Origin of the sequence: Enterovibrio norvegicus, assembly GCF_002876705.1 — a bacterium.
Taxonomy (GTDB): Bacteria; Pseudomonadota; Gammaproteobacteria; order Enterobacterales; family Vibrionaceae; genus Enterovibrio; species Enterovibrio norvegicus_B.
On record NZ_MDAG01000002.1, the window covers coordinates 14,727 to 128,564 of the forward strand.

114 protein-coding genes and 1 other RNA gene (1 of these 115 cut by a window edge) are annotated in these 113,838 nt (G+C 48.9%); 44 read left to right on the plus strand and 71 right to left on the minus strand.

Features of this window, described 5'->3' with window-relative positions; genetic code table 11:
- On the plus strand, positions 1 to 702 hold a 702-nt coding region (locus BCT27_RS01185; protein WP_338417991.1), incomplete at its 5' end, for an AraC family transcriptional regulator.
- Positions 703 to 722: 20 nt separating this feature from the next.
- Here BCT27_RS01185 and BCT27_RS01190 read toward each other — a convergent pair.
- Positions 723 to 1,109: a VOC family protein gene (locus tag BCT27_RS01190; RefSeq protein ID WP_102392473.1), complete on the minus strand. Its 387-nt coding sequence runs from the start codon at positions 1,107 to 1,109 to the stop codon at positions 723 to 725.
- 322 nt (positions 1,110 to 1,431) lie between these two features.
- Between BCT27_RS01190 and BCT27_RS01195 the strand changes: the two genes are divergently transcribed.
- On the plus strand, positions 1,432 to 2,355 hold the full coding sequence (locus tag BCT27_RS01195; RefSeq protein WP_102392472.1) for a porin: 924 nt from the start codon (positions 1,432 to 1,434) through the stop codon (positions 2,353 to 2,355).
- A gap of 477 nt (positions 2,356 to 2,832) precedes the next feature.
- Here BCT27_RS01195 and tesB read toward each other — a convergent pair whose 3' ends face one another.
- Positions 2,833 to 3,705, minus strand: a complete 873-nt coding sequence (gene tesB, locus BCT27_RS01205) for an acyl-CoA thioesterase II (RefSeq protein WP_102392463.1) — start codon at positions 3,703 to 3,705, stop codon at positions 2,833 to 2,835.
- Between the two features lie 226 nt (positions 3,706 to 3,931).
- On the opposite strand from tesB, the gene BCT27_RS01210 reads away from it, so the two are divergent.
- The gene (locus tag BCT27_RS01210) at positions 3,932 to 4,351 is read left to right on the plus strand and encodes a YbaY family lipoprotein (RefSeq protein ID WP_102319655.1); all 420 of its coding nucleotides are present in this window, start codon (positions 3,932 to 3,934) and stop codon (positions 4,349 to 4,351) included.
- Positions 4,352 to 4,377: 26 nt separating this feature from the next.
- Here the strand turns inward: BCT27_RS01210 and BCT27_RS01215 are convergent, their stop codons facing one another.
- Positions 4,378 to 4,689 carry an MGMT family protein gene (locus BCT27_RS01215; protein ID WP_198597492.1) on the minus strand — a complete coding sequence of 104 codons (312 nt, stop codon included), beginning with the start codon at positions 4,687 to 4,689 and terminating at the stop codon, positions 4,378 to 4,380.
- Positions 4,690 to 4,913: 224 nt separating this feature from the next.
- Here BCT27_RS01215 and BCT27_RS01220 point away from each other — a divergent pair, with 224 nt between their 5' ends.
- The gene (locus BCT27_RS01220) at positions 4,914 to 5,657 is read left to right on the plus strand and encodes a VP0952 family biofilm-associated protein (RefSeq protein WP_102319653.1); all 744 of its coding nucleotides are present in this window, start codon (positions 4,914 to 4,916) and stop codon (positions 5,655 to 5,657) included.
- 165 nt (positions 5,658 to 5,822) lie between these two features.
- An RNA gene (gene ffs / locus BCT27_RS01225) (signal recognition particle sRNA small type) lies at positions 5,823 to 5,919 on the plus strand.
- Positions 5,920 to 6,252: 333 nt separating this feature from the next.
- On the opposite strand, the gene BCT27_RS01230 is transcribed toward ffs, so the two are convergent.
- The 19 genes from BCT27_RS01230 to BCT27_RS01320 form a co-directional block, all read right to left on the minus strand.
- Positions 6,253 to 7,275: a DUF4376 domain-containing protein gene (locus tag BCT27_RS01230; protein ID WP_157939222.1), complete on the minus strand. Its 1,023-nt coding sequence runs from the start codon at positions 7,273 to 7,275 to the stop codon at positions 6,253 to 6,255.
- Positions 7,275 to 8,033 carry a phage tail protein gene (locus BCT27_RS01235; protein ID WP_102394799.1) on the minus strand — a complete coding sequence of 253 codons (759 nt, stop codon included), beginning with the start codon at positions 8,031 to 8,033 and terminating at the stop codon, positions 7,275 to 7,277. The genes BCT27_RS01230 and BCT27_RS01235 overlap by 1 nt, the downstream gene beginning before the upstream one ends.
- On the minus strand, positions 8,033 to 8,590 hold the full coding sequence (locus BCT27_RS01240; protein ID WP_102394800.1) for a YmfQ family protein: 558 nt from the start codon (positions 8,588 to 8,590) through the stop codon (positions 8,033 to 8,035). The genes BCT27_RS01235 and BCT27_RS01240 overlap by 1 nt, the downstream gene beginning before the upstream one ends.
- Positions 8,578 to 9,657: a baseplate J/gp47 family protein gene (locus BCT27_RS01245; RefSeq protein ID WP_102394801.1), complete on the minus strand. Its 1,080-nt coding sequence runs from the start codon at positions 9,655 to 9,657 to the stop codon at positions 8,578 to 8,580. Before BCT27_RS01245 ends, BCT27_RS01240 begins: the two co-directional genes overlap by 13 nt.
- Positions 9,647 to 10,105 carry a phage GP46 family protein gene (locus BCT27_RS01250; protein ID WP_062710997.1) on the minus strand — a complete coding sequence of 153 codons (459 nt, stop codon included), beginning with the start codon at positions 10,103 to 10,105 and terminating at the stop codon, positions 9,647 to 9,649. Before BCT27_RS01250 ends, BCT27_RS01245 begins: the two co-directional genes overlap by 11 nt.
- Entirely contained in the window at positions 10,102 to 10,692 is a 591-nt protein-coding gene (locus BCT27_RS01255; protein ID WP_102394802.1) for a phage baseplate assembly protein V, read from the minus strand. Before BCT27_RS01255 ends, BCT27_RS01250 begins: the two co-directional genes overlap by 4 nt.
- The gene (locus BCT27_RS01260) at positions 10,686 to 11,735 is read right to left on the minus strand and encodes a phage baseplate assembly protein (protein WP_157939223.1); all 1,050 of its coding nucleotides are present in this window, start codon (positions 11,733 to 11,735) and stop codon (positions 10,686 to 10,688) included. The genes BCT27_RS01255 and BCT27_RS01260 overlap by 7 nt, the downstream gene beginning before the upstream one ends.
- On the minus strand, positions 11,728 to 12,933 hold the full coding sequence (locus tag BCT27_RS01265) for a DNA circularization protein (RefSeq protein ID WP_102394804.1): 1,206 nt from the start codon (positions 12,931 to 12,933) through the stop codon (positions 11,728 to 11,730). Before BCT27_RS01265 ends, BCT27_RS01260 begins: the two co-directional genes overlap by 8 nt.
- Before the next feature lie 9 nt (positions 12,934 to 12,942).
- The gene (locus tag BCT27_RS01270; RefSeq protein WP_102394805.1) at positions 12,943 to 14,718 is read right to left on the minus strand and encodes a phage tail tape measure protein; all 1,776 of its coding nucleotides are present in this window, start codon (positions 14,716 to 14,718) and stop codon (positions 12,943 to 12,945) included.
- Positions 14,719 to 14,828: 110 nt separating this feature from the next.
- Entirely contained in the window at positions 14,829 to 15,221 is a 393-nt protein-coding gene (locus BCT27_RS01275; RefSeq protein WP_102394806.1) for a phage tail assembly protein, read from the minus strand.
- Positions 15,222 to 15,233: 12 nt separating this feature from the next.
- A complete protein-coding gene (locus BCT27_RS01280; RefSeq protein WP_102394807.1) occupies positions 15,234 to 15,587 on the minus strand; it encodes a phage tail tube protein in 354 nt (117 codons plus the stop codon).
- Between the two features lie 12 nt (positions 15,588 to 15,599).
- Positions 15,600 to 17,072: a phage tail sheath subtilisin-like domain-containing protein gene (locus BCT27_RS01285; protein ID WP_241908480.1), complete on the minus strand. Its 1,473-nt coding sequence runs from the start codon at positions 17,070 to 17,072 to the stop codon at positions 15,600 to 15,602.
- On the minus strand, positions 17,069 to 17,293 hold the full coding sequence (locus tag BCT27_RS25780; protein ID WP_241908481.1) for a DUF2635 domain-containing protein: 225 nt from the start codon (positions 17,291 to 17,293) through the stop codon (positions 17,069 to 17,071). Before BCT27_RS25780 ends, BCT27_RS01285 begins: the two co-directional genes overlap by 4 nt.
- Positions 17,290 to 17,910: a hypothetical protein gene (locus tag BCT27_RS01295; protein ID WP_102394808.1), complete on the minus strand. Its 621-nt coding sequence runs from the start codon at positions 17,908 to 17,910 to the stop codon at positions 17,290 to 17,292. The genes BCT27_RS25780 and BCT27_RS01295 overlap by 4 nt, the downstream gene beginning before the upstream one ends.
- On the minus strand, positions 17,907 to 18,449 hold the full coding sequence (locus BCT27_RS01300; RefSeq protein ID WP_102394809.1) for a phage virion morphogenesis protein: 543 nt from the start codon (positions 18,447 to 18,449) through the stop codon (positions 17,907 to 17,909). Before BCT27_RS01300 ends, BCT27_RS01295 begins: the two co-directional genes overlap by 4 nt.
- Positions 18,449 to 18,886 (minus strand): gp436 family protein, encoded by a 438-nt coding sequence (locus BCT27_RS01305; protein ID WP_102394810.1) that lies wholly within the window; start codon positions 18,884 to 18,886, stop codon positions 18,449 to 18,451. The genes BCT27_RS01300 and BCT27_RS01305 overlap by 1 nt, the downstream gene beginning before the upstream one ends.
- 3 nt (positions 18,887 to 18,889) lie before the next feature.
- Entirely contained in the window at positions 18,890 to 19,303 is a 414-nt protein-coding gene (locus BCT27_RS01310) for a hypothetical protein (protein WP_102394811.1), read from the minus strand.
- A gap of 66 nt (positions 19,304 to 19,369) precedes the next feature.
- Positions 19,370 to 20,257, minus strand: a complete 888-nt coding sequence (locus BCT27_RS01315) for a Mu-like prophage major head subunit gpT family protein (protein ID WP_102394812.1) — start codon at positions 20,255 to 20,257, stop codon at positions 19,370 to 19,372.
- Positions 20,258 to 20,260: 3 nt separating this feature from the next.
- On the minus strand, positions 20,261 to 21,226 hold the full coding sequence (locus BCT27_RS01320; RefSeq protein WP_102394813.1) for a phage protease: 966 nt from the start codon (positions 21,224 to 21,226) through the stop codon (positions 20,261 to 20,263).
- A gap of 520 nt (positions 21,227 to 21,746) precedes the next feature.
- On the opposite strand from BCT27_RS01320, the gene BCT27_RS01325 reads away from it, so the two are divergent.
- Together BCT27_RS01325 and BCT27_RS01330 are read left to right on the plus strand one after the other, a co-directional pair.
- Entirely contained in the window at positions 21,747 to 22,652 is a 906-nt protein-coding gene (locus BCT27_RS01325; protein WP_102394814.1) for an endonuclease/exonuclease/phosphatase family protein, read from the plus strand.
- A gap of 9 nt (positions 22,653 to 22,661) precedes the next feature.
- A complete protein-coding gene (locus tag BCT27_RS01330; protein WP_102394815.1) occupies positions 22,662 to 23,114 on the plus strand; it encodes a hypothetical protein in 453 nt (150 codons plus the stop codon).
- Positions 23,115 to 23,312: 198 nt separating this feature from the next.
- Here BCT27_RS01330 and BCT27_RS01335 read toward each other — a convergent pair whose 3' ends face one another.
- From BCT27_RS01335 to BCT27_RS01440, 22 genes are all read right to left on the minus strand, one after another.
- On the minus strand, positions 23,313 to 24,068 hold the full coding sequence (locus BCT27_RS01335) for a phage head morphogenesis protein (protein ID WP_102394816.1): 756 nt from the start codon (positions 24,066 to 24,068) through the stop codon (positions 23,313 to 23,315).
- The gene (locus BCT27_RS01340; RefSeq protein ID WP_102394817.1) at positions 24,061 to 25,617 is read right to left on the minus strand and encodes a DUF935 domain-containing protein; all 1,557 of its coding nucleotides are present in this window, start codon (positions 25,615 to 25,617) and stop codon (positions 24,061 to 24,063) included. The genes BCT27_RS01335 and BCT27_RS01340 overlap by 8 nt, the downstream gene beginning before the upstream one ends.
- 9 nt (positions 25,618 to 25,626) lie before the next feature.
- Positions 25,627 to 27,213, minus strand: coding sequence for a hypothetical protein (locus tag BCT27_RS01345; RefSeq protein WP_241908482.1), 1,587 nt, complete (start codon positions 27,211 to 27,213; stop codon positions 25,627 to 25,629).
- A complete protein-coding gene (locus tag BCT27_RS01350; RefSeq protein WP_062710936.1) occupies positions 27,210 to 27,788 on the minus strand; it encodes a DUF3486 family protein in 579 nt (192 codons plus the stop codon). The genes BCT27_RS01345 and BCT27_RS01350 overlap by 4 nt, the downstream gene beginning before the upstream one ends.
- The gene (locus BCT27_RS01355; protein WP_102394818.1) at positions 27,785 to 28,087 is read right to left on the minus strand and encodes a VpaChn25_0724 family phage protein; all 303 of its coding nucleotides are present in this window, start codon (positions 28,085 to 28,087) and stop codon (positions 27,785 to 27,787) included. Before BCT27_RS01355 ends, BCT27_RS01350 begins: the two co-directional genes overlap by 4 nt.
- Positions 28,084 to 28,413, minus strand: a complete 330-nt coding sequence (locus BCT27_RS01360) for a DUF2730 family protein (RefSeq protein ID WP_102394819.1) — start codon at positions 28,411 to 28,413, stop codon at positions 28,084 to 28,086. The genes BCT27_RS01355 and BCT27_RS01360 overlap by 4 nt, the downstream gene beginning before the upstream one ends.
- Positions 28,410 to 28,637 carry a TraR/DksA C4-type zinc finger protein gene (locus BCT27_RS01365; RefSeq protein WP_102394820.1) on the minus strand — a complete coding sequence of 76 codons (228 nt, stop codon included), beginning with the start codon at positions 28,635 to 28,637 and terminating at the stop codon, positions 28,410 to 28,412. The genes BCT27_RS01360 and BCT27_RS01365 overlap by 4 nt, the downstream gene beginning before the upstream one ends.
- A complete protein-coding gene (locus tag BCT27_RS01370; protein WP_198597490.1) occupies positions 28,634 to 29,245 on the minus strand; it encodes a hypothetical protein in 612 nt (203 codons plus the stop codon). Before BCT27_RS01370 ends, BCT27_RS01365 begins: the two co-directional genes overlap by 4 nt.
- 12 nt (positions 29,246 to 29,257) lie before the next feature.
- Entirely contained in the window at positions 29,258 to 29,782 is a 525-nt protein-coding gene (locus BCT27_RS01375; protein ID WP_102394821.1) for a glycoside hydrolase family 108 protein, read from the minus strand.
- Positions 29,783 to 29,940: 158 nt separating this feature from the next.
- Positions 29,941 to 30,348 carry a Mor transcription activator family protein gene (locus BCT27_RS01380; protein ID WP_102260790.1) on the minus strand — a complete coding sequence of 136 codons (408 nt, stop codon included), beginning with the start codon at positions 30,346 to 30,348 and terminating at the stop codon, positions 29,941 to 29,943.
- Between the two features lie 424 nt (positions 30,349 to 30,772).
- Complete coding sequence (locus tag BCT27_RS01385) at positions 30,773 to 31,600, minus strand: hypothetical protein (protein ID WP_102394822.1); 828 nt, start codon at positions 31,598 to 31,600, stop codon at positions 30,773 to 30,775.
- Positions 31,597 to 32,025 (minus strand): hypothetical protein, encoded by a 429-nt coding sequence (locus BCT27_RS01390; RefSeq protein ID WP_102394823.1) that lies wholly within the window; start codon positions 32,023 to 32,025, stop codon positions 31,597 to 31,599. The genes BCT27_RS01385 and BCT27_RS01390 overlap by 4 nt, the downstream gene beginning before the upstream one ends.
- Before the next feature lie 3 nt (positions 32,026 to 32,028).
- Positions 32,029 to 33,084, minus strand: coding sequence for a hypothetical protein (locus BCT27_RS01395; RefSeq protein WP_102394824.1), 1,056 nt, complete (start codon positions 33,082 to 33,084; stop codon positions 32,029 to 32,031).
- A gap of 390 nt (positions 33,085 to 33,474) precedes the next feature.
- Positions 33,475 to 33,930 carry a gp16 family protein gene (locus tag BCT27_RS01400; protein WP_102394825.1) on the minus strand — a complete coding sequence of 152 codons (456 nt, stop codon included), beginning with the start codon at positions 33,928 to 33,930 and terminating at the stop codon, positions 33,475 to 33,477.
- Positions 33,909 to 34,142, minus strand: a complete 234-nt coding sequence (locus BCT27_RS01405; RefSeq protein WP_102394826.1) for a hypothetical protein — start codon at positions 34,140 to 34,142, stop codon at positions 33,909 to 33,911. Before BCT27_RS01405 ends, BCT27_RS01400 begins: the two co-directional genes overlap by 22 nt.
- Before the next feature lie 69 nt (positions 34,143 to 34,211).
- Positions 34,212 to 34,475 (minus strand): hypothetical protein, encoded by a 264-nt coding sequence (locus BCT27_RS01410; RefSeq protein ID WP_102394827.1) that lies wholly within the window; start codon positions 34,473 to 34,475, stop codon positions 34,212 to 34,214.
- Between the two features lie 10 nt (positions 34,476 to 34,485).
- Positions 34,486 to 35,097, minus strand: coding sequence for a DUF3164 family protein (locus BCT27_RS01415; RefSeq protein WP_102394828.1), 612 nt, complete (start codon positions 35,095 to 35,097; stop codon positions 34,486 to 34,488).
- Between the two features lies 1 nt (position 35,098).
- Positions 35,099 to 35,332: a hypothetical protein gene (locus BCT27_RS01420; RefSeq protein WP_133149713.1), complete on the minus strand. Its 234-nt coding sequence runs from the start codon at positions 35,330 to 35,332 to the stop codon at positions 35,099 to 35,101.
- 65 nt (positions 35,333 to 35,397) lie between these two features.
- The gene (locus BCT27_RS01425) at positions 35,398 to 35,967 is read right to left on the minus strand and encodes a helix-turn-helix domain-containing protein (RefSeq protein ID WP_102394829.1); all 570 of its coding nucleotides are present in this window, start codon (positions 35,965 to 35,967) and stop codon (positions 35,398 to 35,400) included.
- The gene (locus tag BCT27_RS25370; RefSeq protein WP_133149714.1) at positions 35,954 to 36,286 is read right to left on the minus strand and encodes a hypothetical protein; all 333 of its coding nucleotides are present in this window, start codon (positions 36,284 to 36,286) and stop codon (positions 35,954 to 35,956) included. Before BCT27_RS25370 ends, BCT27_RS01425 begins: the two co-directional genes overlap by 14 nt.
- A gap of 310 nt (positions 36,287 to 36,596) precedes the next feature.
- Positions 36,597 to 37,328: an AAA family ATPase gene (locus BCT27_RS01435; RefSeq protein ID WP_062714905.1), complete on the minus strand. Its 732-nt coding sequence runs from the start codon at positions 37,326 to 37,328 to the stop codon at positions 36,597 to 36,599.
- Positions 37,329 to 37,443: 115 nt separating this feature from the next.
- Entirely contained in the window at positions 37,444 to 39,663 is a 2,220-nt protein-coding gene (locus BCT27_RS01440) for a DDE-type integrase/transposase/recombinase (protein ID WP_102394830.1), read from the minus strand.
- 479 nt (positions 39,664 to 40,142) lie between these two features.
- Between BCT27_RS01440 and BCT27_RS01450 the strand changes: the two genes are divergently transcribed.
- The gene (locus tag BCT27_RS01450) at positions 40,143 to 40,865 is read left to right on the plus strand and encodes a S24 family peptidase (protein WP_102391440.1); all 723 of its coding nucleotides are present in this window, start codon (positions 40,143 to 40,145) and stop codon (positions 40,863 to 40,865) included.
- A gap of 431 nt (positions 40,866 to 41,296) precedes the next feature.
- Here BCT27_RS01450 and BCT27_RS01455 read toward each other — a convergent pair whose 3' ends face one another.
- Positions 41,297 to 41,533 (minus strand): hypothetical protein, encoded by a 237-nt coding sequence (locus BCT27_RS01455; RefSeq protein ID WP_133153357.1) that lies wholly within the window; start codon positions 41,531 to 41,533, stop codon positions 41,297 to 41,299.
- Positions 41,534 to 41,669: 136 nt separating this feature from the next.
- Between BCT27_RS01455 and BCT27_RS25560 the strand changes: the two genes are divergently transcribed.
- Entirely contained in the window at positions 41,670 to 41,837 is a 168-nt protein-coding gene (locus tag BCT27_RS25560) for a hypothetical protein (RefSeq protein ID WP_198597491.1), read from the plus strand.
- A 223-nt stretch (positions 41,838 to 42,060) separates the two neighbouring features.
- A complete protein-coding gene (locus BCT27_RS01460) occupies positions 42,061 to 43,860 on the plus strand; it encodes a tetratricopeptide repeat protein (protein WP_102394832.1) in 1,800 nt (599 codons plus the stop codon).
- Between the two features lie 146 nt (positions 43,861 to 44,006).
- Here the strand turns inward: BCT27_RS01460 and BCT27_RS01465 are convergent, their stop codons facing one another.
- Positions 44,007 to 44,618 (minus strand): LysE family translocator, encoded by a 612-nt coding sequence (locus BCT27_RS01465; protein WP_102319662.1) that lies wholly within the window; start codon positions 44,616 to 44,618, stop codon positions 44,007 to 44,009.
- 98 nt (positions 44,619 to 44,716) lie between these two features.
- Here BCT27_RS01465 and BCT27_RS01470 point away from each other — a divergent pair, with 98 nt between their 5' ends.
- The 9 genes from BCT27_RS01470 to BCT27_RS25790 all read left to right on the plus strand — a co-directional run bounded on the left by BCT27_RS01470 (position 44,717) and on the right by BCT27_RS25790 (position 52,774).
- Positions 44,717 to 45,604 carry a LysR substrate-binding domain-containing protein gene (locus BCT27_RS01470; RefSeq protein ID WP_102391081.1) on the plus strand — a complete coding sequence of 296 codons (888 nt, stop codon included), beginning with the start codon at positions 44,717 to 44,719 and terminating at the stop codon, positions 45,602 to 45,604.
- A gap of 368 nt (positions 45,605 to 45,972) precedes the next feature.
- Positions 45,973 to 46,230, plus strand: a complete 258-nt coding sequence (locus BCT27_RS01475; protein WP_102391080.1) for a hypothetical protein — start codon at positions 45,973 to 45,975, stop codon at positions 46,228 to 46,230.
- 129 nt (positions 46,231 to 46,359) lie between these two features.
- On the plus strand, positions 46,360 to 46,992 hold the full coding sequence (locus tag BCT27_RS01480) for a LysE family translocator (RefSeq protein ID WP_102391079.1): 633 nt from the start codon (positions 46,360 to 46,362) through the stop codon (positions 46,990 to 46,992).
- Between the two features lie 235 nt (positions 46,993 to 47,227).
- Positions 47,228 to 48,136: a YeeE/YedE thiosulfate transporter family protein gene (locus BCT27_RS01485; protein WP_102394833.1), complete on the plus strand. Its 909-nt coding sequence runs from the start codon at positions 47,228 to 47,230 to the stop codon at positions 48,134 to 48,136.
- A 130-nt stretch (positions 48,137 to 48,266) separates the two neighbouring features.
- Complete coding sequence (locus BCT27_RS01490; protein ID WP_102394834.1) at positions 48,267 to 49,529, plus strand: hypothetical protein; 1,263 nt, start codon at positions 48,267 to 48,269, stop codon at positions 49,527 to 49,529.
- A gap of 39 nt (positions 49,530 to 49,568) precedes the next feature.
- A complete protein-coding gene (locus BCT27_RS01495; RefSeq protein ID WP_133153358.1) occupies positions 49,569 to 49,904 on the plus strand; it encodes a hypothetical protein in 336 nt (111 codons plus the stop codon).
- Positions 49,905 to 49,953: 49 nt separating this feature from the next.
- Positions 49,954 to 51,162 carry an oxidoreductase gene (locus BCT27_RS01500; RefSeq protein ID WP_102394836.1) on the plus strand — a complete coding sequence of 403 codons (1,209 nt, stop codon included), beginning with the start codon at positions 49,954 to 49,956 and terminating at the stop codon, positions 51,160 to 51,162.
- Between the two features lie 157 nt (positions 51,163 to 51,319).
- Positions 51,320 to 52,225, plus strand: a complete 906-nt coding sequence (locus BCT27_RS25785; protein ID WP_241908483.1) for a hypothetical protein — start codon at positions 51,320 to 51,322, stop codon at positions 52,223 to 52,225.
- Positions 52,226 to 52,774: a hypothetical protein gene (locus tag BCT27_RS25790; protein WP_241908484.1), complete on the plus strand. Its 549-nt coding sequence runs from the start codon at positions 52,226 to 52,228 to the stop codon at positions 52,772 to 52,774. It begins immediately after the preceding gene.
- Between the two features lie 93 nt (positions 52,775 to 52,867).
- On the opposite strand, the gene BCT27_RS01510 is transcribed toward BCT27_RS25790, so the two are convergent.
- The 3 genes from BCT27_RS01510 to BCT27_RS01520 form a co-directional block, all read right to left on the minus strand.
- Complete coding sequence (locus BCT27_RS01510; RefSeq protein WP_102394837.1) at positions 52,868 to 54,016, minus strand: iron-containing alcohol dehydrogenase; 1,149 nt, start codon at positions 54,014 to 54,016, stop codon at positions 52,868 to 52,870.
- Positions 54,017 to 54,633: 617 nt separating this feature from the next.
- Positions 54,634 to 55,749 (minus strand): FAD-binding oxidoreductase, encoded by a 1,116-nt coding sequence (locus BCT27_RS01515; RefSeq protein WP_102391073.1) that lies wholly within the window; start codon positions 55,747 to 55,749, stop codon positions 54,634 to 54,636.
- 161 nt (positions 55,750 to 55,910) lie between these two features.
- A complete protein-coding gene (locus BCT27_RS01520; protein WP_102319640.1) occupies positions 55,911 to 57,164 on the minus strand; it encodes an aromatic ring-hydroxylating oxygenase subunit alpha in 1,254 nt (417 codons plus the stop codon).
- 347 nt (positions 57,165 to 57,511) lie between these two features.
- Between BCT27_RS01520 and BCT27_RS25950 the strand changes: the two genes are divergently transcribed.
- Entirely contained in the window at positions 57,512 to 57,637 is a 126-nt protein-coding gene (locus BCT27_RS25950) for a hypothetical protein (protein WP_277869481.1), read from the plus strand.
- 28 nt (positions 57,638 to 57,665) lie between these two features.
- Here the strand turns inward: BCT27_RS25950 and BCT27_RS01525 are convergent, their stop codons facing one another.
- A complete protein-coding gene (locus tag BCT27_RS01525) occupies positions 57,666 to 58,337 on the minus strand; it encodes a type 1 glutamine amidotransferase domain-containing protein (RefSeq protein ID WP_102394838.1) in 672 nt (223 codons plus the stop codon).
- 146 nt (positions 58,338 to 58,483) lie between these two features.
- Between BCT27_RS01525 and BCT27_RS01530 the strand changes: the two genes are divergently transcribed.
- On the plus strand, positions 58,484 to 59,377 hold the full coding sequence (locus BCT27_RS01530) for a LysR family transcriptional regulator (protein ID WP_102319638.1): 894 nt from the start codon (positions 58,484 to 58,486) through the stop codon (positions 59,375 to 59,377).
- Positions 59,378 to 59,404: 27 nt separating this feature from the next.
- Here the strand turns inward: BCT27_RS01530 and BCT27_RS01535 are convergent, their stop codons facing one another.
- The 4 genes from BCT27_RS01535 to BCT27_RS01545 form a co-directional block, all read right to left on the minus strand.
- Entirely contained in the window at positions 59,405 to 60,277 is an 873-nt protein-coding gene (locus tag BCT27_RS01535; RefSeq protein WP_102394839.1) for a hypothetical protein, read from the minus strand.
- Between the two features lie 101 nt (positions 60,278 to 60,378).
- A complete protein-coding gene (locus BCT27_RS01540; protein WP_102394840.1) occupies positions 60,379 to 61,281 on the minus strand; it encodes a pyridoxal-phosphate dependent enzyme in 903 nt (300 codons plus the stop codon).
- 158 nt (positions 61,282 to 61,439) lie between these two features.
- Positions 61,440 to 61,586, minus strand: coding sequence for a hypothetical protein (locus tag BCT27_RS25565; protein ID WP_017012045.1), 147 nt, complete (start codon positions 61,584 to 61,586; stop codon positions 61,440 to 61,442).
- A 256-nt stretch (positions 61,587 to 61,842) separates the two neighbouring features.
- Complete coding sequence (locus BCT27_RS01545; RefSeq protein ID WP_102394841.1) at positions 61,843 to 62,907, minus strand: MBL fold metallo-hydrolase; 1,065 nt, start codon at positions 62,905 to 62,907, stop codon at positions 61,843 to 61,845.
- 259 nt (positions 62,908 to 63,166) lie between these two features.
- Between BCT27_RS01545 and BCT27_RS01550 the strand changes: the two genes are divergently transcribed.
- From BCT27_RS01550 to BCT27_RS01565, 3 genes are all read left to right on the plus strand, one after another.
- A complete protein-coding gene (locus BCT27_RS01550; protein ID WP_102394842.1) occupies positions 63,167 to 64,171 on the plus strand; it encodes a sialic acid TRAP transporter substrate-binding protein SiaP in 1,005 nt (334 codons plus the stop codon).
- A gap of 635 nt (positions 64,172 to 64,806) precedes the next feature.
- Positions 64,807 to 65,016 carry a transcription antiterminator/RNA stability regulator CspE gene (cspE, locus tag BCT27_RS01560; RefSeq protein ID WP_005423776.1) on the plus strand — a complete coding sequence of 70 codons (210 nt, stop codon included), beginning with the start codon at positions 64,807 to 64,809 and terminating at the stop codon, positions 65,014 to 65,016.
- Positions 65,017 to 65,697: 681 nt separating this feature from the next.
- Positions 65,698 to 66,669, plus strand: a complete 972-nt coding sequence (locus tag BCT27_RS01565) for a hypothetical protein (RefSeq protein ID WP_102394843.1) — start codon at positions 65,698 to 65,700, stop codon at positions 66,667 to 66,669.
- A gap of 127 nt (positions 66,670 to 66,796) precedes the next feature.
- On the opposite strand, the gene BCT27_RS01570 is transcribed toward BCT27_RS01565, so the two are convergent.
- On the minus strand, positions 66,797 to 68,002 hold the full coding sequence (locus tag BCT27_RS01570; protein ID WP_102394844.1) for a pyridoxal-phosphate-dependent aminotransferase family protein: 1,206 nt from the start codon (positions 68,000 to 68,002) through the stop codon (positions 66,797 to 66,799).
- A 544-nt stretch (positions 68,003 to 68,546) separates the two neighbouring features.
- Between BCT27_RS01570 and BCT27_RS01575 the strand changes: the two genes are divergently transcribed.
- From BCT27_RS01575 to BCT27_RS01585, 3 genes are all read left to right on the plus strand, one after another.
- On the plus strand, positions 68,547 to 68,933 hold the full coding sequence (locus BCT27_RS01575) for a hypothetical protein (RefSeq protein ID WP_102394845.1): 387 nt from the start codon (positions 68,547 to 68,549) through the stop codon (positions 68,931 to 68,933).
- Between the two features lie 228 nt (positions 68,934 to 69,161).
- Positions 69,162 to 70,025, plus strand: a complete 864-nt coding sequence (locus BCT27_RS01580; RefSeq protein WP_102394846.1) for a LysR family transcriptional regulator — start codon at positions 69,162 to 69,164, stop codon at positions 70,023 to 70,025.
- 465 nt (positions 70,026 to 70,490) lie between these two features.
- Complete coding sequence (locus BCT27_RS01585) at positions 70,491 to 72,116, plus strand: methyl-accepting chemotaxis protein (protein ID WP_102391062.1); 1,626 nt, start codon at positions 70,491 to 70,493, stop codon at positions 72,114 to 72,116.
- A 138-nt stretch (positions 72,117 to 72,254) separates the two neighbouring features.
- Here the strand turns inward: BCT27_RS01585 and BCT27_RS01590 are convergent, their stop codons facing one another.
- Positions 72,255 to 73,136 carry a LysR family transcriptional regulator gene (locus BCT27_RS01590; RefSeq protein WP_102394847.1) on the minus strand — a complete coding sequence of 294 codons (882 nt, stop codon included), beginning with the start codon at positions 73,134 to 73,136 and terminating at the stop codon, positions 72,255 to 72,257.
- A 106-nt stretch (positions 73,137 to 73,242) separates the two neighbouring features.
- Between BCT27_RS01590 and BCT27_RS01595 the strand changes: the two genes are divergently transcribed.
- The 8 genes from BCT27_RS01595 to BCT27_RS01635 all read left to right on the plus strand — a co-directional run bounded on the left by BCT27_RS01595 (position 73,243) and on the right by BCT27_RS01635 (position 84,662).
- On the plus strand, positions 73,243 to 73,746 hold the full coding sequence (locus tag BCT27_RS01595) for a lactoylglutathione lyase family protein (protein WP_017012056.1): 504 nt from the start codon (positions 73,243 to 73,245) through the stop codon (positions 73,744 to 73,746).
- Between the two features lie 241 nt (positions 73,747 to 73,987).
- Entirely contained in the window at positions 73,988 to 75,187 is a 1,200-nt protein-coding gene (locus BCT27_RS01600) for a putative manganese transporter (protein WP_102394848.1), read from the plus strand.
- Positions 75,188 to 75,676: 489 nt separating this feature from the next.
- The gene (locus tag BCT27_RS01605) at positions 75,677 to 76,987 is read left to right on the plus strand and encodes a dicarboxylate/amino acid:cation symporter (RefSeq protein WP_017012058.1); all 1,311 of its coding nucleotides are present in this window, start codon (positions 75,677 to 75,679) and stop codon (positions 76,985 to 76,987) included.
- A gap of 341 nt (positions 76,988 to 77,328) precedes the next feature.
- Positions 77,329 to 78,960: a BCCT family transporter gene (locus BCT27_RS01615; protein WP_102391059.1), complete on the plus strand. Its 1,632-nt coding sequence runs from the start codon at positions 77,329 to 77,331 to the stop codon at positions 78,958 to 78,960.
- 591 nt (positions 78,961 to 79,551) lie between these two features.
- A complete protein-coding gene (locus BCT27_RS01620) occupies positions 79,552 to 81,159 on the plus strand; it encodes a BCCT family transporter (RefSeq protein ID WP_422385955.1) in 1,608 nt (535 codons plus the stop codon).
- A gap of 169 nt (positions 81,160 to 81,328) precedes the next feature.
- Entirely contained in the window at positions 81,329 to 83,212 is a 1,884-nt protein-coding gene (locus BCT27_RS01625; RefSeq protein WP_102394849.1) for a DUF294 nucleotidyltransferase-like domain-containing protein, read from the plus strand.
- A gap of 7 nt (positions 83,213 to 83,219) precedes the next feature.
- Complete coding sequence (locus tag BCT27_RS01630) at positions 83,220 to 83,957, plus strand: 3'-5' exonuclease (RefSeq protein ID WP_102319621.1); 738 nt, start codon at positions 83,220 to 83,222, stop codon at positions 83,955 to 83,957.
- 246 nt (positions 83,958 to 84,203) lie between these two features.
- The gene (locus tag BCT27_RS01635) at positions 84,204 to 84,662 is read left to right on the plus strand and encodes an FKBP-type peptidyl-prolyl cis-trans isomerase (protein WP_017018053.1); all 459 of its coding nucleotides are present in this window, start codon (positions 84,204 to 84,206) and stop codon (positions 84,660 to 84,662) included.
- Positions 84,663 to 84,740: 78 nt separating this feature from the next.
- Here BCT27_RS01635 and BCT27_RS01640 read toward each other — a convergent pair whose 3' ends face one another.
- Positions 84,741 to 86,168, minus strand: a complete 1,428-nt coding sequence (locus BCT27_RS01640) for a hypothetical protein (protein ID WP_241908485.1) — start codon at positions 86,166 to 86,168, stop codon at positions 84,741 to 84,743.
- 88 nt (positions 86,169 to 86,256) lie between these two features.
- Here BCT27_RS01640 and BCT27_RS01645 point away from each other — a divergent pair, with 88 nt between their 5' ends.
- Positions 86,257 to 86,844, plus strand: coding sequence for a sugar O-acetyltransferase (locus BCT27_RS01645; RefSeq protein ID WP_102394851.1), 588 nt, complete (start codon positions 86,257 to 86,259; stop codon positions 86,842 to 86,844).
- A gap of 34 nt (positions 86,845 to 86,878) precedes the next feature.
- Here BCT27_RS01645 and BCT27_RS01650 read toward each other — a convergent pair whose 3' ends face one another.
- Entirely contained in the window at positions 86,879 to 87,145 is a 267-nt protein-coding gene (locus tag BCT27_RS01650; RefSeq protein ID WP_102394852.1) for a YkgJ family cysteine cluster protein, read from the minus strand.
- Positions 87,146 to 87,339: 194 nt separating this feature from the next.
- Between BCT27_RS01650 and BCT27_RS01655 the strand changes: the two genes are divergently transcribed.
- Positions 87,340 to 87,783 (plus strand): YcgN family cysteine cluster protein, encoded by a 444-nt coding sequence (locus BCT27_RS01655; RefSeq protein ID WP_102394853.1) that lies wholly within the window; start codon positions 87,340 to 87,342, stop codon positions 87,781 to 87,783.
- 2 nt (positions 87,784 to 87,785) lie between these two features.
- The gene (gene dusC, locus BCT27_RS01660) at positions 87,786 to 88,760 is read left to right on the plus strand and encodes a tRNA dihydrouridine(16) synthase DusC (RefSeq protein WP_102394854.1); all 975 of its coding nucleotides are present in this window, start codon (positions 87,786 to 87,788) and stop codon (positions 88,758 to 88,760) included.
- Positions 88,761 to 88,876: 116 nt separating this feature from the next.
- Here dusC and BCT27_RS01665 read toward each other — a convergent pair whose 3' ends face one another.
- Complete coding sequence (locus tag BCT27_RS01665; RefSeq protein ID WP_102394855.1) at positions 88,877 to 89,551, minus strand: Rossmann-fold NAD(P)-binding domain-containing protein; 675 nt, start codon at positions 89,549 to 89,551, stop codon at positions 88,877 to 88,879.
- Between the two features lie 302 nt (positions 89,552 to 89,853).
- On the opposite strand from BCT27_RS01665, the gene BCT27_RS01670 reads away from it, so the two are divergent.
- On the plus strand, positions 89,854 to 90,495 hold the full coding sequence (locus tag BCT27_RS01670) for a YecA family protein (protein ID WP_102394856.1): 642 nt from the start codon (positions 89,854 to 89,856) through the stop codon (positions 90,493 to 90,495).
- Positions 90,496 to 90,514: 19 nt separating this feature from the next.
- Entirely contained in the window at positions 90,515 to 90,910 is a 396-nt protein-coding gene (locus tag BCT27_RS01675; RefSeq protein WP_102394857.1) for a (deoxy)nucleoside triphosphate pyrophosphohydrolase, read from the plus strand.
- A gap of 74 nt (positions 90,911 to 90,984) precedes the next feature.
- Here BCT27_RS01675 and dsbB read toward each other — a convergent pair whose 3' ends face one another.
- Positions 90,985 to 91,524: a disulfide bond formation protein DsbB gene (gene dsbB, locus BCT27_RS01680; protein WP_102394858.1), complete on the minus strand. Its 540-nt coding sequence runs from the start codon at positions 91,522 to 91,524 to the stop codon at positions 90,985 to 90,987.
- Between the two features lie 85 nt (positions 91,525 to 91,609).
- Positions 91,610 to 93,190: a Na(+)/H(+) antiporter NhaB gene (gene nhaB / locus BCT27_RS01685; protein ID WP_102319612.1), complete on the minus strand. Its 1,581-nt coding sequence runs from the start codon at positions 93,188 to 93,190 to the stop codon at positions 91,610 to 91,612.
- A 742-nt stretch (positions 93,191 to 93,932) separates the two neighbouring features.
- Between nhaB and fadR the strand changes: the two genes are divergently transcribed.
- On the plus strand, positions 93,933 to 94,784 hold the full coding sequence (gene fadR / locus BCT27_RS01690; protein WP_102394859.1) for a fatty acid metabolism transcriptional regulator FadR: 852 nt from the start codon (positions 93,933 to 93,935) through the stop codon (positions 94,782 to 94,784).
- Between the two features lie 109 nt (positions 94,785 to 94,893).
- On the opposite strand, the gene BCT27_RS01695 is transcribed toward fadR, so the two are convergent.
- The 5 genes from BCT27_RS01695 to gap form a co-directional block, all read right to left on the minus strand.
- Positions 94,894 to 96,438, minus strand: coding sequence for a SpoVR family protein (locus tag BCT27_RS01695; RefSeq protein WP_017012076.1), 1,545 nt, complete (start codon positions 96,436 to 96,438; stop codon positions 94,894 to 94,896).
- Between the two features lie 63 nt (positions 96,439 to 96,501).
- Positions 96,502 to 97,773, minus strand: coding sequence for a YeaH/YhbH family protein (locus tag BCT27_RS01700; protein ID WP_017012077.1), 1,272 nt, complete (start codon positions 97,771 to 97,773; stop codon positions 96,502 to 96,504).
- Between the two features lie 40 nt (positions 97,774 to 97,813).
- Positions 97,814 to 99,748 carry a PrkA family serine protein kinase gene (locus BCT27_RS01705; RefSeq protein ID WP_017012078.1) on the minus strand — a complete coding sequence of 645 codons (1,935 nt, stop codon included), beginning with the start codon at positions 99,746 to 99,748 and terminating at the stop codon, positions 97,814 to 97,816.
- Between the two features lie 405 nt (positions 99,749 to 100,153).
- Complete coding sequence (locus BCT27_RS01710) at positions 100,154 to 101,017, minus strand: D-hexose-6-phosphate mutarotase (RefSeq protein WP_102391130.1); 864 nt, start codon at positions 101,015 to 101,017, stop codon at positions 100,154 to 100,156.
- Positions 101,018 to 101,110: 93 nt separating this feature from the next.
- Positions 101,111 to 102,106, minus strand: coding sequence for a type I glyceraldehyde-3-phosphate dehydrogenase (gap, locus tag BCT27_RS01715; RefSeq protein ID WP_017012080.1), 996 nt, complete (start codon positions 102,104 to 102,106; stop codon positions 101,111 to 101,113).
- A gap of 661 nt (positions 102,107 to 102,767) precedes the next feature.
- Here gap and msrB point away from each other — a divergent pair.
- Positions 102,768 to 103,166, plus strand: a complete 399-nt coding sequence (gene msrB / locus BCT27_RS01725) for a peptide-methionine (R)-S-oxide reductase MsrB (protein ID WP_102394860.1) — start codon at positions 102,768 to 102,770, stop codon at positions 103,164 to 103,166.
- A gap of 141 nt (positions 103,167 to 103,307) precedes the next feature.
- Here msrB and BCT27_RS01730 read toward each other — a convergent pair whose 3' ends face one another.
- Positions 103,308 to 104,177, minus strand: coding sequence for a DUF2989 domain-containing protein (locus BCT27_RS01730; protein WP_102394861.1), 870 nt, complete (start codon positions 104,175 to 104,177; stop codon positions 103,308 to 103,310).
- A gap of 172 nt (positions 104,178 to 104,349) precedes the next feature.
- Positions 104,350 to 106,116, minus strand: a complete 1,767-nt coding sequence (locus BCT27_RS01735) for a calcium-binding protein (RefSeq protein ID WP_102394862.1) — start codon at positions 106,114 to 106,116, stop codon at positions 104,350 to 104,352.
- Between the two features lie 478 nt (positions 106,117 to 106,594).
- On the opposite strand from BCT27_RS01735, the gene BCT27_RS01740 reads away from it, so the two are divergent.
- Positions 106,595 to 106,879 (plus strand): YeaC family protein, encoded by a 285-nt coding sequence (locus BCT27_RS01740; protein ID WP_102319607.1) that lies wholly within the window; start codon positions 106,595 to 106,597, stop codon positions 106,877 to 106,879.
- A gap of 92 nt (positions 106,880 to 106,971) precedes the next feature.
- On the opposite strand, the gene BCT27_RS01745 is transcribed toward BCT27_RS01740, so the two are convergent.
- The 3 genes from BCT27_RS01745 to sppA form a co-directional block, all read right to left on the minus strand.
- Entirely contained in the window at positions 106,972 to 108,546 is a 1,575-nt protein-coding gene (locus BCT27_RS01745; RefSeq protein WP_102394863.1) for a calcium-binding protein, read from the minus strand.
- Positions 108,547 to 109,261: 715 nt separating this feature from the next.
- The gene (gene ansA, locus BCT27_RS01755; RefSeq protein ID WP_102319605.1) at positions 109,262 to 110,272 is read right to left on the minus strand and encodes an asparaginase; all 1,011 of its coding nucleotides are present in this window, start codon (positions 110,270 to 110,272) and stop codon (positions 109,262 to 109,264) included.
- An 86-nt stretch (positions 110,273 to 110,358) separates the two neighbouring features.
- Positions 110,359 to 112,215, minus strand: a complete 1,857-nt coding sequence (gene sppA, locus BCT27_RS01760; RefSeq protein ID WP_102394865.1) for a signal peptide peptidase SppA — start codon at positions 112,213 to 112,215, stop codon at positions 110,359 to 110,361.
- Positions 112,216 to 112,483: 268 nt separating this feature from the next.
- On the opposite strand from sppA, the gene BCT27_RS01765 reads away from it, so the two are divergent.
- On the plus strand, positions 112,484 to 113,838 hold the 5' portion of the coding sequence (locus BCT27_RS01765) for an NADPH-dependent 2,4-dienoyl-CoA reductase (RefSeq protein WP_102394866.1). The gene runs 655 nt beyond the window's last position; the window shows 1,355 of its 2,010 coding nt (coding positions 1–1,355); its start codon is at positions 112,484 to 112,486; the stop codon falls past the right edge of the window.

Below are 113,838 nucleotides of genomic sequence, written 5' to 3' on the forward strand. Positions count from 1 at the left end.
AAACTCGAAACTCGAAACTCGACAAACACAGGGGGCGCTTTGGGTATGAATGAAGGTAAGGTCATTGATGTTTGGCACGCTACGCCAATGCACGCAGGCACCGTCTTTGTTGTGCCGGATGGTTGCCGTGATGTGATTGTTACCCGTAACAACCTTGGTGTTGTCGATGCTCATGTCTCTCCACTTTTTCACACTACCCTCGCCATTGATATTCAGCCGCATCAACAGCTCACCGGTTATCGGTTGCAAGCGGGCACGGTGTTGGACGAAGACGCGTTGCTCGCCGCGTTAGCGGCAGACGAGCACGATGTGGAAGGAAAGATAGCCACGTTTGCCTCAAGCAATGGGAACTTTACCGAAGCCTTGTCTTGCATGAGCCAACGCTTGGGCTGCGTGGCGAGTATTGCCGCTGAACTTGGCGTTAGTGAGCGAACCCTCCAGCGTCATGTTCAGCAACACAGTGGTAAGTCTCCCCTATTTTGGCTGAGATTGGCGCGAATCAGGCAGAGCGCGTTGGCGCTTATTACTGTTAACAGCCTAGACAACACGCCGTCCTTGAGTGTGTGTGATATCGCCTTTGAGTTTGGTTTTTCCGATCAAGCCCACTTCTGTCGAGAGATAAAACACTGGTTCGGCGTGACGCCGGAGCAACTGAAAATCCGCCAAGATTTGATTGATCAACTTTACCAAGCCGGTTACTAACGCCTTCTTTGACTTGGTTATTATTGCGCCTGAATCGACGAGCAAATCTCGACCAAAAAACCATTGAGATCTTTCACATAGGCCGTTGTTTGTCCCCACGGCATATGTTCAACATCCTGCACCAATACGGCGCCTGCTGCGGTCGCTTTATTGAGTGACTCTTCCACCTCCTCCGTTTCAAATGCGATTTCAAAACAGGGTGCGCTTCCATCACCGCGCGATGGGTTTTTCCCCAATTGCGCCATCAATGCCAATGAAGAAAAAGAGAGCGTGGTGTCGCCAGAAGACAGTTCGCCGTAATCCCCACTTTCATGCAGCATTGCGGTTTTCATGCCAAAAGCGTTTTCGTAGAAAGCGAGCGTTGCCGCGACATCTTCCACGTACAAAATCGTGTATTTGAATTTCATGTTGAATCCTCTTCTAAGGGTTAAACACCAAAGTAACGCACACCGAAAAATAGGTATTGAAGATTCCCGACAGCATTGTGCAAGGAGAGCTTTTGAGTGTTGAAACGAACGGGCAAAGCCCCTGTGAAAGACAAGAGAACTCAAGGTGAAAACTATCAATAAGTTACATCATGCTGCGAGCCATAACCGTAAGTCATCGAATTGAAATATAGATTCACATAAAACGTCATGGTTCAGTCACTTAACCTTCATTTTTTGCGTCTACTTTTGCCTCATCAAAACATAAGTAAGCAACACCCCCATTCAATAAGGACGTTAGAAAATGAAAAAGGCAGCACTCGCTTCAGCAATTCTTTGTGCGTTGGTATCAGCACCGACCTTGGCAGCAACCGTCTATGATGCCGATGGCACCACGCTGAAAGTTGGCGGTCGTGCAGAAGCGCGTTTCAATGTTTCAGACAACAACGAAAGCACTGAAAATAGCGCATTCAAAGACAAGTCTCGTGCGCGTGTAAACCTGAAAGGTAAAACAGAAATCTCTGACGACCTTTACGGTTTCGGTAAATATGAAGCAGAATTTTCTGATGCAGATAGCTTGAAAAACCGTTACTTCTTCGCGGGCTTCGGTTTCTCTGCCGGTGAGTTTTCTTACGGCAAGCAAGACTCTGCGCAGGTTCAACTAACGGACATCACTGATGTGATGGCGACCTTCGGTGGCGATGCCGCAGACGTGGTTTCAGGAAACAAAGACAAGCGTGAAAACAACTTCGTATACGCGGGTGAGTTTAACGACCTAACACTGCAAGCAAACTACATTGCAGCCGATGAAAAAGACGCAGACAGCGTGGGTATTTCAGCGCTGTATAACGTTGGTTCTTTCTCTGTGGGCGCAGGTTACGTGACGCAAGATGCGGGTACAGACAACGATGACCAAATCAACCTTGCTGCACAGTTCAAACAAGATGCAATTACCTTGGGTGCGCTTTACACCATCGCGTCAAAAAGCAACGTGGATTACACCGGCTACGAACTGTCTGCACAGTACAAAGCAACCAAGAAACTGGCATTGGTAGGCGTTTATAACTTCGGTGAGTTCGACAACACCACCGAGGAAGAGGCTAACAACGTTGCACTTGAAGCGGTTTACAAATTCAACGGTCACCTACGTACTTACGCAGGTTACAAATTTGAAGGCGTAACGGGTAAAGAAGACCAACTGCAAGCGGGCATCCGTTACGATTTCTAATCGCTAGTTCTCCTTTTAAAACTCCTCGAAAACACCAAAGGCCAGTCTCCCTACTGGCCTTTTTTCGATCTCATGTTTTGGCTTTGGCTTTGGCTTTGGCTTTGGCTTTGGCTTTGGCTTTGGCTTTGGCTTTGGCTTTGGCTTTGGCTTTGGCTTTGGCTTTGCTTTTGATCCCCTCCACTTTTCAAGGGGAGGGCTAGGGAGGGGTTATGCTCTTGGTGTTTTTGCTGGCAGTCGACTCAGTGCGATGAACCGGATAGAAAGCACTTGGCTCGATGAGTCAACAACCCCCTCCCAACCTCCCCCTTGGAAAGTTGGAGGAGCAAAATAAAAGCATTCGGTTTCGTATTTACGCGTTGTTTGCGATTTCAATTGGAAAGCTCGAGGAAAAAGAACCAAAGCGCAGTGTTATGCGCTCTGGCTTTGCTTTTGATCCCCTCCACTTTTCAAGGGGAGGGTTAGGGAGGGGTTATTGCTCTAGGCGCGTTTTGGTGCGCTGCTGCGCATCAAGCCTTCTTGCACTGCAGAGGCCACCAATTCACCTTTTTGGTTAAAGATTTCACCGCGCACAATGCCACGCGAGCCGCTGGCTGACGGGCTATCAATCACGAACAACAGCCACTCATCCATGCGAAATTCTCGGTGATACCACATGGAATGATCAATGGTTGCCACCTTCAATCCTGGTGTCATCAAACTCACGCCATGCGGTTGCAATGCCGTGGTCAAAAAGCCCCAGTCAGAGGCGTATGCCAACACATACTGATGAATGCGGAAATCGTCCGACATCTTGCCGTTCGCACGGATCCAAAGGTACTGCTTTGGCTCAACAATATGCGGCGTGAGCGGGTTAATAACATGAACAGGGCGAACCTCGATAGGGCGCTCACCACCGAAGGTTTCAATCACCTTCTTCGGCAAATGCTCAGCGATTTCATCTACCAAGGCTTTTTCAGATTTCAATGTTTCAGGGCCAACCACATCCGGCATGGTCGATTGGTGCTCAAAACCCGGCTCGTGTTCTTGATACGATGCCGTGAGATAGAAGATCGGCTTACCAAATTGAATCGCCTTCACACGACGGGTGCTAAAACTCACGCCATCACGCAAGGTTTCGACATCATAAACAATCGGCTTTTCAGGGTTTCCAGGGCGAAGAAAATAGCTGTGGAAAGAATGCACAAAACGATCGCTGCTGACCGTGCCCGTTGAAGCAGAAAGTGCCTGACCAATTACTTGGCCGCCATACACTTGCGGCAAACCCAAGTTTTCACTTTGTCCGCGATACAAGCCTTCTTCGATCTGCTCGAGTTTCAGAAGGGACAGTAATTCGTCCAGTTTATCGCTCATAAATCCCCTAACGCGTTGTTTGCGAAGCAATTGACAGAAAAATGACAGAACTCTCTCAATTTACCGATAATTTCGAACTTTTCCAGAGGTTATGCTCTCTAACGCTACGCAGTGCTGATTAACAGAGTGTGATCTTAAATCCACAATTTAGGAAGGGTTGAGTTCAAGCGCGTGTTACACTGTTGTTAGCATTGTCATTATTGGTCGTTTTGTTGGAGTTTGTACCATGAAAAAGGTGTTTTTTGGTTTCTTTGCAGCGTTAATCGCACTCGCGTTTACGGCATGCAGTGACATCATGGCAGATCAAGATATGGCAACAGTTGATGGCGAGGTGTTCTACCTCCAACGTATCGCTTTACCAGACAATGCTAAATTGACCGTGACATTGGCAGACGTCTCGCTTGCAGACGCCCCAATGGAAGTGATTAGCAGCCAATCCTACGTGACAGAAGGCAAGCAAGTGCCACTGCCATTTAGCCTAAGCTACTCACCAAGCGAAATTAAGCCGGGTCATACTTATAACGTCAGTGCACGCATTGAAGTGAATGGCGAATTGGTGTTCATCAGCGACACTGCACACCAAGTAATTAATGACCCAGCGGCGACACAGAACATCAAGGTTCAAGTGGTTAGCGCAGCGCGTTAATCCGACGTGAAAAATGCCAGCAACCGCTAGGCAGGTTCACCATCCCATTTGAAACGGCGCAACGAAATTGCGCCGTTTTCTTTTACCTCAACCCCATCCTCTAACAGCAATTCGCGCTGATCGATAAAGCGGGCACCCTTCAGCGAAATCATGCCTTTACCGTTGACCACGCGAAACCAAGGCAAGCGACTTTCCTTCGGCAATCGCCCTAAAAGCTTTCCAACATGACGCGCATGACGGGGGAACCCCGCAATTTTTGCGACATCACCGTAAGTTGTTACTTTTCCTTTCGGGATCTGCACGAGCACCGCATAGATTTGATCATCAAAATTGGGCATATTGGATTGAGATAACGCAACATTAAGAAAACAGACAGTCCCCATCATAGCGCAAACAAAAATACCCAGTAGCATGATTTAACCATGGTTAACCCCAAGCAACTGAACACAACAGCGCTGATATAAAACCACCAACAAAAGGGGACTGGGTAGTACAACGCATTTAGGGAATCGCTGGTCTCAACCAGCAAAATATCGACATACAAGCGCAAGGAGGTGCAGCTATGTGGTATTCAACAATGTTAATGGTCACCGCTGCAGTGACCGTCATCGGCGCCGCTTTTTCACTCGCCATCACCAACGGTGATATTCCGCTGCTGGCCTATGTCATCCCCGCACTTTTCCTCATCGGTAACGGTGGCGCAGCCGTGTGGCTACTTGTGATTGGCCTTGTGGGTTTCGGCGCCATGGTGCCCTTGCAGCCAGTCGCCATATCCCTCAGCTTATGGATGATATTGCCCGCCCTTGTCCTCATGGCAGGCGAGCGCCGCAACTGGCAAGTGTCCATCCTTGTGCTGTCCGTTGTTATCGCCATGGAGTGCGGCGTACTCGCGCTGCAAGGTGATGAGAAGCTCGGTGGCGCGATGCGCTATACCTTGATGCAAATCTTCTGTGTCGTCCTTGTGTGGCTTTCTGCTTACTTCTGGAAACCCGTCACCAAAATCAGCTGGTGGCCAGCCGCCTTGATTGTAGGCTTGCTAGCGGGCGGATTGCCTCAAGGCGCTATGCTCGCGTTCTGTGGCAGCGTGTTAGTGCTATCACTGCAAGAGCTACAACGCGTCAGTGACGGCAACCGCGGCGACAAGCTCACCGTGATTTTACCCGCCATTGGTTTTGCGACCATCGTGGTGATCCCGCAATTCTCCGTGCCCAACCCCGTATTCGTGGCGTGGCTGTTATCGCTCACCATCGCATGGCTGGGGGATTACCTGCTCAACGCAGAAAATGAAGAGGAAGAAGAGGAGTAGAGAGTGAGTCGCACGCTGAAATGGACGTAAGCGGACAAAATCTCAGCACTCACACCCTGAATGCCGGATAAGCCCTTGCATTGGTGCCAGCCTTCTTACATAATGCGCCCGAACCGAAAGTTTCTTTTAAAAGAAAAGTTTGGTGTAACAAATCTATGGAGGCCCTATTGGTTCTCCCGCAACGCTATCTTGTGTAATGGGTCAGATCCGGAAGGAAGCAGCCCCCGCTTGGGACGTGTGTGCCGGGATGTAGCTGGTAGGGCTTCCACCCAATCTAAGCCCTCCTGTTTTACTTCATACGTGACACCTTACAGGGTCATTGATTGATTCCCCTTTCTATACCTGATTGAAACGCAACTGTTCGCGTAGCTTCACCCCTTTTCTATATTTTTATCCCCGTTTGTGTGCTCTTGAGCGTTCACTGAAGCGTCTATGTCTCTTGGAATCACCGTCCAATAATCATCAACAAAGTGTAGCCCGCCGCGCGAAATGGTAAGTGAAACCGCTTAATCTGGAACGTAAATCGAATACCAAATTAAGCGGTTTATTTAGCTTTTCTTTAAACGGGTTTTAAATGGCCTTTAACTCTTCCTTACTATTCCAACCAGCCCACGCTAAACGCCAACACATCATCAAACTCGGCAATTTGGTCTAAGTCTCGTTTCATGGCTCGCTGTCTGTCGTGGATCATAAAACCTTGAAGGTTAATGGCGGCTTTTACTTGTTTTAACACTTCTATCGTCATGCCTTCATGATCGACATTATTGGCATCAGTCCAATAAGGCGGCATCGAGTCAGACAGTATGGTTGAATCAATCCTCAAACGTGCTTCAGGCCCTGCGTCCCACTCGGCACCATTTGCAGTGACGGTCGTGCTTGGGTCATTTTCCAGTGATGCGCGCCATGCGTTGATCTCTTCTCTCTTTGCTTCCTTGGCGCGGTCAATGCTCTGCACCCAACCTTCTGCTGTGTATTCGTGGTATGGGGTAGGAGGTTCATCAAACGTCCATCCCTCTTTTATAGGGCCAATATCAGTCACGTATTCGGTGTGTCGGCATTCTGCTTTGTTATAAATCAGCGTATCCCTGTGGTCTTCGATTTGCTGCCAGCTGCCTTCCACCAATCTTGGTATATAACCTTCTTCAATGGAGGGTGGGCGCTCCCAAGTGCAGGATTCAGGCAATTCAAAATAGGTCTCTGACACGACATATTCATTGGCCCATTCATCCCAAAAAGATTCGCCAATCTTTATGTCGAATATTTGCCATTGCTCACCATCATGCAACACGGCCTGTTTGAGTGGGTCATGTGCTGGTGGCGGGGTTTCAATCATGCCTTCTGGTAGAGCGCCATCAGGCGAGCCCACGAGATAGTGTTGACCCTCGATTGAATAGTAAGGTGCGAGCGTCTTGTCTTCGATTTCTTCTGACCATGTGCCGATGCCCCGATCGAAGCGCGCAATCAGGCCATCGGCAGAAGGGCTGTATATCGTTTCGGTGTAGTCATTACCGAGCGCTGTGCCTTTGGCTACATGCTGTTGCTCATTACCAAGCCACCAACCTTGGGGTGACAGTCGAGAAACGTTCAAAACGACAGATTGCGGTTGAATGTTGTTCATTAGGCAAGCCTTACTATCCAGTTGCATTTGAGGTGGTCGATGGTGTTCTTGAGTGCGCCATTCAGCGCGATGGTGAGGCTGTGGCCATGCTCCCCAAGCGCGACATAGTGATTGTGATTCCCTGCCGCGTTGATACGTCCAACGGTTGCGGCACCAAGTTGATCATCTGTTCCGACAGGGTATGGTCCTCCATAAGACGAATTCCAGTTGATGTCATTACCTCTATATATCGTCTGTGAGTGGGCGTGGTTTCCGGTTGTATTTGTGTATTTAGTGCCAAGGTTTGTACTGCTGACACTTGAGCCTTCATGACCATGCGATTTCACTTGACCCTCAGCAAACGCGCCGACGGTCTCGCCGTCTTCTTTACCGATAAGGCCACGGCCGCGCATGTCGGGAATGATGCCATCAGGAAAGAGAGAGGCTGTTACGGGAAAAAGCTCGGTATCAAAGGCTTGGCCTTTCATGATGGCCCAGCCTTCGGGGGCGGTGTCTGACATCAAAGGTTGGGGCGTTCCCACGGGCAAGGCTGTGAACTGAATCAAACGAGAAAGATGGTCAAAATTGTCGGGGTCAAAGGGGACGCCGTAACGCGTGAGTGCGGTCTGAAATTCGCGAATGACAGCGTTAAACCAGTCGGCCCCTGGATAGCTTGGCGCGTCGTCCTCATTGCTTTCACTGAAGTAGCCGCCAATCCCTTCACGTGATTTGATAGCGGGTATCTGTTCGACCTGAGAGCCATTGTTGAGCAAATGCATTATTGATTACCTTCATAGACAAATTCGTAGTATTTCCCGCCGAGCTTGAATTGCTTGAGGGTGCATTCAAGGGTGTTGGCATCGCCTTCGTCTGTGCCATGCACGCGGATACGCAAAAGGTGACGGTACTTTTCTTCATAAAGGGGATAGGTGCAGCCTCGAAGGCAGTGATGCGGAAAGTGTTCTTCGACCGTAATCTGAAAGCCTAAATCTGCACCGCGTTGTTCGATGTTCCACGCTTGCAGACGGCCTTTTCGTTGGTCTTTTTCAACGGCAGCGGCTTGGCGCTCTGCTATTTGTTGTTGCGGTGCGCCGCACTCGGGTAAACCCAAGTACTGTTCGTATTCGTCGAGTAGTTCGCGCGCATTGGCGGGGGTCATCTCTTGTTGGAGCGCATCCGCTTGGGCATCAATGTCGGCCAATTGTTTGGCCAATGCACGAAGCAGTTTGGTTTGATTCGCCTCATCATCACGCGGCCAAGCAAGGCCCTGTGGCATCAGCTGCTGCAGGACATCAAGCCAAGCCTCTGTCGATTGGGCGGCGGTCACTCTATCCATTGCGGTGCCTCGAAGGTGATGAGCTCATCGCTTTGGCTGATGATATCGCTGGCAAGTGGGGTGGCGTAATCCATCACGCCCGATGCGGTGCCAATGGCCGTGCGCACTTGAGACAGTAAAATGCGGCTTCCAGGGCTTGCGAATTGGCGCTCTAACTCGGTAAGTTGTGCCACGACAGCGGCACGAGTTTCTGCGGTGTCGGGTGTGAGTGTGATGGCCAATTGAACGGGTTTTATACGCAGCGTAAACAACACAGTTTCAATGCCTGCAGGGCGGCCCACCTCGACGCCCGTTGCAGGGTCGCTATGACGATAGATATAGTCTTTCACTTCTTGGATTTTTGCAGCAGATGGCAAGAGGTCATCATTGCCATCGCAGACAAAGGTTAGGCCCACGGTGCTGCCGCCTTGCCATGCATCGTACGCCCAGGCGCGGGTCACGCTCGGCACTTCGGTTGCCCAAGCTCTGTAATCATGCAGCGCACCGCCCATGGGTGGGTATTGTTTGCGAAACCACAAACGGCGCAAGAGTTCAGCAATGGGCTCAATGTCTGCGCCTCCTTCGAGGGTGCGCACGGTGGCTTGGTTGTGAATGCCTGGCACGGGGCTAACGAGCGTCAGCACGTCGTCTGCATTAAGGTTGCCCACTTTCCCTGCTTGCTCGGCTTCAATCGCAGCAATGATGCGGCTGTCTTCGGGCAAGGTGGCGAAGGTCACGAGATAGCGTGAACCGTTCGCGGCAGTGAGCACTGAATCAAGGGGCAATTGCGCATTATCAGACACCGTAAAAGTGGCATGCCCTTTGGCCTTTTGTGGCAGCTTGCGCGGCACGCCTTCATAAGCGGCGCGGGTTTCAATGGTGCTATCGTCGCTTTCGGCGGTCGGCACAATTTGTTTGGCCAGCCACTGCAGTTGGTCATGCAAATCACGCTTGGCCGCGCCTACTGAAAATGCGATGGCGCGCTCTGCGCAGACCACGGGTAAATGGGCATTAAGGCCAAGTTCAAGCGAGATATCGCCTTCGATTTGTTGGATAGACTCGGCAAGCGTTGGCGGGTTATAGGGCATGTGACACCTCACCGCGTAACGTGTGCGCGGCCCATCGCAGGCTGATGCCGTAACGCATCACCGTGTCATCGGGTTTGGTGATGGTGATATCTAGGCGCAAGCGCTCGCGGCCTTGACGTGACGCCGTTACGCGGTAGCGTTTGGCTATCCCTTTAAGCAGTGGCACCAGGGCTTCACTGGCGTAATCTTCTGCGCGCTGCAGTGTGGTGGTGGTGAGCTTTTCACGGGCAAGCAGCCAAAGGCGAGAGCCCCATGGCGACGCGGCAAAGCTGTCACCTGGCCAACCACGACGGTCGGTTGTGCCAGCGGGTAAGGCGTCGCTGTCTTTGGCGCGGGCATCCGTCATCAGCATCATAAAGACCAGCGAGTTGAGGCCATCGTCCTCTGCCAGTTTTCCATCTTCGATGCTGTGGTCTGCGCCGTTCTGGTGCCAATAAGTGCCAATCATTGTGGGCCGTCCGTTAGGTTGTCTTTGCCGTTTTCGTTGTGTTTGTGGGTTTCAGATTCCACGCCTTTAAAGGTGCCGCCTTGCTGGCCAATAACACGGCCTGCAGCTGTACAATTTCCGCCGATGTTCACATCACCAGAAAACGTTGCGGTAGGGGTGGTTATAACAACCGATTCGGTGGCGGTGATATTTACCTGTTTCACTGAAATGTTCAGGGTATCTGCGCTAAGCTCGCCCGTTTTATCTCGGGTCAGTTTCAAAAAGTGGCCCTGGGCATGATACAGCGCGCTATCCCCTGGCTGCAGGTCTTTCAGTCTTACGCCTTTGTCTTCGGCGCAGATAACAATGAGGTTCGAACGGTTACCGTTCAGGGCCAGCGTGATGGCTTCGGAGCCTGTTGGCGGCACACTGGTGTGGCCATAGTTTTGCCAGCGTTCAATGTCGCTGTCGGTTTCGCCTGCCAAGGTTTGGATTTGAAGCTGTTGGCGTTGGGTGCTGTCGCTCACGATACGCAGCACGGCGCGATCAACCATTAACTGTAATCGGCGTTTAACGGGCATTAAAAGGCGGTTAAACGCGGTTACCATGCGGCCACCTGCTGGGTGTCTTTGGCGGTTTCAATGGGAATGTCCATCGCTTTGGGGGGTACTAAACCGAGCACCGTGGTGCGGCCTTGGTCGTCTTCAAGTCGGGTCAGCGAGGCAATGAGCAACACGTCATCGATCCCTTGAATGGGGTCGAGCACCTTGATACGGCGGTTCAATGGCCACAGCATCCCATTGGGCATGCGCCAGCCTTGTACCGTGATTTCTGTGGTGGTGGCGTGTGCAAGGGCACGTTGCTTTTGCCATTGGCCTCGACGGCTTGCGCCATCAGCGGTGAAGACTTCTTCTGAGAGAATGATTTTCGGGCGATAGCGTGTGATGTCGCTGTCATTGACTGACACGGATTGGCCGCCGACACGGGCGGGGCTTTGTGCATCAAAGGCTGCACCATTGCCGACGCCTTTGATAATGTACTGACTGAAACGCTCTGACTCACTAAAGCGGCCCCGTGCGGCCAAGATGTTTTGCCCGAGCACCAAGGCGGTGTGCAGCTGTATGTCACTGGCACGGGCGATCACCAAGTTGCCGTTCGCGTTGCTGGTAAGCAACACGCCCCGTTGACGGGCCAAGCGCTCTAGCAGTTCAAAAGGCGATTCGCCTTGCTCAAGTCGAACCGTGGTGAACGGCCCACCAATGTCGGTTTGTATCTCCACCGCAATGCCATAAGGGCGGCAGATTTCAGCAGCAAGAGTGGCCAGCGTGACGTGTTTCCACTCCCCCGATGGGTGAACCAATGACGACTCGACCAGGTCTTTGGTTTTGCACCGTGCGGTGATGTGATAGCTGAGCGTGTTGGCGTCATAGCTTGGCACGCGTTCGGCGATGTAACCTGTAGCAACTTTGTCCTCACCGATGAAGATTTCCACGGGCATGCCTTCACGAAGGGGCAGCGCCTCGGCATCTTGCCAACTGCGGGTGATGCTGAATTGATGCTCACCCGTCACAGCAGACAACGCGCGGGTCGTGCTGACTTGCTTCCAGCCTTGCCAGACGCGGCCCCCGATTTTCAATGACACCTTATCCATTGCTGTTCTCCAACACATCTACATTGCCCGTCACAAACGCGGGGCGAGACAGGCGATTGCGTTTGACGATGTCATCGCGTTGCTGTGCGTCGCCTGTGATGTGGTAGGCGAGCAAAGCCGAGGGAGTAGGGCGCTCAATCGAGACGGTGCGCATTCTCGGCAATTGGCGTGCGCGGGTTTTGATGTCCTCGACCACGGATAGGCGCAAAGCCCTCAGTGTTCGCCAGCCATCGCGGTTGCCATCTTCCACGGCGCGTGCGGCTTGGGTCGCCAGTGACGTTGTCATCGAGGTGGCCGCTTGTTCGGCTTGTTGGCTGTCGGTCAGTTCACCGTTGGCAATGGCATTGGCTTTGCCTGTCACCACGGCGGTGAGCATCAAATCGAGGGCGGTTAGCTGTTGAGCCTGTTCGGGTGTTGTCGCAGAGCGGGTAGGGTTCAGTGCTTCGCGTTCTCCTTGCCAGCGCTGCGCCAGTTGATCGTAAATGCTGAGTGACAAGGGCAATTCTGTGACCAGGTCTTTCACACGAAAAAGAAGATCCGTGATGTCCCTGGCTTGTTGCCCTGGGTAGGTTAAGCCGCGCGTGACCGAGGATTTGACGCGGCCCAGCCTGTTCACCCATTCGCCTGTTTGCTCCGGCAGCCCTGGCAAGTTGTTCACCGTGTTATCGAGGCTGTCGAGCAACCCATCAAGATGGTCGGCCATCGATGTCGCTTGCTCGGGCGTCAGTGCTTCGGTCACTTGGGCAAAGCGCTCACATTGCGCGTCATTGGCGGCGCGTGCTTGCTCGGTGACGGCTTGCTGCGTGTCGCGTTGGTCTGCAGGGAAAAGCCGATCACTGACGGCGAAAATCTGAAACGACAGGCGGCAGATATCGCGCTCGTTGTTGTCGAAATCGTAATTTACGTCACCAACTTGCACCTGACGAATGCCCCAATAGGGATGCACCAGTTCACCTGGCCCCGCGACGTTTAAGGCATCAAGCAATTGCTGACATTGGGTTTGCGCGGTGGGGCCGACCAGGACGGCTTTGATGGTTTCGACATTGAGCGCGCCGCCGTTGTCTTCTGGCCAGCCTAGGTTGCTCTTGGGGTATTCATGGGGCACGGTGCGGCGGCCTGTTTTGCCGCGCACTGTGCTTAGTAGAAAAGGAACGCCACGAAAGGCGGCGTCACGTCGGTCTTGCCATTGTGCTTGCATCTCGCCCCCTTAATCGGCCATCGATAAGCCGTGATCGACCGTGAGCGGAATGCCGTTGTAGCGCACGTCCGCGCTTTTAATGCGGGTGCGGTTCTCGTGCATTTCGATGGCGATCTTGCCTCGGATTTCCCCAGACTCCGGCGCTTGGGAAGGGGCCCCTTGTCCACTGAACCAGCCTGATATTTCGTCAAACACATCCAGTAAGCCCGCACCTGGCACGAACGACGACGGCATGCCTGTGGTATCGACGTCAGATTGACGACGAATGTCGATGGGGGAGAAGTCAGGGGCCAAGTTCATCAGGCCATATCCAATGCCTGTACTTTGTGCTGCCGCGTTGAGCCAGCGCATTTTGCCCGCGCCTTTGCCCTGTTTCCCTATTCCACCGCTCACGCTACCAGGTAGGGCATTGGCGGTGGGCATGTTCACCACATAGACGGGGGTGACGCCTCCTGAGAGGGTATTAGCGGCATTACCCGCACCGCCTTTTTTGCCGAACACGGCTTTTAAATCTTTGGCGACACCCAGCGCTTTGCGGGCGGCGATGAGTCCGGCCACGGTCACGCCGATGTTTTTGCCAAGCTGCAGCCAGCGGTCAAGGGTGTCGGCGTCCAAGCTGTTGACCGCATCGGCGAGATCTTGAAACGGGCCTGCCAGCTCTCGTTGCGTGAGTCGGTGGACGGCGGTCATCAAATTATCGACGCTGGCTTGGTAGTCCTTGGCTACCTTGGCCGCATCTTGCATTGTGGTGCTGCCGTCAGCGGTCACAGACAGAAATTGATCAAAGGCGTTGATGCTGCCATTAGCGGAAAACTCCCCCATCAAGGGCTTTAAGGCGCGCATGGCTTCTTCGCCAAACTTGATGGTGTTGAGGGCTTGGCTCATGGTGTAGGTCTGGCTTGTGCCTGCTTGAGTGATGATGTCTTTCATCAGATCGGGTAATGGGCGCATCACTTCTACGCCTTGCTTGAGCTTGTCAGGGTCGAACACGTTAATGCCTGCCAATTCTTTGAGCTTTTTCACTTTGTCGGGGGTGGTCACTTCTCGGATAAACGCTTCATACGCGGTCACGGCTTGGTCGTCAGAGCCTGCACCGCTTCGAATGACCTGCATGGCGGCACCCAGTTCAAGCACAGCCTCAACACCTTGGCGACCTGTTGCGGCATAGGTGGACAGCAGCCGCTCACCTTGGGCGGCGAACGAGGCCATGGTGAACGCGCCGCTTTTACCTTGCACGTTCAAGGTGTCCATGGCTGTCATGACTTCTTGTTGGGTTTCTACTGAGAGCTTTTTGAGTTGAGTAAGCACGGCACCGATGTGACCACCTGTTGCGCCCGTGGCTTGAGAAAACAGCGCAATGTTGCCCATGTTCTGGCGGGCAAAGTCGATATCACCGAGTTTTTCCATCACTACCTCTAGCCCTTCGAGGGTTTGGGTGGGATCGATACGGATTCCCTCAGAGCGGGAAATGTTCTCAATCTCTTTGTACAAGGCGCGGGTTTGTTCTTTGGTGAGATCTGCTGCCACGGATAAACGCGACAGACGGCGGTCAAGGGTGACCAATCTGTTGGCGACTGCGCCACCTGCTACCGTGGCCACCAAGGCGGTGTAACGGTTTTCCATGGCGTCTAGCCCTTTGTTGACGCCTTTCACCACGTGGCGAAACCCTTTGGCCATGTGTGATTGACTTGCCGCAAATTTCTTCATGTCGTTGGAATAAGTGCGGGCTTTTTGGCTGAGGTTCCCCGACAGGTTAATGACGATTTCACTGTTTAGTGTGCTCATGGTGTTTTGCCTTTAATGCGAGTAAGTGGTCAAACAGCCAGGTGACGGGTTTATCGAGAAAGTGCTCGATAGAGGTGAAATGTCGGCTCGCCAGCGCAAGCACGACCTGTTCAAGTTCGCTCGCCTGACTGCTCCAATCGCCCCCGCTTTTCCGCCACCCCCACGGCAGCATCGAGGCGTTCGGCTTGTTCATTGAGCAGGGCAAAATCGTCCACATGCAGCCCATACAATTGTCGCTCTGACAGTGGGCCTTGAATGTCGCCAATCGAGGCCACTTGGCGGCATAAAAGCTCAATGCCCATCTTGACCTCAGAGACCACCGTGATGCCTCTCTCTGTGCCTGTTTGAGGGTCAGGCACAAACACCACTTGTTCGGCTTTGGTGCGCGCCTCAATCACATCGCGGGTGGTGAGCTCACGCAGTACCACGTCATAGTGCGGCTCTGCGTCCTGACCTTTGCCAAAGAGAAGGCCATGCTCAAGGCTAAATTCAATCTTTGCCATGGGGTGCCTCGCTTAAATGCGTTTGCATTGTTTGCCTATGAATTTGCCGCCCGTCTCGCCGTTGTCTTCGTCGAGCTCGGCGGGGTTTTCCAGGGCGCTGCCTGTCATCATGTAAGTGAGGCCGTTGTCAGCCTCAAACACGATGGTGACGTTCTCCATGTCATTAATGGCTTGCACGTCGGTGTCACTGTCTACCACCAACTTGAAGTCGAGCGAGGGGGCGACAAAGCGTTTGCTGTTGCCCCAGACGCGACCGCCACCACCGTGAGAGGTGCGGTTAAAGCCGCCAGGGTTGAGGCGCGCGCCGCCCTTGGTTTTGAGCTCATCGCCATTGGCGCGAATTTTGGCGTATCCGAGAATAGACATCGGTGTTTCTCCTTACAGCTTGAACTGCACGTTCATGGCCATGATGCGAAGGCCGTTAATCAAATCTGGTGAACACAGCACATTGATGCGGTTGGCGTCTGCGCTGTCGCGGGTGACCTCTAGCTCGGCGTTGTATTGTTCAAAGCCTTCCACCAAGCCTTTCTCTTGCAGCTGCAAAAACACATCGAGCATTTCGGCGCGCAGTATTTTGGGTGTCACGACAGGTTGCCCAGGCTCTAGGCTGTCGAGCACGTCATCGCCCGCCAATTTGTGGCGCGGGAACTTTTGTGTGAAGTGGGCTTTATGGACAAAGCGGAAATAACCGAGTGTCATCGGGGTGGTGATGTCGAGGTAACTCGGATCAGGGCTGCCAAAGGTGTTGACCTGGTACGTGCTGATTTCACGCTCAATCACGCAGCGGTTACCTGCATCGACGTAATAGGTCGCGACACCGTCATGCAGCAACAGGTTGCGCTCTACCAAATCCCAGCGCTCACGCTTCGACGGTGGCAGCAATCCCACCAAAGGCAGGGTTTGCAGGGGCCGCGCGGGATCGATAGCGAGGTGATAGGCCGCTTGCGCCGCATACGCTGCAGCAAACTCCCACGGTGGGTTGGGGGCGGTGTTGGTGCTCATGCAAGTGATCAGATGGTCGTTGCGCGTATTGCCCCAGGTGCCTGTTTCGGCATGGTTGCCGCGAATGGCGGTGTAGCAAACGGCTTCCATCATGCGAAGCGCGCCCCAACGTGCATCGAGTTCAGTGCGAAGGCCATCAAGGAATGCCTGATCGTTAAACGGGCACACGATATGGTTAAACCATTCATCACCCAATGCGCCAATGACGTCACTGGCATCGATATACCCTGCACCGCCGGATAAGGGCGACAGAGTCAGCGATACGCCTGGCGGCAACTGCTCGGTGTCGTAATAATTACAGCGCACATCGATGTCATTGCCCGTGATCCCTTTCCATTTGGCGGTCAGTTTGACGCGGGTGTTTTCGCTGGCTGGAATTTGCGCCGTAACAGGCAATGCGGTCTGTTGGTTGATGGCATTAACGATGGCGGCTGCGATAGCACCTGCAGTGTCGTTGGTGCTCACACCCACTTGCACGCGCTGGCCTGCAATCATGAGTGACAACGTGCCCGCTTGGCTGGCTGAGCCTGTCACCGTGATGGCTTGTCCTGATGAAGCTGCCGTGCCTGAAGTGGGTTCGGCCACGGGCATGGCCCAGGTCTCGGTGTAATTGTTGCCTTTGCGCAATGTCTGCAGCATGGCGGTGAGCATGGCATCGTCACCAAACAGGGCGCGGGCTTGGTCGTCACTGGTGATGCGGTATTGCTCCAAGTCGGTCGCTGTGCCGCCGCTTTGGTGGCCCATCACCAGTATTTTGTGTTGCTGTACCGCGACACCCTGATTGGCATTGGCGTTATCAAAGGCCATGTAAAACAGGGGAACACGCATATCGTTCGGGATGGACATCATTTAGATCCTTTTGGTTTCGCGCTGTCTTTGGCCGTGTCGATGTTGTCTTTTGCAGTATCAATGGCGTCTTCTGGCGCGTTTTGGGTGACAGAGCCATCGCGCACACGGCGGTGCCAGAAGGCGGTCATAACGATAGGCTCACCGTTTTCGTTAAGGTGGCCGCCATCGGGTTTACATACTTTCACCTTTTTATCGGTGGGGTAGAGAGTCACGGTGTTCATTGGGTGTCCTCGGGGCTGGGTGTGTTGTCTTGGCGCATCGCGAAGGTGGCGCTCAACGCGGGGTTATCCTGCGTGGGCGTATCGAGTTGCATGGTCAAAAAATCATCAAGGGTGGACAGGTCAACGGGCACATTAAGGCGACACTCTTGCTGCCAACTGACAGACCAAATCGCGACGCCGATGTTGTCTAGCGCCTCGGTACAGAGGTTCTGCGCGCTGACACGCTCAGGCTGTTTGTAAGCGGTGCGCCCAAGGGCCTGTGACCAATCTTGGCCAGTGATAAACACGGCGAGTTTGCTGCTGATGACTTCTGCGCGCTCGTCACGGTGATGGCCGTAGTGGTCAGTGGTCATGACAAAGGCCACCAAGGAAACCATGCCGACTTGGCTACCCGCTTCGCGGCGCACCTGGCTGACGTTGAGAGCGGCCACGCGGATTGCGCCGTAGTGAGTGACTTCATGTTTCACCGCATCGGGGGTGGCGAAGCGGCCTTTGTGCCGGTTAATGCTGCCGACCTCATCAGGGGCGTCGCCTTTGAACGTGCTAAGGGCCTGCACCACGGCGGCAGTGATGGCCAGTGAGGTGCCTGTGATGTCGAGTTGCGGGCGCGTGCTCATGTCAGAAGGTCTCCGTAAAAGTCACCAATGAGGGCGTACAGGTCTTGGCGGTTCTCGGTGGAAAGTCCCAGGAATTCGCGTTGTGGCACTTTCATGTGGCGCACATGCGCGCCGACCGATTGCCAAACAGGGTGGCGAAGCACCTTGCCAAAGGCTTGGGTGATGCGGCGATGGTGGGCGGCGATGTTGACCGCCCCCTCAAAGCCGTCTTGATGCACGGTGGCATACACCAGAGGCGAGCCCACATGCACCTTATTGCCACGCACCTGAAATTGAATGGAGTCATCGAGTTCGCCGTTTCCCATCAGTAATGAGTGATTACCGTGACGGGTCTTTGCATAGCCGTCTGACCAGCTTTCCCAGGGCGTGCCATCTGGCGCGGTTTTCTCATCGCGAATACGGCGATGAGTTTGGGTTTCGGCTTCTGCGCCGATGAGGGCCAGCAGCTGGCGGCGGTTGCCTGCATCGCTGAGCCTTGCGATATGTTGCTGCAGCCTTTGAAGCTCGGCATCGCCTGTGATGTTGACGGCGATGGCCATTACAGCACCCCGCCTAAATCTTTGCGCATGGCAGGGCGAGAGGCGGCGATGACCTCCGCCTTACCGCTTTGGGTTTCAGCGGGCTTGTCGGCGTTGGGCAAACCAAGATCGCGGCGACCTGCTTGGATGTCTTTCAAGGTACTTATGGCATCGTCGTAGCGCTTTTGTACTAGGTCAGTCACGCTGCTGTCGCGGTCGGCCAGCCAGTAAAAGGCAAGGGAAATGGCCAAGCGGTTGAGCGTGTTGGGTGTGTCGGCAAGCGGCAGTGTAAAGCGCGACAGAAAGCTGTTTATCTCTTCGCTGGCATCGCGCAAGGCGGCAGCCATGGCCACCTCATCGAGGGCGTTGGGGTTGTCTTTTTGGGCGGCCACCGTCCACACAAACGAGGGATCGCGTTCAAGCAAATCTTGCGCGGTGGCATAGACGGTGGCGGTCATGGCTTAGGCTTCCTTTTCGTCTGTTTGCAGGCGTGAAACCACAAGTAAGGGCTCATGTTCAATGCGCTCAAGCGCTGCCATATCAACAAAGACATCGGCATCGTGATGCGCGTGGGCGGTGGTTGGGTCGTCAACCGCATACACTTGCACGCCTTCGTGGGGCCAAAAGCGGCCACAGCGCCAAAACCCATCGACAGAAATAGCTTTGACGAACACGGCAACAAAGGGCACACCTTCAAGGCTTGCCATGATGGCCTCATGGGTGGTTAGGCCGCTTGGCTCGCTATCCGATTGCGATGGCGCAGCGGCAGTGCCAGCAACTTGCGCAGTGTCGGTGTTTGTGGTGTCAGTGGCTTTTTTATTGCTGCCAGTACGTGGCGTTTTGGTTGACGCGGTTGGCTTAAGAACATCGGTCACTGTTTCATCCTCAAAATACAAAGGGGCAAAGGCCGCCTCACGGCCAATGCAAATGGGTTTAGGGGGTTAGCCGAGGTATGGGCTCACGACGACTTTGACGTCTTCGAAATAGGGGTTGCTGCCGCCCCCTTCTTTGATGGCGACATTGATGATCTTTTTCGCCGCCGCGCGGTTACGCGGGCCGACCACCAATTTGGTGGGGCGAATGCCAAGCGGGGTGCCGTTGTTTTTCTTGGTGCCGGACAGCGCTTCAATGGCCTTTTCATAGTTAGACTCGGTCAACGCTGCCTTCGAGCCCACGGCGGTTTGCCAGAAGCCAAAGCCCACGTTTGAACGGCCATCGGTGCCCGCGGCAAGCGCGTTATTGAACCAGGTGAACTCTTCATGGGGGTTCATGTTCTTGAACACGAACGGGCGGCGGTGTTGGTAGATGATGGGTTTGAGCACTTGGGTGTCATCAATCAAAAACCATGGTTCGCCAGTCGAGGTCGGCACGCCAATGATGTTGGAATAGGTGTCGTCTCCCATTGGGTGGTCAGTGTCAAAGAAGTACTGACCATCAAAGCACTGTGTTTGAAAGCCTGCCTTTAACAGCCCATAGGACAGTTCGTCAGGAAACAGCGCCACCTGAAAACCAAAGTTCTTGGCGAGCACGGAATACATGCCAATTTGGTCATCGTCCACGTCTTCACGTTTGACCTTGATGGAGGTCTCCCAGGTTTTGTTTTCGATGGCGTAACCGTGTTTGCCAATGTCGGCCAGCTGACGCTCACCCACCCATTCTTGAATACCAGGAATGTCGGCGAGCCAGCCATAGTTGTTGGCAGAGGTGGAGCTTGGCACTTCGGTGGCGATTTCTTGCCATTGAGGGCTCGCGCTGTCGAGCCCTTGGGTGTATGACGCGCTCATGCCTGTGAACAGGTTTTGAAGGATTTCGGATTGTGACTGTGGCATTGATTACTGCTCCTGCTGGGCGGTTTTGGCGGCTAAGAACTGGTCTTGGGTGAGATGTAACTTGCGGCACATGGCGAGCTCATGCTCATCGAGCTTGGCGCGGCCTTTTGGGGCTTGGGTGTGTCGGCTTTCATCGCTCGCCACCTTGGGAGCCGAGGCCAAAAAGCGGTCGAAGCCTTCGCGGTCACTGCGACACATCGACAGGAACGCGGCTTTATTCGCAGGCGCAATCTTGCCTTCGGTGATGGCGTCATCAATCAGGGCTTCGGTCTCCGCGTCTTGCTGGGCTTTCAGTTCACCTTCTGCCGCTTCGGCGCGGTTTAAGGCCAGTTGATGGGTTTCGACGGGCACAAATTTTTTCAGGTCGGGTTGTTCAGCGCGGTTAAGCGCCAGCTGCGCGTCAGATTTGAGTGCATCAATCGCGGTGACTGCATCGGCGTCAGTTGCCGTGGCAGGGTTGAGCGAAAGCGCTGCAGCGAGCGTGGCAGAGAGTGTCATGGGGTGTTGCTCCTGTTGTTGTCGATTAAGGGCAGGGAGTTCGGTCAAGTTGGGTTTGTTGGTAAAGCCCACGGATTCAATCGCGGTCACGTTGCCTTGGGCATCGTGCAAAAAAGCAGGGGAGTAATAGCGGTATTTGCGCTCTGCAATGATGTCCATGCCTTCACGGTTGAAGGCAACACGGCCCCAAATAGCACCATCACGCACGTCATATTCTTCTACCCAGCCATACGCGGGGGCTTCTTCACCCTTTGGGCCTTTAATGTGGGTGGCGTGTTCAATGTCCCAAGGGGCAGAAGCGGCAGAGTTGAGGACGACGGAATCAGGGGAAGCATTTGACCAGTGGCGACCATCGACACCCGAAAAAGTGCCTGCAGGGATAAGCTCTAGCCAACGCTCATTCGTATCACTTGGTTGTGAAGGGAGTTGGAAACAGAGCGCTAGGTGGCGTGTTTGCGTGATGTCTGGCATTGAGTTGGCCTGCGTTTTGAGTAAACGGTTGAGGCCAGAATAAGCGGGCTGGGGATTGGGTGAGATTTACCGGGGTGGTTGTTTTTTGTCCCGATTCGATAGCTTTGAAAAAATGAGTTTTCAGGAGCCTAAAGAATGAACATTCGAGCTCTGGTATGAGAGATATGAAGTACTATTATATGCACTTTGTGGTACTTTTACGTGGTAAAAATCAGACAGTAATGGCTAGTTGTGTGCCGATAAGCAGAGGGCGGTAGCTTACGTAGAGTTGGGACTGGAGGTGGGTTTAGGCCTTTAAATTATGAACATAAAAAGAGAAGTGATTTCATGGTTGGTTTATCATTTCAATATGAGTGGCCATGGAAGGTATAATTATCATTTACTTTTAAGTTGTTAATCACAACCTACTAAATGAACTAGTGAGTAAATTTGAGAGATGGTCTTTGTTTCATAAAATTTGTTTTTATTGTCAAATTAATTTTTTACTTAGAAGTGATTAAAGTCCAATTGGTGTTTTTAGATGTTGCTTTATAATATAAGGTTCGGTTGGTGGAATGTTGCTCTATCTCCCTCAGCACCTCAAGCTACGACCAAAGCAAATCAAGTGAATTACGCCACCATCTGTATGCATATTAAAACTTTGATGCAAGATAGCGCATGCGATTTTTTGGCATTATGCGAGGTTTCAGAAGCAGATGTTAGGTTTCTTTCAGAGAATTTAGACTTAGATGATATTAGTCTATTAGACCTTACTCAAAAATCTGGTAAAACTAGGTTTGATATGGTTGTTGTTTATAAGAATTGTAAGGTTAAGGTTAGGCATAATTTAACGCTTTCCAAAGTAATCACCGGGAATACAGTAAAGGCAGCTCAGCTAGTAGAGGTCGAAAATATAGATGATTCTAAAATTATATATATTTTTTTATGCCATTGGGCTAGTCGTTTGAATGGTGATGGCGAGGCTCGGAGAGTTGCTGCTGCAAATATGGTATACAGGTCCGCATGCGACCTTATGGAAGATGGGAAGGATGTTATAGTCATGGGAGATTTCAATGATAATCCTTATGATGAAAGTGTTAATAAATGTCTAAAGGCAAGTCGATGTCATGATGCAGTAAAAAAATATCCGAACGAGTATTTTTATAATCCTTTTTGGCGGAGTTTGGTTTCGGAATATAAATATAGCCACCTAGGTGCATCCACTGTATATCGTTCGGGCAGCCATAAGTTTAAACAGTTTCTCGGCACTATCTGGCATTCATATGATCAGATAGTAGTGTCTGGCAGTTTCCTCACTAATGGTTACTGGCATTTGAACGAATTCAGAACAGAAATAATGACTCCAAGTGGAATACTTGCAGACTTTGAAGATAAAAAGAATTTTATTGATCATCTCCCGATTGTATGCGAAATAACTAGAGTATAGGAATGTAAAATGTCATTTAATTTTGGTGTTCTCTTAAATCAAGGTAAAGAAGCTGCAGATTTGGTTACTGAAAATAGGAGGCAAGTAAGAGAGGTCTTTAATAAGTTAAATGATGCTCTGTCAGAATTCTTAGGTCTTGATATTACTTTGGCGGAAGAGGTTGAGTATGAACATCATGATTCAGCAATGCATCTTCGAGTTTTAGTAAGTCTAGGTGAAAGAAAAAAAACTGGCTATGATAAGATTTTAATAAAACATGAAATTTCTGGAGTTGAAAAGAAATTAATGATGATTAAGCGTTCAGCGGATGGCTATCCCATAACTGTAGTTCATGAGAAAAATCATTACGTGGCAGATAACCAAGATGAGTTTGCCGGTGCTATAGGTTTAGTGCTGTCAAGCTCTCAAACTCATTTGATGTTTAATTCATTTAGACGCTTAGTTCGTGAAAAGGGGGTGTGAAATTTTAGGTTATTTATGATTTAAGCTATTTATTAAATTATTATTCAAATGGTCATCGTGAAACTGGTGAGATTCAATGCTACAACTAATCTAGATGGCTTTAAGCGCAGCCTTTGTTTACAGCCCGTTTAAATCCCACCACAATCGTTTAAGCACTCACCACCCACCCAACCGCACCACTAAACGACAAAGAGGCGCTTAGCGCGCCTCCTGTTGCTTTTCCTGAAATTGCCTTTTGAGTTCATTTTGTCGGCTCCCTGGGTTGTAGTTCCAACCAGGGTCGATGCCTTTCGGCACGCGCTCCACTTCTCCCGTTCGTTTGTTCAGCCAATCCCTTTCTTCCAGCGCTGGCGCATGGGTGCTGTATTGGCCTGAAGCAATCAATCTATCTGCTTCGCGTTGACTCAGTTGGCGCACCCTGCATTTGCAGCCCCAGCCATTGGGCGGCATATGGGTTTGCCACCAAGGGTGGTCTGCAGGGAGGATGATCCCCGCCCAGGCTTGGTGGTCTTTTCGGTGCTCTCGGCTTGGCCCCAATTCGTACAGCAAAAAAGGGTGAGTAGCTTTGGTGCGCTCGATGCGTTCCCATTGGCCTGCAGCGCGGGCGGTGCGCATGTTGGTGCGGTAAATGGTTTTTAAACGGGCATCACTGCCGAGCTTTACCGCTTTAATCTCGCCATCAAAAGGGTCGCGGGCCAGCTGCTCGCCCCACCATCCTTTTTGTATCAGGTAGGGCTTGAGGCTTTCGGCGAACTGCTTGAAGGTGTGGCCTTCTTCGAGTGCGATGGTCAGTGCTTCTTTAACATCGTCGAGTATGTCGAGTTGCATCATCTTGGCCACAGTGAAGGCGGCGTTGTGCTCGTCCTTCCACACGTCGGCATGATGAAAGCCGACCTTTAACCCTTTGGCCTTTAGATAGGCCAAGGCTTCTGCAGGGATGATGCCATTATCCATCGGTCAAATCTCCTAGCGCGCGGGCTTGCCAGCATAGGGCGGCAAGTTGTTCCGCAAAGGCGCTGGCATCGAGTTCGCTCGCGATGTCGTTTAAGGCCAGGTTGAACGCCTCGAAGCTGTCGGCCTGTTTGGCGGCGTCTAAGATGGGGTTAAGTATCGGCGCGCTGACGGCTTCCCACTCGTTTAAGCCACTGTTCACCAATTCATCAATTTCGGCTTCGGTATCGAGGGCAGGCAGGGCGCGATTGAGTGCCAGCTGCTGGCGGTTGAGCGCGGGTGTATCGATAGGTTGATTGTTGACGGCATGCAGCAGTTCGCCGTCGTCTTCGGGGTCAGACAGGCCAACACGGTCGCGTACCTCGGAGGCTTGGACTTTCATCCCTCTATCTATAAGCGGGATAATCGCTTCCACCCAGGCTTTGATGTCTTCGCTTTCTTCGAGCTTGATGATGATGCGCGGGTACTGTTTTTGCTGCCCCCAGTTCATGTCGATGAAAGGTTTCACCAGATGCGCGTTTAAGGTATTGGCCAGTTGGCGGGCATCCCAGTTAATGATGTCCTGGCGCACTTCGTTGTGTACTTTGGCTTGGCTCTGGCTTGAACCATCATCCGTGGTCATGGTTTGGCCCAGCACGGCTTTGGAAATCTGGCGGTCGGCCCATTCTGCCATGTTCTCAAACAGCGTATCGCCGCCACTGCCTTTGGCGGTTTCCACCATCTCAATTTGCATGGATTCAGGAATGGCCGCGCCCGCATCGCTGGCGATGGTCGCAATGGCATTAATCAGGGTGCGAATGTCTTCATCAGAGGCGTTGCTGTGGTATTTCCCGACACGAATGGGCATGCCAAACACTTCAGCGAAGGCCCACCAATCTCTGACGGTGAAGGATTTCAGCATATACATCACGGCCACGACACGGGCGAGGCCCGCGCGCAGCCAATGGCCGGACTTCATGCGCGGCAAGTGAACCAGATACTTATTCGGGGCCAAGGGTTCACCGTCGCTTGGGCTGTCATCAGTGACTAAGCGCAGTTCGCTTTGCGTATCCTCGTCCAAGCGGATAAAGCGCGGGTCTACCCATTTGTACTCGTAAGGCTGCCAAGGGGTGTCCGTGGTGTCCCACAGCATTTCGACCAGGCCAATGCCTTTGCCGAGGCCGTCGAGCAAATCAAACACGCAATCTTCCCACTGAGGGTGGCGCAGCAGTTGGCGCACTGCTTCGGCGAGTTCCTGGTCTTGTTCGTCATCGCTGGCCGCTTCTACGGCCGGGCTTAATGAGGCGGCGGCGAGTTTGCGCGTAGACAGCACCGAGCGGTAATGGGTGTCGCGCTCTTCCATTTCTTCTGCGAGCACAAAGTAATCTTCCGCTTGGCCGTTGATGGCATTGCGCAGCACATTGGCCAGGCGCGCGGGGGTGAGATAACTGGCGATAGAATGGGTCGCCATGGGGCGGCGCACACTGGTGACATGGGCGCGGCTATGGTGCGCCTGCAGCTCCTCTTTTTCTTCCCGAGTAAACGGCTTATTGGTAGCGGGGTTGATTATCATGGCGCTCTCCTAAAGCAGGCCACCGCGCATGCCTTTGAGGCCACGGGTGTGAGTGAACTGGCGGCGGGTGTCTTCGTGCAGGTTGCGGTTGTTTTCGTCTTCGACAATGCGGTGCAATTCATAGCGGCGGCATTCCTCTTTTGAAGCGAGGTAGGCCAGAAAAATGGCAATCGCGGAATCGCCGTGGCGTTGACGGCCGTCGCTGGATTTGGTACGGGCATCATCAATGCTTGGCACGCCGCGAATCATTTGAATGGACGAGAAGTCATTAATGACATCTTCGTTCTTTGGCATTTGTAATTCATCATCTTCAAAAGCGGCTTTAAAACTTGGCATGTTCTCGCGGTAATAGGCCGTCGATAACATCACCTGTTCCACTTCCGCCCCGTATTTCTCTGCCGCTTGCTCGGCCAAATATTGGCCATTGCCTCGGGCATCGAGTTTGATGCCATCACGACGGGGCAGACGGTCAGCAATGTAATACAGCACTTGTTCTTGTTGTTTAAACGGCACATTAAACAGTTCAACCAAAAACGGAATTTGCCGTTGGGTATTGGGCATTACAGTACACGGGGCAAAGACGGTTAAATCGCCCGAACGGGCAAAGTCTTCCCCAAGGGTATGGCGAAGGTGTGTGGGTAAATCATCAAGCAGGGACTTAACGTTTTTATTTAACCATTCGGCAATGTCCAATGCGCGTAAACGTTCGGGCAAGGCATTAAAGGCTGCAGAGCCGTTAAAATGCACCACGTTATTATCGAGCACGGCAGCGCGCTCGCGATAACTGCGCGGGATATACACGCCCGAGCCAGATTTAGGCACACAGAAGTATTCTTCTAATGCATCTTCTTCGGTGGCCGTGGCTTTTAATAAGCCTGCAATCCAACGGTCTTCTTCTTCTTGGCTCCATGTTTTGCCACTCACTTGGCAAATGCGTTGATATAACCCATCGCCACAGGCATCACTCAAGGTAATGGTGTGCACGCTGTAATCTTTTTTCCCTGCGCGGCTTTGTTGGATCAGTTCATTAAATTGATTATCTGTGCCGTTATGGGTGGAAATAAGGCGGACTTTGCAGCCCCACATGGTTAATGCGAGCGCCGCTTTTAATACTTCGGCCAAGCGTTCATGAAAGGCGGCTTCATCAATGGTCACATTGCCTTGCATGCCGCGAAGGTTTGACGGGTTAGAAGACAGGGCTTGGACTTTAAAGCCGGACGCGAAATAAATGACGTAGGTGAGAATGTCTTTGTCTTCTTCCTCGATGACTTCTTCGCATATTTCCCCTGCGGCTTTATCAAAGGCTTTGGCCCACATCGCGACCGCATCAATAAACTCGCGCGCCATTTCTTTATTCGAGCCGACATAAAAATGATGACACCCGCCATGGGTTTTACTTTTTGACGTGGTCAGCGAAGCATCACACGCTTCGGCCCAGGTGATACCGGTTCGACGGGATTTCTCTGCAATCTTGAGTTGGGAGTCATCCTCTATCCAATATTTTTGGTAGGGCAATAAGACTTCATTATTGTCGTACTGATAATGAAGGTGCGAAACAGCAGCTGCTATGGGAGAGCGGGCGTCGTTCATCATCATGACGATAACCCCAATATTTGATTACGAATGGTGGTGGCCCCTTCTTTGGTGAGGCCCAACGTTTTGGCGGTTTTCTCTGCGGTGCTTGCCGCTTCTTCCATGGCTTGTTTTCGAATTTCCTTTTCGAGTTTCACGCTGCCACTTTGCGCTTCCTGCAAACGCTTAATGGCCAGCGATAACACTGAAAGGGTTTTAGGGTCGAGCGGTTCATTCTCTTCCAGCGCTTTCATCTGAATATCGAATATTTGGCTTTTACCAATTTCAATCAGGCTGCGGGCAATGTCGGTTTGCGGTGTTTCCCCAAATTGTTTTACCCATTGCTGGGTCAGCTGCTGCGCTTGCTGATAACGCGCCATGCCTTTATGAAAACTCTGCGAATAACGGCTTAACCCATTGCGGCTTATCTTCTGGTCTTCGGGAAGGTCAAATTCATCAATGAGCGCATTAATTTGTTCGCGGATTGCCGTTTGTGGCATTTTGCCTTCACGCAGCAAGATATTAAGTTGGGTTTTAATGTCGTCCGGCAATTGGTCTATTTTGCTGATGCGGTTTTTGGTGTGCGCAGTCTCCGTCATGTTATTCCCCCTGGACGTGGGCGTTTTATATCGGGGTGCTTGGCTTGGCCTAATGCGATATCAATGCCGCGCTGGGTAATGCGTGCCACTTGGGTGCCTGCGACATCGCGCAGCGTGACCAATTGCTGCTCAGCGAGCCAACTTAATTCTGTGCGCACTAAATCGCGGCTTACATTGTGGCCATAGGCATCGAGGGCAGAATCAATGATCGAATCGTTGGCCTCGTAGCCAGGCATTTCATTGAGGACGCGCAACATCACCAAGCGGCGGTCTTGTTGTAGCAATGTGTGCAATGTCATCCGTTCTTTTCCTTGAGTTCATTTTCAAGCAGCAGGTTGCTGATGCGGTCGAGCCCTTCGAGCTTGGGGCGTATTTCCCGAATGTCTCCGCGCAGCTTTTCAATGCTGAGTTTGAGGCCCGATATCTCATCGTGGTCGGGCAGCTTTTCGACGTGTTTTTGCAGCGCCACATGGCGCGATGCCAATTGGGTGTGCGCCTCTTTTATCGACTGCAGTTCTTCTTTGCGAGCAAAGGTTTTAATCAATACAAAGCAGGCCAGAAGAAACAGCACATTGAGCACAGTGGCCAAGATGGGCCACCAGGTACGGATAAGCTCTAACGTCATTCACGCCCCCTTTGTTCGTGGTCGCGCTGGCAATCAATGCAGCGCGCGGCACTGGGCTCGGCATCGATGCGCTCAGCAGGGATTAATTCCCCACAGCGGATACACCAGTGATTGCCTTGCTCATCGATGTCGGGTGTATCCCGATGGCGGTGTTGATGGGCGTTAAGCAGGGCGCTTTCAAATATCTCGTCGCTGATTTGGGCGCGGTCGGCCATGTCGGTCATCGTGCCCCCTTAACGCGCTGCGTTTTAAGGGTGGTTAAACCCTGTTTAAACGCGTTTTTAATGGCGGTGGTGTGGCCGCGTTTGTCCATGGTGCGCCATCCCATGTAGGTCAGGAACGGGGCAATCAAGATGCCTGCAAATTCCATGTTCGCGCCGTTGCCTTTGTCAAAGGCAGCAAGCGCATCAAACGCAAAGATGTAAGCGATACAGGCATAGAGTGAGAGCCGCGCGCCTTTGGGGCGGGTGTGACGGACATACTTATCTTCTGCCGTATCCCCCGCGCGAATGGTGGTTTGGGTTTCGCTGTGCTCGGCTTGTTTGTCGTTCAGCTGTAATTCCAAGCGGCGGTTCTTCTCTTTCTCTAGCTCAGACTTGATTTTCTCAAGCTCAACCAGGGCATCTGGCGGCAGTTGCGCCACCAGTTGCTCGACTTTCTGCGCCTTGGCAGCTTTGCCGTTAACGCTGTTATCAACATGGTCAACCAAGTTGGCCAGGTCTTTGGCGACGTCTTCGGTTTTGCCGCCGAACAGAGAACCAATGCCGCGAAGCACGGCGGGGCCAAATTCCGTGGCAAGGCTTGCGACGGTGGCAATGGTAGCTAATGCCATGGTGCTGCCTCCTTATGCCAGGGTGATGGCTTCTAATGCCAGTTCATCAATGCGGTTAAACCAGCCATTGAGAAAGCGGCGCTGTTTCGGCTTGCGGCCAACCAGCCTGGCGTAAAAGCGCGCACGCTCAAGGCTGAAACGGGTGACGAGCACTGAGGGTGGGGCGCATTCCGTGGCGGCGATGGTTTTTGGGCCTGCTTGGCCATCGTCCATGACACCCACGGCGCGCTGCAGCTGCTTCACCGCATTGCGCTTACCGTGCTGAACGGCAGCATCAAACAACATAAAGGCGGCTTTATCGGGCAGCTTGTCGCAGCCTGTACGCAGCCAGAAATCGCGGTGATAGATGGCGATAGCGTCATCAATGGTGAGTGCCGCAATATCAACCTCGGGGTAACTGCGTTTGCTGATACCAAATTGGGTTTCGCCGCCTGCATCAAGCGGGTCGTTCACGTAGCCCCCTTCGCGCTCAAGCACGAAATGCACCGCGTGACAAAACGACGGGGAATAGGGGGTGTTGCTAGAAAGGGTGTTCATGACAGAAACCTCGTTGTGTGGTTGCTGTCAGGTTATGGATTCAGGCGAAGGTGGGCGGATTACCCTTGGTGATTGTTTTTGCGCAGATAAAAAAAGGCCCCACAGTGTGGGGCGTAAAGTTGGCAAAAAGGCGGTGCGTTGAAATATTTGGGGAGCTATCAACCAAACAAGTCGGGTTGCCTTTTTGTTATCTCCATCTTACGCATGCGGGCGCATACTTCGTAAATGGTTTTCTCTGTGACGTCGTAGCGCCTCGCAAGAACTTTTGTATTCGTGCCGTTGAATTCATTCCAGATGTGCATGTCTCGAATTTGTTGGCGCAATCTATCGCCCCGAGGCAAATACACCTGCATGCCGCCCATGTACTCACCGATATCCAAAACGCACTCAAGCGCGAGTTCAGGAATGTCGATCCCGCGCTTACTCAGCCGCTGCTGCAGCACGCCATGCAATTCGAGCAAGATGGTTGGCCAAGCATTGTGCTCATCCGGCAGATGGTCGAGGTGTTCGAGCAGGGATGGGTTTAGTTGCCCATCCCCGAACAGGTCAGTTTGCTTTGTTTTCATGAGAGCCCCATTTCACCTTTTTTCGTTGATACCTCTATTGCAGATGGATCAAAAAGGATCGTCAATGGTGGATTTCACGTTTAGCGTGGGAGTGGGGGAGGGGGAGAGAGTAGGTAGAGGCTAACTATATGGTATTTTTAGTATTAAGTATTCTCTCATTTCCAACGGATTTACTTATACGAGGCAAACTGTGTTGTTCGAGTGGCGTTACTCGTTCTTACTACACTACAAAATTGCACAGGACAGAAATGATTTAGAGCTATAGTTCCAAGCCGTTAGAGTCGGATAATCTGATTTTGAGAAATATCTAATTCGTTACAGTCTCCAACTAATCATATCTGTAGGAAAATGAGGTCACAAACGGCTTAGAGTTAAAACATTAAGCCGCTGGATAAGGTCGAGTAAGGTTTAGCAGGGATTCATATTATTTTTTCGTTTTTGTATCTCGGAACATTAATGAAAGAGCTTGCTTTACTTCTTCTGTGTCAATGTCCTCAGGAGTCGAGGCTATGCTTCGGTCATAAATATCTCTTAGCTTTAGTTCCGCTGAGAGTTTTCTTATCTTTGCCGCCTTGGAGCCACTTTTATCTGCTGGTTGATAAGCTAAGTTGCAAAAAAAATGTCGTACGAGAATGTCGGAACCGCGATCCAATGTAACTTTGGTATCTACAACATGCTCACTTCTATCTATGAGCTTGTGTGTGTTCATGAAGTTTGTAATTCCTTCTCTAAATTCTTCCTCGACAATGTTTTCGACGTAGTGATTCCAATTTCCAGACGAAGATAAAAACTCTAACCAAGCTTCAATTTTTTTACGATATTGGCCAGTCTGAATGTATACAAGTAAGCCTGCTCGTTTATCTCGTTTAGCATACCTTGTTAGGAGTTGAAGTATCCCTTCAAAAACTTTGTCATTGGAAGTTAACCTCTTAGCTTCTGCTATCCATTCATGACCATAGCCTTTTACTACAAGATCGACTGCCCCGCCTTTACGTTTTACTTGGCTTTCTACATCTAAATACTCAGTGGCATTGAGTTGGCGGACTAGTGCACTTGTGATGCTGTCTTCACTACTCTCTAAGAAGTGGTCCGCATCATTCTCTAATGCTTCAAGTTGAAGGGCAATTTTATCATAGACAATAGCGATGAAATCTTCGTATTCCATCGATTGCATTGTTGGCAATGCTGCTTGCGCTAATTTTGTCGTTGAAACTCGGGCGTTGATTAATCTAAATAATTCAACTTCAGTCATGCATTTCTTATCTCAGGATGAATGAAACAAGAAAAACCCAATCTGTTTTGATCGAAGTCCTTTATCTCACGTCCATCTCTATCGACTGGCGGTAGGTCATGAGTTTTGGCTTCAAAATATGATTCAGATGTTACTTGTATGGCATCACTATTATCGAATGGGTAGTAACAAAACTGTAGGGAAAAAATCTTTACAGACTTAGATGAAAGGAATAAAACACTATCAATGAGCCCTTCAAGGTCCATAGATTTTGATGCTTCCAGTAGTTCAACGATCGAATAGTATGTTCTATTAGGGTGCTGTTCGATAGAGTTTAAGATGTTGACAATCAAACTGTGATTATCTTTGCCATGAGTTAGGTGTCGAGCCGCCTCGATTTTCTCCATAAGCAGTGTGAGGTTTACCTTTCCAGTAATTCGGCTCATCTGTTAAGACCTTGATAGTATAGTATTTATGATATTTGAAAGCATTAGGCTATCTTTAGGTTCTTTTATCACAATGCTTTCGCATTTGTTGGCATCCCAATCTGTTCTGGTTGGATCGAACGATAGTTCCATTTCAAAATCATTATGATTAGGGTAAAGATAGCGCAATGTAATTTGAAATGGATGGTAAGTATTGCCATTAGCACTAACATCATGCTTTGCGAGTTCAGGCCTGCAGCAGTGCCCTGGATCATTACAAGCACTTGAGGTGTGATGCGGTTTTTCCTCAAATGTTGCCACTCTGCCCCAACTTACTCTGCCAGCGTTTTGATCGTCATAAAGTGATTTGATAGCCTTGAAAAAATTCACAGGATTACCGTCCACTTTTCCGCCTCTAATATCGACGTCATTGACAAATGCAATTTTTAATTGTTTGAGCTCGTCGCTAGTATCACTTTTGCGTATCTCACATGAAAGTCGATACTCTACTCTATCGCTCTTATGTGGAACAAAAACAGTGTGAAATACTTGAGAGTAAACAAGCTTATAGGTGGTTGGTTTTATTCGAACTGAAGAATAAATTAGAGCATAGCCCCCGTTTGAATCTGTTATTTTACAAAGCCTTGTGCCGGTTTCGTGCGAAATTCCATCTTGGAAATTGAATTTAGATGGATATAGATTTGCTGCTTGTGAGTTTATTAATGTTGGAATACCCGCACCAGCTATTTGTATTCTCAACAAAGTTGCGGTGGTGCTGTCTAACGCAACGATTTCATAGCGATGGTTAGCGCAGGATAAGAAACGATCAATTGCATCTGCTAGTGCGTTTGTAGTGCAGCGAGCTTTACTAGCTTCTGTGGACTCTATATCTGTTTTGATACGCTCTTTCAAAGTTCCCCAACGACCCGATGTACTGAACCCCATTGTTTCAAGAAGATGACAGAAATAAGTTATCCCTTCAGTCTGTCCGACTGAAGCGAGTAGCTTATCTAGCATGACATTTGTTGCTGGTTGAGAAGTCGACTGTGGCGAAATCGTTTGAATGTTTACTGAGCCCATGCTTATCTTGATTTTTTGTCCATTGATTTGATTATATTACCTTGATTGTAACTAATGTTGAATCAGTATTTTCAATATTGAGACATTGGCAGTGGGGCGGTTCTTTTGATTTAAGTGTTTAAATTTTAAGCTATTTAATCAGGTTTTGTTGTGCGATTTCCTCGTTGGCACATCCCCCCTCATGTTGGAAGCTTTCTTTACCGCCACCACCTTGATAGATATAACTGCGAAAGTAATTTGTATAAGAAAATGTAATTTAATTGGAAGAGAGCGTTATGTAATCAATTGAGACGTTTAAGCTCGTTTTACAGCTGAAACTACCTAGACCGATTTAGAAGGAATAACTATATCGTATTTGAGAACTGACAGATTGAATGCAAACTAAACCAGTCAACTCTTCATTCTGTTAAGCCATTGTTTTAATGCTTCAATTACACGAAAGGCTTGCTCATCATCACACCAAGCAATATGGTCAACCCCCTTGCCATTCTGGCGCTTGGTCATCCTACGCACATAGGCATCAAGCGCCGTTTCTGACCCATCACGAATAATCCCTTCCTTGGCCATGGTGATCCAAAGCGCCCGAATCTTTGAAATGACGTCGGGCTTTCCCTGTGTTTTTGGGCTTAGACGTTTCTTTGGTTGCTTGGGGTTGTTGCTTTTCTTGCGCTTGAATCCCTGACGTTCTATTGCACTCAACACTTTGTCTAGTTCATCTACTCTCATTACTTTGCAGCTGTCGCTGCCTGTTTCCCGTTTAAGCAATGCGCGGTAGGTGTCATCGTCTAACTGAAGTTCACGTTTACCGACGTGTATGAGTTGAATTAGGCGTATTCGTTGCTGCATGGTTCTTTCTCCTTAATCCACCATTCTGAAACCGCACCGAGTTGTGCGTATTCGACTGCGATCAATTCGTCGTTGAGGATATAGCTGTATGTGATGGAGCAGGGCGGGGCATCGAATACCGTTACGGTTGCATCTTTGGTTAATGCCTCGGCTTCGATGGTAGTAGCCCGTTTAAAGCCAATTAATGGGATGTTTAAACGCGGTTTATACATGGATTATTGCCATTCTAAATGCGTGAAAAAAGCCCCGTTTGCTTGGGCATTCGGGGCTGAGGGTATTTGCTATTCAGTCTCTTCAAGTACTGGCGGTTTGTGCGTCATGCCGAGCAGGTATAGCAGCATGTCTGCCGCGCCGCGTTGGTAGAGTGCTTCGCTGTTCGCCGCATCGCTTTGAACTGTGCGTAACAGCAACACCAGGTCTTCTGTTGAGTGCTTCCTTAGTGCTTTTTCAAAGAAGGCGATGCGTTGCTCACCCAAATCGATATCTTCAGGCCCTCGCACGTTGGGAGTAATGATATCCAACGTCGTGTTGAGTCTACGGTGCATGGTTCCCCCCTTATAGCTTTGCTATGTCGAGTGGAATTTGACGGTAGCTGTCATCGCTGTTGCGTTCATACAAACGCAGATAACTGCTTGTGCCTGTGACCTGAATGGAATCCGCAATAGCCTCCATCGCTTCGTTCCATTGTTCATCGTCGATATCGAGTTGGCGTAAGGACAGCACTTGGTTTACATCGATACGGCCTTGCTTGTTAACGCGGAACGCATGATCGACCAGTGCTTTGATGTGGTCGTTGACGTTTTCACTCCAACGGTTGATGCAGGCATCGATGAGGGTTTTGGCGGCCTGAATGCGCTCATCAAACACGCGGTGTTCGCCTTTGGCGCGTACGAGCTTATAACGGCCATCGAAACTCATTAACGTAACATTTCCTTTTGTTCCACCATATTTCACGTCATAGGCTTCTGCGGATAGGTCAACAAAGTCGGTGACTTCATTCATCGCAAGCAACTTAAACGCGGCTAACGCTTGCTGCTGTTGACGGGCCGCGGTGACAACGTTTTGAACCAGGTCATCACGGATCAGATCAATCGGTTTGATTTGGCTTTCTGGCACCATGTGACCTTGAGCGTTTACGCGATAACCTTGTGGAATTTGAACTGTCATATTAATCCTCCCAGACGACACAGCAGCCAGAGTGACGCGCAGCGCGAATGCGGCGAGTCAGGCCATTTACGGTTTCAGTGATTTCAACGCTTCGGTGCTGAAGTTCCGGCACGGGTGCATCAACGTGTACCACTAACGTTTTCTCGGTTTGTACAGTTCGAGTGACCTTGCAGTTGAGTTTCTGCAAGGTTCTCAACAGGTGTTTCACCTGATATTGCGGATTCAAATCTTTCATCTTGAATACCTCACTCCATGAATTGAGTTTCAACCTTTTATTACCTTCTGGCTGATTCACGGTGTTCATTGTTTTATCAGTCGGTTGTATCGATTCCCGACGGCTATGAGCTCACGTTTAAGCAACTCGATATAGAGGCGGTGGTAATTCCCCTTCATGCTCTCAGAGTCGGTCTTTGCCTGTCGCTCTAAGCGGGCGCAAACAGCAGCTGCGTCGTATTGACGTACTTTTGTTTGCTCACTGCTTGATTGGCGACAGAGCCTGTCTGACTGTTGCTTTGCATTTTTGGACTCAATACTTAGGCGAATAGGCGTGCTTAAACGCTCTTCAAGTTGGCTATTCGGGCAACCACTGCGGCAAGCTTTCCATAAACGGATCGCATTTGGTGTGCTGCCTACATGCTTCGCGTTCTGGTGTGCGAGGCATTTATGCTTAGGGATTTCGCCTAGGACGGGACACACAACGGTGTGCCCCATGTAGACGCTTTCCACCAAGCTTTGCACTCGCTGCATGTTGCCTTGGTATTTGCCGTTAAGGACTTGAGAGATCATCGCCTTGGATACGCCCATAGCATTGGCGACGCTGTTTAGCGAAGTGTCAGCCACTTGCTTTCTTAGTTCGTCAAGCCATGTCATTGGTCATATCCTCCTTGCTTGAACAATGCTGCTTTTGCCTTTCTTTTAGTGGAACTTGAAAGGGGTAAAGTTTTTGCTCGTTCTGATCCCAGCAGCCTTCTCTGCGCACAATTGGTGCGAGTCGGCCTGTATCCCTAATGAGTAGCCATTCAATCTCTTTACCTTGAGAAGGGCTCAAGCGCTTCTTCTCGGGTTTTCTTGAGCGTTCAACAACAAAACCGGATTTGTTCAGATAGATCAGGTAATTTCTTGCTGTGCTTTCCTCAACATCAATGGATGACACCAAATCAGAAACCGTAAACTTCCTGCCTATCTTCATGTTGTTCCATAACTTTTGACGTTTTGTTTTTTGATGCCTGTATCTGATTTTTGAGCCTATTCGCCCTCGTTGCCCCCAGACGGGCTCTGCAGATTCATCGACAGAAAAGCGCTTTGGATAACGCGTTTTGCCTTTGGATTTTTTTTGAATAACCCAACCTTTTTTGAGCCATGTGTTTAGGCTGTCTCTGCAATGCGTTATGTTTATTCCCGTTGCAGTTGAGATGTCTCTGGCGGAGCTGTTTGGATGGTCTTGAAGCCATTTCCAAGCAGTTTCTCGCAGGTTGCTACTAGCCATTTCGCAACCTCCATCAGTTTCGTGCCACTGTCATGAACAAATCCAGGCTTGAAATATCATCCATGGTGACAACGCCATCGGGGGGAGGGTTACCATTCACAGAGCGCTCAATTTTGCTGAGGGCCGAGAGAATGGTTCTAACAACGCCACGGGACTTCACACGGATATGATCGAGAACTGCATCATCGAGTTGGATGTGCTCATCGATCTCCATGAGTTCATAAGCGAAGGTGGCGACGTCTTGTAAATCTGCGGGTTTAAATTCGACCCACTCACTGATGCGGTTGTGAAGCTGTTTACGGTGGGAGATACGGCGGGCAATTTCTTCCATGCCGACTAAGACAACAGGTTGTTCCGTGTTGTCGTAAATATCGCGGAAAGACTCCATGATCTTTTTACTTCCAACGACATAGTCGGCTTCATCCACAAACAGACTGAATTCATTTCTGCGAACGCACTCGATAATGGAATCAAGAGTTTGGTAAGCGCGTCCGGTAGAAACGAGGCCACATTCTTTGGCGATGCGATTCAGAATGCTTGTCGGGGTATCACTCGCACAGCAGCGAACGTATACGCCGTTAGTGGTATCGAGGTTAAAAAGGTATTGAAGGGCGGTAGTTTTACCAAACCCACTTTCGCCGTGAATTAACCCCATTCCAGGAACAATTTGTGAGCGGGTGAGTAGGTTCTCAAGCAGTGCCATGGCGGCTGAGACGTTTTTTACATCGACAATTTTATTTCTCATGTCTATGATACCTTATGATTATGGTTGCTCTGTTGGAGCGGTCTATCAGGCTCACAATCTCTGTGAAAGATTGTGAGCCATCCCTTCTTACTTCAGGCGTTACCCAAAGCAAAAATCACTTAGCCAACCGACGAGATTTCCCGCCGGATTCAATATATTTTTGTATCTGTGGGGCCGTGAGTTGATGTGTGCGCATGTAGTTTTTGAACCACTTTTGCTGCCTCTCATCTAGCTCGTCACCGTTGATGATGATGTCTGCCATATCCCAGGCTATTTCGCGTTCTCCTTTTAGCATTCGAGCCTCTTGCGCTGCAGTACGCTCGGTTTGTTTTCTCCGTTGTTCCCTGTGGCGTTCAATTGCTTCGAGCTCCGCATTGCTGCGTTCTGTTGATGACTTCACGCCTGCTTTTTCTAAGGCGGTGAGTAATTCGTTGTTGTGTTCGATGCTTTCTTTTGGAAATGGCACCGTATTGTTCTTTGCTTTCGCTTGAGCAATAGCTTCGGCAGCCAAATCATCAATGCCGAACTCCTCGGAATAACGCTTCATGTCGCGCTTAAATTGACGTAACTGTTTTTCGGTTTTGCGTCTGGCTTCGATGAAGGCTTGAGGGCTGATTTCACGGCCTATCAAGTCAGCGTTGACGGCCTCGATACACTCGCCATCTCCATGGATTGGATACAGGTAGGCTCTGGCTACATCACAGGGGTCGAGATACACATTAACGCGCTGGCGCATGTACTTTTCTTCCTGTAATTCAGGGGCACGATAAATCAGTTTGTTGATCTGTACGCCGCCACGACGAATGCTTTTCTCACCTGCAAAGTTCAAGAGGGCATCCAGTGCACGAGGTTCGGGGATAAACTGTGGTTTGTAGTTGGTGTTTTGATATTGCTGGTATGGGCTTAGGCCATCCAAACCGCTGTGAGGCTTTTGGTGGTAATAGTGCTCTAGCCAGTCGTCCATAAACTGCTGCATTTCATTCGGCGTCATGCCCAACTCAAGCGCATCTTCATGCCGTTTCTTTTTGCCATCACCAATCCTGGCTGCAAAAGCATGGCAGGCTTCAATGAGCTCTCTGTCTTTTACGCTATGCCCAATGTAGTTAGGCATGACTTCAACAACACCGCCTTGGAACGTGCCAAAGAAGCGTTCAATAAAGGGCTTTTCCCATCCAGAGAAGGGCGTTGCTCGCATGTGTTTTACGCCTAGAGACATAAAAACAGCGCGAGATTTGTTGGCTATATAGTCACTGCCGTTATCGGTTTTGATAACGCCTTCGGGATTAGGTAAACCCCAATCGAGGATCGCTTTGCGCATCAATAGGCAAATGGCTTCTGCCGTTGACGTTGGCGCAAGTAACATCTTTACGCGACGTGTGAAAACATCGATGCAAGCCACAATGGAGTAGCGAACGAGCTTACCGTCTACCTTCAACATTACATCTGTGGGTGTTGAATCCATTTCCCAAAGATCGTTAGGTTGGCTGACCCATGAATCATGGTCATGAATTAAACCGCGTTCCTTGCCATAGAAGCTTTTGTGGTCAACAGCGAAGGTATGTTTGCCTTGATTTGAATTAACCCAGTTTTGAATCCAACGGCGAAAGCTGGATGCGGCAGGGATGACCCAATCTGCTTTGACTTTCTCTTTCTGGACGAGTGCATATTCCCTCATTTTGTATGGCTGAGTTTTAAAGTGAGGGCGTGCGATCAGCAAGGTGACACAAAACTGCTCAAGATCTGGCTGCTGACAAATAATACTGTCACCTCGGCGCTGACTTTTACGGCGGGTTAGGCTGCAAATCCCTTCACTTTTGAGTGTGCTTTCCCAACGATCTATCGTTGCGCGGCTTACTTTACTTATCAGCTCATAGACTTTGGGACCTATAGGAAGCGTTTGGTCTTGGTACGCAGAAATAAAACTTGCGTGTCCTTCCACCAATTTACCTTGAAACGCAGCAATGAAATTTTGACGAGTTTCAACGATCGATAGTCGGGCAAAGGCTATTTCTTTATCCTTTTCCGGCAGTGTATTTAGAAGCTTGATTGAGTCAGATGAGAGCTTATAACCCCTGACCAATTCGACTTTGTCATTGTGGTCAAGTTGAGATGCAAGAATCGCCGCGGCGCGTTCTCCATCGTTTTGGCGGATTACATCTTTTGCTAACTTTGCGATGGCTGTGCTCGGTAAAGAACTGATATGGAATTCACAGCCTTTTACATGAGCTCGATTTCGCGTTACCCATTTTTCTCGCTGAGCTTTTTTTCTTACGCCTCGATCAGTAAGACTCAGGAGCTCTGCGACTTCTATACTCGTAAACCATTCTTTATTCATCCTTACACCCCGCTAGGTCTACTCCCAAAGTCTCTGATAAATCATGCATAATCTTCTTTGCGAGTTTTCGCTTAGGGCTTATTTCTTTTTCAGGAGCAAAGCGTTCTATGCAATGCAAAACCGTTCGTGGGTGGTACCCATGAGCTATAGCCCATGATCGAACGGTCCATCTCTTTGATCTCAAAGCCCCTTGTACCTCATAGGCTGTTTGGATTTGATAGGTAGCTTGTGTTTTCATTGGGTTATCCCATGCTAATATGTTTCCCAATTGGCATGTTGCACGATTGGACTATTAGACACTAGAGCATGACAAAAGGACATTCAATGTCATAAAGGACACTTTTTGGTGTTTTTTAATATCAGTGTGATTTTTGTCACACTGTCTGTTCGTCTTAAATATGATTAAATGCCAGCAGAAAATAGTGGCTTTTCTTTTTAAGGCACTGATAGATAAATGAAATAATGAGAAAGATGTTCATATGACAGCAGATGAAGATAAATTGGGAATTACCCAAAAGCAGGTTGAGCAGTTTCACGAAAGGCTACTTACTCTGATTGGCTCTGAAGTCAAAAAAGACTTTGCTGAAAAAGTTGGGCTTACTTACAGCGGTCTTAGAAAATATCTTCCTCCTAATAATTCAAAACCTACATTAGATAAACTCGTCGCGATCTCGCGATATAAGAACGTAAACCTTGAATGGCTCGCAACAGGGCTTGGCCCCAAAGACTCTGAAACAGGTCAGCATTCATTACCTGGTGAGCTAGGCGATGTTCTTGTTTCTAGCGATGGTGATGTGTTTGAACTTGTTGATGGATATCACCTAGCGCTTGACGGAACAGAAGGCGATTGGGAAAGTCAGCAGGTTAGAAGAAAGCTGGCATTTAGGAAAAAATGGTTGGAATGGCGCGGATTAAAATCTGATGATCTAAAGATATATTTCGTGCAGGGGCCTTCAGATAGTGGATCTATTCGAAATGGTGACAGCGTCATGTTGGACACCTCTGATACCAGGCCATCGGATGGCGTATTTGCCATTAAGGTCAGTGGAAGTATTTTGATCCGAAGGCTGTACCTTAAAATTGATGGTGGGGCTGATATCTACATAGAAAATAAGAGTGAGCCCGAGGAAAACGTTTCTAAGGAAGAGCTTGATAACATAGAGTTTGTTGGTCGAGTTGTGTGGCTTGGAAAAGATATGTGAGTAGGCTTTCTGCTGCGCTGAAAAGTCTAAAAGAGAATCGGAACTGCCTAGTTCCTTTTCTAACCATTGAGCAAGCTGTTCTTACAGAAGTTAAAATCTTTAATTTCAATATGATACGTCGTAATCACCCTGTTTGGAGAGAATCGGAACTTAGATCCGATTCTAAAACCGCTTAGTTTGAAATGTCGAATCTTCATAAATGCAAAGGAACCGCATTTTTACTGTCTTTAAACCCCATTTAAACGAGATCCGATTCTCAATCTATCCGGCTAGGAAAAACTGCTATGTTCGCGAAACGGCTAAATTCTTACCAGATTAAGCGAATTCATTGAATTCCAGCCTACTCTCTGTAACTCCATGTTCCCAAAGATTTATCCCACGAATTCCTACTTGATCCCACCAGTTCCCAATTTCTCATTACATGTGGTGGGTTACACAAAGTAACCATCGCATCGGGCACTTTCACGGCGCTGCTGTTTTTGTACGTCTGCTATCATCGAACCAAGCCTTAGCTCTAAAAAGTAATCCTCGTTACATTTAGCAAGCTCTTTGTCTATGGGTTTTGGCACCACGTTTTCAATGGATTTTTTACGTGAGCGGGTGATTAGCACGTAACTGGCGACGGAGACGATGAGGAGTATGGCGATGGAAAGAGAAATGACGGTCACGATGAAAAGTCCATGGTAGCGAAGTGCCAATAGATTGCGCCAACATGTTGAGCGTTGTCGAGCAACATGGCGTTGATTTCAGGGAAACCAAGCAAAAGTATTTAGACTAAAATCGAAGAAGGTAGAGCTTGCCTAGATGAATAGGAAAGTGATTGTGCTTCTTGTGTTTAGCGTGTGCATTCAAGCCATTACTGAGGGGTCGCAACATGACAGACGGACAATGGGTATTTATCGGATTTGGGTTGGTGTTGATTGTGACGGCGGGAGTCTTGTTGCTAACACGCAAATCCTGAAAGACGTATAGCCTCACCAACGCCAAACAATGCATCAAAACCAAGCCACTATGTTGGGGGTTTAACGCTGAGAAACAGTCGAAAAATACCCAATAACAGATTTTCACGTCATTTGCGTACTGTGCTTATTGGAAGTCCCAGATATTAAACGGGTCTTAAATATCATAGGTGTATAGTCTCTAAAAAGGATTCGGTTTGCTCCATTAAGCTTACATGAAAGCGCAGGGATGATGGATGAAGAAAATATTTTTTGGTGTGATATTCCTTTCAATAACTGGCTGTACTTCCAGTGACAACTACAACGCTACAGAATCCCCACTTTTAGAGGTGCTGGAGAGATCTTGGGATGCCCCTAAGAGCGAAAAGTCCATTGCGCAGCTAAGATCGGCCTCGAATAAAGGCGATGCTGAAAGCCAGTATCTACTTGGATGGTCATACGATGAGGGTGAGGGGGTAGAGCAAAGTGCCACTGAAGCCGTTAAATATTACAAAATGTCGGCAGACCAAGGGTATGCCCCTGCGCAAACTAACCTCGGGTGGATGTATCAGAATGGGGTTGGAGCAAAGCAAGATTACGAAGAGGCAGTGAGGTATTTTCGCCTCGCGGCTCGGCAAGGTTATGCAATGCCTGAGTTCAACCTTGGCTGGATGTATGAAAAGGGGTTGGGTGTTGAACAAAGCTATGAAAAGGCATTGATGTATTACCGTTCAGCAGCGGAACTCAACCTTCCCCGCGCGCAATACGGTCTCGGGAAATTGTATCGATTAGGATTAGGCGTTGAACAAAGCGATGAGACAGCGGCGGCCTATTATGAATTGGCAGCGAACCAAGGCCATATTGTCGCGCAAACTCAGCTTGGATGGATGCATGAGGAAGGTCGGGGCGTTTATCAAAGTGATGAAGAAGCCGTTAAGTACTATCTAATGGCTTCAAAACAGGGACATGCCCGTGCACAAACGAACCTTGGTTGGATGTATGAGAAAGGCCGAGGTGTATCTCAAAGTCATATCAAAGCAATTGAATACTATCGTCTAGCTGCAAATCAAGGTTATGCCCGTGCACAAACGAATCTTGGTTGGATGTATCAAAGAGGGCTCGGGGTTCCCCTTAGCTATAAAAAAGCGCTCAAGCTCTACCAGAAAGCGGCAGAGCAAAATTACGCTCGCGCTCAAAACCTTCTTGGTTGGATGCATGAAGATGGTTATGGCGTACCACAGGATTACCAAAAGGCATTTGAGTATTACAAAATGTCAGCCGACCAAGGCTATGAGGATGCTCTTGTTAATATTGGTTGGTTATATGAGGATGGTTTGGGCCTTCCTCAAAGTTATGAAAAAGCCTTGGAGTATTACAATTTGGCCGCGGAGCGAGGTGAAGCCCGTGCACAGACTAACATCGGCTGGTTGTATCGAAATGGGTTTGGTGTAACTCAGAACTATGAGAAGGCATTAGACTACTACCACATGGCCTCGGAGCAAGGATACGCGAGAGCGCAATCTCACCTTGGTACGATGTACCGTAAAGGCCTAGGTGTTCCTAAGGATTATAAAAAGGCGATAGAGTATTACAAAAAGGCGGCAGACCAAGGTTTTGAAAATGCGCAAGCCAATCTAGGGTGGATGTACGCCGAAGGGCTCGGGGAGCGCCGAAGTTATAAAACGTATGAAAAAGCCGTCAAGTATTATGAGTTAGCTGCTGATCAAGGGGATAGTTTCTCTCTAGTTAATCTCGGTGTTTTGTATGACCAGGGGTATGGCGTTACTCAAAACAAAGAAAAGGCCGTGAGCTATTATCGCTTGTCTGCGGCACGTGGAAATTTACGCGCGCAATCTAAACTTGGGTGGGCCTATAAAAGAGGTAAAGGGGTAGAGCAGAGCGACGTGAAATCTTATATGTGGTTTTACATTCGTCACTACAATCAATCCCCAGATGAAGCGTTCGAGGTAAATACCCCTTTAAATGCGGTTCAAATTAAACAAGCGCAGTTTATGGCTTTAATATGCATTAGTTCAAACTACTCGGACTGCGACTAAGCGAGGTGTCTGCCCGCTACTTGCTTGTTTCTTTGCGCCATCTTCAATGTGAATTGAGGATGGCGTTTTCATATGGTGTGTGAAAATCGTTCGTCGCGCCTTACAAACAAAGCGTGAATGGGCTGGAATGACACATGGCGCCAACGCTACGACTTTATAGCCAGCAGCGCCCCGAAAGCCACCAAGCCAACACCGCATGCTTGATTCAATCGCTTCTTCATTCTCAACACGTGTTTTTGTAACGTATTCGAGGTTAAGAAAACCGCCACCGCACTGAACCACAATCCGTGTAGCGCAATCATATACAAGCCATACACCAATGCCGTGTGCGCTTCATTGGCATCAGGGGTCATTACTTGACTAAAGATGCTGAGGAAGAAAAGCATGGTCTTTGGGTTGAGTGCATTGCATAAAAAACCCTGAGCCAGAAACTGCATCGCGTTAATGTCTGCTTTGCTGGTTTCGATTGTCTCTAGGCTCGTGTTCGCTGTGAAAATCCCCTTCAATCCTAAATAGATCAAATAGGCCGATCCCGCATAACGTACCACGCTAAATAGCCATTCATTCTGTGAGATTAGGTAGCTTATTCCAAGCAGTGAATAACCAATATGAAAACAGATAGCGAGACTGACGCCTATTGCCGTCCAAATCCCCGCCATTCTTCCTTTGTTAATGCTGTTTTTGAGTACTAGAACGAAGTCAGCGCCAGGGCTAACAACAATGAGAATACCTAAAATAGCGAGGCTTAATGCTTCCATGCTTGCTCCAATATTGATTAATGAGTCGCCATTGTATGTACTTTTCTCCGTGACTATAATCGAAACAATCTCAACCGTAATGTGAGTAAAAGTCACAGATGAGGCATTTAAAAGCATTTCACATTTTTCATGTTGCGGCGTCGTCATCAAGCTACAGCGAGGCGGCAAGCAAGCTCAACATTACTCACGGCGCAGTGAGTAAGCAGATTAAAGTACTGGAAAACCACCTCTCTCAAGCACTGTTTTACAAGCAAGGGCGTAATGTCTATTTGACGCAAGAAGGGGAGTTGCTGAAGGGGTATACCGAGCAAGCATTCATGGCACTGAATATGGGTGTTAACGAGCTCGCCCAATTGAAACGTCAACACCTAGAAGTGTCTTGCGAGCCGACGCTAACCATGCGCTGGTTGATGCCACGACTGTCTGATTTTCACCAACACTCTGGAGTCGATGTCAGGCTATCGACGGCGGGTGGGCCTGTCACCCTTGGCACATCAGGATTATCACTCGCTATCCGCCGCGATGATTTTGAGTTGGTTCATGATTACAACAAAACAACGTTAGTCGAAGAGTGGGTGGGGCCTGTGTGCTCTCCGGCGTATTGGCATCAGGCGCAACACGATGTCAGCAAGATTAAACTACTTCACAGCCAAACAAGGCCAATGGCGTGGGATAGCTGGTCATCCCTCTATGGTGATGCGTCGCTACTGGGCAATACCCACCAGACGTTCGCGCATTTCTATTTTTGCATTCAAGCGGCTGTTGATGGACTAGGCGCAGCGATGGGATCGTACCCACTGGTGGTGGACGATCTAAAACGCGGCAACTTGATCGCGCCGTTTGGGTTTGTGCCGTCAAAACACAACTACATATTGCTGAGCCAAAAAAGCGCGCCGGATGCACTTGAACAGACGTTCACCCAATGGCTACAACAAAACTTATCGCAGTGTGTTCCCTCGGAGGATGAGAGAGCCAAGGGGTTGTAGGGTTAACTGACCGAACCGCTTTTGATCCTCCTCCCTTGAAAAATGAAGAGGATCAAAAGTGTTTCAGCCTGATAAACGGTTTACCCATCTAAGCAAACACAGCGTTTATCTCGCACCGAATCCCTTAAGAGTCTTAAGCAGACTTGTCCTCAGTTAACCTATTTTGTGAAACCGAACCCTGAGACTCTTAATCCTTCCTCATTGGACTTTTTCTACAAAACTGAAACGTCTCTTGTTGGTCATCCGCGCTATAGTCTGTTGAAAACCGAATACGCCTTTTAGTAATTAAGCAGGGTTGTGCTTCGCACATCCCCATCGGGCAGGAAGCCCAAAATTTTACGGATATAACAAACAAGGAAGAGAGTTAAATGGCAGTAGAACAGAGTTTTGTGGAAACCCTGAATGCAGTGTGGGCGACGCCTTATGGCGTGGCGGCGCAGTACATCTTTATTGGTGGTGTTGTGTTGCAGCTCGGTGTGATGGTTTCGCGCTATAAAATGTCTGTGGTGGATGCGTTATTGGCAGTGATGGGCTTCAAGCGCGTTCAACACCGCGAGAAATGGTTCAACATTTTGCACGTCTGTGTGATTGCCATTCCCCTTGGGTTGCTTGCGCTTGCAATGTAATACCGCTTTTCATTGAATGCTTCGTTCGAGCTAACAAAACATCCCAGCATTGAGGCGTATCGTCGGTTGCTTACTCCTGTAAGCTGATCGCTGAATAAGGGTGATGGCGATAGATGCGTGGAGTGACATATGGATGTTGGTTATTGGTTTGTTTTTTTAAGTGCGGCGGTGTTACTGACGTTATCACCGGGGCCCGATTTGATTTACATCCTTTCAAGAACCATTACCCAGGGTAAGAAAATCGGCTTTGCTTCGTCGTTGGGCGTGTGCAGTGGCGCGCTCTTCCATGTGATTGCAGCGGCGTTGGGGCTGTCGGCTATTTTGGCGACGTCTGCTATGGCGTTTACTGTGGTGAAATACGTGGGTGCGGCCTACCTGATTTACCTGGGTTATAAAGCCCTTCGTTCGGCGGGGGAGAGTTTTGATACCGAATCCTCTGGCGAAAAAGAGGTGTCCTTCTGGGATGCGTTCAAGCAAGGCGTGTTGATTGATGTGTTGAACCCCAAAGTGGCGGTGTTCTTCATGGCTTTCTTGCCGCAGTTTGTAAGGCCAAACGAAGGTAGCGTGACGGTACAGCTTATTGTTCTTGGTTGCCTTGTGATTTTGGTCGGGCTGGCTATCGAGTTTCTCTTTGTGTTGTTGGCGGATAAAGCCACGCGGTTTTTGAGGAACAGCCGTCGGTTTTGCGCATGGCTAGATAGAGCGCTCGGAACGATTTTTGTTGGCCTTGGCGTGCGATTGGCCCTGATGGAAAAGCCGTAAGTTAGATTACATCGAAGAGAGGGAAGTGGTGATTATATTACGCCACTTCCCTTTTTTACGGCTGTAAAACGTGGCTTTTTTATACGCTATGACGTTATCGGTGTTGTGCCTTTCGAAATCCTGAATATCCAGCTCTAGCTGACTGTTCTGCATCTAAACATTGAGCCAAATTGTGCGGGTGAACCTGGCTATACTTAGCCCATATTGGCGCAGTTTATGAAGGTTTTATCGCTCCGTGACGTTCTTTTTTGTTGTCTTCCTTTTCTTGTTTATTCTCGGCTATCTCGCGCAAACCACCGGCTTATGTTTAGTGCGTGGCGTGAACGATGCGCTGGATAAGCAACCGCAATTTCTGTTTTCTATTTTGCTCAGTGGCGTGTTGGGTTGGGTGTCTTTTCTCGTGGCGGATGTGCTCGCCATTGATGTGTCTTTCAAAATCTATACAGTGCAATGGACTGCCTTGTTCGGCGGTGTGCTGTTTGGCGTTGGGGCGGCGCTAAATTTTGGCTGCGGTGTCTCGACCATCAGTAAGTTGTCACGCGGTGATACCTTGATGATCGCAACGGTATCGGGCTGGTTCATTGGTTGGTTTTTACTGACAGGCATGTCTGACATCTTGCCTTCGCGCGCCGCTTCAATTCCTTCGAATTTGCACTTCACGGCGCTCGTGGTTATTTCAGCCTTGGTGTTGGTGAGTATTGCCTTTGTTCGCACTGTGAATGCGCGCCTATGGTTGAGTATGTTAACCATTGGGTTGATGGCGAGCCTAACGTTTCTCTATGAACCACGATGGACGCCAAGCAGCTTTTTGTCTGATATAAGCCATTCGATGTGGGAAAAAGAGGCGACGCAATGGCCTTCAATGGAACGCACGCTGTTTCTGTTCGCGTTGATTGGCGGCATGGTGGTGGCTGCGCTGAAAACCCGTTCGTTTAAATGGAAGGTGAAACGCCTACCACGATACGGCTATCACTTGATTGCAGGAGTACTGATGGGAAGCGGCGCGTCTATCGCAGGTGGTGGAAATGACAGCCAACTGATGCTTTCCCTTCCTGCTTTCTCCCCCCACGGTTTTGTTACTGTATTCAGCATGCTGGTTGGCATCGCTCTTGGACTCAAGCTGCCGACGTGTTTTAGGCGTTAATTTCTCTGTCATTCTCGTTTAATACTCAGACAGTGAAGCGCTTCGGCGTCATCATGGTTGTTAGGCTGTGAATGTGAAGAACACGCCTTCTTTTTTCTCCGTTTTTCATCGATGTACACGGGAGTCCCCCATGCGCCACTTTTCTGGTTCGTTCGCGTTTTCATGTCGTCTTTCTGCGGTGTTTCTCTGTTGTATTTTTCCCTTTTCTGTGGCGGCGGAGACGGACATTGAGCGGAACATGGCTGCCATTGAAAAGTTGCAAAACAACACGGCGCCTTTGATTGATGAAGCGCTGAGTAATGTGGGTGAATACGAGGTGCTGACGCAGAAACTGTCTGAGCGTTTTGAATCGACAGGCAGTGGCTTGATGGCGCTGCGTGTGGCGAAAATAGATACGCGTATTGCGCTGGCAAAAAGCAATTCCGCTTTGGCGGAGCGCTACATTGAAAAATACAAAACCTTTTTGAACGACGTTGACCCAGAATCGGCGTGTTATCGCCCTGAATTAGTGTCTGATTTCTATGATCGCATTCAAGCGTTGGGCGATCTCAGCGCGACGATTTTGACGTTTAAAACCACCACAGAGGAAGACAAGGGCATGGCCGCGGTGGTGCAGTTGGGCATGCACGGTGTGGGTGTGGCGGAAGTGCCGGGCGCATTTGTTGTCGCGAATGCCTGTATTCTTGAAGACACCGCGCCCGTGCTCGAAGCCTTCTTTGGCGACATGAGCGGCGAGGAGTTTTCTGATTTGGTAGAGCTTGCCGAAGGGCAGGGCGTGCTTGAACCTTTGTCCGATGACATGTGGCAGGATGAAGATGCTGTGGGCGACGAAATGGATGAGCCTGCGCCCCTTTCTCAACCCATTGATGAAGTAGAGTTTATCGATCCTGAAATAGCATCGTGCGTGTCGATGGCGGCGCAGGTAAGTGAGGCGACACGTGTCAATGATCTGTCTGCGCTGCTTTGCGATCTTCCTACCAACGCCAAGATCCGTTTAGACGATCTCGCGAGTTTTCCGGGTTTGGAAGTGGTCACCTTGAGTGGCGTTGAGGTTGAATCTCTCGCACCATTGAATGATATGCCGGCGTTATCTCAAGTGCTGATTGAGCAAAGCACCATTTCATCGTTTGGTGATATGTCGAATGTGCAGGCCGATTTGGTGTTCTCTGAGGTCGACGCGGAAGATTGGGGCGCATTGGCACAATCTGACGCAGGGCGGATCTTCATTGAACAACCATCAGATTGTCGCAGCCTTTCCTCGCTGGTGCACTCTGGCGCGGTCTCGGTTATTTTCAGTGATGGCGAAGGCCAACTTGATGCGCAAGGCATGTCTGATTCGGTCAATGCGGATCGGGTTGTTATTACCGATTGCACGCGAGACAGTGTGAATTAACGAGCCTAGCTTATAAACATTAGACGTGGATTTTAATCGATGAGTGAATATCTGGTAACAGTTGAACGAGATAGTGTGTGTATGGGGGATGATGTCAATGCTCCTCATCGCTATCGTTTTAAATTACGTTCAGATGCAGATTTCAATGATGTTTTTGCGCACTTAGCGAACAAAAGCTACTTGGCAGAGGTCGCTGGAGATAGTCATTTTTGGGAAGCATTCGTCGACAAGACACGTTTGGCGATATTTCTAAGAAACAACAAAAGTCCAGAACCATCAAATTTGCTATCTCATAACATTGCGAACTACACAAATGATGGTTATTTGAACTTAACGTTTAGATACCGTAGCGAAATTGATTGTTCCATTATTTAGTGAGTTGTTCGTTTATTTCCTGTGTTCTCATAGCTTTCGTGAGGTTGTGATGCCAAATCAACAAGACGAAATCGGTCTGCTCGATCGCCCATTGGTGCTTCCTTGTGGTGCTGTGCTGAAAAACAGACTGATTAAATCTGCCATGTCTGATTCGTTGGGAAACGGAGCGGGCAATGCAACAGCACCACAGGCGCGGCTTTATGAAAAGTGGGCTGAGGGAGGCGTGGCGCTGGCGATTATTGGTGAAGTGCAGTTTGATCCGCGCTTTCCTGAGCGTCCGGGTAACTTGCTATTGAGTGATGACGCAGACTTTGAGGCGCTGCGTGAACTGACGTCTCGCGCTTCTATCAACCATGCGCACATTTGGCCCCAGATTGGTCATGCTGGTGGGTTGTCGTATCCGCCGATTAGTGAGCCAAGAGGGCCGTCGCCGCTCGACATTGGCGAGTTTCATTGTGATGGCATGTCGGCAGAAGACGTCGAACAACTCCCTGCGCAGTATGCGCAAGCGGCGGCACTGGCGAAAAGTGTGGGTTTTACGGGCGTGCAAATTCATGCCGGACATGGTTTTTTGCTGAGCCAGTTTTTATCGCCTTTGTTTAACTGTCGTGAGGATCAATACGGCGGTGATGTGGCGTCTCGCTGTCGCATTGTCATTGATGTGATAGCAGCGGTGCGAGAGGCGGTGGGGGAGGCGTTTCCGATCGGCATTAAAATCAACACAACGGATCAATTGGATGGCGGGTTAACCCAAACTGACGCACTGGCTGCGATTGCTTTATTGGATAACACCTCGCTGGATTTGATTGAGCTGAGTGGCGGTTCATATTTCCCTGGGGCAGCGTCGAGTTCTGACCGCTTTGCGTCTGGGCCTTACTTTGTCGAGTTCGCTGAAAAAGCCAAGCAGTTGACGCGTATTCCTTTAGTGGTCACGGGCGGGTTCAAAACGCGGGCGCAGGTTGTCGATACCATAGCCAAACATGCCGCCGATGCGGTCGGGCTGGCGCGTGCGTTGGTGTTAAACCCAGCACTGCCCAAAGATTGGCTTGCAGATAACGATGGCAATCTTTCGTTTCCTTCTTTCTCATCGCCACCGCCGGGTGGGATTACCGCGTGGTTTACCATGCGTTTAACGGCGATTGGGAAGGATGAAGAAGCGAGCTTTAATCCTGAACTTCACACCGCGATAGATGAGTATGAAGCCCGTGATGACGCCCGATGTGCCGTGTGGCGAGCGAGATTTGGCGGAACTGAGTAATGTGCTGATCTACCGCCGTAATCCCAGAAGATCTCATCCGGATTGGCTGTGATCGTCGCATTTGTGAACACAGTTGTTGTGATGCACTACCTATAATTCATTGCTGTATGTAAAGCCCAATACACTGCATGTCGCAGCGGGTTTTTAAGGCAGCATTATGAATAGTCGATGGATTCATTGTCGCTACACTGTGTTTGTTTTCTTCCTCTCTCTTTTACTCTCCCTTGTTGGGTGTGGCACCTCGCCTGAGCCGACAGCGTCTTCCAAGCCCCCTGCGTCTTCTGAGCCGCTCGAACCCTCTGAACCGTTAGCATCTTCAGAATCCCACAGTGACCCTTCCTCAACCATAACGCCAGAATCGCCGAGTACGACTGACCCCATGGTTTCCGCTGAACCCGTTGAGACGGACGAGAGTGGAATGGGCGCAGCCGATAGCGTTGATGGAATTGATGGAGGAATGGACACGGTTGTTGCTCCCCCTGAAACGTCACCAACACCTACCCCTATAGCTGGCACCACGCCCGCGTCGTATGACGAATATCTAGGGCCGCCAGATCTGGCATGCGGGGAAGATGGCGCACCGGCATGTGGTGATGAAATTAACATCGACGCCATTTTGGTGGGCGATGCAACCAACTGGGGGTGCAAAGGGAAGAATCTGTATTTCACGCCGAAAAACGGCGGTGAGTGTTGGCGATGTCCTGACGGGTATCGTCGAACATGGACGCCGATTCACAAAGATAACGCCTGCAAAGAACGCGGTATTGGTTTTAACAAAGACACGGTCGATGCGACGTTTGAACGCTCTGTCTATGGCTGCGAAGACAGTCAATTTGAAAAAGGTGGCGAATGTTATCGCTGCCCAACAGGGTCTTCCAAAGTCAGTTTTCTGTGGGCGTTCAACCCCGGCACTGAATGTAAAACCGAGTACTACTGCGATGAGGGATTGGACTTGATGCCTTCGCCTGCTGACGCTTTGCTGAATTTCGGCCCTCCCTATGAAAAGGTGTGTGGTGCACCGATGGATATGCAAGCTGAGATAACGGCGCTTGCCCAAATTTGATTGGAAGAAGACCTCGCTCTCAGCCAAGGGGGGGCTGAATTCATTGCGGCAGTGGCGAAAAACAGTGCATTGAGACGTGCGATTTCAGACAAAGACGGTGAAGAAGTGTACCGGCTGATTTCGCAAATGCCGAGTTACCTTGCCTTGCGTGACGCTGGACTCGCTAATGGGTATCAATCTATCACCTTGGGTGGCGCGCCTGAACTCGAAGTGGGTATCGGCACAACGGCTGAATATGGCGTGGCGCTGGATTGGCAGGGAAACACGCGGCCTTATGGTGCGGTTGCGGTCTCTAAAGGCGCTTCTCTCAGTGTGGGGCTCGGCGTGAGCTTGGGCGTGTGGAAAGACGGCATTGAAAGCGATGCGCGAAACATTGGTGGCTACGCCCATGGCGCGAGTGTCAGCGTGCCTTTGGGTGTGGCAGATGTCGGCAGCGGTGCATGGTTCAGCTACTACCCGATTCGTTACCTCGGCCTTACGTTCAGCGCCAGCGGCGGCATTGGTCTTGAAACCGTGAACTACAACCAAGCCGTCACCATGTTGTATTGAGCGGTTTAGTGTTCAACATGGTAAAACGACATAGCGCGCCAAACGGCGCGCTATGTCTGTTTAGAAAAGCGAGATGAATGACGCAGTAACGCGTTACGCGATCGCGTTTTCTAAGATCTCGCGGCTTTTTTCTAGCGTGATGGATTGGTTTTCCCCCAGCGCTGTCATGCCGTGTTTTGTCAGTTGGTTGATCACGGCATTGATGGCGGTTTCTTTGTCGCCCGTGTGCTCGGTCAGTTTTGTTTCTAAACCAAGCTGCTCGTAAAAGGCTTCAATCGCATCAATGGTGCGTTCTGCCAGATCGTCGCTGTTCGCGAAACCAAAGACATTACGGCCCATTTGTTCGAGCTTGGCGCGCTTGTAATCGATTTGGTTACGCAGCAGCGAAGGCTGAATAATGGTGAGCGAACGTGCGTGGTCTACATGCCAAAGCGCAGTGAGTTCGTGGCCTATCATGTGCGTTGCCCAGTCTTGCGGTACGCCTTGTCCAATCAAACCCGATAGCGCTTGGTTGGCACTCCACATCAGGTTTGCACGCCATGCATCGTTATCGCGCTCTGCAAACTGCTCGCCTAACGTTTTCAGATTGCGCAGCAAGGTTTCTGCATAGCCATCTTGCACCGCCGCATTTGTTGGGCGGGTGATGTATTGCTCACAGGTATGCACCCACGCGTCGGCAATGCCGTTAACCAGCTGACGTTCTGGCAGTGTTTTCATGGCATCAGGGTCCAGCACGGCGAAAACAGGGCGAACACTTGGGTGCATGAACGGCAGTTTGTCTTGGGTTTCTGCTTTGGTGATGACCGCTGCGGGGTTTGATTCTGAACCCGTAGCTGGCAGCGTTAAGATCGCACCGATAGGCAGCGCACTTTCAATGGTGTATTTACCGGTCAGGATATCCCAGCCGTCGCCGTCGTATTTTGCTGCGGCTGCAACATACTTGGAGCCATCAATCACTGACCCGCCGCCCACAGCCAAAATGAAGTCAATCTGTTCTTGCTTGGCAATCGCCACGGCTTTGTCCAAGGTCTCTTTGGTTGGGTTCGGCTCAACGCCAGCAAAATCCAGCCAAGTGTGGTTCTTCAGGGCGTCAGTCACTTGGTCGTAAACGCCATTTTTCTTGATGGAGCCACCACCGTAAATCACCAGTACTTTGCTTTGTGCTGGGATGACACCCCCAATGGCGGCGATTTGGCCTTGGCCAAAATGGATTTGCGTTGGGTTGGAATAGGTAAATTGCATGTGGACCTCGTGCTCTTTATGGCATGCCGCCAGATCGTTATCTTGCAGCTATCTTAGTCCCGACGCGCTGTGATGCGATAGGGCATTTCTCGCTAGTTCTTGCCTAATCATCCAAAGTCTTAAAATTCAGGAACAGTGTGGAGACTCTGCTGGATAGCATACTTGTCGCTGATTGGTGAAGAAAGCATCACAATAATTGTGTTTTATTAGTGATTTATGGATGTGTCGCTTTGGTTTTATCGACTCTTTCCTTTGTGTTGAACGGCGGGGGAAATAACAGTGGCATGCCAAATAACCCGAAAGCCCTGGCGGTTAACGTTCCCTCGTTTGTTCTGTATTGCTTGCAGGTTTGATCAGCATATTGGCACGGTCTTGAAAGGGATTGCATCCCATGCCTGCGCGCCTGGAGATAGCTAAGAGGTGAGAGATAGCTAAGAGGTGAGAGATAACTAAGAGAGGAGGGATAACGAAAGAGAAGAGACGACGTTAAACGTGGCACGCTGATGGAATCCGACTAGCGCCTCCCTGACGGAAGCGCCAATGATCGTCGTCGTGTTGAGATTGCCGTACTACGTCTTCGTAAGCGCCAATGTAAGAAACGCTAACGTAAGCGACGATTAGGTTTCGATGGTGACGTTTGTTTTGGCTTTGCTGCAGCAACTAAGGATATAGCCTTCTTCTTCCTCTTCTTCGCTTATCCCGCCGTTGTGCTCCATGGTGACTTCACCGGACACCAACCTTACTTTGCACGAGCCACAAATGCCCATGCCGCAGGCTTTGGGTACATGCACGCCGAGCTTGGTGCTGGCAGTGTGAATGGTGTCGTTTTCGCTGACCGTGACGGACATGCCTTCGTCAATGAATTCGATGGTGAATCCGGGGACAGGGATTTCGTCGGTGATCAGTGCCTGTTCTGCGGATTCTTCCGCGTCTTCCTGCACTTCTATCGGTGTCGCGCCGAAGCTTTCTTCATGGTATTGGCGCATGTCGAAGCCGATTTCCATCAGCATTTTTCGCACAGCAGCCATGTAAGGTTCTGGCCCACAGCAATAGACTTCGCGTTGAAGTGCATCGGGCGCGATCAGCAACAAGACTTCTTTGGTGAGAAAGCCCCTGTAACCGTGCCAACTTTGGCCGGGGTCGTAGCGCTCACAAATGATGCTGAGATCGAAGTTATCAATGCGTGCGTTCATCAATTCCAGTTCTTTGAGGAAGATGATGTCTCGTGGGGTTTGGGCGCTGTGCACGAATTTGATATCCACCGCACCATTGGTGTCATACCACCATCGCGCCATGGAAATCACGGGCGTGATGCCGACACCGCCAGAAAGGAGCAGCGCTTTATCGGTGGGATTGTCGATACAGTTGAAGTTGCCAACAGGGCCGTGAACCGCAATTTCGTCATCGATATTGAGGTTGTCATGCAGCCAATTCGACACTAAACCATTTTTGAGTCGCTTTACCGTGATGGAAAAGCTGTAAGGCACGGAAGGCGAGGAGGACATGGTGTAACTGCGCATGACCTGTTCACCACCGATGTTTAGTTCAAGCGTGACGAATTGCCCCGGCTTGAAGAAGTACATGATGGGGGTTTGACTCATGAAGCAGAAGGTTTTCACGTCATGCGTTTCACGGATCACTTTTACGCAGCGCACAAGGTGTCGCCCATTGACCCACGTTTGTGTGTTAACGGGGTTGAGGCTGTTGTCGGGTACCACTTCTACGTCATTCATTGTTTCGTTCCCCAAGCAGTGAGCGCACTATTTTGCTGATAGCCAACGTGTTTTTATTTGTGTTCTTGGTATAAAACCATGCACTTTTCTTGGATTTTGTTGCCATTTGCGTTTCACGATTTATGCAAATACGACATGCACATACCAAAACGCACCAACACTTACCCGAGGTTGGCTTCTAGCTGTTCGCAGTACCAGTTAACAAAGTTGATTACGCCGAACTCATACGTCTTGGAATATGGGCCTGGTTGATAGGCTTTGGAGTTCACGCCCAGTTGGTTGGTTTCAGCGAGCGTACGGTCTTGTGCGTTCGTCGCCATCCACACATGGATCAGGTTTTCAACGTCGTAGTCCACACCTTCAACGGCATCTTTGTGCACAATCCAGCGGGTGATCACTTTGGTTTCTTGCGGGCTCACAGGCAGGATTTGGAATGCGATGAGGTTGTCGCCGCCGCCGTGGTTCCATGAGTTTGGTAAGTGCAAAATGCGCAACACGCCAAGGTCGGGTGTGTCGATGCGGCCCATGAGCTTTTTGCTGGCGGCTTTGCCGTCCATCGTCATGGCGTGGGTGCCTTCTTTGAGTGGCGTGCGCACCATGCGGTTACGCAGGCCATACGCGCCTTTGAACTTGAAGGGGATGTCATGCCCTGACCAGAGCTTTTGTTGTTTTTCTACTAAGGCAATGAATTCTGGTGTCGCGCGTGGATCATTGTTGTCGTCCCACTCAAGCAAGGTATGCAGTAATTCGGGGTGGGAGCCATCACAGTGGTAACACTCGCGATTGTTTTCGACCACGAGTTTCCAGTTGGCTTTTTCGATGATAGTACTTTCGTAGGCAACTTTGGTGTTTGCCATGTCGTAGGGTTCGAGGTAGTAATTCAAATCATCGAGGAATTCTTGAATTGGCGGCGGTGTATCTGCAAGGCAAACGAAGATGTAGCCGCCCGCATTTTCACAATGCACGGGATGAAGGCTATACAGTGATTTATCAAAATCGTCGCCCATGTCGACGCCGGCAAAGACCAATGAGCCATCGAGGTCATAGGTCCATTGGTGGTAAGGGCAGACGAGCTTGGCGGATTTGCCTTTTTGCGTTGTGCAGATTTTGGAGCCACGGTGACGGCAAACATTGTGGAAGGCGCGGATTTGGTCTTTGTTATCGCGAACGATAATGATGGGGTTGCCGCCTACATCGAGCGTGGTGAAGCTACCGCGCTTTGGAAACTCGCAGGTCATGCCTGCAAATATCCATTCTTTGCCGAAGATTTCTTCCATGTCGATGCGGAAGATTTCCGGGCTGTTGTAGAAGGGTTGTTCAAGCGTAAAGTCTGGAATGCGTCGCTCGAGCATGGTTTTGACAGCTTGCTTATCAATGACATCGCTGTCGATGTGTTTAATCGGCACTTGGTTCATCTTGCTTCCTTCCCTTCGTCTTGCCCACGACATGCTTTTTGTACTCTCAAATGGCAATCCTTTGTCGACATTCTGAACAACAAACACGCCTACGCGCGCGTGTTTAAACCGCTTTCTTTGCGGCATTTGAGAGGCCTACATTTGGATAATGGCTCTTTTTGTTTGGGGGTAATTATTTATTTACGACGTGATACGCGCTTTTTTACGACGGAAAGAGAACCGTGCTGCGCATTCGTTTGATGCGGAAAGGTGATAAAATATTATATTTATCAATAAGAAAGACGCTTTGCGCTTGGCATTTCTCCATCAGGAGAGGGCAAAGGGGTTGAGCGGGAGGATTGGGAAAGATGAGCAGTGCGGCGCGCCACGATGATGAGCGAATATCATGGGCTTTTTGCCCGATCATGGCTGACAGAAATAAAGAAAACGTCAGTGTAGAGCAAGGCAGTGGTTTGCTCGTCACCGACGTTTAAAGTTGTGCTTTTTTTCACGCAGTTTGCGTTACTTCAGCAATGCGACCATGGCTTCACCCACTCCGTGTGCACTTGCTGGGTTTTGGCCTGTTACAAGACGCTCATCAACGATGACATGCACGCCCCAAGGCTGGATTTTGCTAAATTTCGCGGCTTTACGTGTTAGCGATTCTTCCAGCAGGAAAGGAATGTCGTTGATGGTGCCGAAATCCACTTCTTCTTCACGCGTAAACCCCGTCACATTCTTATCGGCGATCAATGGCTGTCCATTGCTCAGAGTGATAGGAAGCAGACCCGCAGGGCCGTGACACACAGAACCGATCACGCCGCCTTTTTCGTAATGCGATGCCGCTAGGCTTGCTGTTAGGGCATGATCTGCCAAATCAGACAGCAGGCCGAACCCACCAGGGTAGAAAATGGCATCGTAATCGTCGATGTTGAGCTGGTTAACGGGAATGGTGTTGTTCACGCGAGACTGGAACTCTGCATCGTTAAAAATACGCGTATTAACGTCATCGCCTGCCATGTCTTCGCCGTAGAAAGGCACTGCGCCGCCATTGATAGAAGCAACGTCGTAGCTGAAACCCGCCTCCAAGAATGCATCCAACGCGTGAGTCATCTCAGGGGCGTACGTACCGTTCGCCTGATCGGTTGTGCCAAGCGTGGCATGATTCGTAACGATGATTAGAACCTTTTTCATAACGTCATCCTTTTGATGAGAGTGGGCGTGGCTACTCCATTTTTGGACAGAGCTAAGCCGTTTGATGTCGACCATTCTATGCTTTCGCTATATAGGTGATAATCCGCTAAAATGAAAAACCGTCTTTGCTATATAACAATAATCAAATGAACCTAAACGCACTCAGTTTTGATGGCATTGTTGAATTCGTGACAGTGGCAGACGCCAAGGGCTTCAGTGAAGCTGCCCGTCGTTTGAATTGCTCGGTCAGCCACGTTTCTCGCCAAGTGTCGCGACTAGAACAACGCCTTGGCACGGCGCTCTTTGCGCGATCTACACGCTCGGTGAAACTCACGGAAACGGGTCAGCAGTATTACCTGCAATGCCAAGAGTTGGTGAGCGGGCTCGATCAAGCCAATGAGATGGTGACGGGCGCGCAGGTTGATTTGCAAGGCACGCTCCGCATCAGTATGGCTGGGTCGTTTGCCGAACAATTCATTGCCCCAGCGCTGGTGGAGTTTGCCAAACAACATCCAAAATTGACGGTTGAAGTGGATTTCAGCAGTCGCCACGTCAACTTTGTGGAAGACGGTATCGATTTCGCGATCCGTTATGGACGATTACAAGATTCAGGGTTGGTCGCCAGAAAGCTCGCTGACCGCAGTTTGATGGCGGTTGCGTCGCCTGATTACCTTTTGGAACATGGTGAGCCGAACCATCCCAAAGCGTTAGCGCAGCATTCTTGCTTGATCACTAACAACGATACATGGCTGTTTGAGCAGGCGGGGAAAGAGATACCTGTAAAAGTGTCTGGGCGTTTTCGCTGTAACAACGCCAATGCCTTGGTGGAGGCATGCAAAGGCGGATTAGGGATTGGTTACATGCCCAAAAGCAGTTTTCAACAAGCGGTTCAGAACGGTGACTTGGTTCCGGTGCTCGCGCCTTTTTGGACGCAGAAAATTACCTCATGGGTGGTGTATCAAAACCGTAAGTTTTTGCCCCTCAAAGCGCGCCTTGCTATCGATCATTTACTGACGCACTTTGAGGGGTGGGAAGAATAGTTTCTTTTCTTTCGTAATGATTCTTAGCTATTTGTTTGACGAACAAGTCAGCTCATTCGAGGAGTAACTGATCTGACGTTTGGTCGTTCTGTAGACATATTTTATTTCGCCACCTGCTTTGACAAATCCTCTAATGGGACCTGCTGTACCACACACTTCACGCTCCCGAGCTTTCAGACCGTTAGCATATGTTTTCTTTTGCTGAACGGCTGTTCCATCCAAAACATAATCGAATTCTGGCAGATAAGATAACGTCAGAGTCATTGTTTTTCCGGTGGCTGAAATCTTATCCAAAATGACGTTATTCCTAATGGTATAGAGTTCATCTTTCCGACCAGCTAATTCTTCTTCTTTCACAAATGCACACAAATCAATGGCGATGAATTTGCTGTAACAGCTGTCGCCAGCGGCAAAGCCCGTGTTATCGAGTGTATTGATGACCACCGTGTTGGTGTCGCCTGAGGTGAAATCGATCTGAAAGGAAAACTTGAACCCTTCAACGTCGTTCCAGTGTTTTTTGCCTTCGATAATGTTTTCGAGCATGCCGGGGTGGAGGCCATCGAACAGGGTCAATTGACCTTTAGGTGAATTGAAGGCTTCGACCTTTTCTGCTCGGCTATTGCCTTCCATATCAGGATAAATGAGCAGATCGTCATCAATCTCAATCACCATATTGATATGGCATGAAAAGTCGTCATTGATGATATCGAGGCGCTTGGCTGTCAGCCCTGTGGCGAGTTTTCGAGGCAAAATATTGCGTGGATTTCGGGCTTCTTTTTCCCATTCACTACATACATTGTCATGCGTGTAGCTTTTCTCTATGTTATTCGAACGCACGTTATTGTCGGTGTTCGCACATCCGACCAAGAACAGCAAACATCCCCATCCCCATAACTTCATACACGTTTCCTTGTGCAACAACTGGTTTTATCTAAGGCGAGATTAGCAGTTCGGCTGCGAAGGGTTGGGTGTTTTTAATGAGACCCAGTGTGTAATGCGCGTTAGCGTAAATCGTATTTTCGCTCATACCTTGGCAGCATACTTTCGTTGCCTAAAATGCCACCTTGGTGAATATAGAGCAGTTGTTTGTCAGCGTTCTGTGGGTACCAAGTCTGTAAACATCGCCACATCATCGGGTCATACAACAAATCAAACTCGATGTGGGTTTGTTCAAGCAAGGATTGCCACACGCGATAATCTTGTTCGTACAGCTTTCCAAAGTGATGTTTCTGCTCGCGCGTCAAAATGGTCGGATGACGGGTTTCGCCCAGTTCTTCAAATTGTGAAACAAGGTAACTTTCCCCACCAACACATGGGCAAGTAAGCACCTCGATGCCGTGCGGGTGTAAATGTTTGTGCAAATACAGCGCCGTGGTACCTGTGCCAGCAGGTAACGCGACCGCCAGTGGCTTTTCTTGATGGAATCGAGACCATGTGAGAATTTCGTCCGCGAGGGTTTTGACACCTTCTTCTGCAATCGGTGATCGACCACCTTCAGGCACGAGTAGGTGGTTTTCATCTTGTCGGTGCTTGTGAATGAAATCGGCAGGGTGGGTAGATTCCGCGCAGATGTCTGCCATTGCAATGACTTTCGCGCCCAGATCTAATGCCCCACGATAATTCCCAATCGGGCTTTCTTTTAGCCAACTTGGAATGCGGTCAACGTAAAACTCTAACTGCCAACCTTTGATGGACGCGAGCGCAGCCAAGGACAACAAGGAATTGGCCTGCGGTGATCCATACCCAATCAAATGGGTGATCTTAGGATTGTCGTAAGCAAGAAGCGACATCAGTTTGCGGGCTTTGTTTCCCGAAAAGTGACCGTGAAGTTGGTCGTCACGCTTGAGGAAAAAAGGAATACCGTCGAAGACGTGTTGTGTAACGGGACTGTTGGCGAGCTTCATATGCAGGCTTGGATTGAAATAACCGCAGGCAGTATAAACACGATGTGGGTGCAGAGGGGAGTAAAAGGTGCAGGCGAATGGGGGCTGAGTGACAAACCAATCAAAAAATACAGGCGCTTCTACAACCCAGAAAAGCGCCTGCTTGCTATCGGCTTGGTTTAAGAGCCGCTGTTATCGTCTTTCACTTGGCACTCTGGAGCTTCTGACCCTTCTGGGCACTTATTGCCCCCATCGGTCGAGGTAGCCAGTGCTGAACCTGTAAAGAAAACCGCTAGAGCCAACATCAGTGTTTTTAGCATTGTCATCGCTTACTCTCCTTTTCCTGTGGAGTCATTGGGTAGTGTTTTGCTGCAGCACCTTTACTGTCGTTCATAACAAGTAAGCCAATGTTAGGTGTACGTAATGGTTGTGTTAGGGGGTTATCTTGTACAGATAGTAAGACAAGTTCTCTTTACACTCGGTGAGAGCGTGCATGCTAAATGGGTACGTGTTGATAATGGTTTGAAAAAGAAAAGCCAGCGGAATGCTGGCTTTTGTGTGTATGAGGGGGAGGGGGCTTAATCAGTGGCTGATGGCATCTCGCACCATGACGATTTGATCAGGTACAGAAGCTTCAAATCCGTAAAACTCGCCGTACTTCGGACGTAAGGTGTCCATGGCTTTTGCTGTGATGGCATCGTAATAGGCTTTTGCTGATGCTTGGTGGTTGTTGTATTTCGCCACGAAGTAATCGCCAGGATTCACGCTGCCGAGCGCGTCGCCAGTCGCCGCTTTTAGATCTGAAACGTATGTCTGCATGAACGTGAAATCGGCTTTGCTGCCAATGTTCCCGTGCCCGCCTGAGAAATGTGTCCACTCTTTGGCTTTGATAAACGCAAGGTTATCTTCATAGCCTTCGAAGGTGTCTGAACCACCAAAGTTCAAATATGGCATTTGGTCTGGGTTAACCACATCTGGGATATGCGCAATTTTTGCGTTTTCCAATATCCAAAGTGCACTGTCGTAAGTGTGTGCGGAGTTCGCAAGGCCATAAACGGTAATGGTCTCATCGCCAAACGTGAAGCTGTCTCCGCTGAACTTGAGTTCTTTGGTTGCAGGTGTCACCTCACTGCCATGCTCTCTCATGCCTTTTGCGGTGGCATCTGTCGCAATGATTTCAAGCTTCACGCCGGCGTCTTTTGCCGCTTTCTCGAACACGGAAATATCACCAATGTGGTCTTCATGGTGATGTGAATACACCACGGCGGTGACGGGTTTGTCGGTAACATCCGCAATTGCTGCAAGCACTGCTTCACCGCTGCCATAGGCCAGTGGATCCATCAAAAGTACGCCGTCATTTCCGACAAGAAACACGGTGTTGTAAAAACCAATCTGAACCCAGTAAGCGTTGTCCGTCAGTTTTTGAACAACCACGTCACCGTTAAAGTTTCGTTCGGTCAGGTTTCCAATTTTGTCACCCACGTTAAGTGCTGTTTTTGCGCTAGGCGCAACAAAGGTGGCGTCGGTGGTTGATGGGTATCCGCCGTCTGGCAGGTAGGTAAAAGGTCTTGTTTCTTCTGCGAAGACTGCAGTGGTAAACAGGGTGGCAAACCCAGCAGCAATTAGGCTTACTTTAAATGCTTTCATGTCGTATCCCTCGTGCGTTGTTGTTATGGATTCATAGGCTGATTGGCATTGTCTTGTGCCATTGATGAGAACTATAAAGCGCACTATTTGTTCGATAAATGCCGTAACGAGAAACAGATTGTTAACCAAATCGGTCAAATAAAATGTGAGTCATTTGAGGCATTGTGTTGTCGTGTGACCTAGCATTATTGATAGGAGTATTAGGGATAGCGTGATCGGATTGCGCGGAATTGAAAGCCATCAGACAGGGTCAATGAAAATGGAAGTAAAAGAACCTTTATCAAAACGTCATGTTAAACGCTGCCTAATAGGTGTGGCTGCTGCACTGGTTATAGGGGCGTCTAGCCTCGCGACAGCGGCTGACATCAAGCTCAGAATGTCTGCGCCGGCGTCTGCTACCGATCAACGTGCGGTAGCGATGACGGCAGTGTTTGGTGAGGCGGTCGCGCCATTTGCTGATTTTGAAGGACATTGGAACAGTTCTTTGTTCAAGCAGGGGACGGATCTGGAAGCCATTGCGCGTGGCAACCTAGACATGACGATCACTTCTGCTCAGGAATTGGCAGAGTTCATTCCTGAGTTTTCAATTTTCTCCGCAGGTTATGTTCACCGTGATGCGGAACATCAGCAGCGGGTGTTTGCTGCCGATTTTATGGCGCCATTAAAAGAAAAAGTCGAAGCCTTATTGGACGTGAAGCTGTTGAGTGTGATGTACCTTGGGCGACGTCATCTGAACCTGCGGACGGAGCAAGAGGTGAAAACACCTGCGGATTTGAAAGGGGTGAAATTACGCATGCCGGGCAGTGACGCATGGCAATTCCTTGGGCGTGCTTTGGGTGCGAGCCCTACCCCCATGGCATTTGCAGAGGTGTATACGGGTTTGCAAACCGGCACTGTGGATGGTCAAGATAACCCATTACCAACCAGTAAAGATGCGAAGTTCTATGAAGTCACCAATCAAATCGTGCTGACAGGGCACTTGGTCGACTTGAACTACATCGCTATCTCTAAAAAGGTGTTTGATAGGCTGACAGTCGACCAGCAAGTGATTGTTCAAAAGGCGGCTGACGATGCGGCTGAATCAGCGCGTCAAAAGCAACTTACGTTAGAAGCAAAACTGGCGCAGTTCTTTATCGATAAGGGAATGAACGTGTATGAGCCCGATTTGGACGCATTCCAAAGCACGGTTCAAGCGGCCTATTTAGAGTCTGATTACGCCAAGCAATGGCCAGATGGTTTGCTTGAGAAAATCAACGCGCTGTAAATCGTTTAATACCTCTTTCAACCGCTGCCCTGATGTTGTCCAACACTCAGTGTGGCGGTGTTAATTTTTTGGGCACCGTGACCACGAAAAATCGCCCTGTGCTTGGTCGAATTTCCTTCGAAAAATGCGCCATATTCTCATTGATGATGTCAGCGTTATTGATGGTGTCGTGCACCTTGAGAAAGTGTCTGAACGCCTTTAAAAACGTGGGCAGGTCGTAAATGAGATCTCCATCCCATAAACGCTTGTACGTTGCAATGTGACGGCTCGCTGTCTATGCCTACGAAAAAATTTATTGAACCATCTTATCTCTGGTACAGATTGCCATACCTTATTGATTAAAAAAGCACCAATCGGGACTAATGAAATAAGTAGTAGGTCACGATCCGTCCAGTTAGAGTGAAAAAGTGAAAATAACCCTTTACTAATCTCTCGGCTACGGTATTATTCGCCTCGCTCTGTATGTTCAGATTTATTAATGGAACTTCAAGCCAAAGTAAAACCTCAAGATTTCTTCGTAACCGTGGTTATCCTTAGTGTTTCCCTTAGCTTCATCGTCACATTCAATAATTCAAGCGCCAGTGCCTCGCATTATCGCGAAAATTTATTATCAACTAAATATTAAGGGACACATTATGTCTAAGACTACTGGTATCGTTAAGTGGTTCAACGAAGAGAAAGGTTTCGGTTTCATTACTCAAGACAACGGCGGTGCTGACGTATTCGTTCACTTCCGTGCTATCGCTTCTGAAGGCTTCAAAACTTTGGCTGAAGGCCAAAAAGTATCTTTCGAAGTTGAGCAAGGCCAAAAAGGCCCACAAGCTGCTAACGTAGTAGCTCTGTAATTTCGAAAGGCGGCGTAGGTAGCTTGCTACTTACGCCTCTTTTTTATCTAGCGTTTCACTCCTCGTAACTCGCTTTAGTTTTACCCATTCCATCAGCGACATCCCCATTATTTTTATCGTCTTCTAGCAAAAATTATTAACTCCCCAAATATCTCTTTTCCATATTTGTCTTCCAGTTACATATTTCTCAGCTATATTTCTATAAATAACAATGAAAATCATGACGTTGCCGTGCAATGCTCACGATGAGAACTCAGCGCCTAGCTTGGTTTTATGCTGATCAGAAACAGTAAGGAAGAATATGTCACGTTCAACAGGTCGAAAACGATTTTGGTTCCAACAAACCCGTGAAGACAACGCGATTAAAACCTTTAAATCACGTTCGAAAAAGTAAGCCCAGGGCGTTTCCTCCCATTCAAGTAAACGCCTTCACCGCTGCAACGATTTGCTACCTCTTTAAGTTCCCCCCGTTCACCAACAGCACAGGATCGTGGTATTGGGTTTCCCAATGCATCCTTGCGCGACCTTCATCACCTATCGATTGTTTGATGTAACCCAGTAAGCGTTTTGTTGATTCGCCCCTAATTTCTTGTTACTCACTGGCCTTCCACACCGCGATTTTCTCAAATTAAGCTACTCTTTTAACTGCAAATCCTTGAAATGGTATCTGAGATTTAGAGATTGGAAGCGAAGCTGCGAAAGACCGTCACTGCAGTCAATCGACATTGGCATGTAGAACTTATTGGCACTGATATGTTTTGGTGCGATATTCTTGTGGATGCTAAATTTTCCGCAGAAAGTGAACAGCTCAGCCAATACGTTGTCGATTACCGTGATAACTTGAAACACCACATTGAAGATGTGTTGGGCGAAGCACGTCTTTATCTGATGTGCGTGCGTGAAAAAGTGCGCTTCAATTCCTTCAAAAAACCCAGCTACAACCCGTTTACGCGAAAGATGAAGTTTCATTTTTTGGTGGGAGAGGCTCGCCGAAGAGTGTCATTGAAGGTTGATGTTCGAAAGCACTTTTTTCCTGACTTAGCCCATCCCAAAGTCTTCCTTGAATCCAAATTCATTACGCTGCTGAAAAACGAAAAAGACAACATCACGTTGTCGGTGCATGATTTCTTGTCTGCAATCGGTGCTGACCTTGGGTTGGATAGCCGAGTTGTGTCATCAGGCTACAGCCGTTCCCCTTATTGGGGGGGGGAAGAAGGGGCGTTAGTCATGCTGCAGCGCCAAGCTGCAAGGTTTACCAGCGACGACAAAGACCTCGTGGTTTATATCAATGAATACAACATGTCGCTCTTCAGCAACAAGACACGCGCTTTGGATCAGTCAGGTCGCAACATTACTGAGTTTTCTGATGAATCAATAGACATGTCATTCATGATGCTTTCACGCAGTTTTAGCTTGTACTTTTTGGGCTGCGATGCGGAAGCCTCTGTGGAGGTGAAAAATGCGATGGCTAACATCTCACGATATTTAACCCGGAATCAGATTCACCGCATCACGGTGGACCATGCTTATGAGCAAGACGGCGAGTACCTAAGGTTGTGCTCGCAGGAAGTAGAAACGTCTCCAAGCCATGTGTTCACTGTATTGATGGAGCATGGGAAAGTGGTGCTGGATCGCGGCGAGATCTACGATTAAGCGTTCGAGAAAGTGTTGGTTAAATGTTCGCCCAATGCTGACAAAACAAACGCTATTGAAACAAATTCAATCAAAAACGGCAGCCCTTCGTGGCTGCCGTTTTTAGTCTTGTTTACTGGTGTCATTGTTATGCAAACACGGGGCGATATTCCTGCAAGGTTTTCTCTAGCATGGCGACACCTCTAGGTAGGTTTGCCTGACCGTCAAGCGCTTGTATTGTCGAGCCTAATGCATGAATGGTTCGGAATATGTTATGCACGCGACATTGTTCGCCCATTTGCCCAATACGAATAATGTCTAGGCCAAATGAGCCCGAAATTTCAACGCGAAACTCACGGGAAATGTGGCTCAATATGTCTTTCTGATTCAACCCTTTTGGTACATGAATACCGACGACGGAATTCAATCGTGATGCTGTATCAACACAGAGGTCTAGCCCCAAACCTTCAATGCCTGCTTGAAGTGCCAATGAGCATTTCAAGTGGCGGTCAAAGCGCGCTTGTAGCGTTTCTTCGCAGATCAGACGCAATGCTTCGTGAATCGCCATGATGCCGGATACTGGCGCGGTGTAATGGTAAGAGCTTTGGTACCAGAATTTATCGGCAAGTTTGGCGTCCAAGCACCAGTGGCGGAGGGTGTCTTCTCGGGTGGTGATTTTTTCCCACGCGTTATCTGAGAAGGCCACCAGTGAAACGCCGGGGATACAACTTAATCCTTTCTGACCGCCCGTAATCACTGCATCAACGCCCCATTCATCCATGTCTAATGGCATGGTGCTGAGTGTGCACACCGCATCAACGATGACGAGACAATTTGCCGCTTTCGCTGCACGACAAATCGCGGGCAAGTCGTGGTTATAGACGGTATTCGATGTCTCACCTTGTACGATGGTCAGGACTTTGGGTTGGTGCTTGGCTATGGCGCGTGCCACGGTGTTGGGATCTGCGGCTAATCCTTCTTCGACGAGAAGGCGCGTTACATTGCCGCCGACACGGTCAGACATTTCAGCAAGGCGACCACTGAAGAACCCATTACTGACCGATAACACTGCATCGCCAGGGGCGACTAAGTTGGCTACGGCCATTTCCATGGCAGCGGAGCCTGGGCCTGCAACGCCCATAATGTGTGTCGAGTCGGTTTGAAACACGTAGCGAGACATGGCTTTTACCTGCTCGATAATACGTGACATGGTTTCACCAAGGTGATTGATCACGATGCCATTGGCGGCGGCCACTTTGGCTGGAATCGGCACAGGGCCTGCACCCATCATTAGTAAAGGTTCATCTGGCAATATGGTGTCTAATGATTCAACGATTGGGGCAGATATGCGCACGCGATACTCCTGTTTACCGGACAGCGTGACCTCATGAGGGTCTATTGCACTATCTCGGCGATGTTCATGTTCCCCACACACATTAAAAATGCAGCGCTTCCTGCATGTAAAGTTTGTCTGGGTATTTTTAAATGGTTTCAAATTCCAACGACTGTCTTGGCATCTTAGAGCAGACAGGTTGTTATTCCTATCCCTCCGTTGTCTCAAGTCCCCGATCTTGTGGGGAATTAATGCTAAACGGTGCGTCACTGTCGATTGACTGAGGGCTATTGAAGAGAGGTTTCGGTGCTCAGGAACCCTTCTTGAGTCTCTTTGATCGAACACGTGTCCAAGGCATCGCGTCTTACACTTTTCTAAAAGCAACTGACGACCAGAGTAACTATCCACCAGAGTAACGGTTCACGAAAGCAGCTAGGTTGCACGTGAATATCTAGGTTTCACGGGAACAGCTAGTTTCACACGAACAATGCCGTTGAAAGATAAAGCACCGTTGAAATACAAAACGGAAACCATAAACCAGCCTCAATACGAATAAGGAGGCAAGATGTTGGATGTATGGAGTGATTTTCTGATGGGTGGCGCTTGGGGCGCTTGGCTCGCGTTTTACTTAGAGCGGCTGTATGCGAGGCAGGTAACCTTCATTAATTTGAGCGTGTTTGTCCTATGGGGTCGAAGTTACAAAGCGAACTGGCGCTTAGCGAAAATGCTCAATGTTGTTTTGCTGTCAGTCTTTCTGTTTGCTGCTTCTGCGGTGATGGGGATGTGGGTCGGTCATTGGGGATATTTCATTCTTGGCTGGTGTTTGGGTCATGGTGTGCATGCATTGGCACGGTTGAGTGCTTCTCGGCATAAGATTCAACATCAACATCAACAAGAGCAAGAACGACACGATAAAACTCGTTTCCATCGCCGACACAAAGCGCATAAATAGCGTATTCTCACGCAGCATAAAAATGCCCAGTCTGTCTGGGCATTTTTATGCCACGAAAGGGCGGCAATGCTGGAACGTCGGTGTTAACGGTTAGCATTGGGTGAACAAATTAAACCCAAAGGCACCGTTAGGGCGCATACCCATGTAAAATTGTGTCGTTAACCCTTGACCGCATCGGCTTTTTGCCCGATAACGCATCTTAATATTTTTTATGGTTTTAGAGCTGAGATGGATACAGATTTACTGCGCACATTTTTAGAAGTGAACAAGACTCGTCATTTTGGCCGAGCTGCGACAAACTTGTATTTAACCCAATCTGCGGTGAGTTTTCGTATCCGTCAGCTTGAGATCAAACTCGGTACGCCCGTCTTTACCCGTAAACGTGGCGATTTACGCCTGACAGCCGCGGGTGAGCGCTTTGTACCGTATGCAGAAAGCATTCTCCAAACGTGGGGACGCGCGCGCCAGGATGTGGCGCTGACGGACAGCTACCAGCAGCAATTGACGGTTGGTGCGACCTCGCTGATTTGGGAAATCGACAACAGCAGCGAATGGCTAGAGCAAGTTGAAGCGATTCAGCCGGAATGGGCGTTGCGTACGGAGTCTCTAAGCCGTCAGCAAATCTCCAATGCATTGCTTGAGAAACAAGTCGATGTGGTGTTGACCAGCGAGCCGCCAAAATTGGCAGACTTACAGCAAGTCCGTTTGACAGATTTCAACTTGGTGTTGGTTTCAAGCGAGCCAGAACAAACCATGGAAACCATTGGCGCCTTGCCGCTGGTTTACCTTGATTGGGGCACACGTTTTTCAGTGGAGCACAGCCGCATCCCTTCGTTGCAAAGAACGCCTGTGCTGCATAGCCACGGCTGCCAACCTGCGACCAAGTTTTTGCTTAACCGTGGTGGTGTCGGTTACTTGCCATCCACCATCGCTCAGCCTTGGATTGATGCGGGTAAACTGTACCTCGTGGAAGACAGTCCAGCGATGGAAAACGAGCTCTTCATGGTGTGGTTGTCTGGGAACGAAAAACACGAAGACATTAACTCACTTGTTGATGCGTTCACTGAACAAGCCGTGCGCGATTTCGGATAAATTGACGCGACATTTTTCATAAAAAAAGCGCCCATTGGAGGCGCTTTTTTTATGCTCAAATAACAAACGCACTGTCTTTTGTTTAAGCCCCAGCGTTGCTTGCTCAAATATTCATCAACCTAATGCGCTCGCGATCGATTTTAGTGCATGAAATGGGTTCTTGAACGTGGCTAAAACAGCGGTGGCACTCGGAGAAAGCGTTGTATATGTCTGGTTTGTTAGATGTTTTTAGTTGGGTTTGTTTGCTGAAAATACCTTTTCAGGGTTGGTTTTAGGGAATGCAATGTCGATGAATCTAAGCATGCGAACAGCAAGGTTTTTTTGACACTGTAGCCATGCATTTGACGATCGAACATGCTGTTCAAAATAAATCCAAATAAACGTATTCTCCCTATTGGAATTGGGTGATCTAGGTCGCATAATGCGCTCGATTTTTAATGAGTGGTTCGCGGGAAGATTAAACAAATGTCACTTAACAATATTTCTATTCGGCATCAGATTCTGATCCCGATCCTCCTTTTAGTACTGAGTGTCTCTGCGGTTTTAATTTTTGCAAAAAGTGAAGTGGAAGCTTCGTTGGTTGCAACAAGCCAAACAGCCCGTCAGGTTGTCAAAGATAAAGATGCGATTGCAAAACTCGCGGACCTCGCTTGGGCTATGCGTGTCGAAGCGATTTACGGCATTTACGATGCTGATCGTGCGAAAAACATGGATCGCAACGTGGCGGATTTAGCGAATGAGGCATTGACCACATTACGCAACATGGGTCACTCAGATCAGCTTCGCCAAGTGTCGCAAGACCTTGAACGCAGCATCAGCGATTACACGCGTTACACCAACGTAAAAGCGCAACCAACCATTGAAGCGTACTTTAACGCGCAGGTGGATGATAAAAGCTATCAAGCCATGGTCAGTGAATATCGCGTGATGGGCGCAGACATGATGAAAGCCGTGAGTGATATGTCTGCATTCATCAATCCGTTGGTGGAAAACGACCTCGAAATGTCGGATGAAAACAGCGAGAACATGGTGATCACCACGGGTTCTGTGCTGATGATGGCAATGTTGGTCGCGATGATCATTGGCTGGTGGTTGTCTGGTGTTATCGTGAAACCACTGTCTGAATTACAACATGTGATGCGTAAGTTGTCGCAAGGCGACTTGAATGCAAAAGCATCAGATGAAGGCACCAATGAGTTAGCGCGCTTGGGACGTGATACGAACCAGACCGTTGACCAACTGCGTCGTACTGTCACGACGTTGTTCAGTATCAGCGATGAAGTGGCTGCTGCATCAACAGAGTTGGCGGCGGTTATGACGCAATCGAGCGTGAATGCACAGCAAGAGCAAGGCGAAATTGAACAAGTAGCCTCTGCGGTCACTGAGCTATCGAGCACGGCTGACAATGTGTCTGATAACGCGGTGAATGCCGATCATGCTGCGCGTCAAACTGATGAACTGGCGTCTCAAGGGCTGTCGATTTTCGAGCAAAGCTCTCAAGCCGCGGTGCAAATGGCGGAATCCATTGAGAACACGGCAACCGTCGTTACGACGCTGCGCGAGCAATCTGTTCGCATTAGCCACGTGGTTGAAGTGATCCGTGGTATTTCTGAGCAGACTAACTTGTTGGCGCTGAATGCGGCGATTGAAGCGGCGCGTGCCGGTCATTCTGGTCGTGGTTTTGCGGTAGTTGCAGACGAAGTTCGTATGCTGGCTGCGCGCACTGAAGCGTCGACCAAAGAAATTCAACAAATCATCGAAGGTCTTCAGCATCAAGCTGCGCAAGCGGGCGATAGCATGGGCACTTGCATGGATGTGTTGGCGCGTACACAAGAGTTGAGCCAACAAGCGAATGAAGCGCTAAATGGTATTACACGCTCAGTGGCACAAATTACAGACATGAACACCTTGGTGGCGACGGCAGCGGAACAACAGTCCGCTGTCACGCAGGATATTCACCGCAATATCACCAACATGTCGAGCATCGTGACGCAAAATGTTACCGGTATCAGCCAGAGCGCACAGGCCAGCCAAGAGTTGTCTGAGCTGGCAGAAAGCCAAAAACAAGAACTGTCGTTCTTCCGCGTGTAATTCGCTTTTTGTGCGCGTCTTTACGGACTATTAGTGCGCAAGGACGCGTGGATGCGCGTTACGAATATGCGTATATGTTGAGTGATACACCAAGCCGCCCTGATGGAAACATCAGGGCGTTTTTTTGGTTGAGAAGCGCTAGTGCATCGCCTGTTCAATGAGTGCGATAACGGGCTCGTAACGTTGTGGCAATGCGCGATGGCGTTTTTGCGCCAAATAGACGGTCTGCGATATGGGTTTTTCTAGCGCAAAACAGGCAAGCGCTTTCGGTGCTGAGAAGCCATCAATGACACCGGTGGGGAGAACAGTGAACCCGAGTCCTTTGGAGACAGGCAATAAAATCTGCGCGAGTTGGTTTACATAACCGCTGATTTTCATCGACTCCAAACCACGGTATTGTGCGGCGAAATTGGCGGTAAACACCAAGTCAGCATAATGCTGTCCATCCGGATGATTGATATAGCCCAGTGCAATCAAGCCTGCGTAGTCATTGCTTTCGATGTTTGCGGTAACAGGCACGACAATACTGAGGTCTTCCTCTCCCAGAGGGTTTTCCAAAATGGACGGATGATCAATGCGTTGGGTGCTGATCCCAATATCGATAAGGTTTTCCATGAGGTAATGACGAATACGTTCAGCAGGTGCGGCCTCGAGGTGAATCGACAAATCAGGATGCTGCTTTTGATGTGCAAGCAAGAGTGGATAAAGTGTCATAGCCATGGTGCCAGAACAAGCAATACGAATGCTGCCTTGATGAGGACTGTCCGCTTTTAGTCGAGCTAGGAAATCATCTTGCTGCTGTTTTTGCTCTGCTACAAATGCCATCAACATCATGCCGGCTTGGGTCAGCTCAAATTGTTTGCCTTCTCGATAGATCAGCACTTCACCTAATTCGGCTTCCAATTTCTTAATGTGCTGACTGACCCCAGGTTGTGTCATAAAAAGACGCTCAGCCGTTTGTGTAAAGCTGCTCGTCTCCGCCAAGGTTTCAAACGTATTGAGCCATTTTGGGTTCAGCATGTTTCACCATAAATTAAAATTATCGATATAAGAATAAACCATAATTTTAAAGCCGGGAATGGGGTAAGTAGACTGAGTGCATTCAATAAGAAGAGAGGACACTCACATGCAAATGCCTTACCCACGTACTTTTTCACACATTGGTATTTCCGTACCGGATCTTGAAGCGGCCGTGAAATTTTACACGGAAGTACTTGGTTGGTATCTCATCATGGAGCCGACTGAGATCGTTGAAGACGACTCTGCGATTGGCGAAATGTGTACCGATGTTTTTGGATCTGGCTGGGAATCATTCCGCATTGCGCACCTTTCAACAGGTGACCGTATCGGCGTCGAGCTTTTCCAATTTAAGAATCAAGAAAACCCGAAAGATAACTTCGAATACTGGAAAACAGGGGTGTTCCACTTCTGTGTGCAAGACCCGAATGTTGAAGAATTGGCGGAGAAAATTGTGGCGGCTGGCGGTAAGAAGCGCATGAAAGCGCCACGTTATTACTACCCAGGTGAAAAGCCTTACCGCATGATCTACATGGAAGACCCGTTCGGCAATATCCTAGAAATTTATAGCCACAGCTATGAACTGCATTACGCGGCGGGTGCTTACAAGTAAATTGATCAACCCACTATAGATTGCCCTGTTGAGAGCACGATGCTCAATGGGGCGTTTTTGTCTTTGCTTTCTTTTCTCAGCACGCCACGCTTTCTCGCATCTCGCATCTCGCATCTCGCATCTCGCATCTCGCATCTCGCACCTCAAGATCGAGCAATCCATCAAAAACAAAGTTGCAATTTCTAACTTTTAAATTATATTGATAATCATTCTCATTAAGATTTAAAGGTTAAGGCCAAGAATGACAACACTTGTCTCTAAATATCTTTTGCCCATTGTAAAACAGCAAGACTGGACGCTAAAAAATCGTCGCTTGGTATTTCCTGCGGTTTTGATGGCTTTGCTGATGGCGGCGCCTACCCGTGCATTAAGTTTGAGTGTGTTGTCTGATGCTTTTTGGCAAGTTGCCGCGTATGTGGCGGCGACCTTAGCGCTGTTTCACTATTTAACCGACAAATTTGACCGACAAGGGACATGGACGAAGCAACTCTCAACGCGGAGCTCGCTGCAAGTATTGTTCGCCGCATTTATGGGGGCGCTCCCTGGGTGCGGCGGCGCGATTGTGGTGATTACCCAATATGTTCGCGGTAACTTGAGTTTTGGTGCCGTCGTTGCTGTGTTAACTGCCACCATGGGAGATGCGGCATTCTTGTTGCTCGCGACCCGCCCCATGGACGGTTTTATGATGGTGGGGTTGGGCTTTGTGGTTGGCCTGATATCAGGTGTGGTTGTTGATCGTATCCATGGGCGTGATTTTCTTCGTCCAAACGTCGCACGCAGCAAACACCTAGATTCCAGTGATGAATCAGAGGCAGCGCTATCTGGACACGGGTTTATTAATGCCCAAGGTCGGTTTTGGCAGTGGCTTGTTTTACCTGCCATGGTGATGGCGCTGCTCGGATCATTTCAATTGGATACGGATAGTGTGTTTCGCTTACCAGCAGGGACATCCGAAATGCTAGGGGCGGCATTGGCGGTGATTACCGTGACGTTTTGGTCGTTGCAACGGGAAGTGAATACCTACGAATCAGTGGTGGGTGAAGATCCAAAATGCCGTCAATCGCACTTGTTCCAGCGTGTTGCGCAAGACACTAACTTTGTGACGGTGTGGGTGATTGCTGCTTTCCTTGCATTTGAATTGACGATATTGGGGCTAGACATTGAACTGTCAAACGTCTTTGGCGGATGGGGCGCATTGATGCCGTTCATGGGTGTCGCGGTTGGGCTATTGCCGGGGTGTGGCCCTCAAATCTTAGTGACCAGCTTGTACATCAGTGGTGCAGTGCCGATGTCTGCGCAAGTCGGAAACGCGATCTCGAATGATGGTGATGCGCTATTTCCCGCCATTGCGCTCGCACCCAAAGCGGCGATGATGGCAACGCTGTATTCAACAGTGCCCGCACTCATTGCAGCGTACAGCTACTTTTTCCTTTTCGAATAGTCTTTTCTGAATCGTCCTTTTGGATGGGCGTCACGCCCCGATTTGGCCGTCGATTGATTATCCAGAGAGAGGGGGACCTCTCTCTTTTTTTGTCCAAATGCTCACTTCTCTCGCTCGCCCGTCTTCAGTGTTGCTCGCCACCATCACCATGCTCGCCACCATTGTTGTCTCTTTCACTGGCGACGAGTGCCTCTTCCTTTTTACGTTATCTTCATGCTGATGCTTTGCTCTTGTGTGACCGCTAGGCAGGGGGCTGATGACGTGTCTAAATCTCTGAACATTCAGCGAGATTAAAAAACACACAGACTTACGCACTTATTGTTATTTCTTTGTTTTCAATGTGTTGCTCGCCCCTGCCGGATGTGTGACGTGGCGCAAAAAAGGTGATCGAGACCCAAAAAAGGACTTCATGCTATATGCAAAGACACTGCTACTCTCTTGGCAAAATATTGTGACAAGAAAGTAAATTTTAGAGAGGAGTATTCTGGGATGAATACGGAAACAAAAAAGATGTCCTTAACGACTCGCGTTCTTGTGGGCATGGTAATGGGTATTGTTACCGGGTTTGCGATTCGCTTTCTGTTTGCTGATGAAGGCTTCGTAAATAGCTACATCGTCAATGGATTATTCGATGTTGGTGGCCAGATTTTTGTTGCCAGTTTGAAGATGCTGGTTGTGCCATTGGTGTTTGTTTCGTTGGTTTGTGGTACCAGCGCACTGAAAGACATCGCGACCCTTGGCCGTTTGGGTGGCAAAACCCTGACTTTCTACTTGGGCACCACGGCGTTGGCGATCACATTCGCGATGAGCTTGGCGCTATTGGTTGGTCCGGGCAAAGGGGCTGACCTTTCCGCAGCATCAAGTTTCCAAGCCGCTGAAGCGCCGTCGTTGGGTGAAGTCATTGTTGGCATGTTCCCAACAAACCCAATCAGTTCTATGGCTGAAGGCAACACACTACAAATCATTATTTTCGCCTTATTGTTCGGCATCGCGATCAGTGCATCGGGTAAACCGGGTGAGCGTGTGGCGGCTTTCTTCCGTGATCTGAATGAAGTGATCTTGAAGCTGGTGGCGCTGTTGATGAACCTAGCGCCTTACGGTGTGTTCTGTTTGATGGCAAAGCTGTTCACGTCACTGGGTCTCTCTGCCATTTTAAGTTTGGCTGAATACTTCTTGGTGCTAAGCAGTGCGCTGATTTTGCACGCTTTGGTCACATACACCACCTTGTTGAAAGTGTTCAGTGGCCTAAGCCCAATTACCTTCTTGAAGAAGATGGAAGATGCCATCATGTTCGCCTTCTCGACGGCGTCTTCAAACGCAACCATTCCTGTGTCAATGGAAACCACTACGCGTCGCATGGGGGCAGATAACAAGATTGCCTCGTTCACGATCCCACTAGGTGCAACCATCAACATGGACGGTACGGCGATGATGCAGGGTGTGGCGACCGTGTTTATCGCGCAAGCTTTCAACGTGGATTTGTCTTTAGCCGATTACGTGACGGTAATTTTGACCGCGACACTGGCGTCTGTCGGTACTGCGGGTGTGCCGGGCGTTGGCTTGGTGATGTTGGCGATGGTATTGAACCAAGTGGGTCTGCCGCTTGAAGGTATCGCACTGATCATGGGTGTCGACCGTCTGTTGGACATGATTCGCACCGCCGTGAACATCACTGGTGACTGTGCCGTGACCTGTATTGTGGCGAAGAGTGAAGGTGCGCTTGACCTTGATCGTTACAACGACATGAAAGCGGGTGAAGAAGACGAACGTATTGTATTCAAACCGTCTACTCAGTCGTAATTGCTCTTTTTGATGAGCGAAGAATGGGCAATATCCCGTTTTCTCGCGCTCCCCAAAACGCCGTTTATCACGGCGTTTTTTTGTGCACTTGAACGTGAATTCGTGGATTTCTCGGGGTGAACCGATTGAGATCAAAGAAGTAAACGGCTGAGATGCGCAGAATGCGCCATCCCATTGACTGTGAACGTTTTGTAGCTGACTTTGATGAAAAAGTTTGATGCTAATAAGCATTTAGTTTCATTTTACGTAGCAAATATGAAGCGTCATAGTTTCTGGTCCAAAGAAAGCACGAGAGTGTGCTTTTCTCTGCAATAGCAAAAATACAAAAATGGAGTTTAGTTGTGAGTGATAAAAGCCATGACGAGTTGATGGCGCCGGATGGTGCAGTGACCCCTATCGATACCGACTACCAAGTGGGTCAAGATAACATTGCATTGAAGATCGGCCCATTTGGCCTAGACATTCATAACCGAGTGTTTGTGGTTTCGGGTTCCTTAATCGCGCTGTTTGTTGCGGTTACTTTGCTGTTCCGAAACTCAGTAGGACCTGTATTTAGCGAGATGCGTAACACGCTGACTTCGCAAATGGATTGGTTCTTCATTTCTGCAGGTAACGTGTTTGTGTTGCTCTGCCTTGTCTTAATCGTGACGCCTTTGGGCCGAGTTCGCCTTGGTGGTACAGAAGCGAAACCTGACTACACCTACGTAGGCTGGTTCTCAATGCTGTTTGCCGCTGGCATGGGTATCGGTTTGATGTTCTATGGCGTTTCTGAGCCTTTGTCCCACTATGCTGCCTCGCTAGGCGGTGTGAATGTGGTTGATGGCGTGCGCACCGACTGGGCACCATTGGGTGCTGCGTTAGGAAGCACAGAAGCGGCGAAAGATTTGGGTATGGCTGCCACGATTTTCCACTGGGGTCTTCACCCATGGGCGATCTACGCGCTGCTTGCGTTGTCTTTGGCACTGTTCTCGTTTAACAAAGGCTTGCCACTGACTATGCGCTCTGTGTTCTACCCGTTGTTTGGTGAACGCATTTGGGGCTGGCCAGGTCACATCATCGACATCACTGCCGTTGTCGCTACCTTGTTTGGTTTGGCGACGTCATTAGGTTTCGGTGCGTCTCAGGCTGCAGCGGGTTTGAACTTCTTGTTTGGCATTCCTAATGGCACGCCAACACAAATCATCTTGATCATTGGTATCACGGGTTTGGCGTTGAGTTCTGTTGTCGCAGGTTTGGACTCTGGCGTTAAACGCTTGTCTGAAATCAATATGGGTCTGGCGACCTTGCTGATGTTGTTCGTGATTGCTGTGGGCCCAACGATGGCCATTTTCAGCAGTATCTTCACCAACATGGTGGCGTACTTCGAGAACCTGCCTGCACTGTCTATGCCGTTTGATCGCCAAGATGCGAATTACTCACAAGGCTGGACTGCGTTTTACTGGGCGTGGTGGATGTCTTGGTCTCCGTTCGTAGGTATGTTTATCGCGCGTGTTTCGCGTGGTCGTACCGTGCGTGAGTTCATCGTCTGTGTGTTGTTGATTCCAACGTCCGTCTGCGTGATTTGGATGACCACTTTTGGTACTACCGCGATTGAGCAATTGAACGACGGTTACCGTGGCGTGGTTGATGCTGCACTGCCACTGCAATTGTTCACCATGCTAGATGGTTTGCCGTTGTCGAGCATTACCTCGCTGCTGGGTATCGTGCTGGTGGTGATTTTCTTCGTGACGTCTTCGGATTCAGGTTCGCTGGTTATCGATACGATTTCTGCGGGCGGTAAAGTGGATGCCCCGATCCCACAACGCATCTTCTGGTGTACGTTTGTTGGTTTGGTGGCGATTTCACTCTTGCTGGGCGGCGGTTTATCTGCACTTCAAGCGATGGTGGTATCAACGGGTCTGCCATTCTGTATCGTACTGCTTCTCTGTGCGTTCTCACTGGTAAAAGGCTTGATGTCTGAACCACGTGCGTAATGAAACATAAAAATCCGGGTGCTTGTCGCCCGGTTTTTTTCCTCTTTTTTCTTTCCGTCTTTATTTTTCATTTTTCGTATCGGATTTTTTGCACTGCCTTTTTCTGACCGCAAGAAAATGTGAACAGAGAAGAGAGTTTGGGTGCATAACTTGACTGGCTCCTTGGCTTAAATTGGATCGATGCGGACGCATACACGCAACTTCTAAATGTGCTAACGCATAGGATGCTCTATGGACTACCTAGTATTTAGAGTTCAATGGTTGTGGTCAGGCGTCGCGGTGCTTATTGGGTAAAAAAAGAGCAATATTCACTGGAAATGTAGCGAAAGCTAGAATCAAAGTCGATCAATCTCTCACTATTGAAGCATTGAACTCTAAGGATGTGTTACAGTGTTTAGTTGGTCAGTGAGCGTTCAATCTGCTTCTTGTTGATACGATATTTATCGACATCGTCTCGAATATATCGCGCGAAAAGTGTGCACGTATTCGCAACAGGGTCACGGCATAAAGCCTATTGAACGACATTGACTTGCTTAACTCGCAAAACGGACAAAGGAGTTTACTGTGAGCGATAAAAGTCACGAAGAGTTGATGAAACCTGATGGTGAGGTCAACCCGATTGATACCGACTACCAGGTCGGACAAGATAATATTGCGCTTAAAATTGGTCCGTTCGGACTCGATATCCATAACCGTGTTTTCTTGATTTCAGGGCTCTTCATTACCCTGTTTGTGTTTGTCACCCTCGCTTTTCAAGAAGATGTCGCCCCGATGTTTGGTGAAATGCGTGGCTGGTTAACATCAAATCTAGATTGGTTCTTCCTCTCTGCTGGCGATATTTTTGTCGCGGTGTGTTTGTTCCTGATCGTAAGCCCTCTGGGTAAAGTCCGTTTAGGTGGCACAGAGGCAACGCCTGACTACACCTACGCTGGCTGGTTCTCCATGCTGTTCGCAGCAGGGATGGGCATCGGTCTTATGTTCTATGGCGTATCAGAACCGCTCTCCCATTATGCATCCTCTTTTGGCGGTACTGCTGTTGAAAATGGCGTGCGCACAGACTGGGCGCCGTTAGGTGCAGCAGCTGGCAACGCAGAAGAAGCGCGCAAGCTTGGTATGGCTGCGACGATTTACCACTGGGGCTTGCACCCATGGGCAATCTACGCGGTATTGGCCTTAGGCTTGGCGCTGTTTTCGTTTAACAAGGGTCTGCCCTTGACCATGCGTTCAGTGTTCTACCCATTGTTTGGTGAGCGCGTTTGGGGCTGGGTTGGTCACGTGATCGACATCCTGGCGGTTGTGGCAACCTTGTTTGGTTTGGCTACGTCGTTGGGCTTTGGTGCTTCGCAAGCTGCATCCGGTCTTAACTTCCTCTTTGGTACCCCATTGGGTACGACGACTGAAATTATTCTGGTGGTGTTAATCACCATGTTAGCGTTGGTTTCCGTGGTTGCTGGTTTGGACGCGGGTGTAAAACGTCTGTCTGAAATCAACATGATGCTGGCCATCTTGTTGTTACTGTTTGTGATTGTGGCTGGGCCGACAATTGCCATCATGACGGGCTTTTTCAGCAACCTTGGTGCGTATCTTCAGAATCTCCCCGCGTTGGCAATGCCCTTTGGGCGGGAAGATGTCAACTTTACCCAAGGCTGGACAGCCTTCTATTGGGCGTGGTGGATATCTTGGTCGCCGTTTGTCGGCATGTTTATCGCCCGTGTATCGCGTGGTCGTACCGTGCGTGAGTTCATCATCTGCGTATTGCTTATTCCATCAGCGGCGTGTGTGCTTTGGATGACCGCCTTTGGTGGTACAGCGATCGACCAAGTGGTGAATGATGGCTATACGGCTGTCACAGAAGCGGCATTGCCACTGCAATTGTTCGCAATGCTGGATGCACTGCCGTTTGCTCAAATTACGTCGTTCATTGGTATCGTGTTGGTGGTGGTGTTCTTTGTGACCTCATCTGACTCCGGTTCTTTGGTTATCGATACGATTTCTGCGGGCGGTAAAGTAGATGCACCCGTACCACAGCGTGTATTCTGGTGTACGTTCGAAGGATTGGTCGCGATTGTATTGCTGATGGGGGGCGGATTGGTTGCCCTGCAAGCAATGGCTGTCTCGACAGGCTTCCCATTCACCATTGTGCTTTTGGTGTCCTGTGTGTCGTTGATCAAAGGTTTGATGTCTGAACCGAGAGATTAATGACATAGGTGACCATAAACAGAGGTGACCATAGACGTAGCGAAACAGGTCTTTGTACTTGACGCTATAGAGAATGGGGCAGGCCAAGTGCCTGCCCCATTTTGTTGGTTTTGTTTAACTATGTTGCCGTCGATTAACAGCGGCTTTCTAACACTGAGATTGAGAATTAATGGAAGCGGAACAAATAGAAATCGCAGCGTTTCTCAAACAGTATGCGCCTTTTAATGAAATGGTTGAGGAGACGGTAGATGCGATTGCCAAGCAAATTGACATCTCTTATTACCGTGCAGGCACGCAGATTTTTGAATACGGTGAGCCGCTGAATGATTTGTGCGTTGTACGCAGCGGCGCGGTCGAGATCTTTCGTCGAAAAGGGGAGTTATTCAACCGTTTGACGGAAGGGGGAATCTTCGGTCAGTGGGGCTTGATGATGAACCGTCGTGTTCGCTTCCCTGCAAAGGCCATTGAAGACAGTCTGGTTTATTTTATTCCTGCGGATCTGTTTGACGATCTGTGTGAAAACAACGAAACTTTCGGCGATTTCATGGAGATCGAAGATGGCTCTCGTTTGCGCCAAGCCGTTGAAAATCATAAAGACAGCAACGATCTGACGACATCGAAAGTCACGGATTTGATCTTGCGTGACCCTGTGACAGTGGGATGTGAAGCCACCGCGCAGGAAGCCGCACAAATCATGACGGAAGAAGGGGTTTCTTCGTTGCTCGTGATGTCGATAGATATCGAAGAAGACGAGCGTGAACAACAGCGTATTTTAGGCATTCTTACCGACCGTGATTTACGGTCGCGCATTCTTGCCCAAGGCATGCCGTATGACACCCAAGTGTCCGAGATCTTAACGCCGCAAGTGATCACCCTTGATCACAATGCCTATGTCTTTGAAGCCATGTTGCTGATGCTGCGAAACAATCTGCATCATCTGCCGATCTTGCGCCACCAAAAGCCCATTGGCGTGATTGCGCTCTCTGACATCGTGCGTTACGAATCTCAGAGCAGCTTGGTGATCGTGAACAGTATTTTCCGTCAGCAATCTATCGAAGATTTGGAAGTCTTGTCGAAAGACGTGCCTGCGTGTTTCTCGCGGATGGTGCAAGAAGACGCTAACTCACACATGATTGGCTCTGCAATGGCGGTGATTGGGCGCAGCTTTAAACAACGTTTGTTGGAGCTTGGCGAAGAAGAATTTGGCCCGCCACCTGTGGGCTATTGCTTCCTAGCGTTGGGCTCGATGGCGCGTGATGAGCAGCTGATCGTGACAGACCAAGACAATGCCATGATCTTGGACGACAAATACAACCCCGCAGAGCACGAACAGTATTTTGCCGACTTGGCGAAGTTCGTGAGTGATGGCCTTGCACGCTGTGGTTACAGCTATTGTACCGGTAACATCATGGCGACGAACCCTGAATGGCGTAAAACCCGTACCGAGTGGGAAGCCACGTTTGCGGATTGGATTGATCAGCCGAATCCCAAGTCTTTGCTCAACAGCAATATCTTCTTTGATTTGGATGGTGTGTACGGTGCGACCAACTGGGCAGAACAACTTAAAGCCTTTGTAGGACGTCGGGCACGTCGTAATAATCGTTTTCTTGCATGCATGGCGCGAAATGCGCTGAACCGCACGCCACCATTGGGTTTCTTTAAAGACTTCGTGTTGGAACAAGATGGCCGTCATAAGAATTCGATGAACCTGAAACGTCGCGGCACCGCGCCGTTGGCGGATTTGATTCGTGTTCACGCGTTGGCGGTGGATTCACGTTCACAAAACTCCTTTGAACGTTTAGATGACATCATTGAAGCGGGTATTTTGCCGAAAGGACGGGGGACGGATTTACGCGATGCAATGGAGTTTATTTCCACGGTGCGCATTCGTCACCAAGCTTTGGATGTGGCGGGTGAGCAAGAGCCTGATAACAACATTGAACCCGAAAATCTGTCCGACTTTGAGCGTCGAAATCTGAAGGATGCATTCCAAATCCTCAGCAATGCGCAAAAGTTTTTGAAATACCGTTATCAACCCAGCCGCAGTAATTAGGTGACCCGTGCTATTTCTTGAACCCAACAAAGGGGCACCGCTGGTTCAGGCGGGCCCAGATTGGCCAACCGTTATCAAGCGCTTGAAAGAGCGTGCGAAGGTGCCGTTGCTGGAACGCTTCTATGAAGCTGGCGTGGTCAGTGGTGATACGCCACTGTCTGAGGTGCAGTTTGTGGCGCTGGATCTTGAAACGACAGGGCTCGATCCACAGAACAACGACATTGTGAGTATTGGCCTGGTGCCGTTTACCTTGTCGCGTATCCATTGCCGAGAAGCTAAGCATTGGATCGTTAAGCCGCGTAAGCCGTTGGAAGAAGATTCCGTATGTTTCCATGGTATTACGCATTCTGATGTGAGCGATGCCCCCGATTTCCAACGTGTGCTAGAAGAAGTGTTGTCTCACCTCGAAGGTAAAATAGTGGTGGTGCATTATCGTCGCATTGAGCGCGAGTTTTTAGATACCGCCGTGAAACAACGCCTTGGTGAGGGGTTGCTGTTTCCTGTGATTGATACCTTGGAAGTGGAATCATGGTATTACCGAAAACCAAGCAACAAATTCTGGTCTTGGTTGTTGAAAAAACCACTGACATCAATTCGTCTTGCAGACAGCCGTCGTCGTTATAACTTGCCTTTCTATCAAGGGCACAACGCGCTGACAGATGCGGTCGCAACCGCAGAATTACTGCAAGCGCAAGTGGCACATCGTTTCCGTCCTGATTACCCCGTCAAAGCGTTATGGCGATAAGCTGACACGCCAATACCTCAATGACGCTCTTTGTTTCGAAGGGCGTCATAGACTTCTGAATATCCTTACATTTAACCGCTTGAATCGCGCAAGTTCACGTTTTTTTCATTCAATCGGCGTAGATTAGGCTGTTGAAACGCTGCAAGTAAGTCGCTGTGTTAGAGTCAAAGTATTCCCGCAGAGGGATGACCAGTATCTGTCAGGTCGTTCAGATATATACATTCGCTGCCGATAAAGGATGGCAAGATGATTGAAGAAAACAAAGTCGTAAAAATTGATTACACCGTCAAGGACGAAACAGGTCAGGTAATCGATACATCTGAAGGTAAAGAGCCACTCGCATACCTTGCTGGCGCGGGCAACATTATCCCTGGTCTGGAAAAAGCCCTTGTAGGTAAAGCGGAAGGTGACGCATTCCAAGCGGAAGTGCACCCTGAAGATGCTTACGGTGATCGTAACGAAGCACTGATTCAAACCGTTGAGAAGAGTGTCTTCCAAGGTGTTGAAGAACTTGAAGTTGGCATGGTGTTCAACGCTCAAGGTCCACAGGGCAACATTCAAGTGACTATCGTTGAAATCGAAGGTGAAGACGTGACCATTGATGGCAACCACCCACTTGCTGGTTTGGTTTTGCATTTTGAAGGCGTTGTGCGCGAAGTTCGCGACGCGACGGCAGAAGAGTTAGAGCACGGCCACGTGCATTAATCGTTTAACGGTTAACACCCTTATTTGAAAGCGAGCCATTGGCTCGCTTTTTTCGTTTTAGTCCGTATGTTGGTCGCGTTATTCTGAAGAACTTTCTTGTGGTTCATTTTGGGTCAGCAACGCGTCGAATATCTTTGCATCATCAAAATGGCGTTCGCCAATAAAGGCGATGGCATGTTGCCCTTGTTGCCGCATTGCCCCCGGATTTCTTACCCCAAACGGCCATAAAAACCAACGCTCTCCTCGGGCGCTTTCTGCCAGAACACCATGTTGGTTGAAGGGGCTAAGGACATTGCCGTTTGATGCTTTCAACATAAGCAAGGCATCCAGTGGTTGCGTGTTAAGGCCAATAGCAGCGGGAATGTTACTGGTAAAATGTAAATCGGTGATCATGTGTTTGCCGCCGGACAACGATACATGCAAACGGTCTGATGGCTGCGGTTTTGCAAGGTGCTGTTGAATCGGTTTCTCGTTTTCGCTTTCGAGGAAGGAGAGTGTTGGGCTGAGTGCATACACCATGTGAAAACACCCACACTGGTGAATGGAATCCACGATCAACGGTGTGCCCTGTTTATCCAGTGTCACTCGGATATTTACTGCATCAAATGCGCCGGAATAGGGGTCAAATGTGCTTTCTGCGGGCCTTGCTGAAAACCACAGCACGTAATTGAGTTGGATCAGAGTGTCGCCATTGAACTGGGTATAGCTGATGTCTTGATACAGCGTGGGCGTACTTGTGTTGATGGTAGGGGAGGCATTGTCATCAAACGTAAGGCTTCCCGGCAAGTCTGCCTTTGACAAGGTTTCAACAGTAAAGACGGGCGCATAATGCTTCAGTAACTGTTCTGCTTCTGGCTCAGATAACATCGGCCAATTCAACGCGGATTCTGCCCGCGCTTCTATCATCATTTCTTGAATGACGAGGCCAGCATCGTCGCGCGCACTCTCGACAGGTATCGGCAGGCCATAGTGAAAAGGATGCTCAAGGGGGCGTTTGAATTCGCTTTGGATGTGAGCCTGTTCTTTTTCGATTTGGCCTTTCGCGACCAGACTCGCAATGGGGTAGAGGCCGAATACGCGCTTCCACGGTTGGTACGCGGATGGAATAACAACAGGCGTTTCGTCGACTTGAGCCCAAAATAACGAGCTCTCAATGCTTGATTGCGCCAATTGTTCTTGGCATTGCTGGAGAGATTCGCGACGTGCTTCGGGTAGGTCGTTTTGCCACGCGATTGCTGTGTGCAGTTGCTTTTCACCTAAACCATGTACATAGGCGAGCCATTGGTTTTTTGCTTCTAGGGTCGTCAATGATGTGGACAGAGAGGCACTGAAACGATCAAATGCCAAGTGGGGAAAGCGCACATCATAGTGAAACGGCAAGAGGGATGTGTGTGTGTTCGTCACCTCTTGATAGAAGGTTTGAAGCTGTTTTTCACACTGCTGTGAGGGTAGGTCGCCATAGAAAGGCGGGGGTGTTGATACGCAGCCTGATAATACACTTAACAAACAGAGGATTATGAACCTTGATCCCACTTTGATTCTCCAGCTTAGGGTAATGTGCGACGTATTCAGTGTGACGAAAAAATGGATAAATATGAAAACGGAAAAGCAAAAAATGCTAAGCGGCGAGCTATATCGTGCAAGCGATCCGGAATTGGTGGCTGACAAAACACGTTGCCGTGAAGCGATGCGACGTTTTAACCAAAGCTTGCCAGATACTGATGAGTGGAGAATCGCCAAGCGCGATTTACTGCCGAATGCCTGTGAAACACTTTACGCCGAACCGCCTTTTTATTGTGATTACGGTCAGCACATCACCGTGGGTAAAGGCGTGTTCATGAACTTTAGCTGCACCATTTTGGATGTTGCGCCCGTGACCATTGGTGACAACGTCATGATGGCGAACAATGTTCAGTTATTGACAGCAACGCACCCATTGGATGTGCAGCGCCGCGTGGGCAATTTGGAAGAGTACGGTTTACCGATCACCATTGGTGAGAACAGCTGGATTGGTGGCGGGGTGATTGTGTTACCCGGCGTCACGATCGGAAAGAACTGCGTGATTGGCGCGGGCAGTGTGGTGAACAAAAGCATTCCAGACAACAGCGTTGCGGTGGGGAATCCGTGTCGCGTGGTGAAAACCTTGTCGGAAGAAGAAGTGGTGTTGAAAACCGCGGAATAGCGTTTTATCCGCGATGTAGAGCGCTTACTGGATACTAGAAGGTGAGCGTTTCTAGTTCGATCAGCACTGCCATTGCGTGCGCATTCGTTGTGCCGCAAATTTCTTTATCTGCTTTAAATTGGCTGCATACCGCTGGGCGGTCTGGCTGACCAAAAATCTTACACAGATTCTCATCGTTCAATTGAATACAGCGCTCACCGGCCGCTTTGCCGTTTGGCATACCCGGAATTGGCGATGAAATGCTGGGCGCAATGCAACAGGCTCCGCAGCCGAGTCGACACTCTACTTCTTGCTCTTTCATCCATCCCACTCAACACTCAAAAGAAGGCGCGCACATTATCATTCGTTAGTGAGTAACGCAAAAGGTTGCCGTCACTCACGCGTAACTTATTGATCTTGTCTGATAGGTCTTGCACTTTCGTTAGTGGGTGGTATAAACACCGCCTCATGGCTACATCGTTATAGCTTCATCATTTTCTGGCAGGACACGCAATAATGACAACACCCTTCTGGCAACAAAAGACACTGACCGACATGACGGACACTGAGTGGGAATCACTCTGTGATGGTTGTGGTAAGTGCTGCCTTCACAAGCTGATTGATGAAGACACAGAAGAGTTGTATTACACCAACGTGGCCTGCAGCTTGTTGGATGATAAAACCTGTTCGTGCAAAGACTATACGAACCGTTTCAGTTACGACGAAGACTGTTTGAAGCTATCTCGCGAGAAAATCGAAGAATTTTACTGGCTACCAGACACGTGCGCTTATCGCTTACTGGCTGAAAATAAGCCACTTCCAGCATGGCATCCACTGATCACGGGCTCAAAAGAGGCCATGCATGCGGCGGATGAATCGGTGCGTGAAAAAGTCGTTTATGAAATCGACGTTATCGACTGGGAAGACCACATCCTGAACCATCCGCGCAAGGGCAACTAGACGTGAAACTCGTTCTTGGTCCTATGGAAGGTGTGCTTGATGCCTTGATGCGTCAAATGCTCACTGAAATCAATCACTACGACCTCTGTGTAACGGAGTTTGTGCGCATTGTTGACAGCCTTCTGCCACCGCGCGTTTATCACCGTATGAGTCCTGAGCTTGCTGCGGGCGGTAAAACGGCATCTGGCACCCCTGTGCGCATTCAGTTGTTGGGGCAATCACCACAATACATGGCGGAAAACGCCGCGCAGGTGATCGAGCTTGGTTCTGCGGGTGTTGACATCAACTTTGGCTGTCCTTCAAAAATGGTGAATGGCAGCAATGGTGGTGCGGCGCTGCTGAAAAACCCGGAATTGATGTATCAAGTGGTGAAAGCCGTTCGTGATGCTGTGCCTGACGATGCCGTTGTCAGTGCAAAAGTACGTTTGGGTTTTGATGATTGTTCGCCTTACCGTGAAATTGTGGATGCCGTGCAGTCTGCGGGGGCGAATGAAATCGTGGTACATGGTCGAAGCAAGGCTGATGCCTATAAACCGGGTACGGTGCGTTGGGATTTGATTGGCGACATTGCTAATCGCTTAACCATTCCTGTCACCGCTAACGGTGATATTTGGGGACAAGACGACGCCATTCGTTGCCAAGAGGTGACAGGTTGCGACACCTTAATGGTGTGCCGTGGCGCGTTGAATATTCCTAACCTTGGTGCCCACATTAAAACGGGGCAAGCGCCGATGACATGGCATGAAGTGCTGATTCTGTTGGTGCGTTACTCAGAGTTTGAGATCCGCGGTGACAAAGGCTTGTACTACGCAAACCGTGTGAAGCAGTGGTTCCGGTATCTCAAAGATCAGTATCCAGAAGCACACCCTGTGTTCATGGAACTGCGCCAATACAACGACAAATTCAAAGTGCTTTCCATCATCGTTGATGCGCTTAACACGCTCGAGAAGAAACCCGTTTTAGAAGGCGTGTGCTAAACATGCTGCTGCGTGATTGATCTCGTGAGCAATGTCGCGATGTAGACAGTAAAAAGGCAGACCCTAGGTCTGCCTTTTTTCGTTCATGTCGATCTTTGTCAGTGATAATGGCGTGATCAGGAAAGCGTCAATACGCGGCCTGGGAGGATGCGCATGTCTAACCTTCCCGGCCAGTTTTGCTCCGTTAACGCATGGATCATACCGCGTGCGACTCTGACCGCCTCAACGGGTTCAACATCCGCAAATGGCCCTGCGAGGAAAGGTTTGAAGATTGGCATGATGCGTTGAAGCATTTGCTCGTCTTTTCTTTCAACATCACGCTGTCCAAGCAGAGGCCCTGGTCTTGCGACAAGCAGGCGCTCAAATCCCATGTCAGAGAGCGCGCGTTCCATTTTCCCTTTACAACGCAGGTAGTGAGAGGGTGACCAAGGGTGGGCAAACATGCTAGACACGACAGAAACGTGTTTTACGCCCATCACTGCCATCATGCGTGCGACTTTCACCACTAAGTGCAGATCAATATCTTCTAAGGCTTTGTTGGAACCCGCGATTTTTTTCGTGGTGCCAAGGGCGATGTAGCCCTGCAGTGGAACAGCCCATTCAGGTTGCCAATGTGTCACCGTAAGATCCTGACTTTGATGAACAATGATCTTCGGAGAACTAACAGCGATAGGGCGGCGCGTGACCACGTGGATTTGTGTAACGTCAGGATCGCCAAGCAGTTGATGGAGAATTTCGTCGCCCACCAAGCCAGTTGCGCCTGCCAAAATGACACTTCGAGACGATGGCACTAATAAGTCCTTTTAAATAAGTGACAACACAACGAGGCTATCATGAAGTGAGGAAAAGTGATCATATTGATGATGTGGATATTCGAGACAAATCGTCGTCTGTTTTGCTGAAAAATAGCATAAGCGATGTAGAATGCGCTTTAGCGAAATGATCGTAATCAGACAATCATCAAGAGAAAAGCGTAAGAATCTGTAACGGCTCTTTTGCTACTATCGCATTCGCTGATTTATCGTCCTCTGTGCTTGTTATCAGTAACGCGCGAGGGGCGACTACTCTCTAATTTTGAACCTTGAGATCCGTAATGACCAAACTTGTTGAACTGCATGACGATTGGGCAGGTATGCCAGCCACGTTTATTGAAGGCGCTCTCTTGGCGGCAAATCTATCGCCAGCACCACTAGACCCAGACATGTGGCTTCCTTTGCTCATTACAGGCGGTGTTGAAGAAGATGATGTTGAACCGCTGAGCGCAGAACAAAAGCGCAACATCATGCTACGTTTCGAGCAGCAATATGTGTTGCTCATGAAGCACGAATACGCGCTGCCTTCTGAGCTCTCATTGGAATCAGCCCGCACCGAAAAGCACCAAGCGTTTGCAGAAGGTTTCTTGGCGGTATGGCCTCACATTGAACCTGCGTGGCAGGAAGTGACGGTATCAGACGGTAGCCGTCGTATGTTGTCAGCGTTAATGACCACCATGCTGTTTTTGCACGACGAAAAGGGCACGCTGGCACAAATGGAAGAAGCGGGCCTTTCGTCTCTGCCATCGCCAGAAAAATACTATCAGCAGCTTCCTCTCATGATTAACGAAGTGGCGCTGGCGGCGGATGAAGTGCAACAAGGATCGGGCGCGCGTGCCGTGAATCCTTACAAATCGGTTGGCCGCAACGATCCTTGCCCATGCGGTAGCGGTAAGAAATTTAAAAAGTGCTGCGGCAAGTAAGCGAAAGCGGTAACTAATCATGATGGAAAAGCCACTGTGGGTGGTTGCAGGTGTGGTGACTGACGGTGAGCGTGTACTCATTACCCAGCGCCATGATACCGAAGATGCAAAAGGGCTGTGGGAGTTTCCTGGTGGCAAGGTCGAAGCAGGAGAAACTGAACCTGAAGCCTTGTCGCGTGAGCTGAAAGAAGAACTCGATGTTACTGTTGAGGTCGGAGAATTTCTCACCGAAACGTTATATCACTATCCGACTAAGTCGGTATTGCTACGCAGCTATCGTTGTCGATGCGAAGCGGGGGAGATTACCTTGCATTGCCATCAGGCAATGGTGTGGGTGACACCGTCAGAGCTTGCGGAATATGTTTTCAGTGATGCTGACAAGCCTTTGGTCTCTTTGCTGCGTGAACAGCGCTGATTCGCTTACCCTACACCAATAAAAAATCCCTGCCTTGGCAGGGATTTTTCTCTCTGGGTTCGTCTATTGAAAGACTAGAACAGACGACGTTCGCGACGCTTACCAAAGAACTGAGAAAGTACAACGATAGCGAGCACAATCAGCATGGTGGCGAAAATGATCACAAGCCATTGTGGCATTGAAAGATCGAAAAATTGCCAAACCACTTTGCTGCAGTCGCCGTTTGCTTCAAACATCCAAGGTACCCATTTGTTCAAGGGTGCCCAAGAAGGGAAGGAAACAAAGATGTCGCATGTTGCACCGAACAAGTCGCTAGGATCAGGGAACTGATAACCAACGTGTTCAATGGATAGCTTTAATCCATAACCTGCAGATACGCCCCAGCCTAATAAACCCACCCAGCGGATGAGCCCATTTTGTGGTGCCAGTAAGCCAATGAAAGCGGCGACTAAAACGCCTGCCATCGCTACGCGTTCATAAATACACATTACACATGGTGCAAGGTTCATCACGTGTTGGAAGTAAAGTGCGCATAACTCAAACCCTAAAACAGAAAGCAACAGCAGAAGCCATGCTCCGCGGGTTCTTGAGATTTCGTTGAAAAAGGCCAACATAGTTAACGTATCCATTTCAAAAAGACAAAGCCCTGCATAGGCAGGACTTTGTTATTCAATGTGTTATTTGACCAAAAATCAACAATTAATGGCCAGAAGTCACCGCACTAACGGCACTTGCATCACCCAGAGTGATCCAGCCAGCAGCGTAGAACCAATCTGTCATTGGCACCAACAACAGTTCAATACCTGCTAGGCCAACCAGACCCATCACCACGGTATATGGCAGCGCCATGTAAACCATTTTGCCGTAAGACAAACGGAGCAGTGGTGCCAGCGTTGACGTCAGTAAGAACAGGAAGGCTGCTTGGCCGTTTGGTGTTGCAACAGACGGTAGGTTAGTACCTGTGTTGATCGCAACCGCAAGCAATTCAAACTGTTCACGCGAAATCACGCCATCCATGAGGGCGGCTTTTACTTCGTTGATGTAAACCGTACCAACGAATACGTTATCAGACACCATCGAAAGCAAACCGTTCGCAAGGTAGAACATGGTTAGCTGTGCGCCACCTTCAAGTTCCAGTACGGCACTGATGACTGGCGTGAAAAGCTCTTGGTCAACGATGACGGCAACGATAGAGAAAAAGACGGCAAGAAGTGCAGTAAATGGCAATGCTTCTTCAAAGGCTTTACCAATATGATGCTCATCAATGACGCCGGTAAATGACGTAGCAAGGATGATAACCATTAGACCAATAAGGCCGACTGCCGCCAGGTGCATGGCAAGTGCAATCACGAGGAAGACTGCAATACATGCTTGTGCAATTAACTTAGCGACATCAATGTTTGTGCGCTTTGCTTTTTCTGCGTTGTTGAATTCAACAAGAATGGCACGCACGTTTTCTGGAAGTTCTGTGCCGTAGTCAAACAGGCGGAACTTCTCAACGAACAAACAGGTAAGCAAGCCACAGAACAAAACGGGTAAAGTCACAGGCAACATGCGGATGATGAACTCACCAAACTGCCAGCCTGCTTTTTCAGCAATGATCAGGTTTTGTGGTTCGCCAACCATGGTCATTACGCCACCTAATGCAGTACCAACACCTGCATGCATGAGCAAGCTACGTAGGAAAGCACGGTATTGTTCAAGGTCATCACGGCTTAGATCATCACCGAGATTGTCGTCAGAGGTTGGGTCGTTATCTGCTGCGCCACCCGATGCTACACGGTGGTAAATAGAGTAAAAGCCAACAGCAACGCTGATAACAACCGCGATAACGGTTAGGGCATCCAAGAACGCAGAAAGCAAGGCTGCTGCAGAACAGAAAGCGAGAGAAAGAAGGGCTTTAGAGCGAATGCCAAGCAGTATCTTAGTGAACATGTACAGCAGAAGCTGCTTCATGAAGTAGATGCCTGCGACCATGAAGATCAGAAGCAGTAGCACTTCAAAGTTTGCTACAAGTTCGTGTTTTACTGTGCTTGCGTCGGTCATGCCGATCGCAACAGCTTCAATGGCTAACAAACCACCTGGTTGAAGTGGGTAGCACTTCAGTGCCATCGCCAGAGTGAATATGAACTCGACAACGAGTAACCAACCTGCCACAAACGGGTCAATTGCGAAGACAATTGGGTTGATAATCAAAAATGCGATGATTGCTGCTTTGTACCAGTCAGGTGCTTTACCGAGAAAGTTCTTGGTAAAGGCATTCCTTAGCGTAATAGCCATGTCTGTTTCTCTGTTCTTATGAAATAAGCTAATTTTCTTGGAAAATTGAAAAGAAGGTGTAAATAAACTGTTGTAGAGGTTGGCGGTTGTTTTGCATTGTTCGCCTTTGGTGGAAACAGGAGAGGATTTACAAACCTAACGTCGATTTCTCGACACGCACTACCTTTTGTGCCCTATTGCATAGGTATACACGGAGCACACAATACAGTGAGTTTCTAAACAGTCAACATTCCTTTCCGTGTTAATTAAATTACTGGAATTTGTTACGAAAAAAAGCAACAAGGTCTCGAGCCCGTTGACGGTTTCTGTAACATTTTGCGGCGGTATTTTATGCTGCAGTGGGTATTGATACAGTGATGCGGATCAACATTGTCCGAGCAGAGTTTCACGCAATGGCGATTTTTATTCAGTGAGTTAATGCGAATGCTTATGAATATTGAGCTAATTATGAATAACCATTGAATGAAGTGCTCAAACTTTGCATTTAAGGTTAGCGATGAATTTGCGAAGCGCTTTGCGGTTTTACTCATCATATTCTGTTTTAAACAGCGCGATTTTTGTGCAACTAGACGTAGCTAACGATTGGGCATGTCGTGGTGGAAATTTCTATGTATGTGAACTGGCTCAGGCGATGTGGGTTAAATGACGTGAATCGATGTCACCGGAAGGTTTCTTGGTTGATGTGAGAAGTGGTATGATGAGTTATTAATCAGGATAAGAAGCAACTTGGATACAATACTAAATGGTTATTAAGGCTGATAGCCCGGCAACGTTTGCTGAGAAATATATAATAGAAAGTATCTGGAATGATCACTTTCCTCAGGGCTCTATTTTGCCTGCAGAGCGAGAGCTATCAGAGCTTATCGGTGTTACTCGAACAACGCTTCGCGAAGTCCTTCAACGTCTCGCCCGTGATGGCTGGTTAACCATCCAGCACGGCAAACCTACCCGTGTTAATGACTACATGAACACGTCTGGTTTAAACATCCTTGATACGCTTGTTACCCTTGAAGGTGAAGACGTTCATGGCGTTCTAGAAAACCTTCTTGCAGCTCGTACAGACATCAGCGGCGTTTACATGCGTTATGCGATGAAGAACGATGCGCAATCTTGTGCTGCTTTGATTGAAAAAGTCATTAGCCGTTGTGAGGAACTTCTTGCGAGCGATAGCTTTGCTGCGTTTGTTGATGACGTTGAAGAAAAAGCTGCGATTCAGCAAGACGTGAAAAAGATTTACGATACCTTCGGTAAGTTGGACACTGAACTGTGTGAAGCGGTTTGCCGTGGTCGCGCGTTCAACCACTTTGACTACATGTTGTTCCAAGGCATGGCCCAACGTTCAGGTAACAAAGTCTACGTATTGACCATGAATGGCATGCGTAAGATTTACTCACGTGTTGGCGGCTACTACTTCATGGATCAACGTGCCTGTGAATTGGCGCTTCAGTTCTACCGTGACCTTCTGGCGACAACACTTTCAAACAGCCATGGTGATGTGGCTGAGCGTATTAAACAGTATGGTCGTGAAAGTGGCGCGATGTGGTTCGGTAACCGCGATACCATCGCAAAACTGATGGAACAAGAAGAAGCGTAAGCGTAGTACGCCGTGTCTTTATGTGAAAACAGCAGACACGATAGAAAACGTAAAAAAAACCGCCAATTTGGCGGTTTTTTGTTTTTGTCGTTAGGCGTTTTGATCGATGTTACGTTCCTGGAATTAAATCCGGATCAAACTGCGGACGTTTTGGGCATGTCGCGATGATCTTTCCTTTCCCTTCAGGGGTTTCCTCTTCGAGTACCACTTCAAAGCCCCACAAACGATGCACATGCTTGAGCACTTCCTCGTGTGAGTTACCAAGAGGAATTCGGTTGTGCGGCACATAGCGAAGCGTCAACGCGCGATTTCCACGTAAATCTACGTCCCAAACCTGAATGTTTGGTTCATGGTTCGCCAAATTGTACTGAGCAGAAAGTCTCTCACGCAGTTGCTGATAACCTTCCTCGTTATGAATGCCTGTTACTTCAATGTAATTCTGTCTGTCATCATCATTGATGGCGAAGAATTTCATGTCGCGCATCACTTTTGGTGACAAGAACTGGCTAATGAAACTTTCATCTTTGAAATTATGCATGGCGAAATGCAGTGTTTCGAGCCAATCAGAACCAGCAATGTCAGGGAACCAGTGTTTGTCTTCTTCCGTCGGGTTCTCACAAATTCTACGAAGGTCGGTAAACATGGCAAAACCCAATGCATACGGGTTAATGCCGCTGTAGTACTTACTGTTGTATGGCGGTTGAGCAACCACGTTAGTGTGGCTATGCAAGAATTCCAAAATGAAGCGATCGCTCACCAAGCCTTCGTCATACATATGATTCAAGATGGTGTAGTGCCAGAACGTTGCCCAGCCTTCGTTCATTACCTGCGTTTGTTTCTGCGGGTAGAAATACTGGCTGACTTTACGAACAATACGAATGGCTTCGCGTTGCCACGGTTCAAGCAGTGGTGAATGCTTCTCAAAGAAATACAGGATGTTCTCCTGAGGCTCTGACGGGAAACGTTCTACTTCGACTTCGCGCTTTTTCTCGCTGGTGGGAATAGTACGCCAAAGTGCATTCACTTGGGTTTGAAGGTAATCCTCACGGGCTTTCTGGCGCGCGACTTCTTCGGCCATGGATATTTTTTGCGGGCGCTTGTAACGGTCGACACCGTAGTTCATTAAGGCATGGCAGGAATCGAGAAGTTTTTCGACTTCATCGACGCCATATTTCTCTTCGCACTCGCTGATGTAGTTTTTGGCGAAGAGCAGGTAGTCAATGATAGAGCTTGCATCTGTCCATGTTTGGAACAGGTAGTTACCTTTAAAGAAAGAATTGTGGCCATAACACGCATGCGCCATGACAAGCGCCTGCATGGTGATGGTGTTTTCTTCCATTAAGTAAGCAATACACGGGTCGGAGTTAATGACGATTTCGTACGCTAACCCCATATGACCGTGTTTGTAATTGCGCTCTGTTTCGATGAATTTTTTGCCGAATGACCAATGGCTGTAGTTGATCGGCATGCCCACACTGGAGTAGGCATCCATCATTTGCTCGGCGGTGATAATTTCAATTTGGTTGACGTAAGTATCGAGCTTGTAGTGCGCCGCTACTCGCTTGATTTCAGTGTGGTATTGGTCAAGAAGATCAAATGTCCAATCTGGCCCATCACTGAGTGTCTTATTTTTCTTCTTTGCGGAGACAGTCATCATGGTCCTCCTTGGCGTCCGAACCGAATGCGAATGCTTAGTGCGTTTGCAACAACACGCCGACTAACTTACTTGTTTCTTAAATAGCTCCCTGAAGACAGGGAAGATATCGTCGGCAGTTCGAATGTTCTGCATGGCGAAGTTTTCATAGTTTTCATCAAGCGTTTCATACTCTCGCCAAAGCGTTTGGTGCGCACGGCGTGTGATTTCGATATAGGAATAATATCTTGTCACCGGCAGCAGTTGTTTTTCGAGCAATTCACGACAGCCTGGGGAGTCATCTGCCCAGTTATCGCCATCAGATGCTTGCGCGGCATACACATTCCACTCGCTTGCGGGATAACGCGCTTTGACGATTTCATCCATTAATCGCAATGCACTGGAGACAATGGTGCCACCGGTTTCTTGCGAATAGAAAAACTCGTGCTCATCCACTTCTTTAGCTTGTGTATGGTGGCGAATAAACACCACCTCAACGCTTTTGTAAGTCCGCGTTAAGAAGAGATAGAGCAGGATATAAAAGCGCTTAGCGATGTCTTTGGTGGCTTGGTCCATTGAACCTGAGACATCCATCAAACAAAACATCACGGCCTGACTGCTTGGCTGTGGGCGTTTTTCGTAGTTTTTAAAGCGCAAATCAAAGGTGTCGATAAAAGGCACAGCTTTGATTTTGTCTTTGAGCGATTGAATTTCTTCTTCGATGCGTTTTTCTTCAAGCGGCTGAGCGGGTTCTGTCCCTTTCAGCACTTCAAGTTCTGCTTCGAGCTCTTTCACTTTGCGTCGCTTACCCGCTGACATCGCAGTACGGCGAGCCAATGAGTTTTGCAGTGAACGCACGATGGCAATATTGGATGGTACCCCTGTCGCTTTAAAACCGGAGCGATGGGTTTTGTACTCGACCAATTTGGTCATCTGGTTTTTTTGAAGATTAGGCAGTTCTAAGTCTTCAAATAGCAAATCGAGATATTCGTCTTTAGAAATCTGAAACACGAATTCGTCTTGGCCTTCGCCGTCAGGACTGGCTTGTCCCTCTCCTGCACCACCACTTCCTCCACCGCCTGGTGGGCGCTCAATGCGATCACCAGGGATGAATTGGTCGTTGCCAGGGTGGACAGCATCACGCTGTCCTCCTTTGCCTTGACGAAAGGTCGGCTCTCGGATGTCGCGAGAGGGGATAGTGATGCTCTCACCACTATCCACGTCGGTAATCGAGCGTTGGTTTACTGCATCAGCAATAGACTCTTTAATCTGTCTCTTGTGACGACGTAAGAAACGTTGTCGATTGACCGTACTCTTGTTTTTTCCGTTGAGCCGTCGATCTATAAAATGCGCCATAAGCCCCCCGTATGCTGGTTACTTCTCTGACTACGCTGAATTAAGAAGACTTACGCACGCGTAGGTACCATTCAGACAGAAGTCGCACTTGCTTGCGGGTATATCCCTTCTCCATCATACGAGCGACAAAGTCGTCGTGTTTCTTCTGTTCTTCGGTCGACGTTTTCGCATTGAAGGAGATAACAGGCAGCAGCTCTTCTGTGTTCGAGAACATTTTCTTCTCAATCACAGTGCGAAGTTTCTCGTAGCTGGTCCAGCCAGGATTCTTGCCTTCATTGTTAGCGCGAGCACGAAGCACGAAGTTAACAATTTCATTTCGGAAGTCTTTAGGGTTACTGATCCCTGCTGGCTTCTCGATTTTTTCCAGTTCACTGTTCAATGCGGAGCGGTCGAACAATTGGCCGGTGTCTGGATCGCGGTACTCTTGGTCTTGGATCCAGAAGTCTGCGTAGGTCACGTAACGGTCAAAGATGTTTTGACCGTACTCAGAGTATGACTCGAGGTAAGCGGTTTGAATTTCTTTGCCAATGAACTCGACGTACTTAGGAATCAAGTAGCCTTTGAGGTTTTCTAGGTACTTCTCTGCCATTTCTTGCGGGAACTGCTCACGTTCAATTTGCTGTTCGAGTACATAAAACAGGTGCACAGGGTTAGCCGCGACTTCGGAATGGTCGAAGTTAAATACTCGTGACAGGATCTTAAAGGCGAAGCGTGTAGACAGGCCGTTCATGCCTTCGTCAACGCCCGCATAGTCACGGTATTCTTGGTAAGACTTGGCTTTTGGATCTGTGTCTTTCAGTGTTTCACCGTCGTACACACGCATCTTCGAGAAGATGCTGGAGTTTTCAGGCTCTTTCAGACGAGAAAGGACACTGAAGCGCGCAAGAATATCGAGCGTGCTTGGTGAACAAGGTGCTGACGAAAGTTCGCTGCTTTCCAATAGCTTGTCGTAAATCTTCATCTCTTCTGAGACGCGCAAGCAGTAAGGGACTTTCACGATGTAAACACGGTCAAGGAACGCTTCGTTGTTTTTGTTGTTTCGGAATGTCTGCCACTCAGATTCGTTTGAGTGCGCCAGAATCATGCCGTCAAATGGCAATGCTGACAGGCCTTCGGTACCGTTGTAGTTACCCTCTTGTGTGGCTGTTAGCAGTGGGTGAAGCACTTTGATCGGTGCTTTAAACATCTCGACGAATTCCATCAAGCCTTGGTTGGCTTTACACAGCGCACCGGAGTAGCTGTATGCATCAGGGTCGTCTTGGGCGAAATGTTCGAGTTGTCGGATGTCGACTTTACCGACCAAGGACGAGATGTCTTGGTTGTTTTCATCGCCGGGCTCGGTTTTGGCTACGGCCACTTGGTCTAAGATTGAAGGACGAACTTTCACCACGCGGAATTTGCTGATGTCGCCGCCGAATTCGTGCAGACGCTTAGCAGCCCAAGGTGACATGATGGAACGAACATAACGTTGTGAAATGCCATACTCACTTTCAAGTAGTGCACCGTCTTCAACAACATCGAATAAACAGAAAGGATGATCGTTCACTGGGCTGCGTTCGCCGTTTGCTGTCAGAATGTACACAGGCACTTTCTGCATCAGGCTTTTTAGTTTTTCAGCCAGCGAGGATTTACCACCACCAACAGGACCAAGGAGATACAAGATCTGCTTACGTTCTTCAAGGCCTTGGGCGGCGTGTTTAAGGTAAGAAACGATTTGTTCTATGGCTTCTTCCATGCCGTAGAAATCTTCGAAGGTTTTGTAGCGCGAGATGACTCGGTTTGAAAAGAGGCGACTTAAACGTGGTTCTAACGCCGTATCAATCATCTCGGGTTCACCGATTGCCATTAACAAGCGTTCAGCCGCGTTGGCGTAAACACTGCGATCTTCCCGGCAAAGGTCCAGAAACTCTTGAAGGCTCAGCTCTTCGTCTTTCGCTTCTTCGTAGCGCTGACGATAGTGGTCGAAAATACTCATGGTCCTGCCCCCTAAATCGTACTGTTAACATTAAGAAAGGATATCGGCGCAGTCGCTTTCATATCCTCACTAATTTAAGACTAGTACCAACTGATCAATTTGCTTGGTTGAATTACTTGTTTTTTCGATATTTTTCCCTTTTGTGATAAGGCTTTGTATTCGGTATGTAACTTTTGCCAGCCGCAATTGTCATTGTGTATTTCGTTGATTGAAGCGGGAAAATCTAAATGTTGAGACGGCAACAGAGGAATTTGCTGTTTGATGAGGGCGGTGTTGGCTGTGGGATTTTTGGAACAAAGTAATAAAAAAGAGGGACAAGGTAACAAAAAAGGAAAAACCGAAGCAGGGTGCTTCGGTTTTGTCATTTGCGTGGCAGGCGGCGTTTTGCCGTCGCTTTGTGCGCGGTTAGCAGCTTACAATTTTTGTTGAAAGCGTATGCGTCTCGCCAGCATTCAATGTCACGCTGCGATCATGTACCGCAGACTCCACACACACCATGGTTTCATAGCTGTTATCTGCCATGTCACCCATGCTGATTGACAGTGCTTTCCAAGGGTTCCACACAACCACGCCATTGTTACCACCGTTGATCACGTTAAGGCGACGCTGCAGGGCAGGATCGTCTACGACGACCGTTTCGTCTGCGTGCGGGTAAATGCGGTCAACTTCTTGATCAAATTGTGTGTTACCTGCGCTTGGCTTACGCACGCCACCTTCAATGTATTCGTTACCGAGGCTCGATACTGTGGTTGTGGTGATGTCACCAATGTTGAGGTAAGTGTGCAGTGCGCCGCCCAGTTGGAACGGTGTATCGCCTGTGTTGGTACTGACCAGTTTCACATCTAGCGTGTCAGCCACTTCAATGAGGAGTTCTGCCTTGAATGCATGTGGCCAAATCGCGCGGGTTTCCGCTGAGTCTTGCAGCGTTAGGCTGATGATCACGCCTTCATCGTTTTCACGATGTTCGTTGAGTGTCCACTCGCTGGTGCGGGCGAAGCCATGAGATGGTTCAGCCGCTTTACCAAACCAAGGCCAACAGACTGGAATGCCACCTCGAATGGCTTTGCTGCCGCCAAAGTCAGCGTTCTCGCTCATCCAAATGGTATCTTTCTTACCAGTAGGCTGAAAGCTAAGTACGTGAGCACCAAAGAGAGAAATCGCCGCGGTTGCTTTTGGATGAATAACGCGAACAACTTTGATGCCGTCCAATTCGCAAACGGTAACATAGTCAGAGAGTACAGCAAGGGTAGGGAGCTGTTTAACGTCCATGAAGCATGCCTTCTGAATGTGAAATTTAGGTACAAAAAAGGCGGCCATTAAGCCGCCTTTTGTCACTCATGCCTTAACGGCAATCCGGAATGATTACTTAGAGATGTGAGCAACCAGGTCCAGAACTTTGTTTGAGTAACCGATTTCGTTGTCGTACCAAGATACAACTTTAACGAATTTGTCAGTCAGAGCAACACCTGCTTTCGCATCGAATACTGAAGTTTGAACTTCACCGATGAAGTCTTGAGATACAACTTCGTCTTCAGTGTAGCCAAGAACGCCAGCCATTTCGCCTTCTGAAGCAGCTTTCATTGCCGCACAGATTTCTGCGTAAGTAGCAGCTTCTTTCAGGTTAACAGTCAGGTCAACAACAGAAACGTTTGCAGTTGGTACGCGGAAAGCCATACCAGTCAGTTTGCCGTTTAGTTCTGGAAGAACTACGCCAACTGCTTTAGCTGCGCCAGTTGATGATGGGATGATGTTCTGAGAAGCACCACGACCACCACGCCAGTCTTTCGCAGAAGGACCGTCAACAGTTTTCTGAGTTGCAGTAGTAGCGTGAACAGTAGTCATAAGACCAGATTCGATGCCCCACTTGTCGTTCAGTACTTTCGCGATAGGCGCAAGACAGTTGGTAGTACAAGAAGCGTTAGAAACGATGTCTTGACCAGCGTAAGAAGCGTGGTTAACGCCCATTACGAACATTGGCGTTGCGTCTTTAGAAGGACCAGTTAGAACAACTTTCTTCGCACCAGCAGTGATGTGTTGGCGTGCAGTTTCGTCAGTCAGGAAGATACCAGTTGCTTCAGCAACAACATCAACACCTACTGCGTCCCACTGAAGTTCAGTTGGGTTACGTTCTGCAGTTACACGTACGGTTTTACCGTTAACAACCAAGTTACCGTCTACAACTTCAACAGTACCGTTGAAACGGCCGTGAGTTGAGTCGTACTTCAGCATGTACGCCATGTAATCAACGTCGATCAGGTCGTTGATTGCTACAACTTCGATGTCGTTACGCTCAACAGATGCACGGAAAACGAAACGGCCGATACGGCCAAAACCGTTAATACCTACTTTGATAGTCATTATGTTGCTCCACAACTTAATATCTAGTGAAAGGAAATTGGTAGTAAAATTACAGAATCGGTATCCCCCATGCAAGCGAAAAACCGATCTAAATTGCGTAAAGTCAAAATTTAGTACGGATTATTTTTACATCACCCAAACAAATTTTGTGTTTCCTGTTGGAAAAGTTGAATTTATTGGGGCCAATGACACGATGACTGATTTTTGAACATTGCGCACTGAAATGCATACAGCACATAAAACGTACGCAAATCGGTATATCGAAAAGTATGGTGAGAATAGTGCGATGCTTGAGTGCGAAATTTGAGAATTGGAACGAGTTACAAGTTAATCCATGCACAGGCTATTTTGCGGTGTTACTCACGAACATTATGCGTCGTTGAGGTCAAATGAATGTCGCTCGAATGCATTCACCTCGTTGCATTATTAGAAAGACACACTTAAGTCGTTAGAACTCAAAACAATGACGGTGGACGCAAAGAGGCTCTTTAAACTGACGATACGTCAATTTGTACTCAGCTTTGGGTTCATTCATAGAAAGGATCATGCGCTTGATCACATCTATGCGTGCGAATGCTTATTGTCTGCACGAGAACTGTTTTAAATAGGAGACTAACTGATGCTTCGGCACGAATAAATGCATTCAACACAGGGAGTAAAGATGACAAAGGGCGGCGATGATAAGTGGAAAGCATCACTTTCTGAGTTGGCTTATAAGGTTTGTCGCTTGGGGCACACAGAGCCAGCATATAGCGGAGCCTTACTCCATAATCACCGATTTGGGTCTTACCATTGCATCTGTTGCAATCAGCGATTATTTGATTCGAACACTAAATTTGATTCTGGGTGCGGTTGGCCGAGTTTTGATGCAGCAATTGAAGGCACTGTTCGCTATGTGGCAGATAATAGCCATGGCATGGTAAGAACGGAAATTCGTTGTGTTCAATGTGACAGTCATTTGGGGCATGTATTTGATGATGGCCCAACGAGCACGGGTCAACGCTATTGCGTGAATTCAGTTTCCATGCAGTTTGATGGCGCATTTCCCTCCGACCAATAACGTCATGTGATTTTCGGTGAAATAAAAAAGCGAACGGCAAACGTTCGCTTTTTTGTTGTGTCCTGTCAGTGTCTTTTATTAATGTGCGTGTCCCATTGTGGTGCTGCACTATTAATCAGAGAAAAGAGTGCGTCTTAGAAACTATTCTTTCTTGTTATCAATGATGGCTAATGTGCTTAATAAACCCGTATTAAAATCACCATCTTCAATGGCGCTCGCAATGTCGCCTGCAATGTCTGAAATTTGATCACGTCTCGCGTCTTCCATCGGATAGAGCAATTTCAACTGTGCTTGCTTCGCAACGGGAAGATCCATTTCTGAGCCGACCAATGCCCATAGGTAAGCAATGTCCAAGTTGCCGAGTGAGTGGTTTGCTGTTGCCAGCGATTTGATGGCTTCTGGGACAGTTTTGTCTCGTGTTTTTCCTGCTCGGCCATCGTAAAGTGTCAATGACTTTTGTAGTAGGTCAATGGTGTGAAGCTTGTCTTTATCGACGTAGTATGTGGCAAGGCCGAGTTGTAGTTCTGGTGTGTCGAGGTACTCGGTTTCTTCTAGCTTTAAGAATTGCTCTAACGCTTCGTTATCACCCTGAGTCCAACGGTAATAGATGATTGAGGGTTGATAAGAGCTTTTCAGTTCCTGTTCAAGACGCTCAATGGAATCGAAGGCGTGAAACAATGCTTCTGTACGGAGTGTCTTTTTTGCTTTTAGTGTGGTTGTCTCGATCTGTGCGACGAGCTCCATACACCTTGCATATTTCTTGGTGAGCATTAGCTCATCGAACTTATTGAGATCGGACGGTTTCTTGGTGACGTTAAAACGCTTCCAGATGAGGTCGGTGCGTTCATGACGGCATTGACCATCTTGCACATTGAGCTTGGCGCAAATTGAAGGGTTGTTTTCACAAAGTTGAGCGGTGCTGCGGTTACTCTCAAAGCAGCCTGTGACCAGTAACGTACTACATACGGTAACGGCGAGTTTGATGCTGAATTTGGCTCGACTTATCTTCATTCCGTGAAATGCTCTTCTGTTTTTAAATCGGGACACAAGACTTATAACATAAACACTTCTTCTTAGTTTATCTCCAATTTCGGCCTTTTGCGTGACCACGCAAAGAGAAAAAAAGGCCAGCGTGATGCTGACCTTCCTCTTGCTTACGGATTTTATCTGAATTTATAGACCGTTATACGATATCCGTTCCGAGGTAAGTAATATTCTCTGCGTCGGTCCAAATCGTGATTTGATCGTCACTGAACTGGTCATCAAACACATAAGCCTGAAGATCGCTGACTTGCGCGTTGGTTAGCCCCATCTTTTCTATCATTGCGGGGGTTATATCAGCGTTTGATGTTGCAGATGCATTGTATGCCCAATTGACACCCGTTAGGTTCAACGTGTCGTCACCATCCCCCAACCAAGCAACAAAACCCTGCCAGTCGTCATTGTTTGTATCGTCAGATTGCTGATCAATAGAGTGTGTATTGATAGTGACAGTTTGATCATTGCTGCCACCAACTACGGCTTCGATACCCGCAATGACATTACCACCCACACTCGGTGTTGTTTGATAGGCATCTCCAGTGAAATCAACATGCTGTTCGCCTTCGACTGTGAGTGTGTCAAAGCCAGTTGAAGCATTGTAGATACTCTGGTTTATTTGTTTGCCACTGCTCAGAGTTTGAATTTGCCCCTCAAAGTCATCTTGGTCAAAAACCAGTGTGTCTGAGAAAGTACTGCCACGGAGAATATCGGCTCCTTCTTGTCCATCAAGAAAATTGTCCATACTCCGCCAACCTGCGAAAAGGTAATCGTCGCCTTGTCCACCCAGTAAAGTATTGCTGCCAAGTGTTCCATAGATTTCGTCGTTACCATCACCACCATCGAGGAAATCATTTCCTGATTTACCGATTAGGATGTCATCCCCATCTTCGCCGTAAATTTCATCGTTGCCTGCACCGCCGCGTAGATCGTCGTTACCATCACCACCGTATATTTCATCGTCATCTCGACCGCCAAACACGAGGTCATCGCCATCGCCCGTATCGATATAATTGCTGCCAGCGGTACCATGAACTTCATCGTCCCCTTGGTCCGCCCAGACTTCATCATCGCCCGCGCCAGCAACAATGGTGTCATCGCCGTCTTGACCGAAGATCAGGTCGTCACCATCACCGCCATCCAGAGTGTCGTTACCGCGTCCGCCGCGCAGTTCGTCATCACCAGCCCCGCCTTCTAACGTGTCGTCACCATTTTGGCCGAACAGCCGGTCGTCGCCGTTTCCACCGTGAATGAGGTCGTCGCCGTCCTCACCCCACATTCTGTCGTCACCTTCGCCACCTGAAAGTACGTCGTTACCATCGCCGCCTATCAGAGAGTCATCCCCGCCTTCACCATAAAGGCGATCATCGCCGTCATAGCCATAAAGGGAATCATTGCCGCCAATGGTTGGATCGCCAGTGATTTGTTCTACCTCTATGGAGACAGAAGAGGACGGTATGTTGGTTTCTACGTCGTTTAGGACGAGAGGGCGCCACTCGAACCCAGGTCTGTCAGCGACAGGTAGTGAGAAAAAGACAAGGGTTGTGCCATTGGCGACATTGATATCAATGGCACTGGTGTCTTGCGCGGTGGCCGTTGATTCGACGAGGATTTTTGTGCTCAACACATTGCCGCTGCTATCTAAAACGGCGTAGCCGACACTTTTATCATCGCCAGAAGGAAATGAAAACTGTGACAAATGTACTGACAGAACAGTCTCACTAGAGATACTGTAACTGCCATCAGAATTTTGCGAGAGTTGAGAAATCTGACTGCTTGACGAATCGCCATAAACAACGTCATCGCCTTCATAGGCTCGAAGGGTGTCATTTCCTTCAAGGCCATAGATGAGGTCGTCGTCGGTTGTACCGTCGAGCATGTTTGCGGCGTTATCGCCAGTGATCGTAGCCATGGGTTTTACCTTTTAATGGGCGCTTTCAACAATAAATAGTGCGCACAGAACCGTTCAAATTACGCATTGACGTTGTGCAAAATTACGGGGGGTAAAACCTACAGTCTTTGATTATTTTTATGTGCGATGAATTGAACACATTTGCTGATGACAAGTGAGGCATTCATCGTCAATTGGATAAACACGTTTTATTGAAACGAGTTTCTCTACACCCTCGATAATATGGTGATACGGTGGCAAAAGCTGAGCAATGTCACAAGACTATGGCTGTCTATTAATAAGAAAATCAGTACTATTAGGGTTGAGAGACATGCTGATCCTCGCGCAAAGCATGATCAAAATATGAGATCTTCATTCAAAAAAGAATGGGTTTCAAACAAGACGCAATCATGAAATATTTGGTGTAAAGTAATCCAAATAGTGGCCTCATGCGTTGATTAATGCGAGATGTAGAACCAAGGGAAGGTGCAAAATAAAAATGGATATCGAACAACTACTAGAAAGCATCACACCTGAAGCATTTGAACGATTAAATTATGCTGTTGCAACGGGAAAATGGCCGGAAGGTACACCTCTGACTCAAGAACAGCGTGACAATGCAATGCAAGTGGTCATGTTGTACCAATCGCGCAATAACACTGACCCTCAGCACATGTCTGTGGCAGCGGGTGGAGACATCAAGCTCAAGTCAAAGAGTGAATTAAAGCGTGATTTTTCGCCTGCGCAAGAAACCATTGTTCAGGTGAAAGCATCTGACGATTAATCGGTGCTTTTTTCATTCTTAAAGATGAAAAAAACGGCCCGGATGGGCCGTTTGTTGTTACTAGCTTTTTATCACAATAAGATCGTCGTCAATTAAACGATATCAATACCGGATTGCGTAACGTGTTCAGCGTCCGTCCAAACAGTAATCTGTGAATTGCTGTTGAAGTCGAAAGTGAAAACGTATGCTTGAAGGTCGGCAACTTCACCTGCAGTCAGGCCCATTTGCTGAATCATCTCTGGCGAGATATCAGCATTAGACACGCCTGCTGCATCGTAGCTCCAATTCGCACCAACGAGGTTCAAGGTGTCATCACCTTCACCAAGGTACGCGACAAAACCATCCCAGTTGCTTAGGTCGATGTCATCAGACTGCGCAAAAATGGCGGATTCGTTCACCGTGATAGTCTGGTCACCCGCATCGCCGATGACGGCTTCAACACCTGAAATGACGTTACCAGTAATGCTCGCATCTGATTGATACTCTGCACCAGTAAAGTCAGCATGAACGTCACCGTTTACTTTGAGAGTGTCGAAACTTGTTGCTGCGTTGTATAACTTCACATTCACTTCTTGGCCGAATCTATTAGTAAACGTGCTGCCATCAAAATCATTCACATCAAAAATTAATGTGTCACTTCCAATGCCACCAACGTAAGTATCAACCCCGGCGCCCCCGTCAAGTAAGTTCTCATGGCCATTGCCTGCAGACAGATGATCGTTGCCTTCACCGCCGAGCAGAGTATTGCTACCAATGCTACCAAATAGGCGATCATCTCCGGCACCGCCGTCGAGAGTATCGTTTCCTTCTTTGCCGTGCAGAACGTCATCGCCGTCACCACCGTAAATGGTGTCGTCACCCTGGCCGCCACGAATGTTATCTTGACCTTCGTCACCATACAGTTCGTCATCACCCTGGCCACCGAAGATCAGGTCATTACCTTCTCCGCCAGAGATGGTATCTTCACCAAGACCACCGTAAACCTTATCATCACCGCCTTCCGCTGAGATAACATCATCATCAGGTTGGTTTGGTAGGAATTGATTTACATAAACATCAAAGGTGGTATCAACGAAATCACCACGGCCTAAATTCCAACGGTCATCCCAGATACTGGTATCACCGTCAATCTGTTCATGATCTTGACCATCACCGTTTTCGTTTTCCTGAGAAACATAAACGATAGATTCAATCGCACCTTGGGTAACAATTGGGATTTGGCCTGAGATATCAAGATCAACCTCACCTTCAACATAGCCTTGAGAAGCGCCGTCAGGGATAAGGAAAAGACTGAGTGACGTTGCACCTTCTGTGTCAACACTGAAGATAGTCGCGGAGGTTGCAGTTTGTGCATTGGCAGCAAGTACTTCAGCGCTCAACACATTACCATCACTATCGAGGAGGAAATATCCAACAGTATTGTTGAATTCAGTGTCGTTGGTGAAATTCGATAGGCTGATATTAAATGTATCACCCTCACTGACATCGTAAGTTCCGTCAGCGTTTCGTGCGCTCGGAGACGCGCCATTAGCTAACTCGCCGCCGATAATGAGATCATTCCCATCACCACCGTTGAGAATATCATCCCCCTCCAACCCATAGATGGTGTCGTCGGTAGAAGTGCCGTTTAACGTATCGTTTTGGTTAGTACCAATAATAGAAGCCATTTTTCATTGCCCTGTGTATAGATAGAGCCGAAGCTCTGCAACTGACATTCATCGAAAATCCCAACACCGTTTATGTCCGTCATCGCGATGAGATCGCGATGCGATTATTCGCCTTGCAGTCGACGCTTTATGTTGTGTTGAGTGAGAAAGGTACTGAGAAGACCGACGACTATCTGGCCTTGTACCTAGGGAGAATGTAAATGTACGAATTTCTATGACAAGCGATGAGCTGTGAATTAAGTGGAATATGGAAGATAGTCTGATGTAAGTGTGACCAGATATTTTCTTAAAGTATGTAATACCGTATATGGAAAGTGCTAATAAAGAGGGGATAGGGCGATATGGGAATGGGTCTCACTTCCCCGATTTTCCGCGGTTTTTTGCCAGAAAATGCATTTAATTCGTTGTAAAACGACCGTGTCTGGAATTTATTTCAGGCCTTTCTCTGTAGTATGTTTTGTACAATAATCTGAATTGCTAATGTACGTTTATTTGTACATTAATGCGATGTGACATGGGAAAGGGGTTCGAACGAATTGGGCACATTTATTCATACACCCATGGTCAGTGTAGGGGCAATGTTAAAAATAGGAATGATGTGAGAAATGGGGACAATGTGAGAAATAGCGGCAATGTTCGGAAAGTGAAGAACGAGTGTGCAAAGCAAAAAGCCAGCAGAATACTGCTGGCTTTGGGTGTGCGTTAACGAGGTTGCTTAGTGGGTTAATTCGCCACGAAGGTCTTGTTGCAGCATGGTACGAGTGATATCCATTGGCAGATTCTGGCTTAACAAATAATGCAGTTTTGCCAATGCAGCTTCTGGGGTCATGTCATAACCGCTTAGCACGCCAGCTTCTGCAAGCGCACAGCCTGTGGCATAGCCACCCATGTTTACTTTACCGGCAAGACATTGTGTGAGGTTTAGAACAATGACGCCGCGTTGAGTCGCTTCTTTCAGTAAGCCCAATAGTTCTGCATTTTGTGGGGCGTTACCAACACCAAATGTCAGTAATATCATGGCATTGACCGGTTGCTTTAGTGCATTGCTTATCACATCCGGTGAGATACCCGGGTACATCATGATGATGGCGACAGGTTGCTCTGTGATGGTATGAACCTTAAACGCTCCTTCTGGCTTTTTATCAATCTCCGCACCGTGAAGTTGAATATTGATACCTGCTTCAAGCAGGGAAGGCAGATTTGGCGACGTGAAAGCGTTAAAGCCATCAGCATGAGATTTGGTGCTGCGGTTGCCACGAAGTAATTGGTTGTTGAAGAACAATGTGACTTCGTTAATCGGGTAATTTGCGGCGATATGCAGAGAATTTAGCAAGTTGGCTTGGCCATCGGAACGAAGTTCAGCCAAAGGGATTTGTGACCCTGTTACGATAACGGGCTTATCCAAATTCTCTAGCATGAAAGAAAGCGCTGATGACGTGTACGCCATGGTGTCAGTACCATGCAAGATCACGAAGCCATCATACTTGTCGTAGTTGTCGCGGATATCGTCAGCAATGCGTTGCCAATCCGCTGGCGTCATGTCTGCAGAATCAATGAGTGGACTGTACTCATGGATCGTGAATTCAGGCATTTCTGGGCGATGGAATTCAGGCATTTGCTTCAGCTGTTCTTGCATAAAGCCAGACACTGGAATGTATCCCTGTTCAGATTTAAGCATGCCGATCGTGCCGCCTGTATAGGCGATGTAAATATGTTTTCTTTCCATCTTCACAAATTCAATGTTGCCGAGGTAGTGGCGGCATTATACGTACCAGTGGCGCGAAAAAAACCCCGGCACTTGCCGGGGAGTTCTCAGTTTTCGAAATAGCGGCAACTTGGACACAGGGCATAGCGTCCATTTGGATCGTTGAGGTTAGTTAAATTGTTGATTTCTGATGCCGCAGCGTTAGCAAACTGTTCAAATGCTGGTGGCAATACCGACGCAGTATCAAGACCGACAAAAACCAAGGTTTGATTGATCATGTCATAAATAAATTGCTGCGCAGGGGTCAGAGGTTCTTCCATCCAATCTAACGAGTAATCGGTAATGCCTGCTAATTCTGCTGCAACAGAAATGGCATCGTCAAAATCGCCCATCTGATCGACCAGCCCGCGCTTCATCGCGTCATAACCGGTCCAAACGCGACCTTGAGCCACCTGATCGACATCTTCAACGGATAGGTTTCGCTGGCTTGCTACGAGCTGAATAAAGCGTTGGTAACCATTTTCGATGCCAAGCTGCATGATTTCACTGACTTCTTCAGGCAAGGCGCGTGTAACACCAACGCCCGCAAGTGGCGTTGTACCAATACCGTCGTTGTAGACACCATATTTTGCTAGCGCATCTTCAAAGGTAGTCAAAATGCCAAAAATACCAATAGAGCCAGTAATGGTGGTAGGCTGTGCCAAAATGCGGTTGGCGCTGGTGGATATCCAATAACCGCCAGATGCCGCAACACTCGACATAGAAATCACAACAGGCTTACCCGCCTCTTTTAGTGCTTCTACTTCATTGCGGATCACTTCAGAGGCAAATGCACTGCCGCCTGGGCTATCAACACGAAGCACGACGGCTTTCACTGCATCGTCCAAACGTGCTTCACGGAGCAGCGCGGCGGTGGTGTCGCCACCCACTGTGCCTTCTCGCTCATAGCCATCAATGATGGCACCGCTAGCAACAACCACGGCAATTTGGTCTGCCTTCGGTAACGTGAAATCGTTGGCGTTGTAATCGTAAATGCTGACGTAGTTAAAGCTGTCATCCCCGTCGCTACCAAATGTTTCGGCCAGCTTGGTTCGGATTTGTTGGCGTGTCACCAACGCATCAACCAAGCCTAGGTTTTGAGAAAGCTTGGCGAAATCGCCATTTGCTGCCTTGATGGCGCTGAGCAAGGTTGCAGAATCCGGCGAAATGGATTCGACCGTCACACCACGGTTCATGGCGATATCGTCAACGAATGCCCCCCAAAGCTGATTGAGCCAAACCGCGTTGGCTTCGCGTGCTTGTTCCGACATCTCAGTGCGCGTGTAGGGTTCTACAAATGATTTGTAGGTACCGACGCGGAACACATGGGTGTTGATATCGAGGTTTTTCAACAAATCTTTGAAGTAAAGGTTGTACGTGCCATAGCCGCGCAGCAACACTGCGCCGTCTGGCGACATCATGATCTCGTCAGCATAGCTGGCAAGGTAATATTGGCTTTGGTTGTAGTGCCCGCCAATCGCCACCACGGATTTCCCGGCCGCTTTAAACTCGTTAATTGCTTTCGCAATGTACCGCAGTTTAGTGAGGCTAGTTTCTGACATGTCGGACAAACTCAGTACCATGCCGTTGATCTTGTCATCTTTGGCGGCGGCACGAATTTGATCGACAACATCAAACAGCACGGTTTCAACTTCTACCGAGCGGCCAATGAGGTTTTGGGTGGCAATGTCATAGGGATCTAAGCGACGCTGTTTTTCAACAATCGGGCCTGAAATATCAACGAGCAGAGCGCGAGCAGGTTGATCGGTTGGTGTTGGTAACTCTGCATCTTCAATCGTAAAGGCAAAGTAAATAGCAACGAGTAGACCAATAAAAAGCACGTTGAGTATTAACTGACGTGCAAACCCCAATATCTTCCAACACCACTTCAAGATGGTGCCTAGAAACTTAAAAAGCATTTTCATGAATGATTCCAGCGACTTTCCCTAGACATAATCGTAACGAATCCTATTTGGAATGCTAGGGTCTGAGGGTTTTTGATAGCACTATTCTACATAAACCGTCGGCAAGACCTCATAAAAGTCTATGTAATTAGATAAAAAATCCTCTACGCCGTGCCTTCGGTGCTGGTATTTGATCGGTGTTGTAAAAATGTAAACAAACGTTTGAATTTTTGGTTTTGCAGGCTTATCTTGGTCGGACCAGAACTCATAATAAGAATGGAAGCGCCTAATGAATTCGCCTTACCCTCACTTGCTCGCTCCACTGGATCTTGGTTTTACCCAGTTGAAAAACCGTGTGTTGATGGGTTCCATGCACACCGGGCTGGAAGAATCTAACGATGGGTTTAAAAAGCTCTCTGCCTTTTATGCTGAGCGTGCCAAAGGGGGTGTCGGGCTCATTGTTACAGGGGGCTTTTCGCCAAATTTCCGTGGCCGATTGCACCCACTCAGTGCGCAGTTCAGCAGCGGTAGAGCGGCGAGGGCACACCGAAACATTACGGATGCTGTTCATGAAAATGGCGGGAAGATCGCCCTTCAACTCCTTCATGCTGGGCGTTATGCCATGCATCCTTTTGCGTTAAGTGCTTCCGAGGTGCGTTCACCGATTTCTAAATTTGCACCTTCTGAAATGAGTGAACGCCAAATCAGAAACACGATCAGTGATTTCGCGAAGAGTTCAGAACTTGCGCGTGAAGCGGGGTACGACGGCGTTGAAATCATGGGTTCTGAGGGCTATTTGATTAACCAATTCATCTGTAAGCGCTCAAATAACCGTTACGACGCATGGGGCGGCAGCTATGCGAACCGCTCACGTTTCCCGATTGAAATCGTGAAAGCAGTGCGTGAGCGAGTGGGGAAAGATTTCATCATTATTTTCCGACTTTCCATGCTGGATTTGGTGGAACAGGGCAGCACGCATGATGAAGTGGTTGAATTGGCCAAAGCCCTCGAAGCGGCAGGCGTGACCATTTTAAACACCGGTATCGGTTGGCACGAAGCCCGTGTTCCTACCATTGCAACCCAAGTACCGCGCGCGGCGTTCAGTTGGGTCACTGAAAGATTGAAAGGGGAGGTTAATATTCCTCTCGTGACCTGTAACCGCATTAACACGCCAGAAGTGGGCGAATCGATTTTGTCGAGCGGGCAGGCCGATATGGTTTCGATGGCGCGCCCTTTCCTAGCGGATGCCAACTTTGTGGTGAAGGCCGAAGCAGATCGCTCGGACGACATCAATACATGTATTGCGTGTAATCAGGCATGCCTTGACCATGTGTTTAAAGGCAAGCGCGCGAGCTGCCTGGTTAACCCACAAGCGTGTTATGAAACAGAACTGGTGGTTGCACCTGCGACTGCCAAACGAAAAGTTGCTGTGGTCGGCGGCGGCATGGCCGGTATGTCCTGCGCTGTGACGGCGGCCGAGCGTGGCTTTGATGTTGTGTTGTTTGAAAAAGCCCCTCAGCTAGGCGGCCAGTTCAATCTTGCTATGCAAATCCCCGGTAAAGAAGAATTCAAGGAATCAATCCGATACTTCACGCGTCGCGTTGAGCAGTGTGGCATTGACGTTCGCTTGAATACCGAAGTGAA

Excerpts from the sequence above, each read along its gene's own strand:
- BCT27_RS01210 (WP_102319655.1), top strand. The coding sequence starts at position 3,932 with ATGAAAAAGGTGTTTTTTGGTTTCTTTGCAGCGTTAATCGCACTCGCG.
- BCT27_RS25560 (WP_198597491.1), top strand. The coding sequence starts at position 41,670 with ATGAATAGGAAAGTGATTGTGCTTCTTGTGTTTAGCGTGTGCATTCAA.
- BCT27_RS01405 (WP_102394826.1), bottom strand. The coding sequence starts at position 34,142 with ATGTATAAACCGCGTTTAAACATCCCATTAATTGGCTTTAAACGGGCT.
- BCT27_RS01340 (WP_102394817.1), bottom strand. The coding sequence starts at position 25,617 with ATGATAATCAACCCCGCTACCAATAAGCCGTTTACTCGGGAAGAAAAA.
- BCT27_RS01380 (WP_102260790.1), bottom strand. The coding sequence starts at position 30,348 with ATGAAAACAAAGCAAACTGACCTGTTCGGGGATGGGCAACTAAACCCA.
- gap (WP_017012080.1), bottom strand. The coding sequence starts at position 102,106 with ATGACTATCAAAGTAGGTATTAACGGTTTTGGCCGTATCGGCCGTTTC.
- BCT27_RS01390 (WP_102394823.1), bottom strand. The coding sequence starts at position 32,025 with ATGAGCCGAATTACTGGAAAGGTAAACCTCACACTGCTTATGGAGAAA.
- BCT27_RS01550 (WP_102394842.1), top strand. The coding sequence starts at position 63,167 with ATGGAAGTAAAAGAACCTTTATCAAAACGTCATGTTAAACGCTGCCTA.
- BCT27_RS01490 (WP_102394834.1), top strand. The coding sequence starts at position 48,267 with ATGCGCCACTTTTCTGGTTCGTTCGCGTTTTCATGTCGTCTTTCTGCG.
- BCT27_RS01600 (WP_102394848.1), top strand. The coding sequence starts at position 73,988 with ATGACAACACTTGTCTCTAAATATCTTTTGCCCATTGTAAAACAGCAA.
- BCT27_RS01575 (WP_102394845.1), top strand. The coding sequence starts at position 68,547 with ATGTTGGATGTATGGAGTGATTTTCTGATGGGTGGCGCTTGGGGCGCT.
- BCT27_RS01395 (WP_102394824.1), bottom strand. The coding sequence starts at position 33,084 with ATGGGCTCAGTAAACATTCAAACGATTTCGCCACAGTCGACTTCTCAA.
- BCT27_RS01510 (WP_102394837.1), bottom strand. The coding sequence starts at position 54,016 with ATGCAATTTACCTATTCCAACCCAACGCAAATCCATTTTGGCCAAGGC.
- BCT27_RS01645 (WP_102394851.1), top strand. The coding sequence starts at position 86,257 with ATGAAAACGGAAAAGCAAAAAATGCTAAGCGGCGAGCTATATCGTGCA.
- BCT27_RS01235 (WP_102394799.1), bottom strand. The coding sequence starts at position 8,033 with ATGCATTTGCTCAACAATGGCTCTCAGGTCGAACAGATACCCGCTATC.
- BCT27_RS01435 (WP_062714905.1), bottom strand. The coding sequence starts at position 37,328 with ATGAGAAATAAAATTGTCGATGTAAAAAACGTCTCAGCCGCCATGGCA.
- BCT27_RS01370 (WP_198597490.1), bottom strand. The coding sequence starts at position 29,245 with ATGGCATTAGCTACCATTGCCACCGTCGCAAGCCTTGCCACGGAATTT.
- dsbB (WP_102394858.1), bottom strand. The coding sequence starts at position 91,524 with ATGTTGGCCTTTTTCAACGAAATCTCAAGAACCCGCGGAGCATGGCTT.
- BCT27_RS01545 (WP_102394841.1), bottom strand. The coding sequence starts at position 62,907 with ATGAAAGCATTTAAAGTAAGCCTAATTGCTGCTGGGTTTGCCACCCTG.
- BCT27_RS01535 (WP_102394839.1), bottom strand. The coding sequence starts at position 60,277 with ATGAAGTTATGGGGATGGGGATGTTTGCTGTTCTTGGTCGGATGTGCG.
- BCT27_RS01300 (WP_102394809.1), bottom strand. The coding sequence starts at position 18,449 with ATGGCCATCGCCGTCAACATCACAGGCGATGCCGAGCTTCAAAGGCTG.
- BCT27_RS01375 (WP_102394821.1), bottom strand. The coding sequence starts at position 29,782 with ATGAACACCCTTTCTAGCAACACCCCCTATTCCCCGTCGTTTTGTCAC.
- BCT27_RS01265 (WP_102394804.1), bottom strand. The coding sequence starts at position 12,933 with ATGCAAGCACAATGGCAAGACCGACGTGACGCCGCCTTTCGTGGCGTT.
- BCT27_RS01385 (WP_102394822.1), bottom strand. The coding sequence starts at position 31,600 with ATGACTGAAGTTGAATTATTTAGATTAATCAACGCCCGAGTTTCAACG.
- BCT27_RS01655 (WP_102394853.1), top strand. The coding sequence starts at position 87,340 with ATGACAACACCCTTCTGGCAACAAAAGACACTGACCGACATGACGGAC.
- fadR (WP_102394859.1), top strand. The coding sequence starts at position 93,933 with ATGGTTATTAAGGCTGATAGCCCGGCAACGTTTGCTGAGAAATATATA.
- BCT27_RS01465 (WP_102319662.1), bottom strand. The coding sequence starts at position 44,618 with ATGGAAGCATTAAGCCTCGCTATTTTAGGTATTCTCATTGTTGTTAGC.
- BCT27_RS01740 (WP_102319607.1), top strand. The coding sequence starts at position 106,595 with ATGGATATCGAACAACTACTAGAAAGCATCACACCTGAAGCATTTGAA.
- BCT27_RS01475 (WP_102391080.1), top strand. The coding sequence starts at position 45,973 with ATGGCAGTAGAACAGAGTTTTGTGGAAACCCTGAATGCAGTGTGGGCG.
- BCT27_RS01415 (WP_102394828.1), bottom strand. The coding sequence starts at position 35,097 with ATGACAGTTCAAATTCCACAAGGTTATCGCGTAAACGCTCAAGGTCAC.
- BCT27_RS01345 (WP_241908482.1), bottom strand. The coding sequence starts at position 27,213 with ATGATGATGAACGACGCCCGCTCTCCCATAGCAGCTGCTGTTTCGCAC.
- BCT27_RS01365 (WP_102394820.1), bottom strand. The coding sequence starts at position 28,637 with ATGACCGACATGGCCGACCGCGCCCAAATCAGCGACGAGATATTTGAA.
- BCT27_RS01585 (WP_102391062.1), top strand. The coding sequence starts at position 70,491 with ATGTCACTTAACAATATTTCTATTCGGCATCAGATTCTGATCCCGATC.
- BCT27_RS01320 (WP_102394813.1), bottom strand. The coding sequence starts at position 21,226 with ATGCCAGACATCACGCAAACACGCCACCTAGCGCTCTGTTTCCAACTC.
- BCT27_RS25780 (WP_241908481.1), bottom strand. The coding sequence starts at position 17,293 with ATGAACACCGTGACTCTCTACCCCACCGATAAAAAGGTGAAAGTATGT.
- BCT27_RS01240 (WP_102394800.1), bottom strand. The coding sequence starts at position 8,590 with ATGGATAGAGTGACCGCCGCCCAATCGACAGAGGCTTGGCTTGATGTC.
- BCT27_RS01470 (WP_102391081.1), top strand. The coding sequence starts at position 44,717 with ATGAGGCATTTAAAAGCATTTCACATTTTTCATGTTGCGGCGTCGTCA.
- BCT27_RS01270 (WP_102394805.1), bottom strand. The coding sequence starts at position 14,718 with ATGAGCACACTAAACAGTGAAATCGTCATTAACCTGTCGGGGAACCTC.
- BCT27_RS01305 (WP_102394810.1), bottom strand. The coding sequence starts at position 18,886 with ATGACCGCCACCGTCTATGCCACCGCGCAAGATTTGCTTGAACGCGAT.
- BCT27_RS01315 (WP_102394812.1), bottom strand. The coding sequence starts at position 20,257 with ATGCCACAGTCACAATCCGAAATCCTTCAAAACCTGTTCACAGGCATG.
- BCT27_RS01230 (WP_157939222.1), bottom strand. The coding sequence starts at position 7,275 with ATGAACAACATTCAACCGCAATCTGTCGTTTTGAACGTTTCTCGACTG.
- BCT27_RS01735 (WP_102394862.1), bottom strand. The coding sequence starts at position 106,116 with ATGGCTACGATCACTGGCGATAACGCCGCAAACATGCTCGACGGTACA.
- BCT27_RS01285 (WP_241908480.1), bottom strand. The coding sequence starts at position 17,072 with ATGATGTCCATCCCGAACGATATGCGTGTTCCCCTGTTTTACATGGCC.
- BCT27_RS01335 (WP_102394816.1), bottom strand. The coding sequence starts at position 24,068 with ATGGATAATGGCATCATCCCTGCAGAAGCCTTGGCCTATCTAAAGGCC.
- BCT27_RS01635 (WP_017018053.1), top strand. The coding sequence starts at position 84,204 with ATGATTGAAGAAAACAAAGTCGTAAAAATTGATTACACCGTCAAGGAC.
- BCT27_RS01190 (WP_102392473.1), bottom strand. The coding sequence starts at position 1,109 with ATGAAATTCAAATACACGATTTTGTACGTGGAAGATGTCGCGGCAACG.
- BCT27_RS01215 (WP_198597492.1), bottom strand. The coding sequence starts at position 4,689 with ATGCCCAATTTTGATGATCAAATCTATGCGGTGCTCGTGCAGATCCCG.
- BCT27_RS01460 (WP_102394832.1), top strand. The coding sequence starts at position 42,061 with ATGAAGAAAATATTTTTTGGTGTGATATTCCTTTCAATAACTGGCTGT.
- BCT27_RS25565 (WP_017012045.1), bottom strand. The coding sequence starts at position 61,586 with ATGACAATGCTAAAAACACTGATGTTGGCTCTAGCGGTTTTCTTTACA.
- BCT27_RS01595 (WP_017012056.1), top strand. The coding sequence starts at position 73,243 with ATGCAAATGCCTTACCCACGTACTTTTTCACACATTGGTATTTCCGTA.
- BCT27_RS01275 (WP_102394806.1), bottom strand. The coding sequence starts at position 15,221 with ATGGCAAAGATTGAATTTAGCCTTGAGCATGGCCTTCTCTTTGGCAAA.
- BCT27_RS01515 (WP_102391073.1), bottom strand. The coding sequence starts at position 55,749 with ATGAATGACGTAGAAGTGGTACCCGACAACAGCCTCAACCCCGTTAAC.
- BCT27_RS01295 (WP_102394808.1), bottom strand. The coding sequence starts at position 17,910 with ATGAGCACGCGCCCGCAACTCGACATCACAGGCACCTCACTGGCCATC.
- BCT27_RS25950 (WP_277869481.1), top strand. The coding sequence starts at position 57,512 with ATGAGCAGTGCGGCGCGCCACGATGATGAGCGAATATCATGGGCTTTT.
- BCT27_RS01675 (WP_102394857.1), top strand. The coding sequence starts at position 90,515 with ATGATGGAAAAGCCACTGTGGGTGGTTGCAGGTGTGGTGACTGACGGT.
- BCT27_RS01360 (WP_102394819.1), bottom strand. The coding sequence starts at position 28,413 with ATGACGTTAGAGCTTATCCGTACCTGGTGGCCCATCTTGGCCACTGTG.
- BCT27_RS01540 (WP_102394840.1), bottom strand. The coding sequence starts at position 61,281 with ATGAAGCTCGCCAACAGTCCCGTTACACAACACGTCTTCGACGGTATT.
- BCT27_RS01625 (WP_102394849.1), top strand. The coding sequence starts at position 81,329 with ATGGAAGCGGAACAAATAGAAATCGCAGCGTTTCTCAAACAGTATGCG.
- BCT27_RS01695 (WP_017012076.1), bottom strand. The coding sequence starts at position 96,438 with ATGACTGTCTCCGCAAAGAAGAAAAATAAGACACTCAGTGATGGGCCA.
- BCT27_RS25785 (WP_241908483.1), top strand. The coding sequence starts at position 51,320 with ATGAATAGTCGATGGATTCATTGTCGCTACACTGTGTTTGTTTTCTTC.
- BCT27_RS01500 (WP_102394836.1), top strand. The coding sequence starts at position 49,954 with ATGCCAAATCAACAAGACGAAATCGGTCTGCTCGATCGCCCATTGGTG.
- BCT27_RS01425 (WP_102394829.1), bottom strand. The coding sequence starts at position 35,967 with ATGACATGGCTTGACGAACTAAGAAAGCAAGTGGCTGACACTTCGCTA.
- sppA (WP_102394865.1), bottom strand. The coding sequence starts at position 112,215 with ATGAAAATGCTTTTTAAGTTTCTAGGCACCATCTTGAAGTGGTGTTGG.
- cspE (WP_005423776.1), top strand. The coding sequence starts at position 64,807 with ATGTCTAAGACTACTGGTATCGTTAAGTGGTTCAACGAAGAGAAAGGT.
- BCT27_RS01480 (WP_102391079.1), top strand. The coding sequence starts at position 46,360 with ATGGATGTTGGTTATTGGTTTGTTTTTTTAAGTGCGGCGGTGTTACTG.
- BCT27_RS01330 (WP_102394815.1), top strand. The coding sequence starts at position 22,662 with ATGTCATTTAATTTTGGTGTTCTCTTAAATCAAGGTAAAGAAGCTGCA.
- BCT27_RS01220 (WP_102319653.1), top strand. The coding sequence starts at position 4,914 with ATGTGGTATTCAACAATGTTAATGGTCACCGCTGCAGTGACCGTCATC.
- BCT27_RS01410 (WP_102394827.1), bottom strand. The coding sequence starts at position 34,475 with ATGCACCGTAGACTCAACACGACGTTGGATATCATTACTCCCAACGTG.
- BCT27_RS01620 (WP_422385955.1), top strand. The coding sequence starts at position 79,552 with ATGAAACCTGATGGTGAGGTCAACCCGATTGATACCGACTACCAGGTC.
- BCT27_RS01530 (WP_102319638.1), top strand. The coding sequence starts at position 58,484 with ATGAACCTAAACGCACTCAGTTTTGATGGCATTGTTGAATTCGTGACA.
- BCT27_RS01730 (WP_102394861.1), bottom strand. The coding sequence starts at position 104,177 with ATGAAGATAAGTCGAGCCAAATTCAGCATCAAACTCGCCGTTACCGTA.
- nhaB (WP_102319612.1), bottom strand. The coding sequence starts at position 93,190 with ATGGCTATTACGCTAAGGAATGCCTTTACCAAGAACTTTCTCGGTAAA.
- BCT27_RS01245 (WP_102394801.1), bottom strand. The coding sequence starts at position 9,657 with ATGCCCTATAACCCGCCAACGCTTGCCGAGTCTATCCAACAAATCGAA.
- BCT27_RS01525 (WP_102394838.1), bottom strand. The coding sequence starts at position 58,337 with ATGAAAAAGGTTCTAATCATCGTTACGAATCATGCCACGCTTGGCACA.
- BCT27_RS01710 (WP_102391130.1), bottom strand. The coding sequence starts at position 101,017 with ATGGACGTTAAACAGCTCCCTACCCTTGCTGTACTCTCTGACTATGTT.
- BCT27_RS01280 (WP_102394807.1), bottom strand. The coding sequence starts at position 15,587 with ATGTCTATTCTCGGATACGCCAAAATTCGCGCCAATGGCGATGAGCTC.
- BCT27_RS01355 (WP_102394818.1), bottom strand. The coding sequence starts at position 28,087 with ATGACATTGCACACATTGCTACAACAAGACCGCCGCTTGGTGATGTTG.
- BCT27_RS25370 (WP_133149714.1), bottom strand. The coding sequence starts at position 36,286 with ATGAAGATAGGCAGGAAGTTTACGGTTTCTGATTTGGTGTCATCCATT.
- BCT27_RS01400 (WP_102394825.1), bottom strand. The coding sequence starts at position 33,930 with ATGCAGCAACGAATACGCCTAATTCAACTCATACACGTCGGTAAACGT.
- BCT27_RS01605 (WP_017012058.1), top strand. The coding sequence starts at position 75,677 with ATGAATACGGAAACAAAAAAGATGTCCTTAACGACTCGCGTTCTTGTG.
- msrB (WP_102394860.1), top strand. The coding sequence starts at position 102,768 with ATGACAAAGGGCGGCGATGATAAGTGGAAAGCATCACTTTCTGAGTTG.
- BCT27_RS01325 (WP_102394814.1), top strand. The coding sequence starts at position 21,747 with ATGTTGCTTTATAATATAAGGTTCGGTTGGTGGAATGTTGCTCTATCT.
- tesB (WP_102392463.1), bottom strand. The coding sequence starts at position 3,705 with ATGAGCGATAAACTGGACGAATTACTGTCCCTTCTGAAACTCGAGCAG.
- BCT27_RS01495 (WP_133153358.1), top strand. The coding sequence starts at position 49,569 with ATGAGTGAATATCTGGTAACAGTTGAACGAGATAGTGTGTGTATGGGG.
- BCT27_RS01440 (WP_102394830.1), bottom strand. The coding sequence starts at position 39,663 with ATGAATAAAGAATGGTTTACGAGTATAGAAGTCGCAGAGCTCCTGAGT.
- BCT27_RS01670 (WP_102394856.1), top strand. The coding sequence starts at position 89,854 with ATGACCAAACTTGTTGAACTGCATGACGATTGGGCAGGTATGCCAGCC.
- BCT27_RS01450 (WP_102391440.1), top strand. The coding sequence starts at position 40,143 with ATGACAGCAGATGAAGATAAATTGGGAATTACCCAAAAGCAGGTTGAG.
- BCT27_RS01420 (WP_133149713.1), bottom strand. The coding sequence starts at position 35,332 with ATGAAAGATTTGAATCCGCAATATCAGGTGAAACACCTGTTGAGAACC.
- BCT27_RS01700 (WP_017012077.1), bottom strand. The coding sequence starts at position 97,773 with ATGGCGCATTTTATAGATCGACGGCTCAACGGAAAAAACAAGAGTACG.
- BCT27_RS01650 (WP_102394852.1), bottom strand. The coding sequence starts at position 87,145 with ATGAAAGAGCAAGAAGTAGAGTGTCGACTCGGCTGCGGAGCCTGTTGC.
- BCT27_RS01350 (WP_062710936.1), bottom strand. The coding sequence starts at position 27,788 with ATGACGGAGACTGCGCACACCAAAAACCGCATCAGCAAAATAGACCAA.
- ansA (WP_102319605.1), bottom strand. The coding sequence starts at position 110,272 with ATGGAAAGAAAACATATTTACATCGCCTATACAGGCGGCACGATCGGC.
- BCT27_RS01745 (WP_102394863.1), bottom strand. The coding sequence starts at position 108,546 with ATGGCTTCTATTATTGGTACTAACCAAAACGATACGTTAAACGGCACT.
- BCT27_RS01580 (WP_102394846.1), top strand. The coding sequence starts at position 69,162 with ATGGATACAGATTTACTGCGCACATTTTTAGAAGTGAACAAGACTCGT.
- BCT27_RS01195 (WP_102392472.1), top strand. The coding sequence starts at position 1,432 with ATGAAAAAGGCAGCACTCGCTTCAGCAATTCTTTGTGCGTTGGTATCA.
- BCT27_RS01520 (WP_102319640.1), bottom strand. The coding sequence starts at position 57,164 with ATGAACCAAGTGCCGATTAAACACATCGACAGCGATGTCATTGATAAG.
- BCT27_RS01260 (WP_157939223.1), bottom strand. The coding sequence starts at position 11,735 with ATGGATAAGGTGTCATTGAAAATCGGGGGCCGCGTCTGGCAAGGCTGG.
- BCT27_RS01590 (WP_102394847.1), bottom strand. The coding sequence starts at position 73,136 with ATGCTGAACCCAAAATGGCTCAATACGTTTGAAACCTTGGCGGAGACG.
- BCT27_RS01705 (WP_017012078.1), bottom strand. The coding sequence starts at position 99,748 with ATGAGTATTTTCGACCACTATCGTCAGCGCTACGAAGAAGCGAAAGAC.
- BCT27_RS01250 (WP_062710997.1), bottom strand. The coding sequence starts at position 10,105 with ATGATTGGCACTTATTGGCACCAGAACGGCGCAGACCACAGCATCGAA.
- BCT27_RS01255 (WP_102394802.1), bottom strand. The coding sequence starts at position 10,692 with ATGGTAACCGCGTTTAACCGCCTTTTAATGCCCGTTAAACGCCGATTA.